The organism is Streptomyces sp. NRRL F-5135, assembly GCF_000719775.1.
Classification (GTDB): Bacteria; Actinomycetota; Actinomycetes; order Streptomycetales; family Streptomycetaceae; genus Streptomyces; species Streptomyces hebeiensis.
In genome coordinates, this window is record NZ_JOHR01000016.1 from 1 (window position 1) to 115,343 (window position 115,343).

The following is a 115,343-nucleotide window of genomic DNA, read 5'->3' on the forward strand; positions in this document are numbered from 1 at the left end:
AGGCCCCTTCCGCTCCTGCGTCGCCTCCCTCCTCCGCCTTGCCGGACTTGCCCCTCGCCCCGCTCCTTCCTCCACCCCACCCATCCGCGCGACCTCTTAGGCTGAGCGCATGCTGAGGTTGGGACTCACGGGCGGAATCGGAGCGGGCAAGAGCGAGGTCTCGCGACTGCTGGCCGGTTACGGTGCGGTGTTGATCGACTCCGACCGTATCGCGCGCGAGGTGGTGGAGCCCGGTACGCCGGGACTGGAAGCCGTGGTGGCCGAGTTCGGCACCGATGTCCTCACCCCGGACGGCCGCCTCGACCGGCCCAGGCTGGGCGGCATCGTCTTCGGGGACCAGGACCGGCTGCACGCGCTGAACGCGATCGTGCACCCCCTGGTCCGGGCGCGCTCGGCCGAGCTGGAGGCGGCGGCGGGACCCGACGCCGTCGTGGTGCACGATGTGCCCCTGCTGGTGGAGAACGGCATGGCGGGGCTGTACGACCTGGTGGTGGTCGTGGACGCGACGCCCGCGACCCAGCTGGACCGGCTCGTGAGGCTGCGCGGCATGGACGAGTCCGAGGCGCGCAAGCGGCTGGCGGCCCAGGCCACCCGCGAGGAGCGGCGCGCCGTCGCCGATGTCGTCATCGACAACGACGGCCCGCTGGAGCGGCTGGAACCGCAGGTCAGGGCCGTCTGGCGGGAGGCGTCGGCACGGGTGGCGGCCGACCGCCACGCCGAGCGCGACTGACCACCGGTGCACCGGCCCCGCCGGGCCGTCGGCTGTCGTACGTGTGGAACAGCACTGCCGTACGGTGCGTTGAACGCGCGGACCGAGGGAAGGATGCGACCGTGCCCGAGAGCCCGGAGACCCACGTCATCGACTATCGCGCGGCGGAGCAGCTGCTGGCCGCGCGGGATCCGCGCGGGGCCGTGAAACTGCTCGACTCGGTGATCGCGGCCCACCCGGAGAACACGGCTGCCCGCCTGCTGCGCGCTCGCGCGTTCTTCGCGTCGGCGCAACTGAGACCCGCCGAGCTGGAGTTCGAGCTGGTGCTGGAGCGCGAGCCGGACAACGCGTTCGCGCATTTCGCCCTCGCCCGTACTTTCGAGCGTTCCGGCCGCCCGGAGCAGGCCCAACGGCATTTCCGCCTGGCCGCCGCCCTCGATCCCAAACCCGAGTATCTGAAGGCGGCGCGCTTCGACTCGGACGCGAACGGTGAAGGATGACGGAGGGCGCGCGGACGGCGAGCGGAGCGGGCGCGCCGGTTCCGTAGGGACATCCGGCGGGCCTACGCGCGCCGGCCCGGCCGTCGCCCCGCGCGTCCGCCACGATCCGCGCGCTCGCCGCGGTCCGGATCCGGTGTTCGGTCCAGGCCGTGCCCGCCGTCCGGGCCCGGTCCGGTGTGCCCGCCGGGGCGGGGGCCGTCGCCCTCGTCGGGCTCGTACGGCGGAATGTCGCGTCCCGGCTGGTAGTGCGGCCCCTGGCGGATGTGGCGCACCACCATGACCATGTCCGTGGCCACGATCAGGAAGAGCACCCCGCAGGCGACCGCCCAGCCCGTCCGGCCGGCGAAGGAGAAGGCGGCCGTACCGAGTCCCGTCCAGATCAGGCCCCATACACTCAGCCAGAACCGCATACGCAGCGGACTGCGCGCGGTGACCGGCTCACTTCCGGTGCGCATGGCTCTCGCACCTCCCACTGGTGGGTGTACCCGCGAACGCGGTCGCTGACCCGGCCGCGCGGTCCCCGCTCTCCGGCGTCGGGCTCGGGCCGGGTCCCGGCCGGAGCCCGAGGGTCAGGCGAATGGGGCCGATGCGGTTGACTGTCCGCTTGGCGCGCCGGAACGTGGCTGCTACACCCGGACGTGACGGCATGACGCTCGCCGTGAGCGGTGGAAAGGGCTGGTCGGCGATGGCGGACAGGCAGGTGGAACGCATCGCGGAGCTCATCCGTCCGCTGCGGGTGGATCCCGGTTCGAAGGTAGTGATCGACAAGGACTTCGATCCGCGTTACGTCGCCGGTCTGAAGAAGAGCGCGGGTGTCGAACTGTTGCGCACGGGTGTGTCGCTGCTTGCCGACTACCAGTCCCGGCTCGCCGCCCAGGGCACCCATGGGGTGTTGTTCTGCGTTCAGGCGCTGGACGCGGGTGGCAAGGACGGCACGATCCGGCATGTCATGAGCGGGGTGAATCCGCAGGGTGTGCGGGTCAGCAGCTTCAAGGTGCCCTCCGTCGAGGAACTGGACCACGACTACCTGTGGCGCTACGCCCGCGGGCTGCCCGCGCGCGGCGAGATCGCCATCTTCAACCGGTCGCACTACGAGGAGGTCCTGGTCGTCCGGGTCCACCCGGAGGTCCTCGCCCGGCAGAAGCTGCCGGGCCGGCCGCGCGGGACGAAACTCTGGGCCCGCCGCTACCGCGAGATCAACCATTGGGAGCGATACCTCACCCACAACGGGTTCAAGGTCGTGAAGATCTTGCTGAACATCTCCAAGGAGGAGCAGCGCGCCCGGTTCCTCAAGCGGATCGACCGGCCGGAGAAGAACTGGAAGTTCTCCGCGGCCGACACCCGGGAGCGACGGCGGTGGGACGACTACCAGCGGGCCTTCTCCGAGATGCTGTCGGCCACGAGTACCGACTGGGCGCCCTGGTACGTCGTGCCGGCGGACCGGAAGTGGTTCGCACGGATCTGCGCGGCGGCGGTGCTGGTCGACGCCCTGTCGGACATCGATCCCCAGTACCCGACGGTGGACGACCAGGCCGCCCGCGACCTCCTCGCCGCCAGGCGTGAACTGGAGGCGGAGGGGACCGAGCCCGCGCCGCCCGCCCCGCACACCGCCGCTCGGCGGCCGAAGACGTAGCGGCAGCACGGCCCGCCCGGGGCCGCGCGGGACCGGGCCGCCCGCGCCGGGCCCCGCCTCCCCGCCCGGTCCGGTCCGGGAGCTTGCCTGCTCCTGGCGCGTCGGTCCGCGGGAACCGGGGTCCGGAGCCGCGCGTTACGGGGGCATGAGCCGACTCATGCGCGAGGGACACCGGGGCACCGGACCCGGTGCCATCACCCCGGACGGCTGTGCCGTCGACCTCTACTCCCGGCTGTCCGTCGGCCGCGAGCCGGATGTCGTCGAGGCGGCCGTGCCCGCCGGGGCGTCCCTGCTCGAACTGGGCAGCGGGGCGGGCCGGGTGACTCACCCGTTGATCGAACGGGGCTTCCGGGTGACGGCCGTGGACGAGTCGGCGGAGATGCTGGAGCGCGTGAAGGGCGCCGTCCGTACGGTCCGGAGCCCTATCGAATCACTGTCCCTGGGGGAGACGTTCGACGTCGTCATGCTCGCCTCCTTCCTGGTGCACGTCGGCGACACATCGGTGCGTAACGGTCTGTTGCGCGCCTGCCGTGAGCATGTCTCCGACGACGGGTGCGTGCTGATCCAGCGCGAGGGCCTGGACTGGCACAGCGATGTGCCCAGGGAGCGGGTGGACGAGGGAGCCGGCTGCACCATCCGGATCGTCTCCGCCGAGCCGGCGGGTGACGGGGTGGACTCCCTGCTGTGCGAGTACGTCTTCCCGGACGCGCGCTGGACCCAGACGTTCCTGTCCCGGCCGCTGAGCGAGGAGGAGTTCGAGGGCTGTCTCGGCGAGGCGGGCCTGGTGGTCGACACGTATCTCACCGACGACGGGACATGGGTACGGGCGCTGCCCAGGTAGCCGCGCCGGGACGGGGCCGCCGGCCGTGCGGTCCGCTCCCGCCGCGACCGGACCGCGGGGTGGAGGCTTTTCCTCAGTGCACGATGGTGTAGCTGCGCCACGGCCCCGATCCGGGCGCGATCGTGTCGGACTGCATGGTGGCGATGTACGCGTTCTGCTCGCCGGTGCAGTCGGGCGTCAGGTACATGATCATGTCGAGCAGGGTGCGGTTCGCGACCGTGTGGGCTCCGGTGGACCCGATGCTGTGGCAGCCCGTGACCAGCGGATTGGACACCGTGACCCGGTTGCGCTGCTCCGTCTCGTAGGTGACGGTGCCCACCGCGGTCCGGCCGAGTCCCGAGCAGCCGGCGACGGTGAGGACGAGACAGGCCGTCGCGACGACGAGGCGGAGCCGCTGATGGCCGGCCCGGGACCGGTGCTCGGCCCGGGGCGAACGGCCGGCCCCCGGCGGGTGATCGGTCACGGGCATGGGCGGTCCTCCGTCTGTACGCGGTGTGCGCGGGCCGGTGGTACGGGGGCCGGCCGGGCGGCGCGGAGGGCGTCGGCGGCGCGGTCCGGGGCGGCCGGTGATGTCACACTGCCGGATCGGCCGCACGGCGGCACCAGATGCGCGGCCGGCCGGGGGTAACGAGCGCCGGTGACCCCCCCCGCGGGCGGCACCCCGCGGAACCCGGGGCCGGCACCCGTACCGACTCGCCGTCGCCCCCGTCGCCCCCGCCGCCCGCCGTCGTCGGCCGTGCCGGCGGCGTCGTACGACCGCGTCCCGTTTCTCGACCAGCGGGTCAAACAGGGCATACCGTGGTGATTAGCACTACCTCGGTCCGGCGTCAGGGGGCCCATCATGGTCGAGGAACTGATCGTGGCCGTCATCGCGGCCGTGTGCGCGTGCGGGGTCTACGCCATGGCGGCGGCCCGGGTCGTCAAGCAGTACGAGCGAGGCGTCGTCCTGCGTCTCGGGCGCCTGCGCAGGAACATTCGAGGCCCCGGGTTCACGATGATCGTTCCGTTCGTGGACCGGTTGCACAAGGTCAATATGCAGATCGTGACGATGCCGGTGCCCGCCCAGGACGGCATCACCCGGGACAACGTCACCGTGCGCGTGGACGCCGTGATCTATTTCAAGGTCGTGGACGCGGCGGACGCGGTGATCCGGGTGGAGGACTACCGGTTCGCGGTCTCCCAGATGGCACAGACGTCGCTTCGTTCGATCATCGGAAAGAGTGACCTCGATGATCTGCTGTCGAACCGGGAGAAACTGAACCAGGGCCTGGAGCTGATGATCGACAGTCCGTCGATCGGCTGGGGTGTGCAGATCGACCGGGTCGAGATCAAGGACGTGTCGCTGCCGGAGACGATGAAGCGGTCGATGGCGCGGCAGGCGGAGGCCGACCGGGAGCGCCGCGCGCGGGTGATCAACGCGGACGCCGAGCTCCAGGCGTCGAAGAAGCTCGCGGAGGCGGCGGCACAGATGGCCGACCAGCCGGCCGCGCTCCAGCTGCGGCTGCTCCAGACCGTGGTCGCCGTGGCGGCGGAGAAGAACTCCACGCTCGTCCTGCCCTTCCCCGTCGAACTGCTCCGGTTCCTCGAACGTGCCACTCCGACCGAGGCCGCCGAGGCGGCGCGGAACGTGTCGGCGGCCGTGGAGTCCGGCGCGGCCGTCGAGAAGCCGGCGGACCGTTCGGAAGCGGTGGGCGCGGGCACCGACGGAGGGCCTTCGGAGCCGCCGGACGGAGCCGGCCCGCCGCAAACCGCCGGGCCGTTGGACGACGCGGCCGGGCTGCCGGGCACGGCCGGGCTGCCCGACGTGCTGGGCGTCCCGACGACTCCGGGCACCTCGACCGCTCCGGTTACCCCGACGGCTCCAGGCCCTTCGCACGCTTCGGAGGAGGAGACGCCCGCGGGGCAGACGCCGCTCACGACCCCGTGACGGCGCCACGGGAGGCATCCCGCCTCCACGCGCCTCCGCCCCGGCCACTGCGGCCGGGGCGGCGGCTTTTCGGCCCGCGAACCCGCCCCGAGCTGCGTGAATGCCGCGCGCGGACCGAGTGTCAGACCCCCCGCCTAGACTCGCAGAGGTAATCGGATCCCGATGTGGGAGGGAGTCTGTGGGCATGCCGCGATTCGTGCATACCCCCGCACGTCGGGCCGGGCGTGTCCGCGCGGCCGAGCACGCCGCGCCGGCTCTTCCGCCCGCGTCGGGGCCTCTTCAGGTGCCCCCCTCCGAATCCTCCGTCACCGCCCCCTCCGCCCTCGTGCCGACGCCTGTGTCGGCGTCCGAGGCCGCGCGGGTGTTCGTGCCGGACGCGCTCGTGCGCTGCGCCGCCGTGTTCCTGCCCGCCGGGCTGCCGCGCGAGGGCCGGGTGGCGTTCTGGTCGCCCGAGGGCGAGCTGCCGCCGCCGGCGGACCCGCGGGAGCGAGGGGCAGCGACGGGAGGCCGGACGGGTTCGCACGGCGCGGCCGACGGACCCGGTGCCGCGCGGCCGGTCGCCACGGGGCCCGAGCGGGACGAGGTGACGGTCGTACGGCTCCAGGAGGGCGTGGCCCGCGCGTGCGCCGTTCCGGCGGTGGTGCTGCCCGTGGCCGACGCCCTGCCCCTGCTGGTGCGCGCCCGCCGGGACGGCGCCGCGCATCCGGCCACGGCCTGCTGGGGAGCCGCCGCGTCGCACGCGCTGCATCTGCTCGCGCGCGGCAGACTGCTCCCGGGGCTCACCGCGTCCGACCATGACGCCTGGCGGGCGGGACCGCTCGACGCCGACGACATCGCGCAGCTCAGGGCCATCGCCGCGGCGATGCCACCGGAGGCACACGCGGTGCCGCTCACCGGGCCGACGCCGCCGCCGCTCCCGGAGCCGTCCCCCGATTCCCTCTCCGCCGAGGACCGGCGGCTCCGCCTGCCCGACCCCGAAGCACTGGTGCGCGCGTTCCTCGACGCCGTGGCCGACTCCCTCCCGCGCACCCCGGCCGCCGCGTTCGCGGCGGGGGCGCCGTTCGCGGCGCGGGCCCCGCAGCGACTTCCGGGCGCCAGGACCTGGGCGGCGGAGGCGGCGGCCGGGATGGACGCGGGAGTACGGGTGTCGCTGCGTCTCGACCTCTCCGCCTACGACGCCTTCGACTCCGCCGCCGCGGCGGCGGCGCGTGAGCCCGCTCAGGCCCGGGGGGCCAGGGCGGCGGACGGGGCGGAGGAAGCCGACGCGACCGAGGGGGCCTACGTGACGTCGGGCCTGCCAGGACGCGGCGGCCCGGACGACGGTGGAGCTCCGCGGCGCGCCGGGACCGCCCTCGTCCAGATCCACAGCCTGGCCGACCCCACCCTTGTCGTCGACGCGGCCGGGCTCTGGGCGGGACACGGCGACGACGGCTTCGGTCCCAGGGCCAGGATCGACGCGATGCTCGCCCTCCGCCGCGCGGCCCGCGTCTGGGCGCCCCTCACCCGGCTGCTGGAACGGGACGTCCCCGACGCCCTGCCGCTCGCCGAGGACGAGCTGTACGACCTGCTGGGCCCGGGAGCGGCCCGCCTCGCCGACGCGGGGGTCGCCGTGCACTGGCCCAGGGAGCTGGCCCGTACGCTCAGCGCCACCGCGGTCGTCCGCCCCGCGCCCGGCACGGCGACGGACGGCACCTTCTTCTTCGACACCGACGAACTGCTCAGGTTCGACTGGCAACTGGCCCTCGACGGGGATCCGCTCACCGAACGGGAGATGGACGCGCTCGCCGAGTCGCACCGGCCGATCGTGCGCCTGCGCGACCAGTGGGTGGTGGTCGACCCCGCGCTCGTCCGCAAGGCACGCCGACGCGAGTTGGGGCTGCTGGAGCCGGTCGACGCGCTGGCGGTCGCCCTGACCGGCAGCACGGAGGTCGACGGCGAGACGGTTCAGGCCGTCCCGGCCGGCGCGCTGGCGGCGCTGCGCGACCGGCTGGTCGCCGGCCCGGCCGCGGTCCCGCAGCCACCGGCGCTGGCCGCCACCCTGCGGGACTACCAGCTGAAGGGGCTCGCGTGGCTGGACCTGATGACCTCGCTCGGTCTCGGCGGCTGTCTCGCGGACGACATGGGCCTCGGCAAGACCGTCACGGTCATCGCGCTCCACCTGCACCGCGCGAGCCCGGCACCGACCCTCGTCGTCTGCCCCGCCTCCCTCCTCGGCAACTGGCAGCGGGAGATCGCCCGCTTCGCGCCGGGCGTTCCCGCGCACCGCTTCCACGGCACCGGACGAACCCTGGAGGGAGTGACGGACGGTTTCGTCCTCACCACGTACGGGACGATGCGCTCCAGCGCCGACACCCTGGCCGCGCAGACCTGGGGCATGGTCGTCGCCGACGAGGCACAGCACGTGAAGAACCCGTTCTCGTCCACCGCCAAGGCGCTCCGCACCATCCCGGCACCCGCCAGGGTCGCGCTCACCGGGACCCCCGTCGAGAACAACCTGTCCGAGCTGTGGGCGCTGCTCGACTGGACGACCCCCGGCCTGCTCGGCCCGCTCAAGGCCTTCCGCTCCCGTCACGCCCGCATCGTCGAGAACGTGGAGAACGCGAAGCACGCCGGCGTCAGGGACGCGGACAACGAGCACGCGGTGGAGCGGCTGTCCCGGCTGGTCCGGCCGTTCCTGCTGCGCAGGCGGAAGTCCGATCCGGGCATCGTGCCCGAGCTGCCGCCCAAGACCGAGAGCGACCACCCGGTCGCGCTCACCCGGGAGCAGGCGTCGCTCTACGAGGCCGTCGTCCGCGAGACGATGGCCGCCATCGAGGCGGCGGAGGGCATCGCCCGCCGCGGCCTCGTCATGAAGCTGCTCACTTCCCTCAAACAGATCTGCAACCACCCCGCGCAGTATCTGAAGGAGGACAGGACCCGGCTGGCCGGCCGCTCCGGAAAACTGTCCCTGCTCGAGGAGTTGCTCGACACGATCCTCGCCGAGGACGGGTCCGTCCTGATCTTCACCCAGTACGTGTCGATGGCCCGCCTGCTCTCCGCCCATCTCGCGGCCCGCGCGATCCCGTCGCAGCTCCTGCACGGGGGCACTCCCGTCGCGGACCGCGAGCGCATGGTGGACAGGTTCCAGTCCGGCGAGGTCCCGGTCTTCGTCCTCTCGCTGAAAGCGGCGGGCACCGGCCTCAATCTGACCAGGGCCGGTCATGTCGTCCACTTCGACCGCTGGTGGAACCCGGCGGTGGAGGAGCAGGCCACCGACCGCGCCTACCGCATCGGGCAGACCCAGCCGGTGCAGGTCCACCGGCTGATCGCGGAGGGCACGGTCGAGGACAGGATCGCCGAGATGCTCCGGTCCAAGCGGGCGCTGGCCGACGCCGTCCTCGGCTCGGGCGAGGCCGCCCTGACCGAGCTGACCGACCGGGAGCTGGCGGACCTGGTCTCCCTGCGGAGGCTGTCATGAGCCCGGCGCGCACAGCACGGCACGACGACCGCCGTCGTACGTTCCCCGCCCTGCCGCCCCGGCCGGAGCCGGACGACGACTTCGCCGCCACCTGGTGGGGCAACGCCTGGGTGGAGTCCATGGAGGACACCGCGCTGGACCCGGCGCGCCTCCAGCGGGGCCGCGCCTACGCCGGCCGCGGCCGGGTCGACGCGATCACCGTCACGCCCGGCCGGGTCGTGGCGTACGTCCACGGTTCCAGACCGCGCCCGTACCGCACGGAGATCCGGCTGCGCACGCTGGTCGAGGACGACTGGGAGGACCTCCTCGACGCGGCGGCCGCCCGCCCCGACCACATCGCCGCCCTGCTCGACAAGGAGATGCCGCACAGTTTGGCCGCCGCCGCCGACCTGCTGCCTGCCGCGGGCGATCTGACCCCCGACTGCTCCTGCCCCGACGACGGCTACCCCTGCAAACACGCCGCCGCCCTCTGCTACCAGACGGCCAGGCTCCTGGACGAGGACCCCTTCGTCCTGTTTCTGATCCGGGGCCGGGGCGAGAGCGCGGTCCTCGCCGATCTGACCAGGCGCAACGCCGCGCGCTCCGCCGCCGAACGGCCCCCGGAGCCACCGCCGATGCCGTCCGTCGAGGCGCGTACCGCCCTGGCGCCGAGGGCGCTGCCCGCGTTGCCGCCGCCGTTCCCCGCGCCGGCGCGGCCCGGCCGCCCGCCCGTCTACCCGCAGGCGCCCGGCGCGCCCGACCCGATGGCGCTGGACCTCCTGGCCACGGAAGCCGCGTCCCGGGCGCATACGTTCCTCACCACCGGCCTCGACCCGGTCGGCGCGCTCACCCCCTGGCAGGACGCGGTCCGGCTGGCCGCCGCCCATCCCGGATCCGGACTCACCGCCTCCACCCGCGCCCTCTACCGCGACCTGGCCGGCGCCCTCGACCGCACGCCCACCGATCTGGCGCGCGCCGTCGCGGCCTGGCGCCAGGGCGGCCTTGCCGGACTCGCGGTCCTGGAAGAGCCCTGGGACCCGCCCGCCGGCCCCTTCGACCGGGCCCGGCCCGCCCTGGCGGCAGCCGGCTTCCCGGGCTTCCGTCCCTGGCGCAACCGGCTCTCCGCCTCCACCCTCCAATTGCGCTTCGGCCGCGACGGCGTCTGGTACGGGTACGAGTCCGACCGCGACCGCGAGGACTGGTGGCCGCGCGGGACCCCGGACACCGATCCCGTGGGCGCGCTCACGGCCCTGCTGGGGAGGTGACCGATAGGCTCTGTTCTTCCAACGATCAGCGGTCGAAGGGGGCCCGGTGGAAGCCGAGTTGGTGGCGCTGGCGACGGCGGGCGCGACGGCGCTCGTCCAGCAGATGGCGACGGACGGCTGGGCCGGGGCGCGTGAGAGGATGACGCGGTTCCTCGCCAGGCGCGGGGCGGCGAGCCCGGAGTCGATCGAGTCCGACCTGGAGACGGCACAGGGCGAACTGACCGCGGCGCGACGGGAGGACGACGAGGAGACGGCCGAAGGGCTGCAGGCCGAGTGGCGGAACCGGCTGCGCCGCGCGCTGCGCGCCGACCCGGCGGCCGCCGGTGAACTGAGCGCTCTGCTGGCCGAGTTGGATCATGGCCCCGACGACGACCCGGCCGGCCGGGCCCCGAGCGGCCCCACCGGCCCCCGCATCGGCACGGCGTTCGGCGGTGAGGTACGTGCGCGGTCGGCCGTCCAGGCGGGGGAGATCGGCAGCCTCACCCAGCACCTGCACTTCCACGGTTCCCCCGACGCGTACGGCCCCGACGGTCTCGCGGAGCCGGTCGGCCCGGCCGGCCGGGGCGGCCCGGCGCCGGGCGGCGCGACCGCCGGGCGGACCGGGCTCGCCGGGCGGACCGGGCTCGCCGGGGCGGTCGCCGTTCTGGAACATCAACTTCCGCTGGAGGAGGAGCCGTTCGAGAACAGGGACACGGAGCGCGAGGCGGTCCTGCGCACCCTTGAGGAGAGGCAGCGGTCGAGTCCGCCGGCCCGCCCGCTGACGGTCGTGTTCAGCGGGGTGAGCGGCATCGGCAAGACCGCCCTGGCCGTCCGGCTCGCCCATGAGCTCAAGCCCCGTTACCGGACCCGCTACGTCGACCTCGACGAATGGCGGACGGCCGGCTCCCTCGACCTCGCCGCCGTACTGAAACACCTGCTGAGCCGGCTCGGGGTGGCCGAGAGCTGGATCCCCGCGGAGTACCGGCGGCTGGTGCGGCTGTACGAGGAGAGGACCCAGGGAGCCCGCCTGGCGCTGGTCCTCGACAACGCCTGGTCCGCCGACGAGATCACCACTCTGCTGCCGGTCTCGGCCGAATCGGTCGTGCTGATCGCGGCCCGGGAGCGGCTGCCCGCCCTGGAGGCGCGCGGCGCCCTCGGGCTCGCACTGGGGCCGCTCTCCCACGAGCACGGCATGGAGCTGCTCCGCAGGATCACCGCCCCCGTGCGGCCCGACGAGCCGGACCGGTCGCTGACCAGGCTCGCCCGGGTCTGCGACGGGTTCCCCGTCGCACTGCGGGCGGCCGGGACACTGCTGTACGAGCGCCCGGGACGGCGTGCGGAGCGGCTGGCGGCGGACCTGGCCGCGCAGCTCGAAGAGAGGGGACTGCCCGTGGTGGAAGCGGTGTGGAACGCCACCTACGGCGGGCTCGCCGCGCCCGCCGCCCGGCTCTACCGGCTGTTGCCGGACCATCCGGGCTACGACATCACGCCCGAGGCCGCCGCCGCGCTGATCGGGACCGACGTGGACGAGGCGGCCGACGCGCTCGACGACCTGACGGCCGCCGGGCTGCTGTCCCCGTCCCCCTCGCCGCCACGCGGGCCCGGACGGTCGGTCCTGCGGGGCCTGCTGCGCGCGCACGCCGCTCGCTGCGCGGCCCGGCACGGGGATCCGGCCGAGCCGCGGGAGGGGCTGCGCCGGCTCCTCGTCTGGTACCGCAGGCAGGCCGAGCGGGCCGACCGGGCGATCGCCGAGGGCAGGCTGCGCCGGGCCGAGCCGGTCCCGGAGCAGCCGTACGGTGCGGACGTGTCGTTCGACTCGTATGTGCCGTTCGAGTCCCGGACGTCCGGGCCGGCGCCCGAGGCGCCCGGGGCAGCCGCGCGACGCTGGCTCGACACGGAACGCAAGGCGCTGTACGGATTCGTGCGCATCGCGGTCGAGCTGGGTGAGGACGACCACGCGTGGGCGCTGTGCGAGGCGTTGTGGAAGCACTACGAGGACCAGCACAACCACGACGACGCGATCAGGGCGTTCGAGGTCGGCCGGGACGCTGCGCTGCGCTGCGAACGGCCCGACGCGCTGATCCGGATGCGCTGCCAACTGGCGCAGGCGCTCTGGAAGACGGGCCGGGCGCACGAGGCGGACCAGGAGACCGAGCGGGCCGTGCGGTCGGCGGAGTCGGTCGAGGCCGGTACGGTCCTGCACGCGTCGGCCCTGGAGTTCCGCGGGAAGTTCCTCGCCTGGCGCGGTGAGCCGGACGGGGCCGTCGAGTACTTCGAGCGGTCACGCGCCATCCACCGTGCGCGGGGCAACGCGTACGGTGTCCTGCTCCTGGGTTTCCTGCTCGGCAGGAGCCTGCGGGCAGCGGGCAGGCCGGCCGAGGCCGAGCCGGAGATGGTGGCCACGTGCAGGCTGGCCCGCGAGCTGCGGCACGACCGGATGGCCGCACGGGCGACGGCCGAGCTGGGCCGTGTTCACCGGGCGGCGGGCGACGTGGACCGCGCAGTCACCGTGCTGGGCGAGGCGCTCGCCCTCGAGGCGCGGCGCGGCTCCACGTACGACGAGGCGGCGCTGCACGAGGAACTGGCGGACCTCGCCGAAGAGCGGGACGACAGGGCGACGGCGCGGGAGCACCGCACCCGTGCCCGTGAACTGCGGCAGAGCGCGGGCGTGGCGGCGGCACCCGACGCCTGAGCCCCGGTTCGCGGTCCGTGGGCCACGGCGAGCGTCCCCGCGGCGCCGGGAGGTCCGGGCCGGCCTGCCGCCGGGCGGAGCGCGGACCGGTACCGGCGGACCGGTACGGGCCGTTCCGGACCCTGGCGCGGTCGGTCACAGCTCGGCGTGCGTCTCCGTCTCGGTCGCGTACGCCAGCAGGACGGTCGTCCGTCGGCCGCCCACCAGGCAGTCGAGGGAGACGGGCAGCGCCGGGCTCTCGTTCGCCTCCAGCCAGGCGTGGACACAGGACAGCACGGCGGCGGGATCGGGACGGACCCACGGCTCAGGGGACGCGTGGGCCGCGAGCCGTACGGACAGCGCGTCCCGGTGCCCCGCACGCCTGAGCACACCGTGGTCGTGGGTGAGGACGGCCGCCGCCGTACGGCAGCCCGGGTATTCCTCCAGGGCGTACGTCGTCCAGCCGCCCGCCGTCCACACGGCGTCTCTTGCGTGCGGCTCCGGGCCGGTGGCGGGCCGCGCGCGGCGGACGAGCAGCCCGGCGGCACGGGTCTCGTTCACGGACGAGAATCCGTACTCGGCGACCGTGTGGCCGCCGTGCGGACCGCGGGACAGGGGGTACCGCGCGACCGAGACCGTGGTGCCGCGCACCTCGGTGAGCGCCGCGAGCGCCGTCGGCCGCTCGCCGGTGACGCGGGGCAGGGGCAGGGGCCGGGCGGTGACGGCGCCGGCCGGCGGTTCGAGGCCGAGCAGCCGGTAACAGTGGGCCCGCAGACGCTCCAGGGCCCGGTCCCGCTCGGCGAAGGCCGCGTCCGCCACAGCCCGGGTGTCACCGGGCCGGTATGCCGCGACGGCGGCGTCGACCTGCCTGTCGAGCGCCGCGTCGGCCGTCAGCCGCGGCACGTGCGCCAGAAGGCCGGCCATCGGGCTGGCGGGGACCAGCTCCGTGCCGCCCTCGTAGCAGCCCATCAGGGGCCGGTCCAGCGCCGCCGCGTACAGGGCGGCGGACCCGTGGTCCGTCAGGACGCAGTCCGCCGCTGTGAGGACCGCGGCCCACTCCTCGTACGGCCGGGGGAGCAGCAGCCCGGCGTCCAGCGCGGGACGGAGCCGTCGGCGCAGCTCGAACGCGCCGAGCTCGCTGTGGACGTTGGGGTGGACGACGAGCGCCACCTGGTAGGCGTCGTAAGGGAGTTCCGCGGTCAGCCGCGCCGGCAGCCCGGGCCGGCGGACCATCAGCGATTCCGGCCCCCAGGTCGACACCACGGCCACGAGCCGCCGCCCGCCGGTGCGCAACGCGTCGCGGTAGCGCTCCCGGAGTCCGCGGGACGCCAGCATCCGGTCCAGCGTCGGATCCCCGACGACCCTCGCCCGGGCCGCCACGGCCCGTGACCCGCGTGCCAGCCGGGTCAGTTGGCCGGGGTGGGCGAGCGCGTGCAGCGCGGCCAGCGGCTCGCCGTCGCGCAGGAGCTGTCGGGGATGCAGACCGGACGCGGAGTCGTCGTCGGAGGCGTCGGGCAGCCGCTTGTTGAACCCGGCGCCGTGCGGCAGCAGCACGAGCGGACCGCGCAGCTCGCGCAGCGGGCCGTTGGGACTGGCCGCGACGACCAGCGCGTGCTCGGTGCGTACGGCGGTGGACCAGGGAATCGTCCGGGCACCGGCCTCGTCGAGCGCGGCAAGGGCGTCGGTGCCGAAGTCGGATCCGGGGACGAGCGTGAAGACCGGCCGGACCCGGTCGTCACCGGAGAAGACGGGGAGGGTGTCGAGGAGCCGGTTCAGCGCGGTCGCCGAGCGTACGGCGTACAGCACGGAAAGCTCCGCTGCCCGCTGCCCGCTGCCCGCTGCCCGCTGCCCGCTGCCCGCTGCCCGCTGCCCGCTGCCCGCTGCCCGCTGCCCGCTGCCCGCTGCCATCGCAATGGTTTATTCTACGCCGCTCCGTGTGGCCGGATGCGCTCTTTCCCTCGCCCGCGCCGTCGCCCGCTCCGGGAGCGGCGGACTCGTTCGGTGGCTCCGGCGGCATGGGGACGATCGTACGCGGATGCCCGGCGTACGCGGACGGCCGCACCGGCGAGCACGGGTGGCGGGGCGGGCCCGGCGTACGCCGGTTGCTCCCTGTTCCCGGTGCCCTTCCCCGCCCGGCCCGTACGGAGGACAGGGCAGGGAAGGGCGGGGAAGGGCGGGGCCGGACGGCCGGATCAGGCGGTGTGCAGCCGCAGTCCGTACCGGTTGAGGATCTCGTTGATCGGCTGGTAGAAGGTCGTCCCGCCGGTGGTGCAGTTGCCCGAGGCACCCGAGGTGACGCCCTGGGCCTGGTCACCGCTGATGTAGGCGCCGCCGGAGTCCCCGGGCTCGGCGCAGGCGCTGGTCTGGGTCAGCTGGTAGACGAGTTGACCGTTGCCGTAGTTGACCGTCACGTTCTTGCCCTGGACGACACCGCAGCGCCAGTGCGTCGTGGAGCCGGAGCGGCAGATCGAGGCGCCGACCGGAGCCTCGTTGGAGCCGCGGACCAGAGCGTCGGGGACGGTGCCCCAGCCCAGGACCACCGGGACCGTCCACCAGCCGCTGCCGACGTTGACCCAGGCGTAGTCGTTCTCGGGGAAGGACGACCCCTGGAAGTTGCCGATGTAGGTGTTGTCCCAGCCCCGCACCGAGGCGCCGACCGAGCCGCAGTGGCCGGCGGTGACGAAGCCGCCCTGGACGGAGAAGCCGATGGAGCAGCGCACGTTCCCCGTGTAGTACGGGTCGCCGCCGACGGTGCCCGCGGCCGTGGTACGGATCGGGGCGGCGATCTCCTGGACGGTCACCGGGCCGGCCTCGCGGGCCTTGGCGACGAAGGCCTGGACGTCCTTGTCGTTCTTCTGGGCGGTGACGACGCTCACGACGACGCGGTTGGACGTGGGGTCGACGCCCCAGCTGCTGACGCCGTCCGGCGCCGTGAGGCCGTCGATGCGCTTCTTGGCCGCGTCGAGCCGGCTCGCGCTGTACTCGACCAGGCGGACGGTCGCGCCCGTGGCCCGGACGGCGTCGGCCTTCGCGCGGTCGGTGACGGCGACGGTCAGCTTGCCGCTGTCCGAACTGATCCAGGAACCGCCGTACGAGGAACCGGCGGCGCGCCGCGCCTTGCCTTCGACGGCGGTGGCCGTCTTCTCGGTGGCCAGCCGGGCCTCGGCCTGACTCGGCGTGAGCCCGAGGTCCTTCTGCATGGCGGTGAGCATGGCGGCGGAGGCCGGCTCTTCAGGAGCGGGCGAGGCGGCGGTGGCGGGGGCGAGGCCGGCGGTCGCCCAGGTGCCGAGGAGGAGGAGCGCGGACAGGCCGGTGCGTATCACGGTCGAGCGTCTCAAGGGGGTGGCCCTTCTTTGTTCCAGCATGTGGGGGTGGAACGACAAGCGCCTGAGAGCGCTCTCTGGCGCTGACAGCGGGAGCGTAGCGACAAGAGATTGACAGGTCCAGACCACGAACGCCCCGGAGCTCGGCCGGTTTCGAGCGGCGTCGGCGGCCTCGGCCACCGCGGAACGGCGGCGCTCTCGGGTGGTTGACCCCGTTTCGGCCCGCGTTCGTACCGCTTCTCCAGGCGGTCGGCTCCGCTCGCGTGCGCGTCACCTCGGCCATCACGCGTCAACCGCCGCCCGCCGTCGCGCTGTTTAGGGTGGAGTCCATGGCCACCACGACCTCCGGGCAGCCTCATCAGCAGCCTTCGCAGCCTTCTCCGTCAGCCCCAGGGCAGGTCGGAGAGCAACCTCTGTACGACCCGACGGCCGAACTGCTCGCGGATCCGTACGCCGTCTACGAACGGCTGCGCGAGACGGCACCCGTGCGGCGGATCGTCGGCCCCGACGGACGGCCCGCCTGGCTCGTCACCCGGTACGAGGACGTACGGCGGGCGCTCGCCGATCCCCGGCTCTCGCTCGACAAGCGCCATGCCCTGCCCGGCAATTACCACGGCTTCCAGCTGCCGCCCGCGCTGGACGCCAACCTGCTCAACATGGACCCGCCGGACCACACCCGTATCCGCCGTCTCGTCGTACGCGCCTTCACGCCGGGGCGGATCGAGATGCTCAGGGGGCCGGTCCGGCGCACCGCCGACGAACTCCTGGACGCCCTGCCCGCCGGGCGTGCCGATCTGATCGCCTCGTACGCCGCTCCGCTGCCGATCGTCGTCATCTGTGAGCTGCTGGGCGTACCGCCGGAGGACCGGCGCGACTTCCGCGAGTGGACCGATGCCCTGGTCGCACCCGATCCGGGCAGGCCCGGGCGGGCGAAGGAGGCCGTCCGCGACATGCTCGCCTTCTTCACGGGACTCCTCGCCACCAAACGCGCCGAACCCGGCGACGACCTGCTCTCCGCGCTGATCGCGGTGCGCGACGACGCCGGAGACGGCGGTGACGCCGGAGAGGGTGGTGGCGGCGGAGAGGGTGGTGGCGGTGACGAATGGGCCGGGGCAGGCGCCGGCGGTGCGGCGGACGGGCTCGGTGAGGACGAGTTGATGTCCCTGGCCTTCCTGATCCTCTTCGCCGGGTACGAGAACGCCGTCCAGCTGATCGGCAACTCCGTCCTCGCGCTGCTGCGGCACCCGGACCAGATGGCGGCACTGCGGGCGGACCCCGGCAGGGCGGGCGCGGCGGTCGCCGAGTTCGCGCGGTACGAAGGTCCCGCGCTGCTGGCGATCCGTCGTTTCCCGGTCGAGGACGTGGTGATCGGCGGGGCGACCGTACCGGCGGGCGAGACCGTCATGCTGTCCCTCGCCGCCGCCAACCGCGACCCCGAGCGCTTCCCCGACGCCGACCGGCTCGATCTCGACCGTGACGCCTCCGGCCATGTCGCCCTCGGCCACGGCATCCACTACTGCCTGGGCGCACCGCTCGCCCGACTGGAGACCGAGGTGGCGCTCACCGCGTTGCTGGAGCGGTTCCCGCGGCTGGAACTCGACGTGCCGTACGAGGAACTGCGCCGGCGGCCCTCGACCCGGGCCCGGGGACTGCTCGCGCTGCCCGTACGGTACTGACGGGGCCTTCCCGCCCGTGACGCGGTGGGGTCGCGGCCCACGGCCCCTCGCGATCCGTCCCGCCCGTCCCCCGGCCTCGTGGCTACTGGCGGTACCCGCTCAGGAAACGGCCGATGCGGCTGATCGCCGCGTCGAGATCGTCCGCGTACGGCAGTGTCAGGATGCGGAAGTGGTCGGGGCGCGGCCAGTTGAAGCCGGTGCCCTGGACGACCTGGATCTTCTCGCGCAGCAGGAGGTCCAGGACGAACCGCTCGTCGTCGTGGATCCGGTGCACAGCCGGGTCGATGCGGGGGAACGCGTACAGCGCGCCCTTCGGCTTCACGCAGGAGACGCCGGGGATCTCGTTGAGCTTCTCCCAGGCGCGGTTGCGCTGCTCGTACAGCCTGCCTCCGGGGGCGGTGAGCTCCCGGATGGACTGGCGGCCGCCGAGCGCGGCCTGAATGGCGTACTGGGCGGGCGCGTTGGGGCACAGGCGCATCGACGCGAGCATCGTCAGCCCCTCCAAGTAGCTGCGCGCATGCTGTGTAGGGCCCGTGACGACCAGCCAGCCGGAGCGGAAACCGGCCACCCGGTACGTCTTCGAGAGGCCGCTGAAGGTGAGGACGACCAGGTCGGGGGCGAGGGCGGCGGCGCTGTGGTGGACCGCGTCGTCGTAGACGATCTGGTCGTAGATCTCGTCGGCGAAGACCATGAGCTGGTGGCGGCGGGCGAGGTCCAGGATGCCCTCGACGATCTCACGTGGGTAGACCGCGCCCGTGGGGTTGTTGGGGTTGATGATCACGACGGCCTTCGTCCGGTCCGTGATCTTCGAGGCCATGTCGGCCAGGTCCGGGTACCACTCCGCAGCCTCGTCGCAGAGATAGTGCACGGGCCGGCCCCCGGCCAGCGTGGTGACCGCTGTCCAGAGCGGGAAGTCCGGCGCCGGGATCAGCACCTCGTCACCGTCCTCCAGGAGGGCCTGGACGGCCATGGAGACCAGTTCCGAGACGCCGTTGCCCAGGAAGATGTCGTCGACGGTGACATCCGGCAGACCGAGCGTCTGGTAACGCTGTGCGACGGCGCGGCGCGCGGAGAGGATGCCGCGTGAGTCCGAGTAGCCGTGGGCCTGCGGAAGCATCCGGATCATGTCCTGGACGATCTCCTCCGGCGCCTCGAACCCGAAGAGCGCGGGATTCCCGGTGTTCAGGCGCAGCACGCTGTGGCCCGCCTCCTCCAGCGCGTCGGCCTGCTCGATCACCGGGCCGCGGATCTCGTAGCAGACCTCGCTGAGCTTGCTCGACTGCCGGAACTCCATGCGTGCCCTCCCAGATTCGATGTGATACTTGGTTTTACCAAGTGCGAGCTTGGAAAGTCCAACAACATGTCTACACTGCGTCGCATGCCACGCCGCCGAAGCTACGACCAGTACTGTGCCGCCGCCCGTGCCCTGGATGCCGTGGGCGACCGCTGGACCCTCCTGATCGTCCGGGAGCTCCTCGCTGGCCCCCGTCGCTACACCGACCTGCACGCCGACCTGCCCGGTGTGAGCACGGACGTGCTCGCCTCGCGCCTGAAGGACATGGAGCGCGACGATCTGGTCACGCGCCGTCGGCTGCCGCCGCCCGCCGCCGCGTCCGTGTACGAGCTGACGGGGCGAGGGCGGGATCTGCTGCCGGTTCTCACCGCCCTCGCGGAGTGGGGCGCCCCGGAGCTCGCGGAGCGCCGGCCCACCGATGCCGTGCGGGCCCACTGGTTCGCCGTGCCGCTGCTCCCCGTTCTGGACGAGTTGTCGGCCGGTCTGCCGGGTCCGTCGGTCCGGTCGGGGTCCGGGCGGCCCGAGCGGCCCGGCCTGGAGGGCGTCGAGTGGAGCGACGCGGCGACCGGCGGGGGGTACGAGGGGGTGGTGGAGGTCGTCCTGGACGAGGGGGCGTTCCATGTACGGCTCGGTGGTGGCGGTCCGGTGTACGGGGAGGGTCCCGTCGAGCGGCCCGACGCCCGGCTCGCGCTGGACGCCGACACCTGCCGCGCGCTGGCCGGGGGCTCGTTGAGCGTGCCGGACGGCGTGCGGGACGGCCTGATCGAGGTGACGGGGGAGGGGGTGCTCGCCAAGCTGCTGCGGGGGGAGTGAGGGCGGCGGGGTGTCGTGGTGATGGACGGCGACAGGGCGGGCGTGCAGGGTGGCAGTGGGGAGGGAAATAGGGTTTTTGTGACGGATGTCATACTTGAAGACGTCAGTATGTGCTGGCGGTTCCGCGACGGTCCGCCGGGTCGTGATCACAGCGCCTCGGTGGCCGGCCCCGGGCAGGTGAGATGGCCCCGGGCAGGGTGAAATGAGGGACGATGAGGCGACCGGACACCGCAGGGGACTCTCGGTCCATCCGGTCGGTGGAGCTGACCAGTTCGAACGGACCCAGCGGCTCGAACGGACCCAGCGGCTCGAACAGCCCGGGTAGGTCGAACGGCTCGAACGAGTCGAGCGGCTGCCACGGACCGAATGGCTGCTTCGAGCCGGAAGGTCCCCCGGGGCCCCAGGAGCCGATGAGCAAGGGAGACCCCGGTGGCCCTGTCGGAGAGGCGCCCACGGCCATGGCCACCGTGGACGCGCGGGGCGTTGTGACCGGATGGGGCGAGGGCGCGCGGAGCCTGCTCGGCTACGAGCCCTCGGAGATCCTGGGGCGGCCCGCCGCCGTCCTGCTGGCGGGGAAGGCGCCCACCGTGGAGGAGCGCCGCCCGGCGGAGGAGCGACGTAGATGGCACGGGACGGTGACCCTGCTGCATCGGGACGGCACCCGCGTCGAGGTCCGGTTGCTGGCGCACTTCGGCGCGCGCGTCGACACGGGTCGCGTCGACACGGGTCACGGCGACGACGGCCGTGGTGACCGCGTCGGCGGCGATTGCATAACAGGGGCCGGCGGGGCCGCCGGGACCGGGCCGGAAAGCGGTGGTCCGGCCGACAGGGACGCTCATGAATGGCTGATTGTCTCGCCTCTGACCGGCGGTGCGCCGGTCAGAGGCGATGACGACCTGATCAGAAAGGGCTTCGTGGGCTCCCCGTGCACGATGGCGCTCTACGACGAACAACTCCGGCTGCGGCGGGTCAACGACGACATGGAGCGGGTCCTCGGCCTGGCCGAGGACGACATCCGCGGACTCCGGCTGCCCGAGATCGTGCGGGGCCCGAACAGCTACGAGGTGGAACGGCGGATGCGGCGCGCCCTTGAGTCGGGCGAGACACAGTACGTCGAATTCCCCATCCGGCTCGTGGGCCATGACCGGGCGTCGGCCTGGGCGGTCTCCCTGGCCCCGCTGCGCGGGGAGGACGACGGCCGGGTACGGGGCGTGATCCTCTCGGGCCACGACATGACCCGGCAGTACACCGCCCGCCGGCGTCTGCGCCTGGTCAGCGAGGCGAGCACACGTATCGGAAGCACCCTCGACATCGTGCGCACCGCGCAGGAACTGGCCGACTTCGCCGTCCCGGTGTTCGCGGACTTCGTCACCGTCGATCTGCTCCCCACCGTCAGCACCGGCGGCGAACCGCCCGACGGACCGCTGTCCGGCCACGTCATGCTCCGGCGCGTCGCCTGCCGGTCGGTGCTGGAAGGCTGCCCGGAGGCGGTCGTGCCCATGGGGGAGACGGACTTCTATCCCGATTTCTCGCCGGCCGCCGAGTGCCTGCTCCTACAGCGGGGGATCATGAACCGGGTCACGGACCCCAGTATCGCCCAATGGGCGGCCCAGGCGCCGGAACGGTCGCGGAGCGTACGGAAGTTCGGCTTTCACTCGACGATGGCCGTTCCGCTGCTCGCGCGTGGCACCACCCTCGGTGCGGCCACGTTCTCGCGGCACCGTACCCCCGAGCCGTTCGAGCCGGACGACCTGCTCATGGCCGAGGACCTCACGGCACGGGCGGCCGTCTGCATCGACAACGCCCGCCGTTACACGCGTGAGCGCGACACGGCGCTGACCCTGCAACGCAGCCTCCTGCCGAGGGGGTTGCCCCAGCACGCGGCGGTCGAGGCCGCGTTCCGCTATCTGCCCGCCGGTTCGGGGGCCGGTGTGGGCGGTGACTGGTTCGACGTGATTCCGCTGTCGAGTTCGCGCGTCGCGCTGGTGGTGGGCGATGTCGTGGGCCACGGCCTCCAGGCGTCGGCCACGATGGGCAGGCTGCGGACGGCGGTACGGACCCTGGCCGATGTCGACCTGCCTCCGGACGAACTGCTCACCCACCTCGACGACCTCGTCAACCGCGTGTCCGCCGAGGAAGCGGACGCGCCGAACGCGCCGAACGCGCCGAACGCGCCGACCGCGCCGAACCGCCGGAGCGGCGCCGACGGGGAGGACGCCACGAACGCCGCGAACTCCGCCAACGCCGAGAGCACCGGAAGCACTGGAAGCAGCGGAAGCAGCGGAAGCAGCGGAAGTTCAGCAAGCGCCGAGTACGCCGCGAGCTCCGAGAGCGCCGCGGCGGAGACCGCCGGCGATGTCGGCGCCACCTGCCTGTACGCGGTCTACGACCCGGTCTCCCGGAGGTGTTCCCTGGCCCGTGCCGGACATCCGCAGCCGGTGCTGGTCAGGCCCGACGGCGATGCCGAGTTCGTCGACCTGCCCGCCGGCCCGCCGCTCGGCCTCGGCAACCTGCCGTTCGAGACCGCCGAGATCCAGCTTCCGGAAGGCAGCTTGCTCGCCCTCTACACCAATGGCCTGATCGATTCGCGGGAGCGCGGACCCGACGACACGATGACCGCGCTGCGCGAGGCGTTGGCCCGGCCGGCCGCGTCGCTGGAGGAGCTCTGTGACACGGTCCTCGAAGCGGTGCTCCCCGCCCGCCCCGCCGACGACGTCGCCCTGCTGCTGGCCCGCACCCGCGCGCTCGACGCGAGCCAGGTGGTGACGTGGGAGCTGGCCCGCGATCCGGCGGTGGTGGCCCGGGCCCGCGGAAACGTTTCCGATCAGCTGGCGGCCTGGGGGCTGGACGAGGCCGTCTTCACCACGGAACTCGTCGTCAGCGAGTTGGTCACGAATGCCATCCGGTACGCCAGCGCGCCCATCCAGCTCCGGCTGATCCATGACCGCAACCTCATTTGCGAGGTCTCCGACGGCAGCAACACCGCGCCGCACCTCCGCCGGGCCCGGGTGTTCGACGAGGGAGGCCGCGGCCTGCTGCTCGTGGCCCAGCTGACCCGGAGCTGGGGCACACGGCAGGGTGTCGGCGGGAAGACGATCTGGGCGGAGCAGACGCTGCCGGTGGGCGAGCCGGCTCTCTTGTCGGCCGCGCTGTGACCCGAGGCGGCCGGGACGTCGTCCCGTACGACGAGGTCCGCCTCCTTGACACCGGGCTCCGCCTCTCGAACATCCCTCCGTACGGCTGCACGATGATGAACGAATGCGACTTGAAGCGATCACTTGGGACCGGTTGACCGAGGCCCTGGCCGATCGGATCACGCGGACCGAGACGGCGGACGGCGGCCCTTGGCTGCGCGTCGCCGTCGACGGGGCACCGGCCGCCGCACCCGGGGAGCGGGCCCGCGCGCTCGCGGAGGCGCTGCGCGTCCGCGGCCGCGCGGTGCTGGTGGTCGGCACGGAAGGCTTTCTGCGGCCCGCCTCGCTGCGGTACGAGTACGGGCGCGAGGACCCGGAGACGTACTACAGCGGCTGGTTCGACACCGGGGCTCTCTGGCGGGAGGTCTTCGCCCCGCTGGAGCCGGACGGCTCGGGGCGCGTGCTGCCCGACCTGTGGGACCCGGCCACCGACCGCGCCACCCGCAGTCCCCGCCGCGCACTGGCCCCCGGCGGTGTCCTGCTCCTGCACGGTCCGCTGCTGCTGGGGCACTGGTTCCCCTTCGACTTCACGGTGCACCTGCGCCTGTCTCCGGCCGCGCTCCGGCGCCGTACCGAGGAGGGCGCCCGCTGGACGCTGCCCGCCTTCGCGCGGTACGAGGACGAGGTGGCCCCCGCGGACACGGCCGACGTGGTCGTGCGGACCGACGACCCCCGCCACCCCGCCTGGGGCGGGCTCGCACAGGCATGACGGCGATGACGGCGATGACGGCGATGACGGCGATGACGGCGATGGCGGAGATGGCGGCCTCCCGTGTCACGCGGTGCGCCGACCGGGCTCCGGCCGGCCGCCCGGCAGCGTGACCGCCACGGCACCCGCGCGGCAGCCCTCCGCCGCCGCGGCGGCCGGTTCCGCGCCCGCCAGCCGGGCGGCGAGGAAGGCGCCGGTGAAGGCGTCGCCCGCGCCCGTGGTGTCCACGGCGCGGGCCGGTGGTGCCGGGACCCGGGCCGTCACCTCGCCCTCAGCCGCCACCAGCGCCCCGGCGGCGCCCAGGGTGACCACGACCAGTGGTACCCGCCGGCTCAGTTCGGCGGCGGCCCGCTCCTCGTCCGGCAGACCGGTGAGAAGCCGGGCCTCGTCCGCGTTGGGCAGCAGCGTCTCCGCGCCCGCCACAGCCGTCAGGAAACGGTGCGGGCCGAGCCGTCCGAGGAAGCCGGCCGAGGCGGGATCCACACTCACCGGAACACCGCGTTCCCGAGCGGCCTCCATGGCGACGAGGGCGAGCCGCCGGCTGGAACCGGTGAAGAAGAGGTAGCCGGACAGGTGCAGTCGGCCGGCCCCGTCCAGCAGGGACGGCGACCAGTCGGCGGGTGACAGGCGCAGCGCGGCGCCGCTGTCGGTCAGCAGGGTGCGCTCGGCCGAGGCGTCGACCAGGCAGATCACCGTGCCGGTCGGGGCGTGGGGGTCGACGACGAGGCGGGCCCGTACCCCCGCTCGCCGCAGCCGTTCCGCGTGCCAGTCCCGGGCGTCCGCCCCCACGCCCGCCAGCAGTCGCACGTCCGCGCACCCGCTGTGGGCGGCCCAGCAGGCCGCGTTGGCCCCGGCGCCGCCCGGCAGTGTACGGATCTCGGCGGCCGTGTCCGTGCCGTGGGCCGGCGGGGTGGCGAAGCGCGCGACCACGTCCGTGATCACATCCCCGATCACCAGGAGCGCGCCCACCCCGGAGCCCGCGCGGCCGTCGGCGGGCCGCGGATCGGTGCGCGGCGGATCGGCGCGCGATGTGCCGTCACGCGACAAACGGGCGGACGATGTGCCGGCAGGAGACGCAGGGGTACGCGGTAGGGCGGGGCGCGGTACGTCGGGCCGGGGCCCGGGGCGGGCGGGCGCTGCCGCCGGTCCGCCTCCGTGCCTCACAGAGCCGCCGCGATCCGGGCCGCGAGCCGGACGTTGCCGCGCACCGCCGCCAGGTTGGCCTCCAACGACGCGCCGCGCGTCCGTCGCGTCAACTGGTCCAGCAGGAACGGCGTGACGGCCTGGCCCCCGACGCCCCGCTCCCGGCACTCCGCCAGTGCCTCCCCGAGCACCCGGTCGTGCAGGTCCGGGTCCAACTGCTCCGACTCGGGCACGGGATTGGCCACCAGCAGGGCCGCCGCCGGTCCGCCCAGCGCGTCCCGCGCGCCGATCACCGCCGCCACCTCCTCGGGCGTACGGACCGTCCAGTCGACGGGCTCACCGGACGAGGCGAGGTAGAAACCGGGAAAGCGGTCCGTGCCGTAGCCGAGGACACCCACGCCCAGGGTCTCCAGCCGCTGGAGCGTCGCCGGTACGTCGAGGATCGACTTGACGCCCGCGCACACCACCGTGATCCGGGTCCTGGCGAGCAGCCGCAGATCGGCCGACTCGTCCTGTGTCTCGGTCCAGCCCCGGTGCACCCCGCCCAGCCCGCCCGTCGCGAAGACGCGGATCCCGGCCCGCGCCGCGAGGAACGCCGTGGCGGACACCGTGGTCGCGCCGCTCGCGCGCAGTGCGAGAGCCGGCGCGAGGTCGCGCTGCCCCAGCTTCCGTACGGAGTCGTCCTGGGCCACCCGCTCCAACTGCTCGCCGCTCAGGCCCACATGCGGCCGGCCGTCGAGCACGGCCACGGTCGCGGGGACGGCGCCCGCGGACCGTACGATGCCTTCCAGTTCCTCCGCGACGGCCAGATTGCGCGGGCGAGGCAGTCCGTGCGCGATGATCGTCGACTCCAGCGCGACCACGGGGCGACGCGCGGCGAGCGCCTCCCGGACGTCGGGGGACAGCTGCACTGTCGTGGTGTCTGGCATGTCCCCATCCATGGCACCCGCGGAACGCCCGCAAACGTCACCGGCCGTACCGATTCCGCTCCCCGGCCGGAGACCGCCGGGCCGTTCCATCACGGCCCGGCGGTCTCCGGTCGGGGGCAAGGATCGTGGGCAGGCCTGTCAGGCGGCCTTCACCCCGTCCAGCGCGCCATGCGGATTCAGCACGTACTTACGGCTCGCACCCTGGTCGAACTCCGCGTAGCCGCGCGGGGCGTCGTCCAGCCTGATCACCGTCGCGTTGACCGCCTTGGCGATGTGGACCTTGTCGTGCAGGATCGCCATCATCAGTTCACGGTGGTACTTCATCACCGGGCACTGGCCCGTGGTGAACTCATGGCTCTTCGCCCAGCCCAGGCCCAGCCGTACCTTCAGCGTCCCGGTCTTGGCGTCCTGGTCGACGCCTCCGGGGTCCTCGGTCACGTACAGCCCCGGAATACCGAGCGCGCCGCCCGCCCTGACCACTCTCATCAGGGAGTTGAGCACGGTCGCCGGTGCCTCCTCGGCGTCGGGCCTGTGAGCCCTCGCCTCGAACCCGACCGCGTCGACGGCCGCGTCCACTTCCGGTTCGCCCACGATCTGGGCTATCTGCTCGTCGAGGGCGCCCTGGGTGAGATCGACCGTCTCGCACCCGAAGCTACGGGCCTGGGCCAGCCGTTCACCGTTCAGGTCGCCGACGATGACGACCGCCGCGCCGAGCAACTGCGCCGCTGCCGCCGCCGCCAGACCCACGGGACCCGCGCCCGCGACGTACACCGTGGAGCCGACCTTCGTCCCCGCGGTGATCGCGCCGTGGTAGCCGGTCGGGAAGATGTCCGACAGCATCGTCAGGTCGAGGAGCTTGTCACGGGCCGCGTCCCGGTCGGGGAAGCGAAGCAGGTTGAAGTCCGCGTACGGCACCATCACGTACTCTGCCTGGCCGCCGACCCAGCCGCCCATGTCCACATAGCCGTACGCGGCGCCCGGGCGGGCGGGGTTGACGTTCAGGCAGATGCCCGTCTTCCGCTCCTTGCAGTTGCGGCAACGTCCGCAGGCGATGTTGAAGGGCACCGACACGATGTCCCCGACCTCGATGAACTCGACGTCGGGACCGCGTTCGACGACTTCCCCCGTGATCTCGTGCCCGAGTACCAGGCCCTCGGGGGCCGTGGTGCGGCCACGCACCATGTGCTGGTCGCTGCCACATATGTTGGTGGCCAGGATTTTGAGTATGACTCCGTGCCGGCAGACCCGGCCCACGTTGTCGCGAGCCACTCCCGGCCCGTCTTTCAGTTCGAGCGTGGGGTAGTCGATGGTCCTGACGTCCACCTCACCCGGCTTGATGTAAGCGACCGCCCTGTTTCCTCCGCTCATGCCGGCTCGCCGTCCCTTCGGACCCACCGTCCGGTGGATCACTCGGTCTGTGCGTATCTCTCGTGCGCATCTCTGTGCGGGAAGAGCCCGCCACCGCGCGGACGGTCCGGCCGGCTGAAGGGCGCGGAGAACCGGTCGGCCGAAGGCCGTACGACCTCCCCCACGCACGCCACCCAACGGACTGTACGCCCGGTCGCGCTCCATAAATCAGGTTAATCCCGGTATGGAAGGCGTACAAGCGTGCGCTTCCACGAGACCGCACGGTGTCTCCCAGGCGGAGTAGACGGCGCCTCCCGCTCAGAAGAGCGGCTCCGGGAGGACCCCTTCCAGCGCCAGCAGCCGCCGCTTCGTCTCCAGCCCGCCACCGAAACCGCCGAGCCCGCCGCCGCTCTCCACCACACGGTGGCACGGCACGACCACCGGCAGTGGATTGGCCCCCATCGCCGCGCCGACCGCCTGCGCCGCCTCCGGTCGGCCCACCCGCCCGGCCAGGTCGCCGTACCCGACCACCGTCCCGTACGACACCCCCGTCGCCAGTTCGCGCAGCACCTGGCGGTTGAAGCCCGTGCACAGCGTCCAGTCCAGCGGCAGCGCGAACTCCCGCAGCCGGCCCGCGAAATACGCCGACAGCGCGGATATCGGCTCGGCGAGCCGGCCCGAGGCGGACTCCACGAGCTCCGCCCCCAGCCGGTCACCGAGCGCGTCGAGCGCCCCGTCCCGTACCCGCCCGTCCGCGTGGAAGACGACCCGCACCAGCCCCTGGCCGGTCGCGGCCAGCAGCAGCGGGCCGATGCCGCTGGGCACGACCGTCCACTCCACCCGTGACCGCCCGGACGACTGCCCGATGGTGTTCATGTGGACCACGGTACGGGCGCCCTCTGACAGTGGAGCGCCGACGGGGGTCGGACGGCGCTCAGCCCACCGCGTCCCGCACCACGTCAGGGTTGTTGGTGATGATTCCGTCCACCCCGAAACCGGCCACGCGCACCGCGCCCGCCGCGTCGTTGACCGTCCACGTGCTGACGGTGAGCGGCTTGCCGTGCGCCCCCTTCAGCCGGTGCGCCGCCGCCACGTAGTCGGCGGTGAGCGAGGTGTGCGTGGGGTTGATCTGGTCGGTGAACGCGGCGTAGGAGGGCAGGTCCGCCACCGCCGGGGTGCCGAGGAAGCCGGTCGTCACATCGGGGCGCCGCTCGTGCACCGCGCGGACGCTGTCCGCGCTGAAGCTCTGGATCACCAGCCGGCGCCGGACGTGGTCGCGGTCCAGCCAGCCCTCCTCGCGCAGTACCCGGAGGATCTCCTTCTCGATGCCGGGGTACAGCTCCGGCGCCTTGATCTCCAGCAGCAGCTTCTGGCGGTTCGCCTCCAGGGCGCGCAGGTACTGCGTCAGCGTCGGCACGCGCGCGCCCGCCCAGCGATCGCCGAACCAGCTCCCCGCGTCGAGCCGTGCGATCTCCGCCGCCGTGAAGTCCTTGACCTTCCAGGGCGCCCGGTCGGGGTAGAGCGTCTCCACGTCGGTGGTCCGCCGGAGATTGTCGTCGTGGATCACGACCAGCTGGCCGTCCTTGGTGCGCTGCACGTCGTTCTCCACCCAGTCGACGCCGAGGTCGTCCGCCGCCTCGACGGCCTCCAGGGTGTTCTCCGGCGCGTACGCGGAGGCTCCCCGGTGCGCGATCACCAGCGGGCTACCGGCGCCCTTCGCAGCCGGGACCGCGCCCGGGGCGGCCCCGGCGGCCGGTGCGGCCGCCCGGTCCGGGGACGCCGTGGCGGTGCCCGGCAGGACCAGCGCCGTGATCGCCAGCAGGGCGGCGGCCGTTGTCACCGATGCGCGTGCGTACACGTGGACTCCTCGCGTCGTGGAAGGACGGTCGGCCCGAGCGTGCCAGGCCCCGGCCAACAGCGGGCAGGCGAAGGTTGGCCACCATATGAAGCCACGGGCGCGACCGGGCGGCGGCGCGCGGCCGGGCATGGGGAAGCCGTGCCGGAAACGTGAAGCAGGCCGGGGGAAAGCCGTGACGAAGCGTGCTTTTGCCGCCTCCCTGTCGACAAATCGGCAGCCCGCGGTTTGCTCAGCGGGTCGGCCGTCCTACTCTCGCCCCGAGCCAGCGCTTCCGTATGCACGCGCACAAGGGGTGAGGACGTATCGCCATGCAGGGCACAGTCGACGGATTCAGCTACGGCCTTGTCACGCCTGTGGCGGCTTTCCTCATGGCCTGCCTCGGCGGGGCGCTCGGCCTGCGCTGCACCGCCAGGGCCCTGCGCGTGCGGAGGTCGTGGAAGCCCGGCGCACTCGCGCTGGGCGCGGCCTCGATCGGGTCCGGCGTCTGGACCATGCACTTCATTGCGATGATGGGCTTCTCGGTCAGTGAGGTCCCCATCGGCTACGACCGGCTGACGACCGTCGCGAGCCTCGTCGTCGCCATCGTCATGGTCGGCATCGGGATCTTCATCGTCGGCTATCGCCGTACGACCACGATGGCCTTGATCACCGGGGGCACGATCACGGGCCTCGGCATCGCCACCTCGCACTACCTCGGAATGGCCGGCATACGCCTGCACGGCCGTATCTCGTACGACACCGTGACCGTCGTGTTCTCCGTGGTGATCGCCGTCGCGGCGGCGATCACGGCGCTGTGGACCGTCGCCTCGCGCCGCGGGCTGCTGACGAGCGTGGGCGCCAGCCTGGTGATGGGCGTCGCGGTGACCGGGATGCACTACACGGGCATGGCCGGGGTCACCGTCCATCTGACGGACGACCTCTCCGCGGCCGGGGGGGTGCCGGCCGCCGAACTGCTCGCCCCCATGCTGGTCGGTCCGACCCTCTTCCTGCTGCTCGCCGGACTGGCCGTGTTCGTCGACCCGGCCCTCGTGGCCGGCGACCGCGGTCACCGCCAGGCCCGGAACCCCGCGGCGGAGACGTGCGGGCGGACCGGCGTGCCCGCACAGCGGATACGGCCACGCTCCTCCCCGCGGGTCACCGACGCGGCCGGGGCCCGCTCCCGCGACCACGGCGACGTGGCGGGCAGGGCCGCCGTCCGGGCCTCGCACCAGGGCCGTACGGACCTCCACGACCACTGACCGTGTACCGACCGCTGACCCCGTACCGACCCCGCTCCGTCCGTCCCGGCGGCGGTTTCCGCCCCGGGGCGGGCTCGGGCGTCCAGGATCTCTCCTCCGGTGGCAGAAACCGCCAGGGCCGCCGGCAGCCGCCGGGGCTGCCGGGAGCGGCCCGCCCGGGGTCGTCCGGACCCGGCTGTCAGTGCGGGGTCGTACGGTGGATCCATGCGGCCCGTTTCCAGCATCGAACGTACGGTGGCGCCTTTCGAGGTCGTCAGCCCCTACCAGCCCAGCGGCGACCAGCCCACGGCCATCGCAGACCTGGCCCGCCGAATCGACGCGGGGGAGAAGGACGTCGTCCTCCTCGGCGCGACCGGCACGGGAAAGTCGGCGACCACCGCCTGGATGATCGAGCGGCTCCAGCGCCCCACGCTCGTGATGGCGCCGAACAAGACGCTCGCCGCCCAGCTGGCCAACGAGTTCCGCGAGCTCCTGCCGAACAACGCCGTCGAGTACTTCGTCTCGTACTACGACTACTACCAGCCCGAGGCGTACGTCCCGCAGTCGGACACCTACATCGAGAAGGACTCCTCCATCAACGAGGAGGTCGAGCGGCTGCGCCACTCAGCGACGAATTCCCTGCTCACCCGCCGCGACGTGGTCGTGGTCGCCTCCGTGTCCTGCATCTACGGCCTCGGCACGCCCCAGGAGTACGTGGACCGCATGGTCCCGCTGAAGGTCGGCGAGGAGATCGACCGGGACCAGCTGCTGCGCCGGTTCGTCGACATCCAGTACACGCGCAACGACGCCGCGTTCACCCGCGGCACCTTCCGCGTCCGGGGCGACACGATCGAGATCTTCCCGGTCTACGAGGAGCTGGCCGTCCGCATCGAGATGTTCGGGGACGAGATCGAGGCACTCTCGACCCTGCACCCCCTCACCGGCGAGATCATCAGCGACGACCAGCAGCTCTACGTCTTCCCGGCGAGCCACTACGTGGCGGGCCCCGAGCGCATGGAGAAGGCCGTCAACGGGATCGAGCGGGAGCTGGAGGCCCGCCTGGCCGAGCTGGACAAGCAGGGCAAGCTCCTGGAGTCCCAGCGGCTGCGCATGCGCACGACGTACGACATCGAGATGATGCGCCAGATCGGCTCCTGCTCCGGCATCGAGAACTACTCGATGCACTTCGACGACCGCGCCCCCGGCTCCGCCCCCAACACGCTCCTCGACTACTTTCCCGAGGACTTCCTGCTGGTCATCGACGAGTCGCATGTCACGGTGCCGCAGATCGGCGCCATGTACGAAGGAGACGCCTCCCGGAAGCGGACGCTGGTCGACCACGGCTTCCGGCTGCCGTCCGCGCTGGACAACCGCCCGCTGAAGTGGGAGGAGTTCAAGGAACGGATCGGCCAGACCGTCTACCTGTCGGCCACCCCGGGCCAGTACGAGCTCTCCCGCTCCGACGGCTTCGTGGAGCAGATCATCCGCCCCACCGGTCTCGTCGACCCGGAGGTCGTCGTCAAGCCCACGGAGGGCCAGATCGACGACCTGGTGCACGAGATCCGCGAGCGCACCGCGAAGGACGAGCGGGTCCTCGTCACCACGCTCACGAAGAAGATGGCCGAGGACCTCACCGACTACTTCCTGGAGCTGGGCATCCAGGTGCGGTACCTGCACAGCGACGTCGACACGCTGCGCCGGGTCGAACTGCTGCGCGAACTGCGTGCCGGTGAGTACGACGTCCTGGTCGGTATCAACCTCCTCAGGGAGGGCCTCGACCTGCCGGAGGTCTCCCTGGTGGCCATCCTGGACGCCGACAAGGAGGGCTTCCTGCGCTCGGGGACCTCGCTGATCCAGACCATCGGGCGGGCCGCGCGCAACGTGTCCGGCCAGGTCCATATGTACGCGGACAAGATGACCCCGGCGATGGAGAAGGCCATCGACGAGACCAACCGCCGCCGCGCCAAGCAGATCGCCTACAACACCGAGCGCGGGATCGACCCCCAGCCGCTGCGGAAGAAGATCAACGACATCGTCGCGACCATCGCGCGCGAGGAGGTCGACACCGAGGCGCTGCTCGGCACCGGCTACCGGCAGGCGAAGGACGGCAAGCCGGCCGCGACACCCGTCCCCTCCCTCGGTGGCAAGGCCGCCGCGCAGAGTGGCAGGGCGGGGAGGGCCGGCAAGGCCGCCGCCCCGGGCGCGCTGGTCACCGACCGCCCCGCGGCCGAACTCGCCGGGATCATCGAGGAGATGACGGACCGGATGCGGGCCGCCGCGGCCGAGCTGCAGTTCGAGGTCGCCGCGCGGCTGCGGGACGAGGTGGGCGAGCTGAAGAAGGAGCTGCGACAGATGAGGGAGGCGGGGGTGGCCTGACACACCGGGAGACCTGGTGCGGGACGCGGCCGACATGTGTTGCAGGACCGACACAAAAACGGCCCGGGCCTCCTGCGTCGTCCACCCCACTGCGTAGGGTGCTGCGCAACCGCATACGGACGGTTGCGGGGGAACCATTCGAGAGGGGACGGCGCGTGGTGGACGTATCCAAGGGCGGTGCGCCCGGGGGCCCCGGGGTCAATCTGACCAAGGGGCAGGCCATCAGCCTGGAGAAGAAGGGCGGCGGCTCCCTGACCGCGGTCCGTATGGGGCTCGGCTGGCGGGCCGCGCCGCGCAGGGGCCTGTTCGGCTCCCGTACCCGCGAGATCGACCTCGACGCCTCCGCGGTGCTGTTCGCCGACAAGCAGCCGGTCGACGTCGTCTTCTTCCGCCACCTCGTCAGCGACGACGGTTCGGTGCGGCACACCGGCGACAACCTGGTGGGCGGAGCCGGACAGGGCGGTGACGACGAGGCGGTCCTCGTGGACCTCGAGCGTGTCCCGGTCCATATCGACCAGATCGTCTTCACGGTGAACTCGTTCACCGGCCAGACGTTCCAGGAGGTGCAGAACGCCTTCTGCCGGATCGTGGACGAGACCAACGGCCAGGAGCTGGCGCGCTACACGCTCGACGGCGGCGGTCACTACACCGCGCAGATCATGGCGAAGGTGCACCGCGTCAGTGGTGGCTGGCAGATGACGGCGCTCGGCAACCCGGCCAACGGACGTACGTTCCAGGACCTGATGCCGTCGATCCTGCCGCACCTGTAGGCGCGACCGCGGGGATTGGACGGACACGGCCTGTCCGCGGGACACGCGGCTCCCGGAGGCCGGGCTTCCGGGAGCGCTCCGTTCGGCCGCGTTCGGGCCCCGTCGGCCTGCCGGTACCTCACCACCGGTACCCCGGCCGGCGACCGGCGACCGGGGTACCACGACCACGACCGACATACGAAGAGTGACGAGAGGGACAGGGGCGATGACGGCCGAACTGGTCCGGGGGCAGAACCACCCCTTGCCCGGGACCCGACTGGAGATACGGGTGACGGCCGGGGCACCGTTGGTGCCCTGTGTCTCGCTCGGTGACGCCCGGGGCGCCGTCCAGGGCACCGAGTGGATCGTCCACCCCGGCGCGCCCGCGCTCCCGGGCGTCGAGGTCTCCCGGCAGGCCGCCGTCGGCCCGCGCTTCCACGTCGACCTGGAGGCGCTTCCGGAGCGGGTCCACCTGCTGCGTGTGCTGCTCGCTCTCCCCGAGGAAGCCGGCGGTCCCGGCCGCTTCGGCGCCACAGCGGCCCCTTCCGTCGCGGTCACCCACGCCGACGGGGCCGGCATCGCCGCGTTCACCCTCACCGGACTGGACACGGAGTCCGCGGTCATCGCGCTGGAGCTCTACCGCCGGCACGGTGCCTGGAAGGTCAGGGCCGTCGGCCAGGGATACGCCGGCGGGCTCGCCGAACTCCTCGCGGACCAGGGGGTGTCCCGGGCCTCCGCAGTCGCCGCGGACATCCGGGCCACGGTCGCCCGGCGGGTGACCGGTACGGTACGGCCCCCTCAGCCCGACGCGCCGGTACCGGCCGGGCCCGCCCGCGCCGGCAGCGGCGTGCCGGGCGGTGCGGCGGGAGCGGGCGGGACGATCGACTACACCCATCCCGGCCGCGGCACCTCACCACCGCGGGCACCCGCGTCCCCGTCCGTGCGGCCCCCGGGGACGCCCTCGCCGGCCGCGCCGCCGGGCCCGCGGCGGCGGCCCGAGGGCCCGGTCGCGGGCGACGCCGCCGGCTGGTCCATGGACGAGCGCCTGTACAACCAGGTCTGGGGGATGTTCGAGGACCTGGCCCGCAGCGTCGCCGCGTACCGCAGTGCCGTGGGCTTCGCGGAGTCCCGGATGGACCGGGAACTGGACCGTGTCCTGTCCGATCCCCGCCACCGTACGGGCCCGGCCGGCGGTGCCGCCCGGGAAGCGGCCCGCGCCGAGCACGACCAGCTCGTCGCACGGGCTCGCGAGGTGCTCGACCGTGATCTCGCCCAGCTCGTCGCCGAGTCCGAGGTCGTCGAGCCGGCCCTGCCGCCCGCCTACGCCCGTTGGGACAGTCCCGTCTGGCACGCCTACCGCGTGCCGACGGAGACCCCGATGGCGCTGCGGCTCGGGGACGTGCATCTCCCCGAGCGGCCCGGCCTGCGGATCCCGATGCTGGTGCGGCTGCCGTTGGAGCGCGGACTGTGGGTCGACAGCGGCCGGACCGCCTCCGAGGCCGGCGCGGCAGTGGACGGCGATCAGCTGCGTCTGATGGCCATGGAGACCGCGGTCGGCGTCGCCGGCCGGCTGCTCGCGGTCCACCCGCCCGGCGGGTTCGGCGTCCATGTGATCGACCCCGTCGGCACGGCGGCCGGTCCGCTGGCGCCGCTGACCGGGGCGGGCGTGCTGGCCGGGCCGCCCGGAGCGGGCGCCGGGGGAGTGGCGGCCGTCCTCGCGGGGCTCACCCGGCGGGTGGACCTCGTGCAGATGGCGATACGCGGCGGGGCCGCCGAGTCGTTGCCGCCGGATCTGGACACCGCCGAGCAGTTGCTGATCGTCAACGACTTCCCGCACGGCTTCGACGACCGCGCCGTGACCCAGCTGCGCTACCTCGCCGACGAGGGGCCGGCGGTCGGGGTGCACCTGCTGATGGTCGCGGACCGCGCGGACGCGCGTGCGTACGGGCCGGTCCTCGACCCGCTGTGGCGGGCGCTGCTGCGGATCACGCCGGTGCCGGACGACCACCTGGCCGATCCCTGGGTCGGTCACGCGTGGACCTACGAGCCGCCGGCCGTGCCGAACGGCAGCCGGGTACTCCTCGACGTCCTTGGCCATGTGGCGTCCGCACGCCAGCCATGGCGGCTCTGACCTGCGTATTTGAGAACCCTTTACCTTTTTCTTTACCTTTCCTTGGTGATTCCTGTACTCTCCTTCAGAGCGGAGGGGAGTACTCCCGCCTCGCGACGTGCCCGTCAATACGGATCGCCATCGATCCCGGGGCGTCGGCCCGGGGAGCGGTCATGAGCCGCCCGGGTGGAGGAGACCTCCGGCAGCGACGACGCTGATCAGTAGCCGTACGACGCCGGAGGCGCAGTGGACGTTTCGATGAACCTGTGGGTGGCGACCATTCTTGGTCTGACCGCCCTGATCGCCGTCGACTTCTTCATCGGGCGCAAGCCCCATGACGTGTCGATCAAGGAAGCCGGTATATGGACGGTCGTCTGGATCGCCCTCGCCGTGCTGTTCGGCCTCGGCCTGATGGTCTTCGGTACGGGCCAGGCGTCCGGTGAGTTCTTCGCCGGCTTCATCACCGAGAAGTCGCTCAGTGTCGACAACCTCTTCGTCTTCGTACTGATCATGGCGAAGTTCTCGGTGCCGTCACACCTCCAGCAGCGCGTACTGCTCATCGGTGTGCTGATAGCCCTGGTGCTGCGGGCGGTCTTCATCGCGGCGGGCGCCGCGATCATCGCCAGCTTCTCGTGGGTCTTCTTCATCTTCGGCGCGTTCCTGATCTACACCGCCTGGAAGCTCATCCAGGAGGCGCGCTCCGACGAGGAGGAAGAGGAGTTCGAGGAGAACCGCCTCCTCAAGTCCATCGAGCAGCGCTTCGGCGTGGCCGACAAGTACCACGGCACCAAGCTGTTCATCCGGGAGAACGGCAAGCGGGTGCTCACCCCGCTGATGGTCGTCATGCTCGCCATCGGCACCACCGACGTGCTGTTCGCGCTGGACTCCATACCCGCGATCTTCGGCCTGACCCAGGACCCGTACATCGTCTTCACGGCCAACGCGTTCGCGCTGATGGGCCTGCGGCAGCTGTACTTCCTCATAGGCGGGCTGCTGAGGAAGCTGGTGCACCTCAGCTACGGGCTGTCGGTCATCCTGGGCTTCATCGGGGTCAAGCTCGTCCTGCACGCGCTGCACGAGACCGGGGTGCACGTCCCCGAGATCTCCATCCCGGTCTCGCTGGCGGTCATCTGCGGTGTCCTCGTCGTCACCACGATCACCAGCCTGATCGCCTCCAAGAAGCAGGCCGAGCGCGAGGCGGCCGAGAAGGCGGCCAAGGACAGCATCGGCGCCTGAGCCGGCCGGCTTCCGAGGCCCGGCCCCGGCTCCGGCGCGGACCGGGGCCGGAGCCGGGGCCGCCGGTCCAGGCCGTGGCCGAAGCGCGTGCGGGGTGGGTGACAGACTTGTCACCCACCCCGCACGCCTGTTTCGCGTCGTGGGTCACCAGCCGCGGGCGCGCCACTCCGCGAGGTGCGGGCGCTCCGTGCCCAGGGTGGAGTCGTTGCCGTGGCCGGGGTAGACCCAGGTCTCGTCCGACAGCGGCCCGAAGATCTTGGCCTCCAGCCCGTCCATCAGGCTCGCGAAGTCGGTGGGGTTCCCCGTCCTGCCCGGGCCGCCGGGGAAGAGGCAGTCGCCGGTGAAGACATGGGCGTGGCCGTGCGGGTCGTCGTAGACGAGGGCGATCGAGCCCGGCGTGTGCCCCACGAGATGGACGGCGGTGAGGGCCACGTCCCCGACCCGGATCGTGTCCCCGTCCTCGACCGGCACATCGGTGGTGACGGGGATGGCCTCGGTGTCGTACCGGCCCGCGTACGTACGGGCGCCGGTGGCCGCCACCACCTCGCCCAGCGCCTGCCAGTGGTCGCCGTGGCGGTGAGTGGTGACGACGGACGCGAGGCCGTCGTCACCGATCAGCGTCAACAGCGTGGCGGCGTCGTTCGCCGCGTCGATCAGCAACTGCTCGCCGGTCGCCCGGCAGCGCAGGAGATAGGCGTTGTTGTCCATGGGCCCGACGGCGACCTTGGAGATCATCAGGGCGGGCAGTTCGTGCACATCCGCCGGTCCGCCGACCTTCACCGCTCCGGTGTACGTCATGAGGATCAGCCTATAGCGGGGGCAGGGTGGGCAGCGGCCCGCCGGAGCAGGCCAGCGCCGCCCCGTCGCGGCGTCCCGCGAGCCAGCCCAGCAGGTCCGCCGCGGGGCCCGTGACGGACCGCGGGCCGTCCGCCGCGGCCTCGGTGGAGCCGGTGCGCCAGGTGCGTCCGTCGGGTGCGCTCAGGGTCACCGGCGGGATCGCCCCGTTCCCCGAGAAGCGCTCCGCGAGAAAGGCGATCTCCCGCTCGGTGAACTCGTCGGACAGGTCCTCCAGTGCCCGGCCGATCCCGAGGTCGACGTGGTGCAGCTCCACCTCCACCAGCCGTCGGAACGGCAGGCGGGCGACCGTGTCCGTCACGCCGTTGCGCAGGGTGACCACCCGGCCCCAGTCGTCGGACGCCGTCACGGAATGCCGGAACCGCTCCGCGGTGTTACGCAGATCGGTCAGGTGGACGTCGAGGGGCCGGTGGGCGTCCCGCTCGATGTCGGCGTCCCGCGTCGCCTCGTCCGCGTACATCGGGCGCCCCTCCACCACGTTCACCAGCGCGTCCGCGTTCCGGGCGACATGGGCCAGGACATGCCCCCGGCTCCAGCCGGGAAGCAGCGACGGCTCGGTGAGTGCCGCGTCGTCCAGCTCGGCGGCCGCGCCGAGGAACCGGTCGGTCGTCTCACGTAGGGAGGCCAGGTCAGGCGTGGGTGCGGTCATGGCGCCGACCCTAGCGCTACCACTCGATCGGGTGAAGACAGCCACGAGCGGCCGTAAATCGAATGTGCGTGCTATAACCTCGGAGGAGGCATCCTGGCATGTAGGCGGATGTCCGCCCCGGCCCCCGGGACGGGCTGCTCCGCCGATTGGCAGTCCATCGCTCTGGCGACCCCCCTAGTCTGGGAAGGGGGCAGCGCCCCTGTTTCTCTTCAGAAAGGTGCGGACCGGCGTGGCCGACCGTCTCATCGTCCGTGGCGCGCGCGAGCACAATCTCAAGAACGTCTCGCTCGACCTGCCCCGTGACTCACTCATCGTCTTCACCGGGCTCTCCGGGTCGGGCAAGTCCTCGCTCGCGTTCGACACGATCTTCGCCGAGGGGCAGCGCCGGTACGTGGAGTCGCTGTCCTCCTACGCCCGGCAGTTCCTCGGCCAGATGGACAAGCCGGACGTCGACTTCATAGAAGGCCTCTCCCCGGCCGTCTCCATCGACCAGAAGTCGACCTCGCGCAACCCGCGCTCGACGGTGGGCACGATCACGGAGGTCTACGACTACCTCCGGCTGCTCTTCGCGCGGATCGGCAAGCCGCACTGCCCCGAGTGCGCCCGGCCGATCTCCCGGCAGTCGCCGCAGGCCATCGTGGACAAGGTGCTGGAGCTGCCGGAGGGCAGCCGCTTCCAGGTCCTCTCGCCGCTCGTCCGTGAGCGCAAGGGCGAGTTCGTGGACCTCTTCTCGGACCTCCAGACCAAGGGCTACAGCCGGGCCAGGGTGGACGGCCGGACGATCCAGCTCGCCGAGCCCCCCAAGCTGAAGAAGCAGGAGAAGCACACGATCGAGGTGGTCGTCGACCGCCTCACGGTCAAGGACAGCGCCAAGCGCCGGCTGACCGACTCGGTCGAGACCGCCCTCGGTCTCTCCGGGGGCATGGTCGTGCTCGACTTCGTGGACCTCCCCGAGGACGACCCCGAGCGTGAGCGCATGTACTCGGAGCACCTGTACTGCCCGTACGACGACCTCTCGTTCGAGGAGCTCGAGCCCCGCTCGTTCTCCTTCAACTCGCCCTTCGGCGCCTGCCCGGACTGCACGGGCATCGGTACGCGCATGGAGGTCGACCCGGAGCTGATCGTTCCGGACGAGGAGAGGTCGCTCGACGAGGGCGCGATCCACCCCTGGTCCCACGGCCATACGAAGGAATACTTCGGCCGCCTGATCGGCGGCCTCTCCCAGGCGCTCGGGTTCCGTACGGACATCCCCTGGGCCGGGCTGCCGCAACGGGCCAGAAAGGCCCTGCTGTACGGCCACAAGACGCAGGTGGAGGTCCGCTACCGGAACAGGTACGGGCGTGAGCGCGCCTACACCACGCCCGCCTTCGAGGGCGCGGTCACCTTCGTCAAGCGGCGCCACTCGGAGGCCGAGAGCGACTCCAGCAGGGAGCGCTTCGAGGGCTACATGCGCGAGGTGCCCTGCCCGACCTGTGAGGGGACGCGGCTCAAGCCGATCGTCCTCGCGGTGACGGTGATGGGGAAGTCCATCGCCGAGGTCGCCGGGATGTCGATCAGCGACTGCTCCGACTTCCTGGCCGAACTCCGGCTGAACGAGCGCGACAAGAAGATCGCCGAGAGGGTGCTCAAGGAGGTCAACGAACGGCTGAGGTTCCTGGTCGACGTCGGCCTGGACTACCTCTCGCTCAGCCGGGCGGCGGGCACCCTCTCCGGCGGCGAGGCCCAGCGCATCCGGCTCGCCACCCAGATCGGCTCGGGACTCGTCGGCGTGCTGTACGTCCTGGACGAACCGTCCATCGGCCTGCACCAGCGCGACAACCACCGGCTCATCGAGACCCTGGTCCGACTGCGGGACATGGGCAACACGCTGATCGTCGTGGAGCACGACGAGGACACCATCAAGGTCGCGGACTGGGTGGTCGACATCGGCCCCGGCGCGGGTGAGCACGGGGGCAAGGTCGTGCACTCCGGGCCCCTGAAGGGCCTGCTGGCCAACGAGGAGTCGATGACGGGCCGGTATCTGGCCGGCAAGAAGGCGATCCCGGTCCCCGACCTGCGCAGGCCCTTCGACCCGGCGCGCCGGCTGACCGTGCACGGCGCCAGGGAGAACAACCTCCAGGACATCGAGGTCTCGTTCCCGCTCGGCGTGTTCACCGCGGTCACGGGCGTCTCGGGGTCCGGCAAGTCGACGCTGGTCAACGACATCCTCTACACGCACCTGGCGCGCGAGCTGAACGGTGCGAAGTCGGTGCCCGGCCGGCACACCAGGGTCGACGGCGACGACCTGGTCGACAAGGTCGTCCACGTCGACCAGTCGCCCATCGGCCGGACGCCCAGGTCCAACCCCGCCACATACACGGGCGTCTTCGACCACGTGCGCAAGCTGTTCGCCGAGACGATGGAGGCGAAGGTCCGCGGTTACCTCCCCGGGCGGTTCTCCTTCAACGTCAAGGGCGGACGCTGCGAGAACTGCGCCGGCGACGGCACGATCAAGATCGAGATGAACTTCCTGCCGGACGTCTACGTCCCGTGCGAGGTCTGCCACGGCGCCCGCTACAACCGGGAGACCCTGGAGGTCCACTACAAGGGCAAGTCCATCGCCGAGGTGCTGGACATGCCGATCGAGGAGGCCCTGGGCTTCTTCGAGGCCGTGCCGACCATCTCGCGCCATCTGAAGACCCTCAACGAGGTGGGGCTCGGCTATGTCCGGCTGGGGCAGTCGGCGCCGACCCTGTCCGGTGGCGAGGCCCAGCGGGTGAAGCTGGCGAGCGAGCTCCAGCGGCGCTCCACGGGCCGCACGGTCTACGTCCTGGACGAGCCCACGACCGGTCTGCACTTCGAGGACATCAGCAAGCTGATCAACGTGCTGTCGGGCCTGGTCGACAAGGGCAACACGGTGATCGTCATCGAGCACAACCTGGACGTCATCAAGACCGCGGACTGGGTGATCGACATGGGGCCCGAAGGCGGCAGCGGCGGTGGGCTGGTGATCGCGGAGGGCTCCCCCGAGCAGGTCGCCGGCGTCCCCGCCAGCCACACCGGGAAGTTCCTGCGGGAGATCCTGGACGCCGAGCGGATCAGCGACGCGTCGCAGGTGAAGGCCGCGCCCCGGAAGACGTCCGCCAGGAAGACGGTCACCAGGAAGGCAGCGGCGAAGAAGACGGCGGTCGGTGCGACGGTGGCCGAGGAAGCCGTGGCCGGGCAGACGGCTCCCAAGAAGGCGGCCTCCAAGAAGGCGGCCGCACGCCGTCGCTCCTGACCGGCACGGCAGGCAGTGGCGTCGTGACGACGGCCGCCCCGGGATTTCCGGCGGGCGGCCGTCCGTGCTTCCGGCCGTCCGCCGTCCGCCCGGCCTCGTGGGATTCCGTCCGCCGTTGGGCGCGGCCCCGGCACGATGCCGGGATGGACGACGAGACGGCGGTGCCCGCCGACGACGGGACCCGGCTCTGGACCAGGCGCGGGGGAACGGACGGGCCGGGCGAGCCCGTCCTCCCGAGGTGGGAGCGGGACATCCGGCCCCGGCGGGCGGTCGACTCCCTGGAGCGCGTACGTCACCGGGTACGCCGGACGATGCTCGCCGGGGCCGGTCACCTGCCCTGGACCGAAGACCCGGAGGGCTTCCGGTCGGCGGTCGGCGCCTTCCTCGCCTGAGAACCCTTCGTTCACGAGCCCCTCGCCCCGGGGGACCGGCCGTCGGGCACCGGAACGGCCCCGGTATCGTCGCGAATGTCACCGGCGCCGCGTCACGCCGACCGCTCCGACCTGTGGAGACACCCATGCCCGGCCCTTCCGCCCCGCGCCGTACCGTGCTGAAGGGGGCCGCGCTCGCCGGTACGGCGGGGCTGGCGGCGGCCGCCTGCTCCACCGAGTCCAAGCTCGGCCACGCCGAGACCCCCACGCCCACCACGCCGGTCGACCTCGGAGCGGCCGACGCGGTGCCGGTCGGGGGCGCCAAGCTCTACCGGGAAGAGCGCCTGGTCGTGAGCTGCCCGGCCGAGGGCGAGTACAAGGCGTTCAGCGCGCAGTGCACCCACGCCGGCTGCCTGCTGGAGAAGCTGGAAGGGACCGTGGGCGACTGCCCGTGCCACGGCAGCAAGTTCGACGTCACCACCGGCAAGGCGCTGCGCGGCCCGGCGACCGTACCGCTGCCCGCGGTGCCGGTCACCGCGGAGGGCGGCAAGCTCATCGCGGGGCCCCGGGGCTGACGGAGCCCGGGGCCGGGCGGGCCGGTCCCGTACGGCCGGACTGTCGGTCCCCGCAAGTAGGGTGGACCACATGGCCGACCCCTCCAGTTACCGCCCCAAGCCGGGACAGATCCCCGACTCGCCGGGGGTCTACAAGTTCCGCGACGACCACCGCCGGGTGATCTACGTAGGAAAGGCGAAGAGCCTCCGCCAGCGGCTCGCCAACTACTTCCAGGACCTGGCGGGTCTGCACCCGCGCACGCGATCCATGGTCACCACGGCGGCCTCCGTCGAATGGACCGTGGTCTCCACCGAGGTCGAGGCGCTCCAGCTGGAGTATTCCTGGATCAAGGAGTTCGACCCCCGCTTCAACGTCAAGTACCGCGACGACAAGAGCTATCCCTCCCTCGCGGTCACGCTGAACGAGGAGTTCCCCCGGGTCCAGGTCATGCGCGGCGCGAAGAAGAAGGGCGTGCGCTACTTCGGGCCGTACGCCCACGCCTGGGCCATCCGCGAGACGGTCGACCTGATGCTCCGTGTGTTTCCCGTACGGACCTGCTCCGCCGGGGTGTTCAAGAACGCGGAGCGGACCGGGCGCCCCTGCCTCCTCGGTTACATCGGCAAGTGCTCGGCCCCCTGCGTCGGCCGTGTCACGCCCGAGGAACACCGCGAACTCGCCGAGGAGTTCTGCGACTTCATGGCCGGCCGCACCGGCGCCTACATCCGCCGGCTGGAGAAGCGGATGACCGAGGCGGCCGAGGACATGGAGTACGAGCGGGCCGCCAGGCTGCGCGACGACATAGGCGCGCTGCGCCGCGCGATGGAGAAGAACGCGGTCGTGCTGGCCGACGCCACCGACGCCGACCTGATCGCCGTCGCCGAGGACGAGCTGGAAGCGGCCGTCCAGATCTTCCACGTGCGCGGCGGCCGGGTGCGCGGACAGCGCGGCTGGGTCACCGACAAGGTCGAGGCGGTCGAGACCTCGGGCCTGGTCGAGCACGCGCTCCAGCAGCTGTACGGGGAGGAGAGCGGCGACGCCGTTCCCAAGGAGGTCCTCGTCCCGGCCCTGCCGGAGGAGACGGACGCGGTCGCCCAGTGGCTGAGCGACCGCCGGGGCTCCCAGGTCTCGCTGCGGATCCCGCAGCGCGGTGACAAGAAGGACCTGATGGAGACCGTCGGGCGCAATGCGCGGCAGGCGCTCGTCCTGCACAAGACCAAGCGCGCCAGCGACCTCACCACCCGCTCCCGGGCACTGGAGGAGATCGCGGAGGCGCTGGGTCTGGACAGCGCCCCACTGCGGATCGAGTGCTTCGACATCTCGCACCTCCAGGGGCAGGACGTCGTCGCCTCGATGGTGGTCTTCGAGGACGGCCTCTCCCGTAAGAGTGAATACCGCCGCTTCCAGATCAAGACCTTCGAGGGGCAGGACGACGTCCGCTCGATGCACGAGGTGATCAGCCGGCGGTTCAGGCGCTATCTCCAGGAGAAGGAGCGGACCGGGGAGTGGACCGAGGCCCAGGGCGGCCCCGAGTCGGCCGGGGCCGAGGCCGGCGCCGGGGGCGGGACCGACCCCACAGGGCAGCCTCCCGGGGCCGCCGGGAGCGCGGATCACCCCGCCGCCGGAGCCGCGCCCGCCGGGCCGGAGGCGCCCGGCGAACCGGTCTCGCCGCTCGATGACGACGGCCGCCCCAAGCGCTTCGCCTATCCACCCCAGCTGGTCGTCGTCGACGGCGGGCAACCGCAGGTCGCCGCCGCCCGGCGCGCCCTGGACGAGCTCGGCATCGACGACGTCGCGGTCTGCGGCCTCGCCAAGCGGCTGGAGGAGGTCTGGCTGCCGGAGGAGGACGACCCGGTGGTGCTGCCCCGCTCCAGCGAGGGCCTCTACCTCCTCCAGCGGGTCCGGGACGAGGCGCACCGCTTCGCCATCACGTACCAGCGCGCCAAGCGGGCCAAGCGGGTCAGGACGAGCCCGCTGGACGATGTCACCGGGCTCGGCGAGACCAGGAAACAGGCGCTCATCAAGCATTTCGGCTCGGTCAAGCGGCTGCGGCAGGCGACAATCGACCAGATCTGTGAGGTGCCGGGGGTGGGCCGCAAGACGGCCGAGTCCGTCGCCCTGGCCCTGGCCCGGGCCGCCCCGGCGGCGCCCGCCGTGAACACGGCGACAGGAGAGATCATGGAAGACGACGGGGGAACGACGCATGACTGAGCACGACCGGGACGGAGCAGGGCACGTGAGTACGGGTACGGGTTCGGGCACCACGAAGGAGGCCGGCGAGTCCGTCGAGGCGGCCATCCCCGAGCTGGTGATCATCTCCGGAATGTCGGGCGCCGGCCGCAGCACTGCGGCCAAATGCCTGGAAGACCTCGGCTGGTTCGTCGTGGACAACCTGCCGCCCGCGCTGATCCCCACCATGGTGGAGCTCGGCGCCCGCTCGCAGGGCAACGTGGCACGCATCGCCGTGGTGGTCGACGTCCGAGGCAGACGGTTCTTCGACAACCTCCGGGAGTCCCTCGCCGACCTGGACGCGAAGGAGGTCACCCGGCGGATCGTCTTCCTGGAGTCCTCCGACGAGGCCCTGGTCCGCCGCTTCGAGTCCGTACGCCGCCCGCACCCGCTCCAGGGGGACGGCCGGATCGTCGACGGCATCGAGGCCGAGCGCGACCTGCTGCGGGAGCTGCGCGGCGACGCCGACCTGGTGATCGACACCTCCAGCCTGAACGTCCACGAGCTGCGCGCCAAGATGGACGCGCAGTTCGCGGGCGACGAGAAGCCGGAGCTGCGCGCCACGGTCATGTCCTTCGGCTACAAGTACGGCCTGCCGGTCGACGCCGACCTGGTCGTCGACTGCCGCTTCCTGCCCAACCCGCACTGGGTCCCCGAGCTGCGTCCCTTCACCGGACTCAACGAGGAGGTGGCCGGTTACGTCTTCAACCAGCCGGGCGCCAAGGAGTTCCTCGACCGCTACACCGAACTCCTCCAGCTGATCGCCGCCGGCTACCGCCGGGAGGGCAAGCGCTACGTGACCGTCGCCGTGGGCTGTACGGGCGGCAAACACCGTTCGGTCGCCATGTCCGAGAAGCTCGCCGCGCGCCTCGCCACCGAAGGCATCGAGACCGTGGTCGTGCACCGGGACATGGGGCGCGAGTGACCGGACGCACTTTCCGTATGCGCCGTGTGCGCCGGGGCGTGCCCGCGGTGTCCGCGCGGGGCCGCGGCCGCGGCGCCCAGCCCAAGGTCGTCGCCCTCGGCGGCGGCATGGGCCTGTCCGCGTCCCTGGCCGCGCTGCGCCGGATCACCGGTGACCTGACCGCCGTGGTCACGGTCGCCGACGACGGCGGCTCCAGCGGCCGGCTCCGGGAGGAGCTCGGCGTGCTGCCGCCCGGCGATCTGCGCAAGGCCCTGGCGGCACTCTGCGGTGACGACGACTGGGGCCAGACCTGGGCGCGGGTGATCCAGCACCGTTTCCAGTCCCAGGGCGAGCTGCACGAGCACGCGGTCGGCAATCTGCTGATCGTCGCGCTCTGGGAGCAGCTCGGGGACCATGTCCAGGCCCTCGACCTGGTCGGCAGGCTCCTCGGCGCGCACGGCCGGGTGCTGCCGATGTCCGCCGTGCCCCTGGAGCTCCAGGCGCTGGTCCGGGGGCGCGACCCCGGGCGCCCGGACGAGGTGGAGACGGTCCGCGGCCAGGCGACCGTCGCCCTCACGCCCGGGGAGGTGCAGTCGGTGCACCTCGTGCCGCACGACCCGCCGGCCGTGCCCGAGGCGGTCGAGGCGGTCATGGACGCCGACTGGGTGGTGCTCGGCCCCGGTTCCTGGTTCTCGTCGGTGATCCCGCACCTGCTGGTGCCCGAGCTGCTCGAAGCGCTGGTGGAGACCAAGGCGCGCCGGGTCCTGTCGCTGAACCTCGCGCCGCAGCCCGGCGAAACCAGTGGCTTCTCACCGCAGCGTCATTTGGAGGTTTTGGGGCGACACGCCCCTAAACTCGCCCTGGACGTGGTGCTGGCCGATCTGGCCGCCGTGCCCGACCGCGAGTCCCTCGCCGATGCCGCCGAACGGTTCGGTGCCGCGGTCGAGCTGGCGCCGGTGGCAGCGCCCGACGGCTCCCCGGTCCACGATCCGGAGCTGTTGGCAGCCGCGTACGACCGTATTTTCCGGATGCATGGAAGGATCGGCCCATGGCGATGACGCCAGCGGTGAAGGACGAGATCGCCCGGCTCCCCGTCACCCGGACGTGTTGCAGGAAGGCGGAGGTCTCGGCGATTCTTCGGTTCGCGGGCGGGCTGCACCTGGTCAGCGGCCGCATCGTGATCGAGGCCGAGCTGGACACCAGCATCGCCGCGCGCCGGCTCCGCAAGGACATTCTGGAGATCTTCGGGCACAACTCCGAGCTGGTCGTGATGGCCCCGGGCGGACTGCGGCGCGGTAGCCGTTACGTCGTACGGGTGATCACCGGCGGTGACCAGCTGGCCCGGCAGACCGGTCTGGTCGACGGCCGGGGCCGGCCCATCCGGGGGCTGCCGCCGCAGGTCGTCTCCGGCGCCACCTGCGACGCCGAGGCGGCCTGGCGCGGCGCGTTCCTGTCGCACGGCTCGCTGACGGAACCCGGTCGTTCCTCGTCGCTGGAGGTCACCTGCCCTGGTCCCGAGGCCGCGCTGGCGCTGGTGGGCGCGGCCCGCAGACTCCAGATCGCCGCCAAGGCCCGGGAGGTACGGGGCGTGGACCGCGTGGTCGTCAGGGACGGGGACGCGATCGGGGCACTGCTGACCCGGCTGGGCGCGCACGACTCGGTCCTGGCCTGGGAGGAGCGGCGGATGCGCCGCGAGGTGCGGGCCACCGCCAACCGCCTCGCCAACTTCGACGACGCGAATCTGCGCCGCTCGGCCCGGGCGGCGGTGGCGGCGGGGGCCCGCGTGCAGCGCGCGCTGGAGATCCTCGGCGAGGAGGTGCCGGAGCACCTCGCCGCGGCGGGCCGGCTGCGCATGGAGCACAAGCAGGCGTCGCTGGAGGAACTGGGCGCGCTCGCCGACCCGCCGCTCACCAAGGACGCGGTCGCGGGCCGGATCCGCCGGCTGCTGGCCATGGCCGACAAGAGGGCGCAGGACCTGGGCATTCCGGGGACGGAGTCCAACCTCACCGAGGAACTGGCCGACGGCCTCGTCGGCTGAGCCGGCAGGGCCGGCCGACCGGCGGTCCGCAAACCCGTTGACAGCGGTGGCCCCGAGGCTCCGTCCCGGCACTCCGCCCGGCGGCGCCCGGCTGCCCCGCGCGACGCCGGAGCGCGGCCTGCCACCGGGCGGGTACGAACGCCGCGGCGACGGTCCGGACAGCCGTCGTCATCGGGTCGGCGCGGCCGTCGATGCGGAGGGCCGCTCGATGTCACCCGGCGGCCGGTGGAGATGTAGGGTCGTAACCGGTCGGGGACATCCCAATACAACTCGCCGGCGTCGAAACCCGGCGTACCTAACGAGGAGATCGGTTCGTGACGATCCGCGTAGGCATCAACGGCTTTGGCCGCATCGGTCGTAACTACTTCCGCGCGCTGCTGGAGCAGGGTGCTGACATCGAGATCGTGGCTGTCAACGACCTGGGTGACACCGCGACCACCGCCCATCTGCTGAAGTACGACACCATCCTGGGGCGCCTCAAGGCCGACGTGTCGCACACCGCCGACACGATCACGGTCGACGGCCACACGATCAAGGTGCTGTCCGAGCGCGACCCGGCCGACATCCCCTGGGGGGAGCTGGGCGTCGACATCGTCGTCGAGTCGACCGGTATCTTCACCAAGAAGGCCGACGCCGAGAAGCACATCGCCGGTGGCGCCAAGAAGGTCCTCATCTCGGCTCCGGCCAAGGACGAGGACATCACCATCGTGATGGGCGTCAACCAGGACAAGTACGACGCGGACAGCCACCACGTCATCTCGAACGCGTCCTGCACCACCAACTGTGTGGCGCCGATGGCCAAGGTCCTTCTGGAGAACTTCGGTATCGCCAAGGGCCTGATGACGACGGTCCACGCGTACACCAACGACCAGCGCATCCTGGACTTCCCGCACAAGGACCTGCGCCGCGCCCGCGCCGCCGCCGAGAACATCATCCCGACCACCACCGGTGCCGCGAAGGCCACCGCCCTGGTGATCCCGGAGCTGGCGGGCAAGCTCGACGGCATCGCGATGCGCGTCCCGGTCCCCACCGGCTCGGTCACCGACCTGGTCGTCGAGCTGGAGCGCGAGGTCACCAAGGACGAGGTCAACACCGCGTTCCAGAAGGCCGCGGAGAACCAGCTCAAGGGCATCCTGGACTACACCGAGGACCAGATCGTCTCCTCGGACATCGTCAACTGGCCCGCCTCCTGCACGTTCGACTCCTCCCTGACCATGGTTCAGGGCAAGAGCGTGAAGATCGTCGGCTGGTACGACAACGAGTGGGGCTACTCCAACCGTCTGGTCGACCTCACCGTCTTCGTCGGTGGCCGGCTCTGAGACCGGGGCCGGTAGGCAACTCGACATGAGGGACAGGGCTCGGCCGGCGCACATGCGGCGCGGTTCGAGCCCTGTTCGCCTGTCCAGACTTCCCAAGGAGCCCAGCAGCAGATGAAGACGATCGACGAACTTCTCGCCGAAGGGGTCGCCGGCAAACGCGTGTTCGTCCGCGCCGACCTCAACGTGCCGCTCGACGGCACGACCATCACCGACGACGGCCGGATCCGCGCCGTCCAGCCGACGATCGCCCGGCTCGCCGAGGCCGGCGCCCGCGTGATCGTCGCCTCCCACCTGGGCCGCCCCAAGGGCGCCCCGGACCCCGCCTTCTCCCTGGCGCCCGCCGCCGCCCGGCTCGGTGAACTCCTGGGCGCCGAGGTGGCGTTCGCGACCGACACCGTGGGCGACTCCGCCCGGGCCGTCGTCTCCGAGCTGGCCGACGGACAGGTCGCCGTCGTCGAGAACCTCCGCTTCAACGCGGGCGAGACCTCGAAGGACGACGCGGAGCGCGGGGCGTTCGCGGACCAGCTCGCGGAGCTCGCCGATCTGTACGTGGGCGACGGCTTCGGCGCCGTCCACCGCAAGCACGCCTCGGTCTTCGACCTGCCGGCCCGCCTGCCGCACGCCGCGGGCGGTCTGATCGCCACCGAGGTCGGCGTCCTCAGGAAGCTCACGGACGACGTCCGGCGGCCGTACGCGGTGGTGCTCGGCGGCGCCAAGGTCTCCGACAAGCTCGGAGTCATCGACCACCTGCTGGGCAAGGCCGACCGCATCCTGATCGGCGGCGGCATGGCGTACACCTTCCTGAAGGCGAAGGGGTACGAGATCGGCACCTCGCTGCTCCAGGAGGACCAGATCCCGGCCGTCCAGGAGTATCTGAAGCGGGCCGAGGAGACCGGTGTGGAGTTCGTGCTCCCGGTCGACGTGAGCGTCGCCGAGGAGTTCCCGGACCTCAAGACCAAGGCTCCCGCCGAGTCCGCGGTGGTCGCCGCCGACGCCATCCCGGCCGGACGGATGGGGCTGGACATCGGCCCCGAGACCGGCCGCCTGTACGCCTCGAAGCTCGCCGACGCGCGGACCGTGTTCTGGAACGGTCCGATGGGCGTCTTCGAGCACCCCGACTACGCCGAGGGCACCAGGGCCGTCGCCCAGGCGCTCGTCGACTCCACGGGCTTCTCGGTCGTCGGCGGCGGCGACTCCGCCGCCGCCGTCCGCACCCTGGGCTTCGACGAGAAGGCATTCGGCCATATTTCGACCGGTGGTGGCGCGAGCCTCGAATACCTCGAGGGCAAGACGCTTCCCGGGCTCGCCGCACTGGAGGACTGACCCACCCATGAGTACGCGTACCCCGCTGATGGCGGGCAACTGGAAGATGAACCTCAACCACCTCGAGGCCATCGCGCACGTCCAGAAGCTCGCCTTCGCCCTGGCGGACAAGGACTACGACGCCGTCGAGGTCGCCGTCCTGACCCCGTTCACCGACCTGCGGTCCGTGCAGACCCTGGTCGACGGCGACAAACTCAAGATCAAGTACGGCGCCCAGGACATCTCGGCGCAGGACTCCGGCGCCTACACCGGCGAGATCTCGGGCCCCATGCTGGCCAAGCTGAAGTGCGCCTACGTGGCCGTCGGCCACTCCGAGCGGCGGCAGTACCACGCCGAGACGGACGAGCTGTGCAACGCGAAGGTGAAGGCCGCCTTCCGGCACGGCCTGACCCCGATCCTGTGCGTCGGCGAGGGGCTGGACGTCCGCAAGGCCGGTGAGCAGGTCCCGTACACCCTGGGCCAGCTCGACGGCGGGCTGAAGGACGTGCCCGCCGAGCAGGCCGAGTCCATCGTGATCGCCTATGAGCCGGTGTGGGCCATCGGCACCGGCGAGGTCGCCACCCCGGAGGACGCGCAGGAGGTCTGCGGGGCCATTCGCGGACGGCTGGCGGAGCTGTACTCGCAGGAGCTGGCCGACAAGGTCCGCATCCAGTACGGCGGCTCGGTCAAGTCCGGGAACGTCGCCGCGATCATGGCGCAGCCCGACGTGGACGGCGCCCTCGTGGGCGGTGCGGCGCTGGACGCCGACGAGTTCGTCAAGATCGTGCGCTTCCGCGACCAGTGAGTATGCGGTAGCACGGATCCGTCGTACCCTGGCGGGGGCCGCGTGGGCACCGTCCGGCGAGCCGGGCCTCGATGGCCGGGCCGGCCGGGAGGTGGCGGCGGCCCCCGTTGTCCGTACTCGTCGTCGACACCCGTCTCGTCGGTACCCGTCGGTGCTTGTCGTATGTCCCTATCCGTCCTGTCGGTCCTGTCGGTGCTGGCAGTCCGAGGAAGTTGGTCCAGCCGTGGTTATGGGGTTCTCGATCGCCCTCATCGTCTTCAGCCTGCTGCTGATGCTGCTGGTGCTGATGCACAAGGGGAAGGGCGGCGGCCTCTCCGACATGTTCGGTGGCGGAATGCAGTCGTCCGTCGGTGGTTCGTCGGTCGCCGAGCGTAACCTTGACCGCATCACCGTGGTGGTCGGCCTGCTGTGGTTCGCGTGCATCGTCGTGCTCGGTCTGCTGCTGAAGCTGGACAGCTGAGCGCCCGTACGCTACGGCACTGCGGGGGCGGCCTATCATGGGGTTCCGCACCGGGCCGAAGGGGGTAACTCCCTTCACTGGAAGCGCGTTGGGCCTTACGTAGACTTGAGCGCCCGGCAGCGGAGCTGCCTACTCGATGCTTTGCGGCACCATCACGCAGGGAGTTACGACCGTGGCAAGTGGCAACGCGATCCGGGGAAGCCGGGTCGGAGCGGGGCCGATGGGTGAGGCCGAGCGGGGCGAGTCAGCGCCCCGCCTGCGCATCTCCTTCTGGTGCTCGAACGGGCACGAGACGGTGCCGAGCTTCGCCAGTGACGCACAGGTTCCGGAGACGTGGGACTGCCCGCGCTGCGGATTCCCGGCCGGTCAGGACCGGGACAACCCGCCCGACCCGCCGCGAACGGAGCCGTACAAGACACATCTCGCCTATGTGCGCGAGCGTCGCAGTGACGCGGACGGCGAGGCCATCCTCGCCGAGGCACTCGCCAAACTCCGTGGCGAACTGTAGACAACGTTTCCGGCCGGACATCTGACAGGTGTCCGGCCGTACCGTTTCCTCCCCGCCTCCGAGGGTGTCCCCACTGCCCCCGGCGGCGCTCCCCGTCTCTCGCCTCGCGACCGCGGGTCCGGCGTTGTCAGTGCCGCCCCGTACGGTCTCCAGGAGACCTGGGCGGCCGTCGCCTCCCCGGCACCCCTGATCAATTAGGTTGGTCGGGCAGCAGGGCACGCACGCAGGTACGAGAAAGAAGATGGCGAGATGAACGCGACACGCCGTACCAGGCTTCATCGGACGCCCGAGTGGAGCGCGCTCGGTGAACACCGTGAGCAGCTGGGTGACACACCCCTCCGGGAGCTGTTCGCCGCCGACCCCGGGCGCGGCACCGACTACACCCTCCAGGTCGGGGACCTCTACCTGGACTACTCCAAGCACCTGGTCACGGACCGGACGCTGACGCTGCTGCGCGAACTGGCCGCGGCCACCGACGTGTTCGGCCTGCGGGACGCCATGTTCCGCGGCGAGAGGATCAACACCACCGAGGACCGCGCCGTGCTGCACACGGCGCTGCGGGCGGCGCGGGACACGGTCGTCGAGGTGGACGGGGAGAACGTCGTGCCGCGGGTGCACGCCGTGCTCGACAAGATGAGCGCCTTCGCCGACCGGATCAGGTCCGGTGAGTGGGCGGGCCACACCGGCAAGCGCATCCGCACGGTGGTCAACATCGGCATCGGCGGCTCCGACCTCGGCCCGGCGATGGCCTATGAGGTGCTGCGGTCCTTCACCGACCGCGACCTCGCGGTGCGCTTCGTCTCCAACGTCGACGGCGCCGACCTGCACGAGGCGGTCCGGGACCTGGACCCGGCCGAGACGCTGTTCATCGTGGCCTCCAAGACGTTCACCACGATCGAGACGATCACCAACGCGACCTCCGCCCGTAACTGGCTGCTGACCGGCCTGGGGGCCGGCCAGGAGGCGGTCGCCCGGCATTTCGTGGCGCTGTCCACGAACAGCGAGAAGGTCGCGGAGTTCGGCATCGACCCTGCGAACATGTTCGAGTTCTGGGACTGGGTCGGCGGCCGCTATTCGTTCGACTCGGCGATCGGGCTGTCGCTGATGATCGCGATCGGCCCCGGCCGGTTCCGGGAGATGCTGGACGGCTTCCGCCTCGTCGACGAGCACTTCCGCACCGCGCCGCCGGAGGAGAACGCGCCGCTGCTGCTCGGCCTGCTGGGGATCTGGTACGGGAGCTTCTTCGACGCCCAGACGCACGCGGTCCTGCCTTACAGCCACTACCTGTCCAAGTTCACCGCGTACCTGCAGCAGTTGGACATGGAGTCCAACGGCAAGTCCGTCGAGCGGGACGGCAGCCCCGTGGCATGGCAGACCGGCCCCGTCGTGTGGGGAACGCCGGGGACCAACGGACAGCACGCCTACTACCAGCTCGTCCACCAGGGCACCAAGGTGATCCCGGCCGACTTCATCGGCTTCGCGCGGCCGGTGGCCGACCTGCCGCCCGGGCTCGTCGCGCAGCACGACCTGTTGATGGCCAACTTCTTCGCGCAGACCCAGGCACTGGCCTTCGGCAAGACACCGGACGAGGTGCGCGCGGAGGGCGTCGCGGAGGAGCTGGTGCCGCACAAGACCTTCCGGGGCAACCACCCGACGACCACGATCCTCGCCTCGGAGCTCACCCCGTCCGTGCTGGGGCAGCTGATCGCGCTGTACGAGCACAAGGTGTTCGTCCAGGGCGCGGTGTGGAACATCGACTCCTTCGACCAGTGGGGGGTCGAACTGGGCAAGGTCCTCGCCAAGGAGGTCGAACCGGTCCTCACCGGCGACTCCGCGGGCGACGGGCTCGACAGCTCGACCGCGGCGCTCGTCAGCACCTATCGAAAGATCCGAGGACGCTGAACCGATGTCCCAGGGGGAATGGCGGCTCCGGCCGCCGCGTAACACGCTGGACCGGCGAGCCATCGCCTGGTGGCGCACCCAGTGGCTGCTGTGGGCCGCGGGGCCGGTGTTCACCCTCGGCCTGCTGGGGGCGCTCATCGCCCCCGCCAGATTCTGGTTGCTGGGCCCCGCCGCCCTGCTGGCCGTGCTGGGGCTGACCTGCGCCGCCCTGATACCCCGGTGGTGGTACGCGGTCCACCGATGGGAGGTGACGGACGAGGCGGTCTACGTCCGCACCGGCTTCTTCCGCCAGGAGTGGCGGATCGCGCCGATGTCCCGGATACAGACCGTGGACACCGTGCGCGGTCCGCTGGAGCAGATGTTCAAGCTCTCCTCGGTCACCGTCACGACCGCCTCGGCCAAGGGCGCGGTGCGGATGAAGGGACTTCCGCACGAACAGGCGTCCCAACTGGCCGAGCAGCTGACCCGGATCACCCAGGCCACCCCGGGGGACGCCACATGAGCGAGCCCGCACCCCCCTCCGCCGAGTCCACCGCCGAGGTGCCGGAGAGCGGACCGGACAAAGGCGCGTACGGAGCGCCCGAGGAGGGGTGGCGAAGCCTGGACCGGCGCACCCTGCTGGTCACTGCGGTCGTCACGGCGGGGGTCGTTCTCGGCGCCGGAGTACCGACGGCGGTCGGCATGGCGGGCGGCGGCATGCCGCTCGGCGAGGTGCTCGCCTGGCTGCTGGCCGGAGCCGGCCTGGTGATCGGCGCCGGCACGGGCGGCGACTACGTCCGCTGGCGCCGGACGCGCTACCGCGTCGGACCCGAGCGGGCCGAGCTGCACACAGGCCTGTTCCTGCTCAAGCGCCGGTCCCTGGCCCGTGAGCGGATCCGCAGCGTGGACCTGACCGCCAACGTGCTGCTGAGGATCCTCGGACTGGTCAAGGTCCGCATAGGCACCGGCGAACAGACCGGCGGGGAGTCCACGCTGGAACTCGACCCGGTCACCCGGGCCGAGGGCGAAAGGCTCCGCCGGGAGCTGCTGGCCCGCGCGACCGAGGAGGCCGGGGCGTACGGAGAGGGGGCCCTGGCCGCGTTCGACCGGAAGTGGATCCGGTACGCGCCGCTCTCGTTCCTCGCTCCGGTGCTGGGCGCGTCGGCGGTCGGCGGAGTGCTGCAGGTCAGCGAGTGGTTCGGCGCGCAGAGTCGGCTGTTCGACTGGCTGGGGGACTTCTTCCGTGCCACCACGGTGCTCGGGGGCAGCCTGATACTGCTGGCAGGCATGGGGCTCGCGGGGGCCGTGGGCGCGCTCGGCCTCTGGGTCGAGATGTGGTGGAACTACCGGCTGGAGCGCGAGGCCGGCGGCACCCTGCGCGTCCGTCGCGGGCTGCTGACCTCCCGCTCCGTCTCCATCGAGGAGCGCCGCCTGCGGGGTGTCGAAGTGGTCGAGCCGCTCGGCGTCCGCATGGTCGGCGCCGCCCGGGTCGACGCGGTCGCCACCGGCCTCGCCCACGAGGACGAGGACGAGCGGACGGAGGCCAAGGCGCTGCTGCCCGCCGCGCCCCGGACACTGGCGGACACGGTCGCGGCCCGGGTGCTGCGCGAGCCGGTCTCCCCGACGCGCGGCGCCACCCTGATACCGCACCCGCGCGCCGCGCGGGGCCGGCGGCTGCGCTGGGCCCTCGGGTACGCGCTGGCGCCGGTGGCGGTCCTGACGGTGCTCGGCCTGCTGCTGACCGATGTCCTGCTGTACGTCGCGGCGGCCGGTGCCGTGGTTCTGCTGCCGGTCGCTGTCCTGCTCGCCCTCGACGCGTACCGCAATCTGGGCCATGGCCTCAGCGGCCGGTACCTGGTGACGCGCTCGGGCACGCTGGCCCGGACGACGGTCGCCCTCCAGCGCGGCGGTGTGATCGGCTGGCGGGTGAGGCAGTCCGTCTTCCAGCGCCGCGCGGGCCTGTTGACGCTGACGGCGACGACGGCGGCGGGTTCGGGCGGGTACAGCGTGCACGACGCGGCGGAAGGCGAGGGCCTCGCCTTCGCGGAGTCGGCGGTGCCGGGCCTGCTGGCGCCCTTTCTGGTCCGGTCTGGTACCCGGTCCCGTCCGTATGGTTGATTGCCGTATGACAACCACACGCCGTCGTACCGTGCTCACCGCTCTCGCCACCGCCGCGGTGAGCGGATCCCTGCTCGGGCCGGGCGCCGCGCCCGCTCTCGCGGCCGACGACCTCTACGCCTCCAACACGGACCTCTACACCAAGCTCGCCGGCCGGGAGGGCACCGACTTCGGCCGGCGGTACAAGCGGCACGAGAGGACGGACAACAGCACGAGCACGGTCGCCCCGTTCCACCGCACGACCATCATGGCCCTGCACGGCGGCGGGATAGAACCGGGCACCTCGGAGCTGTGCCTGGGCATCGCCGGTTACCACCCGGCGACGTTCGAGGTCACCCCGGCGGGCGGCCCGGTCCACGACTACTGGATGTTCGAGGGCCTGCTCTCCAGCGACAACGGCTCGATGCACGTCACGTCGTCCCACTGCGACGACCGGGTCGCCCTCTCGATGGCGGGCGGCAGCCTCAACGTGCTGAGCCTGCACGGGTGCACGGCGGCCCAGGCCGGCGTCGCCGGGTCCAGACCCGAGGCCGTCGTCGTGGGCGGCCGTAACGAGGAGTTCAAGTCCCGGCTGATCGCGGCGTTCCAGGACGCGGGGTTCCAGACGGTCGACGGGGCCCGGATCAGTGCTCTCGCGGGGGTGGATCCCCAGAACATCGCCAATCGGACGGTCCTGGGACAGGGCGGTCAGCTGGAGATCACGACGGAACTGCGCAGGAGCATGTTCGGGACGTTCACCCGGCTGGGACGGCCCGGCTCGACCAACGAGGTCTTCGACCGGTTCGTGGCCGCGGCCCGCACGGCCGTCGCACGGCTGGAGACGAGCGCCTCCCAGACCATCCTCTGACGGTCCGGTCCGGCCGTCCGAACCCGGAGCGCGGCCCCCGGCCGACGACGCGAAGGACCGGTCCGCCCCGGCTACGGGAGCGAACCGGGCCTTCGCCCGGCCGGGGCCTTGGTCAGGCGGAGGCCGGGGGGTAGAGGTCACGGGGCAGCGCCGAGGCGGCCGCCGCGTCCAGCAGCCACAGCGTGCGCGCACGCCCCTGGGCCCCCGCGGCCGGGGCCTGGATCTCGCCCGCGCCCGACAGCGCCATCTCCGCCGCCTTGGCCTTGTCCTCGCCCGCCGCCAGCAGCCAGACCTCGTGCGCCGCGCGGATCGCGGGAAGCGTCAACGAGATGCGCAGCGGCGGCGGTTTCGGCGCGCCGTGCACGGCCACCACCGTGCGTTCGGTCTCCCGCACGCCGGGCAGCTCCGGGAAGAGCGAGGCGACATGGGTGTCGGGCCCGACCCCCAGCATCAGCACGTCGAAGGACGGCACCGGGGCATGGTCCTCCGGCCGCGCGGCGGCGGCCAGCTCCGCGGCGTACGCGGCGGCGGCCGCCTCCACGTCGCTGCCGTACGGCCCGTCGGAGGCGGCCATCGCGTGCACCCGCGCCGGATCCAGTGGTACGGAGTCGAGCAGCGCCTGCCGCGCCTGGGTGACATTCCGCTCCGGATCGCCCTCCGGCAGGAACCGCTCGTCGCCCCACCACAGGTCGAGCCGCGACCAGTCCACGGCGTCCCGGGCGGGCGCCGCGGCCAGCGCGGCCAGCACCCCGTTGCCGTTGCGCCCGCCCGTCAGCACCACCGAGGCGCTGCCGCGGGCGGCCTGGGCGTCCACGATCTTCGTGATCAGCCGGGCCGCCGCGGCCTGCGCCATCAGCTCCTTGTCACGGTGGACGACCAGTTGCGGAGTGCTCACTTCGACTCCGCCTTCTTGGCGACCGTGGCCGGGGTGGGCCGCTCGGCCGCCGCCTCGGACGTGCCGTTCGCTCCGGCGGACACCCCCGCGGCCGCCTTCGTCGGCGACCCGCTGCCCAGCCGGTGCACCCCGAACCGCAGCGCCGACGCGTAGATGTCGTCCGGGTCGAGCCGGCGCAGCTCCTCGGCGATCAGCTCGGCCGTCTCCCGCCGCTTGAGCGCCACCCCCCGGTCCGGCTGCCCCTCGACGGAGAGCGTCGCCAGCGAGCCGTCCGCGCGGTCCAGCTCGATCGGGCCGCAGGTGGTCTCCATCCGTACGGCCGTCAGCCCGGGGCCGGCCGAGACCGCGCGCTTGACCGGCACGCTCAGCCGGTCCGCGAGCCACATGGCGAGCAGCTCACAGCTCGGGTTGAACTCCTCGCCCTCGACCTCGACCGAGGTCACCGCGCAGTCCACCTGGTCCAGGGCCGCCGCGAGCATCGAGCGCCACGGCGTGATCCGGGTCCAGGCCAGGTCCGTGTCGCCCGGGGTGTAGACCTCGGCGCGGGCCGTCAGCTCCTCGACCGGGTGCTCGGCCGCGTACGTGTCCGTCACCCGGCGCTGTGCCAGCTTGCCCAGCGCGTCCCTGGCCGGGTCGGTCGGCGCGTTCACCGGCCACCACACCACCACCGGGGCGTCCGGCAGCAGCAGCGGGAGCACCACGGACTGGGCGTGGTCCACGATGTCCCCGTACAGGCGCAGGACGACCGTCTCGCCGGTGCCCGCGTCCGTGCCGACCCGCACCTCGGCGTCGAGCCGGGCCTGGGCGCGGTCCCGCGGCGAGCGCGAGACCCGCTTGACGACCACGAGCTTCCTCGACGGGTGCTCGCGGGAGGCGTCGTCGGCCGCCTTGAGCGCGTCGTAGGCGTTCTCCTCGTCGGTGACGATGACCAGGGTCAGGACCATGCCGACGGCGGGCGTCCCGATCGTCCTGCGGCCCTGCACCAACGCCTTGTTGATCTTGCTGGACGTGGTGTCCGTAAGGTCGATCTTCATGGCCGGCGCCAGCTCCGTCCGTCTCGTGCGAGCATCTCGTCCGCCTCGGCCGGGCCCCAGGTCCCGGCCTCGTACTGGGCGGGCCTGCCGTTCTTCTCCCAGAACTCCTCGATCGGGTCGAGGATCTTCCAGGACAGCTCGACCTCCTCCACGCGAGGGAAGAGGTTCGAGTCGCCGAGCAGGACATCGAGGATGAGCCGCTCGTACGCCTCGGGGCTGGACTCCGTGAAGGACTCGCCGTAGGCGAAGTCCATCGACACGTCCCGCACCTCCATGGAGGTGCCGGGCACCTTGGAGCCGAACCGCAGGGTCACGCCCTCGTCCGGCTGGACCCGGATGACCAGGGCGTTCTGCCCCAGCTCCTCGGTCGCCGTGTGATCGAAGGGGGAGTGCGGCGCGCGCTGGAAGACGACCGCGATCTCGGTGACACGCCGGCCGAGCCGCTTGCCGGTACGGAGGTAGAACGGGACGCCCGCCCAGCGGCGGTTGTCGATCTGCAGCTTCACCGCCGCGTAGGTGTCGGTCTTCGACTTGGCGTCGATGCCGTCTTCCTCGAGGTAGCCGACGGCCTTCTCGCCGCCCTGCCAGCCCGCCGCGTACTGCGCGCGGACCGTCCCCTCGGCGAGGTCCTTGGGCAGCTTCACCGCGCCCAGCACCTTGGTCTTCTCCGCGGCCAGCGCGTCGGCGTCGAAGGAGGCGGGCTCCTCCATGGCGGTCAGCGCGAGCAACTGGAGGAGGTGGTTCTGGATGACGTCACGGGCGGCGCCGATCCCGTCGTAGTAGCCGGCGCGCCCGCCGATCCCGATGTCCTCGGCCATCGTGATCTGGACGTGGTCCACGTAGGACCGGTTCCAGATCGGCTCGAAGAGCGTGTTGGCGAAGCGCAGCGCCAGGATGTTCTGGACGGTCTCCTTGCCCAGGTAGTGGTCGATCCGGAAGACCTGGTCCGGGGCGAAGACCTCGTGCACGATCGCGTTGAGCTGCTCGGCCGACTTCAGGTCGTGGCCGAAGGGCTTCTCGATGACCGCGCGCCGCCAGGAGCCGTCGTGCTGGTCCGCCAGCCCGTGCTTCTTGAGCTGTTGCACGACCTCGGGGAAGAACTTCGGCGGAACGGAGAGGTAGAACGCGAAGTTGCCGCCCGTGCCCTGTGACTTGTCCAGGTCCTCGATCGTCGCGCGCAGGTTCTCGAAGGCCTGGTCGTCGCCGAAGTCGCCCTGGACGAAGCGCATCCCCTGGATGAGCTGCTGCCAGACCTCCTCACGGAAGGGGGTCCTGGCGTGTTCCTTGACGGCGTCGTGGACCTCCTGCGCGAAGTCCTCGTCCTGCCACTCGCGACGGGCGAAGCCGACGAGGGAGAAGCCCGGCGGCAGCAGACCGCGGTTGGCGAGGTCATAGACGGCGGGCATCAGCTTTTTCCGGGACAAATCGCCCGTGACGCCAAAGATGACCAGGCCCGACGGCCCCGCGATACGCGGGAGCCGTCGGTCCGCGGCGTCACGGAGCGGGTTCGCTCCGTGGGTTGCGGTCAAGGTTTCAGCCCTCCGAAGGGGCGAGGCGCTTGAGCTCCGCCTCGGTCGACTTGAGCAGGTCGGTCCAGGACGCCTCGAACTTCTCGACGCCCTCGTCCTCCAGCAGCTGGACGACGTCGTCGTACGAGATCCCGAGCTTCGCGATCGCCTCGAGGTCGGCGCGCGCCTGGTCGTACGTGCCGCGCACGGTGTCACCGGTGATGGTGCCGTGGTCGGCGGTGGCCTCCAGGGTGGCCTCCGGCATCGTGTTGACCGTGTTGGAGGCGACCAGTTCGTCGACGTACAGGGTGTCCTTGTACGCCGGGTCCTTCACGCCGGTCGAGGCCCACAGCGGGCGCTGCTTGTTGGCCTGGGCCTTGTCCAGGGCCGCCCAGCGCTCCGTGGAGAAGACCTCCTCGTACGCCTCGTAGGCCAGCCGCGCGTTGGCGAGGGCCGCCTTGCCGCGGGCCTCCTTGGCCTCCGGGGTGCCCAGCGCGTCGAGACGCTTGTCGATCTCGGTGTCCACCCGCGAGACGAAGAAGGACGCCACGGAGTGGATCTTCGACAGGTCCAGCCCGGCGGCCTTGGCCTTCTCCAGGCCCGCCAGGTAGGCGTCCATGACCTCGCGGTAGCGCTCCAGGGAGAAGATCAGCGTGACGTTGACGCTGATGCCCCGGCCGATGGTCTCGGTGATCGCCGGCAGGCCGGCCCTGGTCGCCGGGATCTTGATGAGCGTGTTCGGCCGGTCCACCAGCCAGGCCAGCTGCTTGGCCTCGGCGACGGTGGCGCGCGTGTTGTGGGCGAGACGCGGGTCGACCTCGATGGACACCCGGCCGTCCTGGCCCTGCGTGGCGTCGAAGACCGGACGCAGGATGTCGGCGGCGTCCCGGACGTCCGCCGTGGTGATCATGCGGACGGCCTCCTCGACGGTCACCCGGCGGGCGGCGAGGTCGGTGAGCTGGGTCTCGTAGCCGTCGCCCTGGGAGATCGCCTTCTGGAAGATCGACGGGTTCGTCGTGACACCCACCACGTGCTGCTGGTCGATCAGCTCGGCGAGGTTGCCGGAGTTGATCCGCGTACGCGACAGGTCGTCGAGCCAGATCGCGACGCCTTCGTCGGAAAGGCGCTTGAGTGCGTCTGTCATGAGAGTTGCATCTCCTACTGTTCGTATAGAAGCGTCAGCGCGCCACGGCCGCGAGAGATTCCCGGGCCGCCGAGGCGACCGCGTCGGCCGTGAAGCCGAACTCGCGGAAGAGGACCTTGGCATCGGCGGAGGCGCCGAAGTGCTCCAGCGAGACGATCCGGCCGGCATCGCCCACGAAACGGTGCCAGCTCAGCCCGATACCCGCCTCGACCGCCACGCGCGCCTTCACGGACGGCGGCAGCACCGCGTCCCGGTACTCCTGATCCTGCTCCTCGAACCACTCGACGGACGGCATCGAGACGACCCGGGCGGCGACGCCCTCGGCCTGGAGCTTCTCGCGCGCCTCGACGGCGAGCTGCACCTCGGAGCCGGTGCCGATCAGGACGACCTGCGGCGTCACGCTCCGCCCGTCGGCGTCCTCGGCCTCGAAGAGGACGTAACCGCCGCGCGCGGCGTCCGGGTTGGCGTCGTACGTGGGCAGGCCCTGGCGGCTCAGGGCCAGGCCGTGCGGCGCGCCCTTGTCGTGCCGGCGCAGGATCTCCGCCCAGGCGGTCACCGTCTCGTTGGCGTCCGCCGGACGTACCACGTTCAGCCCCGGGATGGCGCGCAGCGCGGCCAGGTGCTCCACCGGCTGGTGGGTGGGGCCGTCCTCGCCGAGGCCGATGGAGTCGTGCGTCCACACGTACGTCACGGGCACGCGCATCAGCGCGGCCAGCCGGACGGCCGGGCGCATGTAGTCCGAGAACACCAGGAACGTGCCGCCGTAGACACGGGTGTTGCCGTGCAGGGCGATGCCGTTCATCGTCGAGCCCATGGCGTGCTCGCGGATGCCGAAGTGGACCGTGCGGCCGTAAGGATCGGCCTCCGGCAGCGGGTTGCCCCGCGGCAGGAACGACGACGTCTTGTCGATCGTGGTGTTGTTGGAGCCCGCGAGGTCGGCGGAGCCGCCCCACAGCTCGGGGATGATCCCGCCGAGCGCCTGGAGCACCTTGCCGGAGGCGGCGCGGGTGGCCACGGCCTTGCCGGTCTCGAAGACGGGAAGGTGCTCCTCCCAGCCGACCGGCAGCTCGCCGGCGCGGACCCGGTCGAAGGTGGCCGCGCGCTCCGGGTTGGCCGTACGCCACGCGGCGAACGCCTTCTCCCACTCGCCGCGCGTCTCACGGCCGCGGTCGATCGCCCGCCGGGTGTGGGCGAGGACCTCGTCGCCGACCTCGAAGGACTTCTCGGGATCGAAGCCGAGGACCCGCTTGGTGGCGGCGACCTCGTCGGCGCCGAGCGCGGAGCCGTGCGAGGCCTCCGTGTTCTGCGCGTTCGGCGCCGGCCAGGCGATGATCGACCGGGCCGCGATGAAGGAGGGCCGCTCGGTCTCGGCCTGCGCCGCCTTGAGTGCCCGGTACAGGCCGGCCGGGTCGAGGTCGCCGTTCGGCAGCTGCGCCACGCGCTGGACGTGCCAGCCGTACGACTCGTACCGCTTGATCGTGTCCTCCGAGACGGCGGTCTCGGTGTCACCCTCGATCGAGATGTGGTTGTCGTCCCACAGCAGGACCAGGTTGCCGAGCTTCTGGTGCCCGGCGAGGGAGGACGCCTCGGCCGCGACGCCCTCCTGGAGGCACCCGTCACCGGCGATCACCCAGACGGTGTGGTCGAACGGCGAGGTGCCGGCGGCCGCCTCCGGGTCGTACAGGCCGCGCTCGTAGCGGGCGGCCATGGCCATGCCCACCGCGTTCGCCACGCCCTGGCCCAGCGGGCCGGTCGTGGTCTCGACGCCCGTGGTGTGGCCGTACTCCGGGTGGCCCGGGGTCTTCGAACCCCAGGTCCTGAACGCCTCCAGGTCGCTCAGCTCCAGGCCGTAGCCGGCCAGGTAGAGCTGGATGTACTGGGTCAGGGAGGAGTGGCCGGCGGACAGGACGAACCGGTCACGGCCGGTCCACTGCGCGTCGGCGGGGTCGTGCCGCATGAGCTTCTGGTACAGCACATACGCGGCGGGGGCAAGGCTCATGGCGGTACCGGGATGGCCGTTGCCGACCTTCTGCACGGCATCGGCGGCCAGGACGCGGACGGTATCGACGGCCCGCTGGTCCAGCTCGGTCCACTCAAAGTCTGTGGTGGTCGGCTTCGTGCTCACCCTGGGTCAGGGCTCCTCTCCACATGTTTTCCATGTCGGTGACGCATGTCGCACCGGTTCGCTGCCGAGCCTACCCGCAGCCATGTCTTCGGCCGGAGTACGTCTGAAGTGCCGTTCAACCGCGTTACCAGGGTGCCGCGCGGGCGTGGACTTCTCCTCCCGGCAAGGTGTACGGGCCGTGTCCCGGAAGCGTTCAAGGCAGTGCCGCGGCGGCCGTTGAACGCCTCTCCGGTCGGCGGGACCCCCACGCGGATCGCCGTCTGGGCAACGTCTAGAGTGGCGTGGTAAGCGCGAGTCTTTATAGGGCTTTCACGCACGGGCTCGCTTGGGATTTTCTCTGTCAGGGGTGTACGTGACGGCCGTCGAGTCCCGACCCGCAGGGGTCGTCCTGACTCCGAACTCGGGGGGCCAGCGGCCGTTCGGGGCCCGCCTCAAAGCGTTCGTGGCGCTGACCAAGCCGCGCATCATCGAATTGCTGCTGATCACCACGGTGCCGGTGATGTTCCTGGCCGAAGGGGGCGTCCCGGACCTCTGGCTGGTGCTCGTCACCTGCGTCGGCGGTTATCTCTCCGCCGGCGGGGCGAGCGCGCTGAACATGTACATCGACCGGGACATCGACGCGCTGATGGAGCGCACCGCGCAGCGTCCTCTGGTCACCGGCATGGTCTCGCCGCGCGAGGGGCTGGTCTTCGGTCTGTCGCTCGCCGTGATCTCCACCGTGTGGTTCGGCTTTCTGGTCAACTGGCTGTCCGCGGCCCTTTCTCTCGGCGCGCTCCTTCTTTATGTCGTCGGTTACACGATGATTCTCAAGCGGCGCACCGCGCAGAACATCGTGTGGGGCGGCATCGCGGGCTGTATGCCCGTACTGATCGGCTGGTCCTCGGTCACGAATTCGATGTCCTGGGCCGCCGTCATCCTCTTTCTCGTCATGTTCTTCTGGACGCCGCCGCACTACTGGCCGCTGTCGATGCGGGTGCAGGACGATTACGCGCGGGCCGGTGTGCCGATGCTGCCGGTCGTCGCGGGCAACCTGGTGGTCGCCCGGCAGATCGTCCTCTACAGCTGGGTGATGGTCGGCGTCTCGCTGCTGCTGACGCCGCTGGGCTACACCGGCTGGTTCTACACGGCGGTCGCGCTGCTGGCCGGCGGCCTGTGGCTCTGGGAGGCGCACGGCCTGCACTCCCGCGCCAAGGCCGGCGTCGTCGGCGGCAAGCTCAAGGAGATGCGGCTGTTCCACTGGTCGATCACCTATGTGTCGCTGCTCTTCGTGGCGGTGGCGGTGGATCCGTTCCTGCGGTAGACGCCCCCTTCCTCGGACGGGCCGGACCGTGGTCAAGACCACGGTCCGGCCCGTCTTCGTCTCTCTACCCGTGGGTAGCATCCTGGTATGGCCACAACCCAGCAGGATGATCAGAGCGACGAGAACGGCACCGAGGATCCGAAGGCCGCGCGCGAGGCGCGGGAGGCGGAGCGCGCGGCGGCCCGCCGCGCGACACGTGACGAGCGCCGGGCCGCCCGGCTCGCCAAGCGGATCAGCACCTTCGCCCGGCGCCACGGCGGTGCCGAAGGGCACCTCGCGTACCTCGGACAGGCCGGCACCCGCATCGTGCTCGTGGGCGAGGACGGCGCCTGGGGCGACCTGGTCGCCCCCACGCACGCCGTCGCGCGCGGCGCGGCGACACGAGCCGGGCTCACGCTGCACGACTCGTTCGACGGAGAGTTCGCGGCGAAGGTGCGCACGGGAGCGTACGAGTGGGGCCGGATGGCGGGCATCCAGCTCGGCGGCGGTACGGGCTGACGCCGGACCCGGCGCGGCCGGTCCGGCGTGCACCGACGGCCCTGGTCCGGGGGCGGTCGAACGCCGTCCGCCGCAGGCCGAAAGGCGCCACCGGTGGGGAACTCACCCGTTAGGACTGTAGGAGCAGCGAGCCGTACGGTCCACGACGGGAACCTCGATGATCGATACAGCGTCCCTGGTGGACCAGTACTGCCACGGCGTCCTCCGTACGGAACTGGGGCTCGGCACCTTCGAGGACCGGCTGCGCCGCGAGGCGCTCGGCGCCACGGCGCAGCCCGGGACCACGGGGCCGCCCGCTGTCGGCACCAGCTTCTTCGACACCCAGACCGGTTTCGCGGTACGGCGCTGGTGCCCGCCGCTGCTGGGCCTGGAGCCGCACTGCCCGCCCGCGCGCTACCTCGCCCGCCGCCGCGAACTGGGGGCGTCGGCGACCGCCGGGCTGCTGCTGCGGTCCACGGGAATCTCCACCTATCTGGTGGACACGGCGGGGGCCGCGGCACCCCTCGGGCCGGACCCGGCCGCTCCGGACCACGCCGGGCCGGGGGAGATGGCGGCCATGGCGGGCGCCGACGCCCGGGAGATCGTCCGCCTCGAACCACTCGCCGTACGGGCTGCCGACACCGCGGTCTGCGTCGGCGGCTTTCTGGCCGGGTGCGCGGCGGCCGTCCACACCGCGGGAACGTCGGCCGTCGGCTTCAGCGCCGGGGCCGGCGCGGTGCTCAGCGCCGCCCTGGACCCCGAACCGCCGGGGCCCGGAGAGGTACGGGGCGCCGCCGGGCGCTGGCTGGCAGGGCGGCGGGCGGGTGATCCGCTCACCGATCCCGTTCTGCTGCGCCACCTGCTGTGGACGGCGGTCACCGCCCGACTGCCGCTGCAACTGCACACCGGGGCCCTGGGCGGACCGGCGCCGGGCGAGGGCGGCGGCCCCCTGGCACTGACCGGTTTCGCGACGGCCACGGCCGGTCTGGGCGTCGCGCTCGTCCTGCTCGGCACCCCGCCGTACCACCGGCACGCCGCCCAGATGACGGCGCTCTTCCCCCATGTGTACGCGGACCTCGGACCCGGCCTCGCGCGGACGGGCGCGAGGGCCGCGGCGGTGCTCGCGGAGGTCCTGGAACTCGCGCCCTTCGGAAAGCTGCTCTTCTCCAGTGGTGCGCGGGGGCTGCCCGAGCTGCATGTGGTGGCGGCGCGGGTGTTCAGGGAGGCGGTGGCGCGGGTGCTCGGCGGCTGGGTCGCGGAAGGCGCCTGGTCGGCGAGGGACGCCCGGCGCGTCGCCGGAATGATCGCGGCGGACAACGCCCGGCGCCTCTACGGGCTGCCGGGCGGCTGACCGTACGCGCACACGGGCCGCCGCGCGCCGGGCCGTGCGGTCGGCTCAGACCGCCGCCGACATCGGCGACTCCGGCCGCGCCGGTTTCTCCGCCGTGGTCACCGGCCGCTCACGTACGCTCATCGCCACCCGCAGGACGGCGATCCAGACCAGCGCGGAACCGAGCATGTGCAGGCCCACCAGGATCTCCGGGGAGTCGGTGAAGAACTGCACGTAGCCGATGGCGCCCTGGGCGAGCAGCACCAGCAGCAGGTCGCGGGCGCGAGCCCGGATGTCCACGGGGGCGTCCACCGTCCGCAGCACCAGCCAGATCGCCACCGCCAGCGCGCACACCAGCCAGGCGAACACCGCGTGCACATGGGCGGTGGTGACCCAGTCGAAGGGCATCCGCGGGACGTCGCTGCTGTCACCGGCGTGGCGGCCCGAGCCCGTCACCGTCGTACCCACCGCGATCAGCACCGCGGAGCTGACGACCAGGGCCCAGGACAGCCTGCGTACGAGGCGCGGCACGCGCGGACGCGGCTCGCCGTCGCCCTCGCCGGCGCGCAGCCAGGTCAGAGTGGTGACCGTGAGCAGCGTGCAGGCGAGCAGGAAGTGCCCCGCCACGCTCCAGGGGTTCAGGCCCGCCCACACCGTGATGCCGCCGATCACGGCGTTGCCCATCACGATCCAGAACTGGGACCAGGCCAGCCGGGTCAGCCCGCGCCTCCGCGGCTTGGCGGAGCGAACGGCGATGATCGCCCAGCCCACCGCCGCGCTCAGCACGTACGTCAGCATCCGGTTGCCGAACTCGATGGCCCCGTGCAGGCCCTGCTCCGGCGTGGCGAAGAGGCTGTCGTCCGTGCACTTGGGCCAGGTGTCGCAGCCGAGGCCGGAACCGGTCAGCCGGACCGCTCCACCGGTGACGATGATGACGACCGTCATCAGCGTGGCGGTGAGGGTGGCGCGCCGGAGCGTACGCGGCGAGGGCGTCCAGCGCTGGGCGATATACGCGAGGGGGTTCAGCACGGCAACCATGGTAGGCGCGAGCTTGTGCAGCTTTTCACGAGGGGTACGGGAGGTATGTACGGGCGCGTGGAGCGCCCACCCGCCGGCCGACGCCCCTGCGCCGACGTCCCTGCCCGGACGTCACTCCCAGCGGAAGAACCGGGCCGCCGAGCCGAGGCCCAGCACGGCCCATGCGGCGAGGACGCCGAGGTCCGCCCAGGGCGTTCCGGCGCCGGACTGGAGGACGTCCCGCAGCCCGCCGGAGAGCGCGGAGATGGGCAGCAGGCCGAGGACCGAGCCCGCCGCGTCGGGGAACTTGTCCAGCGGCACGATCACCCCGCCGCCCACCAGGAGCAGCAGGAAGACCAGATTGGCGGCCGCCAGCGTGGCCTCCGCGCGGAGCGTGCCCGCCATCAGCAGGCCGAGCCCGGAGAACGCCGCCGTGCCGAGGACCAGCAGGAGCAGGACGGCGAGCGGGTTGCCGCCCGGCGACCAGCCGAGCCCGAGGGCGATCACGGTCAGCAGGACGACCTGGAGCACCTCCGTGACCAGGACGGAGAGCGTCTTGGCCGTCATCAGCGCCCAGCGCGGCAGCGGTGAGGCGGCGAGCCGCTTGAGCACGCCGTACCGCCGCTCGAAGCCGGTCGCGATGGCCTGACCGGTGAACGCCGTGGACATCACGGCCAGCGCCAGGACGCCGGGGGCGAGGAAGTCCACCGCTTCACCCGAACCGGTGTCGACGACGTCGACCGTCGAGAACAGCACCAGCAGCAGCGACGGGATGATCACGGTCAGCAGCAGCTGTTCGCCGTTGCGCAGCAGCAGTTTCGTCTCGAACGCCGTCTGCGCGCCGATCATCCGGAGCAGCGGGGCCGCGCCGGGCGCCGGGGCGTACGCACCGGCGCCCGTGCCCCGGTCGTCCACGCCCGTACCGCCGCCCGCGACCGCGCCCGTGTCCGTACTCATGAACGCAGCTCCTTGCCGGTCAGTTCGAGGAAGACGTCCTCCAGCGTGCGCCGCTCGACGGAGATCGTGTCCGGCATCACCCCGTGCTGGGCGCACCAGGAGGCGACCGTGGCCAGCAGCTGCGGGCCCACCGTGCCGGTGACCCGGTAGACCGCGCCCGGCAGTTCGGCGGCCTCGGAGCCGTCGGGGAGCGCCTTGAGCAGCGAGCCCAGGTCCAGCGCCGGGCGGCCGGTGAAGCGCAGGGTGTTCTCCGCGCCGCCCCGGCACAGCCGCTCGGGGCTGTCCTGGGCGATGACCCGGCCCGCGTCGATGATCACCACGTCGTCGGCCAGTTCCTCGGCCTCGTCCATGAAGTGCGTGGTCAGCACCACGCCGACGCCGTCGGTGCGCAGCTGGCGGACCAGCTCCCAGGTGGCGCGGCGGGCCTGCGGGTCGAGACCGGCGGTCGGTTCGTCCAGGAAGACCAGCTCGGGGCGGCCGACGACGGCCATCGCCAGGGCGAGCCGCTGCTGCTGCCCGCCGGACAGCCGCCGGTAGGTCGTACGCCCGCAGTCGCCGAGGCCGAGCCGTTCGATCAGCGCGTCCACATCGAGCGGGTGGGCGTGCAGCCGGGCCATGTGGCGCAACATCTCACCGGCGCGCGCGCCGGAGTACACGCCACCGGACTGGAGCATCACGCCGATCCTGGGGCGGAGCCGGGCGGCGTCGGCGACGGGATCGAGGCCGAGGACGCGGACCGTGCCGGCGTCGGGCCTGCGGTACCCCTCGCAGGTCTCCACCGTGGTCGTCTTGCCTGCGCCGTTGGGGCCGAGGACGGCGGTCACGGTACCGGCGCGCACCACCAGGTCGAGGCCGTCCACGGCGGTCTTCGCGCCGTACCGTTTGACCAGGCCGCGGACCTCCACGACGGGTGTTCCGGCCGCCTCCGCGGCGGGCGCCGGGCCGGTCCGGCCGGGGGCGGGCCCACTGCCGGACCCGCCGTCGGGCAGGGATTCACCCGGGAAGACGCTGTGCATGCCGGAAGTCTAGGCAGCGCGGGCGGGGGCTCCGGCCGCGGGGCCGGACAGCCCTCCAGTTAGGTAACCCTAAGTGATTAAGCGCACCCCTGGTGGCTGCGTACCGTGGTTGTCACTTCGCAAGGAATTACGCAACAATGGCGTTGTGAAATACGTGGGCGAGGCTCCGCAGGAGGAACTCGCGACCGGTGAGCGCTCCACGCGCAACCGGGTCGCGCGCTCCATCCTGGACCACGGCCCGTCGACCGTCTCGGAGCTGGCGGGTCGGCTCGGACTCACCCAGGCGGCCGTCCGCCGCCACCTGGACGCACTGGCCGCCGACTCCGTGGTGGAACCGCGCGAGAAGCGGGTGTACGGCTCGCGCGGGCGCGGTCGGCCCGCCAAGGTGTTCGCGCTGACCGACTGCGGGCGGGACGCCTTCGACCAGTCCTACGACCAGCTCGCCGCCGACGCCCTGCGCTGGATCGCGCGGACCGCGGGCGGCGGGGCCCAGGGCGAGGCCGCGGTGGCCGCCTTCGCCCGTGCCCGCATCGCCGCGCAGGCGGCGGCCTACCGGTCGGCGGTCGACGCCGCCGACCCGGACAAACGTACAGAGGCGCTGGCCAAGGCGCTGAGCACCGACGGGTACGCTGCTACGGCCCGGGACGCGCCGAACCGGCTGGGCGAGCAGCTCTGCCAGCACCACTGCCCGGTCGCGCACGTCGCCGAGCAGTTCCCCCAGCTGTGCGAGGCGGAGACGGAGTTCTTCTCCCAGCTGCTCGGGACCCATGTGCAACGTCTCGCCACCATCGCCCACGGTGACGGGGTCTGCACGACGTTCATCCCCCGCGCCACCGCACCGACCACTCATCACGCATCCGACAGCACAGCCGGGAGGAACCCCGCATGACGCTCCCCACGGAGACCGCTCACCCCGAGCTCGAGGGCCTGGGTAAGTACGAATTCGGCTGGGCCGACCCCGACGCCGCGGGTGCCGAAGCCAAGCGCGGCCTCTCCGAGGAAGTCGTCCGCGACATCTCGGGGAAGAAGAACGAGCCGGAGTGGATGCTGAAGCTGCGGCTCAAGGGCCTGCGCCTGTTCGACAAGAAGCCGCTCCCCAACTGGGGCTCCGACCTGTCGGGCATCGACTTCGACAACATCAAGTACTTCGTCCGGTCCACCGAGCAGCAGGCCGCCAGCTGGGAGGAGCTGCCCGAGGACATCAAGAACACGTACGACAAGCTCGGCATCCCCGAGGCGGAGAAGCAGCGCCTCGTCGCCGGTGTCGCGGCCCAGTACGAGTCCGAGGTCGTGTACCACCAGATCCGTGAGGACCTGGAGCAGCAGGGCGTCATCTTCCTGGACACCGACACCGCGCTCCGGGAGCACCCCGAGCTGTTCAAGGAGTACTTCGGCACGGTCATCCCGGTCGGTGACAACAAGTTCGCGTCGCTGAACACGGCCGTGTGGTCGGGCGGCTCGTTCATCTACGTGCCGAAGGGCGTGCACGTCGACATCCCGCTCCAGGCCTACTTCCGTATCAACACGGAGAACATGGGCCAGTTCGAGCGGACGCTGATCATCGTGGACGAGGACGCCTACGTCCACTACGTGGAGGGCTGCACCGCCCCGATCTACACCTCGGACTCGCTGCACAGCGCCGTGGTCGAGATCATCGTCAAGAAGGGCGCCCGCTGCCGTTACACGACCATCCAGAACTGGTCGAACAACGTCTACAACCTGGTCACCAAGCGGGCCGTGGCCTACGAGGGCGCGACCATGGAGTGGGTCGACGGCAACATCGGCTCCAAGGTCACCATGAAGTACCCGGCCGTCTACCTGATGGGCGAGCACGCCAAGGGCGAGACCCTGTCGATCGCCTTCGCGGGCGAGGGCCAGCACCAGGACGCCGGCGCCAAGATGGTCCACATGGCCCCGCACACCTCGTCGAACATCGTCTCCAAGTCGGTGGCGCGCGGTGGCGGCCGTACGTCGTACCGGGGCCTGATCGAGATCGGCGAGGGCGCCGAGGGCTCCAAGTCGAACGTGCTGTGCGACGCGCTGCTGGTGGACACCATCTCGCGCTCCGACACCTACCCGTACGTGGACGTCCGTGAGGACGACGTGTCCATGGGCCACGAGGCGACCGTCTCCAAGGTCTCCGAGGACCAGCTCTTCTACCTGATGAGCCGCGGTCTCTCGGAGTTCGAGGCGATGGCGATGATCGTGCGCGGCTTCGTCGAGCCGATCGCCAAGGAGCTGCCCATGGAGTACGCGCTGGAGCTCAACCGGCTGATCGAACTGCAGATGGAAGGCGCCGTCGGCTAGCGGCCGGGCCGGGCCCGGGACGATCCGGCCCGCCGCGGCCGGATCCGGTCCCGTTCGGCGGGCTCCGTACCGGCCCGGCGAACCGGAGCGCCGAACCGGCCTCGTTCCCGGGCGCCCGCGCCCCCGGCCCCCGGCGGCGGCATCCCCGTAGGCCACCGACCGCGGCGGCGACCCAAGCAGCGACCCATTCCTTACGCAGAGGCAGAGAGAGAGCACGACGACAGCCATGGCTGAGGCTCAGAACATTCCGGTGGGCTCCACCACCACCGGTTCGATCGCGGTGGCCGCCGAGTCGACCGTCGCCACGCGCATGAGCGCGCCCCCGTCCTACGACGTGGCGGACTTCCCCGTGCCCCACGGCCGGGAGGAGGAGTGGCGGTTCACGCCGCTGGAGCGGCTGCGCGGGCTGCACGACGGCAGCGCGGTCGCCGCGGACGGCGCCGTCACCGTCGAGGTGACCGCCCCCGACGGCGTCACCGTCGAGACCGTCGGCCGTGACGACGCGCGGATCGGCAAGGCCGGTGTCCCGGTGGACCGGGTCGTCGCACAGGCGTACTCCTCCTTCGAGAAGGCGTCCGTCGTCTCCGTGCCCAAGGAGGCGGTGCTCGCCGAGCCGATCCGGATCGCCGTCCGGGGCCAGGGCGGTACGGCCTACGGCCACCAGGTCATCGAGCTCGGTGCCTTCGCCGAGGCGGTCGTCGTCATGGACCACTCCGGCGACGGCGTGCTCGCGGCCAACGTCGACTACCTGCTCGGGGACGGCGCCAAGCTGACCGTCGTCTCCGTCCAGGACTGGGACGCCAAGGCCGTCCACGTCGCCCAGCACAACGCGCTGATCGGCCGCGACGCCTCGTTCAAGTCGATCGTCGTCACCTTCGGCGGTGACCTCGTCCGGCTGCACCCCCGGGTCGAGTACGCGGGCACCGGCGGTGAGGCGGAGCTGCTCGGCCTCTACTTCACCGACGAGGGCCAGCACCAGGAGCACCGGCTCCTCGTCGACCACAACACGCCGCACTGCAAGTCCAACGCCGCCTACAAGGGCGCTCTCCAGGGCACGGACGCGCACGCCGTATGGATCGGCGACGTCCTGATCCGCGCCGCCGCCGAGGGCACGGACACTTACGAGATGAACCGCAACCTGGTCCTCACGGACGGAGCCCGGGTCGACTCCGTACCGAACCTGGAGATCGAGACCGGCGAGATCGCCGGTGCCGGGCACGCCTCGGCCACCGGCAGGTTCGACGACGAGCAGCTCTTCTACCTGATGGCGCGCGGCATCCCCGAGGCCGAGGCCCGCAGGCTTGTCGTCCGCGGCTTCTTCGCCGAGCTGGTCCAGCAGATCGGGCTCCCCGACGTCGAGGAGCGCCTGCTGGAGAAGATCGAGGCAGAGCTGGAGACCGTGTCGTGACCCCCCCGACGACCTTCGTCCGCGTCTGCGGGCTGGACGAGCTGGAGGAGGGCACCCCGAAGCGGGTGGAGATCGACGGCACGCCCGTATCCGTCGTGCGCACCGAGGGCGAGGTGTTCGCGATCAACGACATCTGCTCGCACGCCAACGTCTCGCTCTCGGAGGGCGAGGTCGAGGACTGCATGATCGAATGCTGGCTGCACGGTTCCAGCTTCGACCTCCGTACCGGCAAGCCGTCCGGTCTGCCCGCGACGCGCCCCGTCCCCGTATACCCCGTAAAGATCGAAGGGGACGATGTGCTCGTCTCCGTCACCCAGGAGTCCTGAGTCACCCATGGCAACGCTTGAAATCCACGACCTGCACGTTTCCGTCGAGGCCGACAACGCCTCCCGCGAGATCCTGAAGGGCGTCGACCTCACCGTCAAGCAGGGCGAGACGCACGCCATCATGGGCCCCAACGGCTCCGGCAAGTCGACCCTCGCGTACTCCCTCGCGGGCCACCCCAAGTACACGATCACCGGCGGCACCGTGACCCTGGACGGCGAGGACGTCCTGGAGATGACCGTCGACGAGCGCGCCCGCGCCGGTGTGTTCCTCGCGATGCAGTACCCGGTCGAGGTCCCCGGCGTCTCCGTCTCCAACTTCCTGCGTTCCTCCGCCACCGCGATCCGCGGCGAGGCGCCCAAGCTGCGGACCTGGGTGAAGGAGGTCCGGGAGACCATGGAGCGCCTCCACATGGACCCCGCCTTCGCCGAGCGGAACGTCAACGAGGGCTTCTCCGGCGGTGAGAAGAAGCGCCACGAGATCCTCCAGCTCGAACTGCTCAAGCCGAAGATCGCGATCCTGGACGAGACCGACTCCGGCCTCGACGTGGACGCGCTGCGGGTCGTCTCCGAGGGCGTCAACCGCGTCCGGGAGACCGGCGAGGTCGGCACGCTGCTGATCACGCACTACACCAGGATCCTCCGCTACATCAAGCCCGACTTCGTGCACGTCTTCGCGCAGGGGCGCATCGCCGAGTCCGGCGGCGCCGAGCTCGCGGACAAGCTGGAGAACGAGGGCTACGAGGCATACGTGAAGGGTGGCGTTACCGCGTGACACAGCTGCCGGGCCTTCCGACCGCTCCGGGCCGCCTGCTGGACGAGGCGATCCGGAAGGATTTCCCGATCCTCGACCGGGTGATCCACGACGGCAAGAAGCTCGTGTACCTGGACTCCGCAGCGACCTCGCAGAAGCCGCGCCAGGTACTCGACGCACTGAGCGAGTACTACGAGCAGCACAACGCGAACGTCCATCGCGGCGTCTACACGATCGCCGAGGAGGCCACGGCGCTGTACGAAGGCGCGCGTGACAAGGTCGCCGCGTTCATCAACGCGCCGAGCCGCGACGAGGTGATCTTCACCAAGAACGCCTCGGAGTCGCTCAACCTCGTGGCCAACATGCTCGGCTGGGCCGACGAGCCGTACCGGGTGGACCACGAGACCGAGATCGTCACCACGGAGATGGAGCACCACTCCAACATCGTGCCGTGGCAGCTGCTCGCGCAGCGCACGGGCGCGAAGCTGAAGTGGTTCGGCATCACCGACGACGGCCGGCTCGACCTGTCCAACATCGACGAGATCATCACCGAGAAGACCAAGATCGTCTCCTTTGTGCTGGTCTCCAACATCCTGGGCACGCAGAACCCGGTCGAGACGATCGTCCGCCGGGCGCAGGAAGTCGGCGCGCTGGTCTGCATCGACGCCTCGCAGGCCGCGCCGCACCAGGTCCTGGACGTGCAGGCGCTCCAGGCGGACTTCGTCGCCTTCACCGGCCACAAGATGGTCGGTCCGACCGGGATCGGCGTGCTGTGGGGCCGGCAGGAGCTGCTGGAGGACCTGCCGCCGTTCCTGGGCGGTGGCGAGATGATCGAGACGGTCTCGATGCACTCCTCGACCTACGCGCCGGCGCCGCACAAGTTCGAGGCGGGTACGCCCCCGATCGCCCAGGCCGTCGGCCTCGGGGCGGCCGTGGACTACCTGTCCGCGATCGGCATGGAGAGGATCGCCGCGCATGAGCACGCGATCACCGAGTACGCGGTGAAGCGCCTGCTGGAGGTCCCCGACCTGCGGATCATCGGCCCGGAGACGGCCGAGGACCGGGGGGCGACGATCTCCTTCACGCTCGGCGACATCCATCCGCACGACGTGGGGCAGGTGCTGGACGAGCAGGGCATCGCGGTCCGGGTCGGCCACCACTGCGCGCGGCCGGTCTGCCTGCGGTACGGAATTCCCGCGACGACGCGGGCGTCTTTCTATCTGTACTCCACTCCGGCCGAGGTCGATGCCCTGGTCGAGGGCTTGGAGCACGTCCGCAACTTCTTCGGATGAGGACCCCTCCGGCGGTTTCCGGGCGGTCCGGGGCCTCGGGCGACCGAGAGTGCCGGCCGCCCGGGGAGCCCGGGCCGGCGAGAGCCGGGGGCGAGCAACCGGACGACGAGACTCGGACGAGGACCGGGAAGACGACTTGAGAGGCTGTCCGTGAAGCTGGATTCGATGTACCAGGACGTCATCCTGGACCACTACAAGCACCCGCACGGGCGTGGTCTGCGGGACGGCGACGCCGAGGTGCACCACGTCAATCCGACGTGTGGCGACGAGATCACACTGCGCGTGCGGTACGAGGGGTCGCGGATCGCGGACGTCTCGTACGAGAGCCAGGGCTGTTCGATCAGCCAGGCCAGCGCTTCCGTGCTCAACGACCTGCTCGTCGGCAAGGAGGTGGCCGAGGCGCGGCGGATCCAGGACACGTTCCTGGAGCTGATGCAGTCCAAGGGCCAGATCGAGCCGGACGACACGATGGAGGAGGTGCTGGAGGACGCGGTCGCGTTCGCCGGCGTCTCGAAGTACCCCGCCCGCGTCAAATGCGCCCTGCTGAGCTGGATGGCGTGGAAGGACGCGACGGCGCAGGCGCTGGGCGGCAACCCGGCCACGGACGAGAGCGTGACGAAGGAGACGGCATGAGCGAGAACGAGACCGCCACCATGAAGCCCGCCTCGGAGGAAGAGGTCCGGGAGGCGCTGTACGACGTCGTCGACCCCGAGCTGGGTATCGATGTCGTCAACCTGGGGCTGATCTACGGCATCCACATCGACGACTCGAACACGGCGACGCTGGACATGACCCTGACGTCGGCGGCGTGTCCGCTGACCGATGTGATCGAGGACCAGGCGAAGGCGGCGACGGACGGGATCGTCAACGAGCTCAAGATCAACTGGGTCTGGATGCCGCCGTGGGGCCCGGATAAGATCACGGACGACGGGCGCGAGCAGCTGCGGGCGCTGGGCTTCAACGTCTGACCGCGGTCCGGGCCGGCGTCCGACTCGACGGCTGAGCCAACGGCCGGGCCGACGTCCTGGCGACGCGCGTCCGTCCGCGTCACGGGCGGCCCATCGGTACGCGTGGCGAAGGGCCCGACGGCCGGGGACCTCGAGGTCCCCCGCCATCGGGCCCTTCGCCGTGTCCGCGCGCCTACGAGGGCGCCGGCGCGGAGGCCGCCTCGACGAGGGTGGGTGCCAGGTTCTCGTTGCGTATGCGCTGGTCCACGTAGAGCAGGGCCAGCACGAGCTGGGGGAAGGTCGTGGTGATGACCTGGCTGACCAGCTGACCGATCAGGGCCAGAAGCAGATAACCACCGATGCCCAGGGCGATCGCGCCGGGACTCGCCTCCGGGCCGATGTCGCTTGCCGTGAACATGCCGGGAAGCAGGCCCAGCAGGGTGAGCAACTGCCGGATGACCATCCCGGCGAAGCCCGCCATCAGGTAGACCAGCAGGCAGATGCCGAAGATCCGCCACCAGGAGCCGCGCACCAGCGCCGCCGAGCGACGCAGGGAAGCGGTGGTGCCCTGGGTCTCGGTCACCGCGACCGTCGAGGCCAGGCTGTAGCGGATCCAGAGCCAGGTGGCCACCGGGGCCGCGGCCAGCGCGCCCAGGAACCCGAGCGCCATCAGCCAGCCCGCCCACTGCGCCTCGGCGACGGCGTAGGTGAGCACGGTGGCGCCGATGCCCAGCAGGAGCAGGGCCACCGGGAGGAGGCCGATCAGCCCGATCAGGACGACGCTGCCGAGCACGGCCGGGACCCGTGCGAGGGCGCGACGCCAGACCGCGCCGAAGGTCGTGCGGCGGCCGAGCACGGCCTCCTGGGCTATCGCCGGGCAGACGGCCTGGACCATCGCCGTCGCGGCGAGCAGCACCAGCACGGCGAAGGCGCACAGACCGGCGAAGGGGATCACCAGGGGCCGCAGGTCGTCCCAGTCCGGGTCCTGGCCCGACGGCAGGTCGAAGAGGTGGCGCAGGTCGTCGCCGGCCACGGCGTAGGCGAGCCCCGCCGCCGCGGCGACCACCAGGGCGGCGACCGCGTACACGACCACCGTCACTCCGAACAACTGCTTCCAGTAGCGGCCGAAAGTGGCGAAGGCGCCGGTGAGTATGTCGCTCAGGCCGAGCGGGCCGAGGGGTATGACGCCGGGCCTGGGCGGCGGCGGGGGCCAGCCGCCCCAGCCGTACGGGCCACCGCCGTAGGGTCCGCCGCCCTGCGGGCCACCGCCGTAGGGGCCGTTCCCGTACGGGCCGCCACCGTGCGGTCCGCCGCCCTGATGAGGGCCGCTTCCGTAGGAGCCGCCGCCCCCTGGGGGAGCGCCTCCGTACGGTCCGCCGCCCGGCCCCGTTCCCTGTGCCACCGATCCGCTCCGCTCAGCCGTTGTTCTGTTCGAACGGAGCAGAGTAGCCGGTCCGGCACGGCGCGCGCTCGTCACCTGAGACCGGTTCGCCCGGGCGCCACCAGGAACGTTAAGTTCGGAGCATGACCGACACGTCTTCTCCGCGTTCTTCCCTCCCGCCCCGTGCCACCGGTGCCGTCGCCACCGGCCTCGCCACCGTCACCGAGGACGGCACCGTCCTCGACACCTGGTTCCCCGCGCCCGAACTCGTCGCCGAGCCCGGCCCGGCCGGCACCGAGCGGCTGACCGCCGAGCGCGCCGCGGAACTGCTCGGCGCGGGCGCGGCCAAGGCCGTCGGTCCCGACACGCGTCGCGGGGTCGAGGTCGTCGCCGTCCGTACGGTCGTCGCCTCGCTGGACGACAAGCCCCTGGACGCGCACGACATCTACCTTCGCCTGCACCTGCTCAGCCACCGCCTGGTCGCTCCCCACGGGCAGAACCTGGACGGCATCTTCGGCCTGCTCGCCAACGTGGCCTGGACCTCGCTGGGCCCGGTCGCCGTCGACGCGCTGGAGACCGTACGGCTCAACGCGCGCGCCGAGGGACTGCACCTCCAGGTGACATCGGTCGACAAGTTCCCGCGGATGACCGACTACGTGGCCCCCAAGGGCGTCCGGATCGCCGACGCCGACCGGGTACGCCTCGGCGCGCACCTCGCCGCCGGGACCACCGTGATGCACGAGGGCTTCGTCAACTACAACGCGGGCACCCTCGGCACCTCGATGGTCGAGGGACGGATCTCCGCGGGTGTCGTCATCGGCGACGGCACCGACATCGGCGGTGGCGCGTCCACCATGGGGACGCTGTCGGGCGGCGGCAAGGAGCGGATCGTCATCGGCGAGCGCTGCCTCATCGGCGCGGAGGCGGGGGTCGGTATCGCCCTGGGCGACGAGTGCGTGGTCGAGGCGGGCCTGTACGTCACCGCCGGCACGCGCGTCACGCTGCCGGACGGACAGATCGTCAAGGCACGGGAACTGTCGGGCGCGGACAACATCCTCTTCCGCCGCAACTCGGTCACGGGCGTCGTCGAGGCCCGTCCGAACAACGCGGTCTGGGGCGGTCTCAACGAGGTGCTGCACAGCCACAACTGACCGTTGGACGGCCGGTGTCGCGCGGCCGTGACCGGAGGCGAGGACCCCGGTCACGGCCGCGCGCCGTACCAGGACGGGGAAAAGAGGCCACCCCCCTGTCCCTGATGCTCGACATCGGTACGGACGGCGAGTTGGACGTCACGGCGTGGGCATGGCAGGAAGAGCTCGCACCTGCGCCTTCTTGAGCGGCGGCGTTGGGTTTTGTGTGCACCGACAACCCATCGACCACTCGTATATCAGCCATTCATATTTCGGCACCGAACAGTGATCGGCCACTCGTTCGTCATGCGGCAGGATGCACCCATGACCCGATCTGCCACCGGTGGACGACGGGGCGTCTGAGGACAGCGTGCCGGAGGCAGCTCGGGGTAGTCGTGGCCGGACTGCCGGTGCGCACCGCGCGTACGGACCGCGGGCACGGGAGGCGAACGCGGACTGTGCGTGCGGATCGCCGGTACGGACTGTCAGTGCGGACTGGTCCAATGGAGGGCATGAAGGGCATGGAGAACATGAGCACCGAAAACGCCGACAGGGGCGAGGCACACGGGGGTGAGGTGCGCGAGACCGGTGAATCGGCCGGGCGAGGGGTGACGGACCTCGGCGAGTGGGCCCGGCAGAACGCGGCGGGCGGCGGCCGCCGGGCCGGTCACGACGTGGCCGATCCCGAGGAGCTGGACGCGCTGCGGGCGGCCTTCCCCGCGGATCGCAGTCTGCCGCCGCTGGGCTGGGACGCGGTCCGTGCGTACGAGCGCGAGCAGGGCATCGTCCTGCCCGAGCCGTACCGCACGATGGTGGCGGAGATCTGCGACGGATGCGGTGACGGGCCGCCCGACATCGACGGGCTGATACCCCTGGCCGCGCTGCCGGCCGACTGGGGCTGCGCGCCGAGCCAGCGGGACCTGTCGGAGGCGTTCCCGCTGACCGAGGCATGGGTGTGGGAGGACGACCCCCGGCCGTACGAGGAGATAGAGCCGCTCATCGACGCGGTCTACAACTACGGCAGCGTGGTGCTGGGCACGGACGGCTGCGGTATGTACTGGCAGCTGGTGGTCACCGGTCCGCAGCGCGGCCGGATATGGAACATCAGCGACGTGGGGGCCGCGCCGTTCGGGGCGTCCTTCGGCCGGGCCACGGCGGAGGTGGGCTTCGCGGGCTGGGTGGCGCACTGGGCCACCGCGCGAAGGCCCTGGTTCGACATCGTCGTATGACGGTGGTGAGGCGGGCGCCGCCGGCCGGTGCCGGGCGACGTGACGTGGCACGTCACGGACTCCGCGTGCGGATCGCCCGCCCGGTGCGTGGGGGCCGGGTGCTCGACGAGGGCCATCACATGGCGTGTTGACCTCGACCGCACGTGATTTCCGAGCATGGTGAACGAGGGCGCACCGCGGGGGTGCGCCACGATGAAGACACCACGCCCGCACGGCTCACCGCTCTCCCCGAGGTCACCCGCTCCGGCTGGGTGCCGTCACGGCCAGCACCTGGCGTGTCGGCACCCTGAGCGGCAGCGGGCCGCCGTCGAGGCCCTCGCCCGCGCCCGGCGACAGGACTTCCTCCGCACCTTCCGGGACGCGCGCGTGGCGGAGACCGCCGCCGAGGTGCCGGGCGCCGAGCGCTGTGGGGCGCGTTCGTACGAGTTGTACCGCCGTGGGGTACGGCCGGCCGGGGACGCGGAGGCCGGAAACGATCGGCCGGCGCCGGGCCGCGCCGTGGTGGTGGACATGGAGTGCGAGGCCGGGACAGCGGACGGGGCGGGCACACGCGTTGTCGGGTACATGAACCCGGTGGAACAGGTCCGATACGTCTAGGCTTGGAGGCCGTCTCGACCTCGTGACCGCAAGGAGACTTCCCCGATGACAGCAGACGGCCCCACCCTGCCGCCGGTGCGACTGCCCTCGGACGCGGAGCTGGCGCGGGACGCGCTCGCCGCGCCGCTGCTCGCCCGAGCCGTGCGCCTCGCCCGCTGGGCCGGGCCGGGGACCCGGGTGGGCGTGGGCGGCGAGTTGGCCGACGAACAACTGCCCGCGGCGGCGGAAGTGCTGGGCTTCGACGACGAGCGGGCGGAGGGCGAGGGCGAGGCGTACGCCAGCGAGGCGTGGCGGGTGGCCGTGGACACGGGACTCGTCGAGGTCGAGGAGCCGGCGGAGGCGCCGGACGGGGCGGACGAGGACCACCAGGGCCGGGTCACGCCCGGAGAGCAGCTCCCGGTGGTCAGCGGTGGATCCCCGCAGGACGTCCTGGCGCTGTGGTCCGAGGCCCTGGACGTGGCCCTCGCGGACGCCGCCACACCGGTCCTGGACGACCTGGCCGACGCCATCGGCGAGGACGGCGAGATCGACCTCGCGTCGCTGGACTGGGACCCGGAGGCGGAGGCGGAGTTCCTGGAGGGTGTTCTCGGCAACCTGTACTTCCTCGCCGCGGCGGACGGGGGCGGCGCCGAGGTGCCCGTACCGCTGCCGGTCCTCGCCGCGTCCGTGATCGTGCCCGATGACATGGGCGAACCCACCGACGATGTGCTCGAGCAGGTCTCCGAGGCCATGATGCGCCTGGACGACCAGTTCCGGCTGCTGGAGTCCATCGGGCTGGTCTCGTACGTACCGGTGGACGAGACGCTGATGACGGAGGACGCGGAGGAGGACGGGTACACGGGCGGGGCCGGAGCCCCGGAGGTCACGGACGCCGCGCGGGGCGCGGGCGGGGCGGGGGACACCGGAGCGTTCCCGCCGGCCGCGGTGGACGAGGACGACATCGCCCGCTACGGCATGGTCCGGCTGACGCCCCTCGGGCTCTACGGGATCCGGGCCCGGCTGCTGGAGGCCGGGGCGGACGCGCCGCTCGTCGGTGACCTCGCGGAGAAGGACGCGCACGCGCTGCTGGCCGGTGTCGCGTACTTCCCGGAGCTGTCCGCGCGGGCCGAGACGGAACAGTGGCTGGCCCGACGGGCCCCCGCCGAGGCCGCGCGCGACCTGCTCTCCGCCGCGCGCGGCACCGACCCGGGGGCACCGCTGCGCCGCCTCCACTGCCAGCAGGCACTCTCGCTCGTCGGCCCGGAGGCCGAGACGGCGGTACGGGAGGTTCTGGACGACGGCGAGCTGGGCGGGCTGGCGCGGGTCTGGCTCGCCGAACTCGGCGCGACGGACGTGCCGCCGCCACCCGAGTCGATGATCTTCTGGCTGGCCATCGACACGATCGCCGCGCAGCTCCACGCGGAGGGGGAGCCGGAAGAGCTCCAGGAACTGGTCGAGGGGCTGGTCGGTCAGCACGGCGGCTTCTTCGACGCGGCGTGGCGGGTGGGGCACCCGGCGACGGCGGAGGTGCTGGAGGCGATGGGGCGGCTGCTGCGGGACCGGGGCGCGGCCAAGGAGGCACGGAAGGCCGCGTTCAAGGCCCGCTCCCGCGCGTAGCGCTGTCCGCGGCGGGATCGGCGGGGTCGATGGACAGGGGGTGCGGGCAGGCCAGGCGGGACGGGGGCGTGGCTGCCGTTCGGCCCGGCCTCGACGACGTGGGCCCGTGGGCCGGGGCGAGGCGAGTCCGCGCGGGGCAGCGGGGGCGACGGCGCCGCCCGGGCCGTTGCCGGTTGTTCCACGACGCTTCACGGCAACGAGGTCGCTCCCTTTCGGACACCGTTCAGCCGGTGTTCAGGCGCGGCCGGGAGCATCACCGGGACACGTCGGGGAGCGCCCCGACGCCGCCCCCGTCCCTGCCCTTGGAGTGCATCATGACGCTGACCCGCAGAGAATTCACCGGAAGGTCCGCCGCCGGCGCGGGCCTCGTGCTCACCGGCGCCGCCGGGGCCCTCGCCACCGCCCCCGGCGCGCTCGCCGCCCAGGACACTCCCGAGGCCGTCGGCGGGTCCGTGCCCGAGCCCGGTTACGGGCCGCTCGTCCCCGATCCGCGCGGCGTGCTCGCGCTGCCCGCCGGCTTCACGTACCGGATCGTGACGCACAGCGGTGTCACCAAGCTGGACTCCGGCGAGTACACACCCTCCAACCACGACGGCACGGCCACCTTCGAAGGCCCGCGCGGTGTCACGTTCCTGGTGAACAACCATGAGCTCAAAGGCCCGAGGGCCGACTGGGAGCACCCGGTGCCGCTCACCGAGGGGCTCGTCTACGACCCGGCCGCCGCCGGTGGCTGCACGGTGGTCGAGGCGCATCAGGACGGGCGTACCGCCGAGTGGGTCGGCATCGCCGGCACGTCCACCAACTGCGCCGGTGGGCGTACTCCGTGGGGCACCTGGCTCACCTGTGAGGAGAACTCCGACCGGGCGGGCCAGAACGGCATGACCAAGGACCACGGCTACGTCTTCGAGGTCGACCCCTACGACCGTGAGGCCAACCGCGACCCCCGGCCCGTCAAGGCGTTCGGGCGGTTCGACCACGAGGCCGTGGTCATCGACCCGCGTACCGGTCACGCCTATCTGACCGAGGACGACTCGAAGCCCAACGGGCTCTTCTACCGCTGGGTTCCGCCGCACGGCTTCAAGCACGGCCGTCGGCAGCTGCGCCGCCTCGCCGCCGACGCGGGCGTCCTCCAGGCACCCCGCTGCTACGACGCGGGTGGCCGGTTCGTGGACGACCTTTCGCGGGCCACCCGGACCGGCACCGTCTACGGCGTGGACTGGGTGGACGTTCCCGACCGGGACGCGCGGACCGTCGCCGTGCGGGAGCAGTTCGACGGCCAGAACATCACCCGGGCCAGGAAGCTCGAAGGCATGTGGTGGGCGGACGGGGGCGCGTACATCGTCTCCTCCTACGCGCGTGACGAGAGCCCCGGGACCCCGCACGACGGACAGGTGTGGTTCTACAACCCGAGGCGGCGCACGCTGACGCTCAAGGTGCTGCTGGGCGTCAACCCCGCCCCGGACAAGGACGGGGCCTTCGACGGCCCCGACAACATCACGGTCTCCCCGTACGGCGGACTGGTCATCGCGGAGGACGGTGAGGGGCTCCAGCACCTGTTCGGCGCGACGGAGCGCGGCCGCACGTACCCGATCGCCCGGAACGACCTCAACGACAGCGAGTTCACGGGTGTCGTCTTCTCGCCCGACGGCCGCACGCTGTACGCGAACATCCAGGAGCCGGGCATCATGGTCGCCATCACCGGACCGTGGCGGCGCGCGCACAAGAACGGCTGACGCGCTCGGGGCGGCCGCTCCCGTCGAACCGCTGATGTGTTCCCGGCCGCCCCGCCGCCTCAGCCCCTCGCTACGTCACAGCGCCTTCCCCGCGGGCTTCACCATGCCCCGTACCGTACGGGACTTGACGAACTCGCCCATGCCCGTCATCTCCCACTCACCCGAGAACTGCCTGATCAGTTTGGCCATCATCACGCCGGTCTGCGGCTCGGCGCCGGTCAGGTCGAACCGCACCAGTTCCTCGCCCGTGGCCGCGTCGATCAGCCGGCAGTAGGCCTTCGCGACCTCGGTGAACTTCTGGCCCGAGAAGGAGTTGACCGTGAAGACGAGGCCGGTCGCCTCGGCCGGCAGCCTGCCGAGGTCCACGACGATCACCTCGTCGTCGCCCGCGCCCTCGCCCGTCAGATTGTCACCGGAGTGCTTGATCGCTCCGTTGAGGATGGACAGCTTGCCGAAGTAGCAACTGTCCAGGTGGTTGCGGTTCGGCCCGTAGGCGATCACCGAGGCGTCGAGGTCGATGTCCTTGCCACGGAACGCCGGCTCCCAGCCGAGGCCCATCTTGACCTGGGACAGCAGCGGACGGCCGCCCTTGACCAGGGAGACCGTCTGGTTCTTCTGGAGGCTGACCCGGCCCTTGTCCAGATTGATCTTGCCGCCTCCGGGCGGGGTCGCCGGCGCGGGAGGCGCGGCGGGCGGCGCCGGCGGTGCCGGGGGAACGGAGGTCCGCGGGTCGGTGATGCCGGGCGCCCGGGTGGCGGCCGGTGCGGGGGCCGCCACCGGAGGGGCCGGGGCCGGTGCGGGCTCCTCGACCGATACGCCGAAGTCCGTGGCGATCCCCGCCAGCCCGTTCGCGTACCCCTGGCCGACCGCGCGGACCTTCCACGCCCCGTTCCGCCGGTAGATCTCCACGATCACCAGGGCGGTCTCCGCGCCCAGGCCGGGCGGGGTGAACGTGGCGATCGCGCCGCCCGCCGGGTCGCGGACGGTGGCCGTGGGCTCGATGCCCTGGAAGGTCTGCCCCGCCGCGTCCGGGCTCGCGGTCACGACGATCTTCTCGATGGCGGCCGGGACGGCGGCGGTGTCGACCGTGATCGCGTCGGGCGAGGCGCCCCCGCCCGAGCGGTGGCTGACGCCGGGACCGCTCGGCTGGTTGTAGAAGATGAAGTCGTCGTCCGAGCGCACCTTGCCGTCGGCGGTGAGCAGGAGGCCCGACACGTCGAGCCGCACGGGTGCGGCGACGTCCACCGTCACCTGGGCGGTGGGCAGGGGGAGATTCGAGCCGGGGGTCATAGCTGTCATGCCAGGCGTAACGAACGGGTCGGCTTTGCCGTTCCCTTACCATTCCCTCTTTCGCCCGTCTGCTTTTCCGGGTCTTCTGTCCGGAAAAGAGGCATGTCCGGTCAGTGGGGCCAGCGCGGCGGGTTCGTGGTGAACGCGCCGCCCAGGTGCGCGTGTTCCGGGTTCCCGGGGTCCAGCTCGCCCTGCTCCGCGACGAGCTTCGCCGCGTAGACCTCGGAGTCGTCCCGCGGTTCGTAGCCCAGCGCCCGCGCGCTCGACAGGTCCCACCACAGCCGGGTGTTGGCGGAAGAGCCGTACACCACGGTGTGGCCGACGTTCTCGGCGGTCAGCGCGGCGTGGAAGAGCCGGGCGCCGTCCTCGGGGCTCATCCAGACGGAGAGCATGCGGACCGTGGTCGGCTCCGGGAAGCACGAACCGATCCGTACGGACACGGTCTCCAGACCGTGCAGGTCCCAGTAGAGCTGGGCGAGGTCCTCTCCGAAGCATTTGGAGAGCCCGTAGTAGGTGTCCGGGCGGCGCGGCGTGTCGACGGGGATCAGCGGATCGTCGCCCTGGGGGCGGGGGGTGAAGCCCACCGCGTGGTTGCTGGAGGCGAAGACGGTACGCCGTACGCCCTCCTCGCGCGCCGCCTCGTACAGGTTGTACGTGCCCTCGATGTTGGCGCGCAAGATCTTGTCGAAGGAGGCTTCGAGTGAGATGCCCGCGAGGTGGATGATCGCGTCCACGCCCCGGACGGCTTCGCGCAGGGCCTCCCTGTCCGCGAGATCGGCGGTGATGGCGTCCGGTTCGCCGTCGACCGGCGCGACGTCGAACAGCCGCAGTTCGTAACCGTACGCGGGCAGCAGGTCCCGCATCAGGGTGCCGACACCGCCGGCGGCGCCGGTGAGCAGGACGGTACGGGGTGCGGGCATGGGCGGGGTCCCCTCGACTCGGGCGGTGTGGCGGTGTGGCGGTGCTGATCGGCGGTGTCGCGGTGTCGCGGTTTCGCGGTGCCGACCGTGCCGGCTGCGGCGCGGGTCGGCTCGTGTCCTCGTCCTTCATGTCCTGGGGCAGGCGCATGAGCGTGGACATGATTCACAAGCGCGGACACGCTAAGGACTGCGGCGATGGGGCGTCAAGAGGCGCGCGGTGTTGACGGCGAAGGCGCGCGGTGTTGACGGTGAACCAGTGCTACCTTAGCGTGACGTTGTTCAGAAATGCAGACGCCGATCATAGCTGTGCACGACCTCGTGGCTGTGCACGCATCGCGGCCGCGCACGAGCGCTGGGTGCCGGCCGCTCACTGCCCGGTACCAGGCCAAGGGAGTACCCCCGTGACCTCAGCCCCGCTCGCCACCCGCCTCAGTGGAGCGGCCGGTCCGCTGTTCTTCCCCGTCACCGCGTACGGCCCGGACGGCGGCCTCGACCTGGACGCCTTCCGCGCGCACGTCCGCCAGGGCGTGGACGCGGGCGCCGCCGCGGTCTTCGCCTGCTGCGGTACGGGCGAGTTCCACGCCCTGACCCAGGAGGAGTTCGGCGCCTGTGTGGCCGCCGCCGTCGAGGAGACCGCGGGGCGGGTGCCCGTCGTGGCGGGCGCGGGTTACGGCACGGCCCTGGCGGTCCAGTACGCGCGGATCGCCGAGGAGGCCGGCGCCGACGGGCTCCTCGCCCTCCCGCCCTACCTCGTTCTCGCGGGGCAGGAGGGACTGTCACGCCACTACGCCGCGCTGGCCGCCGCCACCACCCTCGACGTGATCGTCTACCAGCGCGACAACGTGGTCTTCACCCCCGAGACCGTGGTCGAACTCGCCCGGGTGGAGAACATCGTGGGCCTCAAGGACGGGTGCGGCGACCTGGAACTGATCCAGCGCATCGTGAGCGCCGTGCGCACCGAACTGCCCGGCCGCGACTTTCTCTTCTTCAACGGCCTTCCCACCGCCGAACTCACCGGCCTCGCCTACCGGGGCATCGGCATCACGCTCTACTCCTCCGCCGTCTTCTGCTTCGCGCCGGAGATCGCCGGTGCTTTCCACCGGGCCCTGACCACCGGCGACGACGCGACCGTCGACCGCCTGCTGGACGGTTTCTACCGTCCCCTGGTCGAACTGCGCGCCAAGGGGCGCGGATACGCCGTCTCGCTCGTCAAGGCCGGTGTCCGGCTGCGCGGGCTCGACGTGGGGGAGGTGCGGACGCCCCTGACCGAGCCGGCCGCCGCCCACCTGGAGGAACTCGTCGGCATCATCGAGCGCGGCCGGGCCCTGGTGGCCGGCCGCGCGACGGGAAGCGGCGCGGAGGAGAACCGCGCGGAGGAGAACCGCGCGACGGAAAGGCAGGAGAGCGCGTGAGGACGTCCGTCTTCCTCTACCCCTGGGACGTCATCGGTGACCCCGGCGCCGCCGCCCGGATCGTGGACCTCGGCGTCCGGCAGGTCACCCTCGCCGCCGCCTACCACTCCACCCGGGCGCTGACCCCGCGCCATCCGCGCCACCGCGTCGTCACCGCCGAACACGCGGCCGTTCTGTACCCGCCGGACGCCGGCCGCTGGGCGGGACGCGAGCCGCGCCCGTACCCGGCGGGCGACTGGGCGCCCGGAGACGCCTACGGCGAGGCGGCGGCCGAGCTCGCGGCCGCGGGTCTCGACGTACACAGCTGGGTGATCCTGGCGCACAGTTCCCGGCTCGGCGCCGAGCACCCCGAGACCTCCGTCGTCAACGCGTACGGCGACCGCTACCCCTGGGCCCCCTGCATCGCGCGCCCCGCCGTCGCCGCCTATCTGGTGGAGCTGGCGGCCGAGGCCGCGGTACGGCCCGGGGCGCGCGGCACCGAGCTGGAATCCTGCGGCTGGTACGGCTTCGCCCACCTGCACGCCCACGACAAGACCGCCGGGGTCGCCCTCGGGGACGCGGCGCAGTACCTGATGTCGCTGTGCTTCTGTTCCGCCTGCCGGGAGGGGTACGCGGGCCTCGGCGCCGACCCGGACGAACTGGCCGCCTCCGTAACGCGGGGGCTGGAGCCCGTATGGCGGGCCGGCGGCTCCTCGGCAAGCGGCTGGGGCGCCGTCGAGAAGCTGCTGGGCGCGGACCGGGCGGCGCTGACCCTCGACTGGCGCTCCCAGGTCGCGCGCGCCTTCCAGGAGTCGGCGGTCGCGGCGGTGCGGGCGGCCGCGGGGCCCGGCTTCCAGGTGCTGCTGCACGCCGACCCGGCGCCGTACCGCACCGGAGCCAACGCGGGCGTCGACCCGGCGCACATCCTCGGGGTGGCGGACGGCGTCGTACTGCCGTGCACCGGCGGCGCGGCGGACACGGTCCTGCCCCCGTTCGCCGACCACCGCACGGACTCCTCCGTCCTGGCCGCCAACTTCAACGTCGTCGGCGGCATGGGCGGCGCTCCCTCGTCCCTCGCCCGTGACGCGGCGCGGGCGAGGGGACTGGGCGCGACGGAGCTGCGCCTGTACCACGCCGGGCTGGCCTCGGACGGGGACCTGGCGGCGGTCGCGGCGGAGCTGGCGGGAGCGGTCACCGGCTGACACGGCGGAGTGGGCACGGGCCCGGCGAGACCAGGACGAGCGCGGTGAGCAGCCCCGCCGCCCCCGCCACCGGCAGCAGGGCGGCGGGGCCGACGACCGGGACCAGGCCCGCGCCGAGCGCGAGACTCACCGCGTTCGGTCCGCGGATCACGGTCTGGGCGGCCGCGACCGTGCCGCCGAGTACCGTGTCCCCATGCTCACGGGCGATCAGCAGATGAATTAGCGCTGAGGTAGTAGTCCCGTGGTTGAGCCGGGTCCTGCGCCGGGACGAGCCGCTCGGCTGTGGGATGAATCAGAAATTCGATCCGGCGGGGGAAGATGCCTTTCCTGCCCGGCTGTTAGGTTCGAGGCGTCGATTGCGACGGATGACAGATGGTCGACGAACCTGAGCACGGGGGAAACGCATGTCCATTGACCAGGCACTCTTGCCTGCCGATTTATTCGACGTGACCGGTCGCGAAGCGAAGAATGAATCCTCGGGAAGCGAGGCGCGCGCCGACGGTCTTATCTCGTTCATCCGGCAGTACGCCGATGAAAGGGTCAACTCGTCGCTGATGGACGACCGGCGCTGTGTGACTCCGGGAGCGATCCTGGATCTGGGAAAGGCCGGTCTGTTCGGGCTCCAGATCGAGCGGAAGTACGGCGGTCAGGAACTCACCCACGCCGACACCTATCGCGTGCTCTCCCAGGCCGCCGTCATGGACACCAACCTGGCGTTGATAGTGGGAGTGCACAACGCGATCGGTGTGACCCCGGTTCGTTCCTTCGCCGACGAGCGGGTGAAGGCCGATGTCCTGCCCCAGTTGGCGCGGGGGACGAGCCTGGCCACGCTCGCGGCCAGCGAGCCCGACGTCGGATCGAACGTGCAGGGGATTTCCACCACCGCGACATCGGTGCCCGGCGGCTATGTGGTGAACGGCGCCAAATGCTGGATCAGCCTCGGATCGTGGGCCGGCCATGTGAATCTCCTGACGAAGACGACCGATGAGAACGGCCGGGCCAAAGGCCTCTCCGCCTTTCTCGTGGAAGGCCGCAGCACCGGATTCGTGCCCGGCGCGGAGGCCGTGACGCTCGGCATGCGGGGCTTTCCGCAGAACAGGATCGACATCAAGGACCTCCGGCTCCCGGCGGACGCGCTGCTGGGGGAGGAGGGACAGGGGATGGCGGTCGCGCAGAGCGCGTTCTACGGAGGGCGCGGCATGCTGGGCGGCGCCTGCGTCGGCGTGATGAAGCGCTGCCTGCAACTCTCCGCCCGATTCGCGGCGCGCCGGAGCGTGGCCACGGGCAAGCTCCTCGACAACGGGCGCGCGCAGCAGATTCTCAGCGAGTGCCTGGCGGCCACCCGCGCCGTGGAGATCCTGGTCGGACAGGTTGCCGAGGAACTGGACGCGGGGCGCGAGGTGTCGGCGGAACTCTTCTCCGCCTGCAAGATCCTCTCGACCGAGCTGGCCTTCCGGGTCGCCGACTGGTCCGTCCAACTCCTCGGCGCCCGTGGCTACCTGGACACGAACGTCGTGGGGAAGCTCTTCCGGGACATCCGGCTGCTGCGGATTTTCGAAGGTGCCACCGAGACTCTCACCGTCTACATGGGATCCGTGATCGCCAAGGATCCGCGGCAACTGGCCGAGCTGATCGGCGACCGGTACGGGGCGCGAACGACCCTTGAGCTGCTCGGTACCACGTATGTCGACCTCATGGCCGGGCTGCCGGCCTCGGACAAGGTGACGCGGACCGCGCGCCGCAACAGGCACATTCTGGCGAACATCACGGGCGAGCTGGCCTGCTGGGGGATGCTGGCCGCCATGACGGAGCACACGGCCCGGTCCACCGGTACGGAGCTCGACCAGTACACCGCCTTCTGGGCCGAACGGCAGCTGGCCGACCGGGTGCTCAGGGCCCGGGACGGCAAGCGGCAGTACGGGGTGTTCGACGCGGCCTTCCTCTCCGAGCAGATCGCCGCCTATGAGACGGCCATCGGAGATGTCCAGCAGAGTCTGGCCGGCGAGGACCGGGAGCTCGACGGACTCCTGACCCGGCGCTGAGTCACCGGCTGGACGTACTGGCACGACTTACCGGCGCTGGTGTGATCCGGCGCCGGTTCACCGGAGCACCACCGTCGTCCTGGCGACACGCTTACCAGGACGACGGTGGTGTGCTTGTCATTCGAAAGGGACCGCTAGATGTTCGCACGACTGGGCGAGTTGGTCGTCCGCATGCGCTGGCTGGTGATCGCCCTGGCCATCGGGGTCGTTGCCTTCGGCGCGGTCTGGGGGACGCGGGCCGTCGACTCGCTGAGTGACGGCGGCTTCTACCCCACAAACGGCCCGAGTGCCAAGGCCGATCACCGAATCGAGCAGGAGTTCGGCCGCCAGAGCGCTGATGTGGTGGTGCTCTACGCGGCGGCCGGCCGAGGCACCGTGGCCGATCCGGAGTTCACCCGGCGGGTGTCCCACACGCTGACCGAGCTGGCGGGCCGGCCCGAAGTCGCCGAGGTGCGTTCCTACTTCACGACCAAGGCGCCCGCCTTCGTGTCGGAGGACGGGCAGTCCACCTTCGCCGCCATCAGCCTGACCGGCACCGACGAGAAGACACGGACCGATCAGTACGAGAAGGTCAAACGGGCTCTCCCGGTCCCGGATACGACCACGCTCGTCGGCGGCCGGGAGGCGGCACTCGCCGAATTCAACGAGAAGACCGAAGAGGGCCTGCTCACCGCCGAGATCATCGCGACCCCGGTCCTCACGATCCTCATGCTGATCATCTTCGGAGGCGTGGTCGCCGCCTGCATGCCGCTGGTGATCGGTGTTCTGGCGGTCCTCGGTGGCTTTGTGATCACCAGGCTGCTGACGTATGCACTCGATGTGTCGGTGTTCGCCATCAATGTGATCACGATCATCGGGCTCGGTCTCGCGATCGACTATTCGCTGTTCATCATCAGCAGGTTCCGCGAGGAGATGAGGGCGGGTGCGGACGAGCGGACCGCGATCGTCCGCACCATGTCCACCGCCGGGCGGACCGTCCTGGTGTCCGGCTCGACGGTGCTGCTGGCCCTGAGCGGCCTGTTGATCATCCCACTGCCCTTCCTGCACGGCATCGCCCTGGGCGGCGGTGCGGCGATCGGCGTCGCGGTCGTCAGCGCGCTGGTCGTCCTGCCGGCCGTACTGGCCGTCCTCGGCAAGCGCGTCGACGCCCTGCGGATGCCCGGCCGCCTCGGCGCGCGGCGCACCGCGCCGGACGGTGACGAACACGGCGTCTGGGGCCGTGTCGGATCCGCCGTGATGCGCAGGCCGGTCGCGTATCTGGTCGGTGTGCTGGCCGTGCTGACCGTGGCCGCGGCACCGTTCCTGCACGCCACGTTCGAGACCGTGGACGAGCGAGTGCTTCCGGTGGGAACGGAGAGCCGGGTCGTCTCCGAGCGGCTGAAGGAGGAGTTCCCCGGAGGTTCCGACGGGACGCTGCTGCTGATGGTGGACGGCGGCGGCCGGGAAGCGGCGCGAGCCGTCAGCACCACGGTTCAGGACATGGACCATGTGGTGTCGGTGACGCCGGTCGTGGCCCACGCGGACGCGACGCTGCTCCAGGTCAGGTCCTCGGACGGAGAACAGGGCCCCGGCACCCGGGAACTGGCCGAGGACCTGACCGGACTGGCCGCGCCGGACGGCGTCACCCTCCATGTCGCGGGCCTGGCGGCCCAGGTCAACGATCAGATGGAGGTCATCGCCGACGGGCTGCCCTGGCTCGCGCTGGTCGTGGTCGGGGTGACCCTGGTGATGCTGTTCTTCGCGTTCGGGTCGGTGCTGATGCCGATCAAGGCCGTGCTGATGAATCTGGTGTCGATCGGGGCCGCGTTCGGGGCCGTCGTGTGGAGCTTTCAGGACGGCCATCTGGCGGGAGTCCTGGGATTCACCGAACGGCCGGTGGAGGCCAGCAACCTCGTCCTGATCCTTGTGCTGCTCTTCGGACTGGCCACCGACTACGAGGTGTTCCTGCTCTCCCGGGTTCGCGAGGAGTGGGACGAGAGCGGGGACAACACCAGGTCGGTGGTTGTCGGGCTGCAGCGCACGGGAGGAATCATCACCTCGGCGGCGCTCCTGCTGATCGTCGTGGTGGCGGCCTTCACCACCGGGGGAGTGAGCTTCCTGAAGCTCATCGGTATCGGTATGACCGTCGCGATCTTCGTGGACGCCACGCTGGTGCGGATGGTGCTGGTGCCGGCCACCATGAAGATCCTCGGAGGTGCCAACTGGTGGGCGCCGGGTCCGCTCCGCCGGTTCTACGCGAAGTACGGCATCAGGGAGAACGACGCCCCGGCCGCACGGGTGGGCGAGCAGCGGACGGGCACGGCCGACGTGACGCACGAATCCGTGGTGTGAGCGGGCGGGTGCTGCCCGGGCGCTCTCGTCCGGAGCACAGACCGGAGAGCGGGCAGGGCCTTTCACGCAGGAGTTCGGGAGCTCAGGAGTTCGGGAGTTCAGAAGTACGGGAGCTCAGAAGTACGGGAGTACGACAGCTCAGGAGCAAGCGAGAAACCGTTCGTCAGGATCCGGTGGCGGCGTGGAGGACCAGGGGCATGGCGACGAGTGCGAAGACCGTGACGTCGAGCGCGACCGCCGACGCCGGCTCACGGGCCCTCAGCCGTGCGGCGACCGCCCCGGTCATCAGCGCGGCGAGACCGAGGGAAGCGGCCAGGCCGAGGGCCGGAGCCGCGATACCCAGCAACAGCCCGGCACCGCCCGCGGCTTCGAGGCAACCGATCACCGGCCACAACCGGGGCGGGACGCCGAGGCGCTCGCGGATCCGCAACGACTGGCGGACCCTCAGCACCTTGACCCCACCCGTCACGACGAACAGGAGACCGAGGACTGACGAGAGCACGGTCAGCGCGGTCCGCATCGGCATCCTCCAGGTGCTCCGGGTGTCGGCCCCGGGCATCGTATGCCGTGGTACATCCCCCCTCGGTGAAACGCGCGGGCTTCCGGTGCGACGGCGACCGCCGTACCGCGTATGCGCGCGGTACGGCGGTCGCCGTCAGCGCTGTCCCATCGACTCGGTGGCCGGGACTGCCGGGACCGTCGAGACTGCCGGGACCGTTGGCACCACCGCCGGTGCCGGTGGGACCGCTCGGACCCGCTTCGATTCCGAGAAGCGGTGTGCGTAGACGACGAGTTGTGTCCTGTCCCGCAGGTCAAGACTGCGGAGCATGGCGGACACATGAGTCTTGACCGTCGACGGGCTCAGGCACAGGGACTGGGCGATCTCGCTGTTCGACAGTCCACGGGCCACCAGTGCCAGTACGTCCCGCTGCCGGGTGGTGAGGCCGAGTTCCCCGCTCTCCTTCTCACCGAACGGGTTCGCCCGCTCCGGGGAGAAGCGTTCCAACAGGATCCGCGCCGTCGCGTTGGGCAGGACGATCCCACCGTCCGCCACGGTCGTGATCGCGTGCACCAGCCGACGGGTCGGGTAACTCTTGAGGATCACGCCCCGGGCGCCGGCCTTCAGCGCCTCCAGGTGTGCCGCTTCCGTCGCCGACATGGACATCGCCGCCACATGCGGAGCGCGGCTCCCCTTCCGCGCGGTCAGTCCGCCGATGATCTCCTGGATACCCGGGGCCGGGAGATTGTCGATACAGACGAGGGCCACGTTCGCGGTGGAACGGGCTGTCGCCTCCATAAAACTCTCCACGGTGGAGAAGCGGCCCGATACATGAATGGTCGCTTCTTCCTGAAGGATGGAAGACAGTCCCGTCAGGCTGAGATGATTGGGGTCGTACATGATCGTTCTGATTTTCGCTGCGGCCGGGCGCAGTAAATCTTCCTTCGGCAAGATCCCCGTTCCTTTGTTCGTCGGCATCCCCGCGTGCCTGCCTCGCGTCGGGCCTGTGTGCGGGGCGTAGGCGCGAGACATGGACTTCCGCATTGTAATCAGCGGGGATGTCCGCTGTGCGTCTACCCGGTCACGTCTGTGGATAACGCGACGAGTGTCCCTCGACGCGGTAAAAGAAGCGGGAGAAGGGCTCGCTGTGTTAATGCGGCAGATGGTGGCCCCCATCGATCACGCATTGCTCATCAGAGGAGAAAAGAGAAGGAATTCTGTTGGTTAATGGCGCTTCGTTGACCGAATTCGACCGGGTTGGGGGGGCATCGGCGGGTGAAGCGTGTCGCCTCCGCGCCAGTCCCGGCACAGCCCCCACGGCAGTTCCCACGAGCGTCCTCGGCAGTCCCCACGAGCGTCCTCACGCCAGTGCCGCCGCCATCATCTGCCGTGCGATCGGTGCCGCCAGGCCATTGCCGCTGACCTCCGACCTGGCGGCGTCCGAGTCCTCGACCATGACCGCGACGGCCACCTCCTTGCCCGTGGCGGAGTCCTTCGCGTACGAGGTGAACCAGGCGTACGGCGTGCCGCTGTTGTCCACGCCGTGCTGCGCGGTGCCCGTCTTGCCGCCCACCTCGGCGCCGTCGATCCGGGCGTTCGAGCCCGTACCGTCCGTCACGACCGTGACCATGGCGCTCCGCAACTGTTCGGCCGTGGCGGCGGAGACGATCCGCCTGGTGTCCCCGTCCGGGTAGGACTCCAGGGTGTCGCCCTTCGCGTTCACCACCTTGGAAACCAGGTGCGGCGCGGCGAGCAGGCCGTCATGGGCCAGCGCGGCGGAGACCATGGCCATCTGGAGCGGTGTCGCGGTCACGTCGAACTGGCCGATGCCCGACAGCGCCGTCTGCGCGCCGTCCATGCCCGACGGGTACACGCTCGGCGACGCCCGCACCGGCATGTCCTGTTCGGTGTCGTCGAAGCCGAACTTCTCCGCCATGGCCCGCACCTTGTCCTGCCCGAGCCGAACGGCCATCTTCGCGAAGACGGTGTTGCAGGAGTAGCGCAGGGCGGTGCGGATCGAGGCGTTCTCGCAGGGGGCCGAGGCGTTCTCGTTGCCCAGGGGCCGCGACGTGCCGGGCAGGGTGTACGGGTCCGGGCTGTCGGTCGCCTCGTCCACCGAGCCGTACAGCCCGTCCTCCAGCGCAGCCGCGGCGACGACCAGTTTGAAGGTCGAACCCGGCGGGAGCGGCTGCCGCAGCGCCCGGTTGGTCATCGGTTTGCCCGCCGCCCCGGTCAGCTGCCGCCAGGCGGCGCCGTCCGTCGTCCCGCTGATGCGCGAGGGGTCGTACGACGGGGTGCTGACCACCCCGAGGACCCGGCCGGTCGACGGGTCGAGCGCCACGGCCGCGCCCTTCTTGCCGCCCAGCGCACGGTATCCGGCCTTCTGCACGGCGGGGTCGATCGTTGTCAGGACATCGCCGGGTTCGGCCCTCTCGCCGGTGAGCGCGGAGAGCGGGTTCTTCAGCCGGGGGTCCGTGCCGTCGAGCACATCCGCGTAGATGCCTTCCAGCTGTGTGGAGCCGTAGGCCTGCGAGCTGTACCCCGTGACGGGCGCGTACAGGTCGCCGTCCGTGTAGGTGCGCGCGTACGCGAGGTCACCGCCATGCGTCTTCCGGGAACCCGTGACCGGTGAACCGGCCACGATGATGTCGCCCAGCGGCTGCGCGTACCGCGCCATGATCTTCCGCCGGTTGTCCGGGTTGTCCGCGAGCGCCTTGGCCTCATACGTCTGTACCCAGCTCGCCCGGAGCAGCAGGGCGAGCACCAGGAGCAGACATATGACCGCTGTGTGTCTGATCGTCTTGTTCATCCCGATGAGAGGACGGACGGGACGAAAGCGTCGTTCCCCTCGAACGGCTTCTTAAGGAACTCTTCATCCCGGCGGGAGGAAACCCGCCCCGTACGTCGTCGGCCGGAGCCGTCAGAGCCGGCGCGTCGCGAGCGCCAGGCGGTCACGCGCGTCGAACAGCGCGTCCTTGATCATCTGTTCGTGGCCCGGGGTGAGCCGCGCCACCGGCACCGAGCAGCTGATCGCGTCCCGCGCCGGCGTCCGGTAGGAAATCGCGACGCCGAAGCAGCGCAGCCCCAGCGTGTTCTCCTCGCGGTCCACGGCGATGCCCTGTTCGCGGATCGAGCGCAGTTCCTCGATCAGCTTCTCCCGGTCGGTGAGGGTGTGCTCCGTCAGCGCGGGCAGGGTCTCCGGGAGCATCTTGCGCACCTGCTCGTCGCTGTATGTCGCGAGCAGCGCCTTGCCGAGCGACGTGGAGTGCGCGGGCAGCCGCCGGCCGACCCGCGTGAACGGCCGCAGGTAGTGCTGTGACTGGCGGGTGGCGAGGTAGACGATGTTCGTGCCGTCGAGGCGGGCGAGGTGGATGGTCTCGCTGGTGTCGTCGGCGAGCCGGTCCAGCGTGGGACGGGCGGCGGCGACGACCTCGTCACCGTCGATGTACGAGGTGCCGACGAGGAGGGCGCGGACACCGATGCCGTACCGCGTGCCCGTGGCGTCCGTCTCCACCCAGCCCAGCTCGACCAGCGTGCGCAGCAGCATGTACAGGCTGGACTTGGGGTAACCGACCGCCTCCTGGACGGCGGCCAGGGAGTGCATGCCGGGTCGCCCCGCGAAGTACTCGAGCAGTTCAACCGTCCGTACCGCGGACTTGACCTGCGCCCCACCGGTTTCCGCAGTCGACATCGCCCTCGCCTCTTCTCGCCCACTTGACCACTCTTGACCACACGGAACGCGCGGAAATAGAGTCCCTACGGATTCACTATCGGGAATCCTGTTCAGAATACCGAACGCCTCCGGAGGGCGGCACCGGATCGCGACGCTCCGGTTCCACGCCCCGGCCCGGGGGCTCGGTGGGTACGCCCGTATGTCGGGCGTGCGTACGTCAGGCCGTATGCCGGGAAGGAAGCCGCGGTGGCAGCTGTACCAGTCTGGAGTGTCGACCCCCGCACGGGGAAGCAGCGCGAGCAGGTGGCGGCCGAGGCGACGGCCGCCGACATCGACCGCGCGGTGCGCGCCGCGCACGCCGCGCGCGCGGCGCTCGCCGACCGTTCCGCCCGCGCCGCCCTGCTCCGTACGGCGGCCGATGTGCTCGACGCGTCGGGCGACGAGGTCATCGCGGCCGCGGACGCGGAGACCGCCCTCGGCGCCGCCCGCCTCACCGGCGAGCTCGCCCGTACGACAGCCCAGCTCAGGGCCTTCGCCGAGGTCGTCGACGAGGGCGCCTTCCTCGACATCCACATCGACCACGCCGATGCCGGCCGCACCCCGCCCTGGCCCGACCTGCGCCGGATGAAGCTGCCGCTCGGGGTGGTCGCCGTCTACGCGGCGAGCAACTTCCCGCTCGCCTTCTCCGTCCCCGGCGGCGACACCGCCAGCGCCCTCGCGGCCGGCTGCCCCGTCGTCGTCAAGGCGCACCCGGACCACCCCGCCGCCTCCGAACTGTGCGCCTCCCTGCTGCGCCGGGCCGCCGTCGAGGCCGGCCTGCCGGCGGACGTGGTGAACGTGGTGCACGGCTTCGAGGCGGGCGTCGAACTGGTCAAGCACCCGCTGGTGGCAGCGGCCGGCTTCACCGGTTCGGTACGCGGCGGACGGGCACTCTACGACGCGGCGGCCGCTCGGCCCACCCCCATTCCCTTCTACGGCGAGCTGGGCTCCCTCAACCCGGTCGTGATCACCGAGGCCGCCGCCGCCGAGCGCGCCGAGCAGATCGGCGCCGGGTTGGCGGGCTCGATGTCCATGGGGGTCGGCCAGTTCTGCACCAAGCCCGGCTTCGTCCTGGCCCCGACCGGTGAGGCGGGCGACGCGCTGGTCAAGTCCCTGACGGCGACGCTCAGCGAGACCGGCCCGGGCGTCATGCTCGACCACCGGATGCGCGACGCCTTCGCGGCGGGGGTACGGGAACGGGCCGAGCTGCCCGGGGTCGAGGCCCCCGTCACCCCGGGCGCGGACGGCGAGCACACCGTCAACGCGGGCTTCCTGACCCTGCCGGCCGAACTGCTCGCCCAGGAGGGCCCGCACGACCTGCTGCTGGAGGAGTGCTTCGGACCGGTGGCCGTCGTGGCCCGCTACTCCTCGGCCGAGGAGATCAGCGCCGTGCTCTCGCGCCTGCCGGGCAACCTGACGGCCACGCTCCACCTCGCCGACGCGGAGACGGACGGCGCCGACGCCGATGCCGCCTCCGGCGCGGCCGGCCTGCTCGCCGAGGTCACCCCGCTCGCGGGCCGGGTCCTGGTCAACGGCTGGCCGACCGGCGTCGCCGTCGCACCCGCCCAGCACCACGGCGGGCCGTACCCGGCGACGACGTCCACCTCCACCTCGGTCGGCGCCACGGCGATCGAGCGCTGGCTGCGCCCGGTCTCGTACCAGTCCACGCCCGAGGCCCTGCTCCCGCCGGAACTGCGCGACGACAACCCCCTGGGGCTGCCGCGCCGGGTCGACGGCCGCCGGGAGAACTGACGCCGCGGTCCCGACGCCGACGGACGGACCTGGCGGCCCCGGCCCCGGCCCCGGTTCTTGCGGCCCTGGTCCTCACGGTCCCGGATCCCTCACGCCCCCGGACCTGACCGACGCGGGCCGCCGCCGAACCGCCTGCCCCCTCCGGTCGTACGGCCCGGAGGGGGCAGTGCGTTGTACGCGTGACGGGCCGCCCTCGTCCGCCCCGCCTCGATCGTGTCCGGTCGGCCGCGTGCACCTCGGCCGGCAATCCCTGGGGAAGGGAGCGCCGTCCCGGGCGGGGGCTTAATGTCGTGCCGAGGGTGTTTCGTGTCGATCGGGGCGTATCGCGCACCGGCCGGCCCGACGACGAGCGACCAGCGGCATACCCATGAAGGACCCGCGGAGGATCCGGGAGGCACGCCATGGAGTACGAGATGCGGGCGGAGTACGCGGGTGACGCCTCGCCCCGTGAGGCGGGCGCGCGGTTCGAGTGCTGGCACATGACACGTGACCACGAGACCACGGCCATGTGCGGCATCGATCTGGACGAGGCGGCCGCCACCCAGACCCCCGACGCCTGGGGCACCCCCGAAGGGCAGCCCTTCTGCCACACGTGCGGCGCGCTCTACCTCCGCCAGGTGATCTGAGGGCGGCCCCGAGGGCCCCTCGGGCACGGGCGTTCAGCTCCGGGGAATGCGTGTGACACCGGGTGCGTTCCCGTACGGGTGGAGAGTGCCTCCGTACCGCACGGCTCCGTCCACCGGACGACACGCCGTGCGCGGAAGCGCCGTATCCGTCCGGCAGACCGACAGCCCGTGACCGTGACTCTGGAGAAGAACCGAACATGCGCGTGGAGATCTGGGCCGATGTGGCCTGTCCCTGGTGCTACATAGGCAAGGCCCGCTTCGAGAAGGGCCTGGCGGACTTCGCGCACCGCGACGAGGTCGAGGTCGTGCACCGTTCGTTCGAGCTGGACCCCGGGCGGGCCAAGGGGGACACCGTGCGGGTGGCGGACATGCTCGCCGCCAGGTACGGGCGGACGTCCGAGGAGGTCCGCGCCATGGAGGAGCAGGTCGCCGCCCACGCGCGCGCCGAGGGACTCGGCTACCGGTCGGAGGGGCGCGACCACGGCAGCACCTTCGACGTCCACCGGGTGCTCCACCTCGCCAGGGCCCGCGGCCTCCACGCCGAGTTGCTCGACCTCGCGTACCGGGCGAACTTCGCGGAGGAGCGCTCCCTGTTCGACGAGGAGACGCTGGTGGTGCTCGCGGTCGAGGCCGGTCTGGACGAGCAGGAGGTACGGAGCGTGCTCGCGGATCCGGAGGCCTACGCGGACGAGGTGCGGGCCGACGAACGCGAAGCCTCCGAACTGGGCGCGAACGGGGTACCGTTCTTCGTCCTCGACCGGAAGTACGGGGTCTCCGGCGGGCAGCCCGCCGAGGTGTTCACCCAGGCGCTGGAACGGGCGTGGCGGGACCGTGCGGCCGATGCCGCGGCGCACTCATAAGGATCGCTTGGACCCGCCCTTCGGAGAGCGGCGATTGACGTAGGGGCGCGGCGGTTCCAGGGTTGACCCATGGACACCCTGGGAGGCGCCGAGTTCGCGCCTGACATGACGTATCTGAACACGTCTTCCTGCGGCCTGCTGCCCCGCAGGTCCGTCACCGCCGTACAGGCGCTGGCCGAGGCGAACGCCACCGGTCGGCGGGGGGTGGACGAGGAGAGCTTCGCGACCGTGGGGCGGGCCCGCGCGTCCTTCGCCAGGCTGGTCTCGGTCCCCGCCGAACGGGTCGCCGTGGGCGGTTCGGTCGCCGTGCACGTCGGGCTGATCGCCGGCTCGCTGCCCGCCGGCGCCGAAGTCCTCGTGCCCGAAGGGGACTTCGCCTCCCTCGTCAATCCGTTCGCCGTCCGGGGCGACCTCAAGCTGCGGTTCGCGCCGCTGGAGGAACTGGCCGAGGCGGTACGGCCGGGCACGGACCTGGTCGCCTTCTCCGTGGTGCAGTCCGCGGACGGCAGGGTCGCCGACGACGAGGCGATCCGGGCCGCTGCGGCGGCACACGGAGCCCGGACGCTGGCGGACGCCACCCAGGCGGCGGGCTGGCTGCCGCTGGACGCCGGGGCGTTCGACTACACCGTGACCGGTGCGTACAAGTACCTGCTCTGCACGCGCGGCACCTCTTTCCTCACCGTCACCGAGGAGGCCCAGGAGTCGCTGGTGCCGGCGCACGCGGGCTGGATCACCGGCGAGGAGCTGTGGGCGAACAACTACGGGCCCGTCGAGCGGCTCGCCTCCACCGCGCGCCGCTACGACGAACCGATGTCCTTCCTCTCGTACGAGGCGGCGGAGCGGTCCCTCGCGCTGATCGAGGAGATCGGCGTCGACGCGATCCGCGACCACGGCACCGCTCTCGCCGCCCGCTTCCGGGACGGGCTGCTGGCCCTCGGCCTCGACGCGGTGCCCGGGACCACGCCGATCGTGTCCGTCCTGGGGGTGGCCGACCGGCACGAGGACCTCCGGCGGGCGAAGGTGGCGGTCTCGGTACGGGCCGGGTACGTACGGGCCTCGTTCCACCTGTACAACTCGACCGCCGACGTGGACCGCGCGCTGGACGTGCTCGCGGACTGAGCCGCCCGGCCCGGGCCTTCGGCGGTCCGGGCCGGCCACGCGTACGGCGCGGGGCCGGTCGTCCGATCCGACCGGCCCCGCGCCCGTGCGAGCCGCCCCGCTCACATCCCGCTCAGCGGCTCAGCCGGCTCAGCGCACCGGGGTGAAGTCCCGGGCGCCGATGAAGTCCGGTCGTGGCGCGGGCGCCGCGAACGGCTCGACGGCCGTGTTCTCCACACTGTTGAACACGATGAAGACGTTGCTGCGCGGGTACGGCGTGATGTTGTCGCCCGAGCCGTGCATGCAGTTGCAGTCGAACCAGGTCGCCGAACCCGCCTTGCCCGTGAAGAGCTTGATGCCGGCCTTGTCGGCCATCTCCGTGAGGGCCCTGTTCGACGGCGTGCCCGCGTCCTGCATCTGGAGCGACCGCTTGTAGTTGTCCTTCGGCGTCTCGCCCGAGCAGCCGAGGAACGTCTTGTGCGACCCGGGGATGATCATCAGACCACCGTTGGTGTCGAAGTTCTCGGTCAGCGCGATCGAGACCGACACGGTCCGCATGTTCGGCAGACCGTCCTCGGCGTGCCAGGTCTCGAAGTCCGAGTGCCAGTAGAAGCCCGTGGCGCCGAAGCCCGGCTTGACGTTGATCCGCGACTGGTGGACGTAGACGTCCGAGCCCAGGATCTGGCGGGCCCGGCCCACCACCCGCTCGTCCCGCACCAGGTTCGCGAAGACCTCGCTGATGCGGTGGACCTCGAAGACCGACCGGACGTCCCGGGACTGGGGCTCGATGATCGAGCGCTCGTCGGCCCGTACCGCGGGGTCCGAGACCAGCCGGTCCAGTTCGGTGCGGTACAGCGCCACCTCGTCCGCGCCGATCAGCTGGTCGACGGTGAGGAAGCCGTCCCGCTCGAAGCCGCCGAGATCGACGGGGTCGATGGGGCCCGGAGCGTCGGGCGCGGACCAGACGACCGGGTCCTGGCGCGGGGTGAGAACCTCGGCGGCGCCACGGGTCGGGTACAGGTCGGTACGTGCGGGTGCGGTCGTCATGATCAGCCCTCCTCGGTCAGCAGCGGGTACACGCCGTTCTCGTCATGGTCCTCCCGTCCGGTCACCGGCGGGTTGAAGACACAGACGCATCGGAAGTCGGTCTTCGGGCGGAGCGTGTGGTGCTCGTGCCCGTCGAGCAGATACATCGTGCCGGGCTCGATCCAGTGGGTCTCACCGGTCTCGTCGTTGGTGAGCTCGGCCTCGCCCTCCACGCACAGAACGGCTTCGATGTGGTTGGCGTACCACATCGACGTCTCCGTGCCGGCGTACAGCACGGTCTCGTGAAGGGAGAAGCCGACCTTCTCCTTCGCGAGCACGATGCGCTTGCTCTCCCAGGTGCCCGAGGCCGACTTCACATGGCGGTCGGTGTTCTCGATGTCCTTGAATGATCGGACGATCACGGTGGCTGGCGCCTTTCTCTTCTGTGCGGTCGCTATGCGTGCGCTTTCCTGTGGATGGTCCGGTGTCCGTTCGCGTACGGGGCGCGGGGTACGGGACAGGGGGCATGAGGCTCGGCCGTCCGTTCTGTCGGGCGGTGCCCCGGCCCCCGTGTCGCGTACCCCGTACCCCGTACGCGCCGGAGTGGTGCCGTTCACCCGCGGGTGCCGTCGGGGCCTGTCGGGGCGGCGGGCGCGATGTTCAGCTCGTGTCACGCGGTGCGTGGTGTCCGCGTGGCCGGTGCGGCCGTGCGGCGGTGCGGCGGTGCGGCTGGAGCGAGCGATCAGGCGGTCAGGCCGTCTCGCGGACCGCGCGGGCCAGCGTGCGCAAGCCCTCGTCCAGCTCGTCGGGGGTCACGGTCAGCGGCGGCAGCAGCTTGACAACCTCGCTCTGCGGGCCGGACGTCTCCAGCAGGAGCCCCAGCTCGAAGGCGCGGGCGCAGACGGCCGTCGCCCGGTTCTTGTCCTCGAACTCCACGCCCCAGACCAGGCCGCGGCCCCGGATGTCGGGCGGCGTACCGGGACTCTCGGCACGGATCGCCTTCAGCGCGTGCTCGACCTGCTCGCCGCGGGCGATGGTCTGCTTCTCCATCTGGCCGTCGGCCCAGTACGTGTTGAGCGCGGCGGTGGCCGTCACGAACGCCGGGTTGTTGCCCCGGAAGGTGCCGTTGTGCTCGCCCGGCTCCCAGACGTCCAGCTCCGGGTTGAACAGGCACAGCGACATCGGCAGGCCGTATCCGCTGATGGACTTCGACAGCGTGACGATGTCCGGCTGGATGCCCGCCTCCTCGAACGAGAAGAACGCGCCGGTCCGGCCGCAGCCCATCTGGATGTCGTCGACGATCAGCAGCATGTCGCGGCGGTGGCACAGATCGGCCAGCGCGCGCAGCCACTCGGGACTGGCCACGTTGATGCCGCCCTCGCCCTGGATGGTCTCGACGATCACCGCGGCGGGCTTGTTCAGGCCGGAGCCCTGGTCCTCCAGCAGCCGCTCGAACCAGAGGAAGTCCGGGACCTGGCCGTCGAGGTAGTTGTCGAACGGCATGGGCGTGCCGTGCACCAGCGGGATGCCCGCGCCGGCGCGCTTGAAGGCGTTACCGGTGACGGCCAGCGAGCCCAGCGACATGCCGTGGAACGCGTTGGTGAAGGAGACGATCGACTCGCGGCCCTTGACCTTACGGGCCAGCTTCAGCGCGGCCTCGACCGCGTTGGTGCCCGTGGGGCCGGGGAACATGACCTTGTACGGCAGGTCACGGGGCCGGAGCAGCACGTTCTGGAACGTCTCCAGGAAGGCGCGTTTCGCCGTGGTCGCCATGTCCAGGCCGTGGGTGATGCCGTCCCGCTCGAGATAGTCGAGCAGGGCGCGTTTGAGTACCGGGTTGTTGTGGCCGTAGTTGAGTGAGCCGGCTCCGGCGAAGAAGTCGAGGTACGTATGGCCGTCCTCGTCCGTGAGGCGTGCGCCCTGCGCACGGTCGAACACGGCGGGCCAGCCGCGGCAGTAGCTGCGGACCTCGGACTCCAGGGTCTCGAAGACGCTCAGTGCGGGCGGGGTGATGGTCACGGGATTCTCCTGCCGATGGGGGTGTGCGAGTGGGAAGCGGGAGTGTGCTGGGAGGCCGTGTACGGGGAGCGTTCGGGCCGTCCGGACCGCTCAGCTGCTCGGAACGAGTCGGAAAGAGTCGGAACCAGCCTCGAACAGTTCGGGGTCGAGTCCGAATCGGTCGGGTCGGGGCCCGAACCAGTCGGTACGGGGTGCCACGGGGCCGTCCGTACCGCGACGGGGGCGGCACGGACGAGTCGCGACGGGTCACGACCGGACACGACGACTCAGAACGAGAGCGGGCCGATGCGGTACAGCACTTCCGGCTGGTGCACCCCGTCGGGGAACAGCCCGCCGTCGAAGAGGACCTCGCGTTCCAGGACCGCGTCGTGGCGCGCGGCGTAGGCGGTGAAGAGCCGGTCCGAGGCGGTGTTGTCCGGCGTCACGGTCGTTTCGACGGCCGTGACGCCCAGGTCGCGGGCCACCCGGGCGGTCAGCTCGTCGAGGAGCGCTCCGGCGAGGCCGCGGCCCCGCTGGCCGCCGTCGACGGCGACCTGCCAGACGACCAGCGCGTCGGGACGTTCGGGCCGTATGTATCCCGTGACGAAGGCGACCGGCGTGCCGTCGTCGTCACGGGCGACGGCGGAGGTGGCCGCGAAGTCACGACACCAGAGCAGGTAGCTGTACGAGGAGTTGAGGTCAAGGACCTCGGAGTCGCGGGCGATGCGCCAGATCGCGGCTCCGTCCTCCACTCGTGGGGCGTCGATCGTGAAGGATCGGGCGAATTCGCTTCGGGCGCCTGCAAGGTCTGCTTGTGCGGCGGTCATGGAGATTGAATTTACCCAGCAAATTGGAAAGATGCATCTCGGTCAGGGGTTGGGAGAAGGGGCGGTATGTGTTATCGCGCGCCCGTGCGCCATGCGATACCGGCCAGTAGTAGGCGGACATGTTTGGAAATGTTGGAACAAAACGGTCAGGTTTGTGGGTCCGGTCACATATCCGTAACGCCATCGAGATCTCGGGTAATCGCTGCTGGTGAGTCATCTGAAACCCATGCGTTTAGGGGTGGGGAAAGCGGGCAGAAGAATACGGGAAGCTGCTTGAAATAAAGCAGCTTCCCGTATTCATTAATTCATGTTCTCTTGTTCTCTTTGTTGATTCGCGGGCGCGTCGCGCCGGGCGGGGCTCAGCCGTCGTGGCGCGGCCGGTCCGCGGCCGCGTCCGACAGGCTCTCGCGCCACGCCTCGTCCGCCGCGCGCCGGGCGGCTTCCTGGTCCACCGGCCGGCCGGCTCCGCCGAGCGCCTCCTCCAGGGCGGTGCCCAGCGCGGTCAGACAGGCGTGTACGACGTCCGGAGCGGCGGCGGCGCCGTAGTGGTTGACCCGGATCATCTCCGCCGCCAGCGCGCCCCCGCCGGCGACCAGCGGCAGCGACGGATCGGCGGCCAGAGCCTTCGCGACCAGCTCGGTGGCGTCGGTTCCGGCGGGCGTACGGAGCGTGGTGGCCACGGGGGCGGCCTCGGCCGCCTCGTGGACGTACGGCTCCAGGCCGCCGCCCAGCGCCAGGGCGCCCGCGCGCACGGCGGCGGCGGTCGCGGCGTGCCCGGCGGTCACGGCCGCCAGGCCGGCCGCCTCGATGCGGTCCAGGCACGCCTCCAGGGCCAGCATCTCCAGCTGTGCGGGGGCGTGCGGCAGAGCCCGGCGGCCCGTGTCGATCCAGCGCTCCTTCCAGTCGAGGAGGGAGAGGTACGAGCGGCGGGGCGCCCGCGGATTGGCGGCGAACCGCGCCCAGGCGCGCTCGCTCACGGACACCGCCGAGACCCCGGCCGGGCCGCCCATCGCCTTCTGCGCGCCGATCACACACAGGTCCACGCCCCAGGCGTCGGTGTACAGCGGCTCGGCGGCCACGGAGGCGACGGCGTCCACCATGAACAGCGCGCCGTGCGCCCGTACCACCGAGCCGATCTCCGCGACCGGATTGGTGTTCCCGGTCGCGGCCTCGGCGTGCACCAGCGACACGAAGTCGATCTCGGGGTGGGCGGCCAGGGCGTGCTCGATCCGGTCGGCGCTCACGGCGGTGTGGAACGGCACCTCCAGGTCCACGACGGTCGCGCCGCAGTCACGCAGCCAGTCGCCGAAGGTCTGCCCGTACGGTCCCGTGACCACGTTCAGGGCGGTGGAACCGGGCCGCGCGCCACCGCGGATACAGCCCTCCAGCGGCAACAGGGCCTCGCCCTGCATGATCACGACATCGTTCTCGGTGGCGAGGAGCGAGGCCACCCGGCGTTCGACGGCGGCGAAGCGGTCGGCGGTCAGCGGGGGCAGGTCCAGCAGCGGATGGGGCACGGTGGGGTCTCCTCGGCGAGGTGTGGACGTACGGGGTTCCCGGACGGGACGCCCCGGGCGGGGGTGTCCGGACAACGGGTGCCGGACGGCGGGTGCCCGCGAGCGGGTGCCGGACGGCGGATGCCCGCGAGCGGGTGCCGTGCGCCGACCGCCCCGCCGACGGTGCCCGGCCGGGCCGCCCGAACGGGCTGTTCGGTCTCGTGTTCGGACTCTCGTCGAGGGTACCCAGGGCCTCGTAGAGTGCTGTTCATGAGGGAATTCGGCGGTGCGGACGGAGACGTGGGCGGCCTCGCCGACGGGCGCGCGGACAGGCACGCGGACGGACACGTGGCGCTCCGGGTGAAGGGACGGATCCTGGTCGGCCCGGAGGACGTCAGGGACGAGCTGTGGGTCGTGGGCGGCCGGATCACCTACGACCGGCCCTCCCTCGCCCGTGACGTCCGTACGGTCGAGGGCTGGGCGCTGCCCGGCCTGGTCGACGCGCACTGCCACGTCGGGCTCGACCGGCACGGCGCGGTCGACGCGGCGACCAGCGAGAAGCAGGCGATCGAGGACCGTGAGGCGGGCGCGCTGCTGCTGCGCGACGCCGGATCGCCCGCGGACACCCGCTGGATCGACGACCGTGCCGATCTGCCGAAGATCATCAGGGCGGGCCGCCACATCGCCCGTACCCGCCGCTACATCCGCAACTACGCGCACGAGATCGAGCCGGAGGACCTCGTCGCCTACGTCGCCGGGGAGGCGAAGCGCGGGGACGGCTGGGTCAAGCTCGTCGGCGACTGGATCGACCGGGAGGCGGGTGATCTGACCCCCTGCTGGCCGCGCGGGGCGGTCGAGGCGGCCATCGCGGAGGCGCACCGGCTCGGGGCCCGGGTCACCGCGCACTGCTTCGCCGAGGACTCGCTCCGTGACCTCGTGGAGGCGGGGATCGACTGCGTGGAACACGCCACCGGCCTCACCGAGGAGACCATCCCGCTCTTCGCCGAGCGCGGCGTCGCGATCGTGCCGACGCTGGTCAACATCGCGACGTTCCCGCGGCTCGCCGCGGGCGGCGAGGCCAGGTACCCGCGCTGGTCGGCGCACATGAACCGGCTGCACGCCCGCCGCTACGACACCGTCCGCGCGGCGTACGACGCGGGCATCCCGGTCTTCACCGGCACCGACGCGGGCGGCGGCCTCGCCCACGGCCTGGTGGGCGCGGAGGTCGCGGAACTGGTCACGGCCGGCCTGCCGCCGCTCGCGGCCCTCTCGGCCGCCACCTGGTCCGCCCGCGCCTGGCTGGGCCGACCGGCCCTGGAGGAGGGCGCCCCGGCGGACCTGGTGGTGTACGAGGAGGACCCCCGAGCGGACGTCCGCACCCTGAAGGCTCCCCGCCGCATCGTCCTGAACGGCCACGTGGTCGCCTGACGACGCGGCCGTCGGAGCCGGGGAGCGCTCGCGCGTCCGACAACGCGGGAGCCGGACGCCGGGGCGAGGTCGGCATGTGTGGCGCGCGGCCGATTCCGGCAGCCCGCGCCGCGCCGGTCCTGGACGAGTGATCGCGCGGGCCGCCCGCTGCCGCGCGGGCCTCGCGAGTCGTATGTCGAGCTCGTATGTGCGGTGTCGGGTTCAGGGCTCCTGACGATCAGGGACGCAGGTGGACCGATGGCTCGGCGCCGGTTGTCCTGGCTCCGTTTGTTCGCTTGCGTCCCTACGCCGTCGCCCCGTGTCGCGCCGTGTCCGGCCTCACCGCCGGGGGTTGAGACGAGCTGCGCCGACCGACTGCCGCATCTGCCGCGGCCGGACACGCTGGTGCTGTGGGGCAAGGAATTCGACAGCAACGCTTCCTCGCGGCGGTCACCCGGAGCAGTTCGATCGCCACATGGGACACGGTCCGAGCAACCTTCTGAGGAAAGTGTTGATCCTTGAGTCTCGATCTGGAACGGTCCGCATCATGAGAGAGCCCAGAGAGCCGAGTTACCTCCCGAACGACCTCGCCGGTCAGAACCCCGACCTGTTGAACGACAGTCGGGAACCCCGGCCGGGCGGAACGACGCATTCGCCTCTCCAGCGGTGGACCTCATGCCCACCATCAGTGTGATCACGGCCGTCTATGACGGCGGTCACCAGTACTTGCCTGACGCCTACGCCTCTCTCAGGGCCCAACCGATGCCTGATGGCTGGGCATGGGAGTGGCTCATCCAGGAAGACGGGCGCACGGGGCGGCCGCGGACAGTGCTGCCCTCTGATGAGCGTATTCGCTACTCCACGGGGGCCCGTGGCGGCGCCGGCGTGGCGCGCACCGTTGGGTTGGCCCGGGCCAACGGCTCTCTCGCCCGAGCCCTGGATGCCGACGACCTACTGACTGAGGGAGCGCTCGCGCGCGACATAGAAGAGCTGACGCGTCATCCCGAAGCCGGGTGGTGCATCTCCGGGTGCCTGGATTTGCTACCTGACGGCCGGCTGATACCTGGTCCGTACGACCCGCCGCCGGGGCCTTTGCCCTACGCGCAGTTGCGTGCCCAGTACGAGGCCGGCATGTTTCCGGTGGTAGGCACACATCTGACGGCACGTACCGACCTCGTGCGGGCGGTAGGAGGGTGGCCGGCGCTCCCCGCGCTCGAGGCTCTCGCCCTTGTGCTCATCTGTGCCTCGGTAGCACCAGGGCGGATGGTCGGCACACCCGGCGGGGTGTATCGGAAACATCCAGCACAGTCGACCGCACAGCCTGATTACCACCGCGCAGACGAGTTCGCCGCGCTACGCGCGGCAATCCTGACCCGTCTCGACGCGCTTGGAAATTCTCAGTGGCGCTGGTCGCCTCAGGCCGAAGAGGGGGCAAAATAAACCTCATTTCGGACAAGTGAACCTGAAACCCTTTCAACCCGCCCTGGCCACGACCCGCGACGAGCGCGACCCGCGACGAGCGCGACCCGCGCCACGTTCCGGGGCGCTCCGCCGCGTCAGCCCCCGGTGGTCCCGCCCCCGGGCTCGCCGACCGCCGTCAGGGACTGGTCCAGGGCCTGGAGGAATCGATTCGTCGTGGCACGGTCCCGCACGGCGAGGCGCAGCCACCGGGCGTCCAGGCCCGGGAACGTGTCGCCCCGGCGAGTGGCGAAGCCCAGGACGCGCAGGCGGGCGCGGACCGCGTCGGCGCGGGCCGTGCGGAGCAGGACGAACGGGCCCCGCGCCGCCGCCACCGTCCGCACCTCGTCGAACTCCGCCAGCCCCGCGAGCAGATGCGCCCGCTCCACCGCTGTGCGTCGCGCCGCCGCCTCCGCCTCCGCCAGCGCGGCGGGCGACACGCACGCCTCGGCGGCGGCCAGCGCCGGGGTCGACACCGGCCACAGCGGCTGGGCGCGCTCCAGCGCGGCCACCGTCTCCGGCTCCGCCAGTACGTAGCCGATCCGCAGGCCGGCCAGCCCCCAGGTCTTCGTGAGACTGCGCAGCACCACCAGCCCGGGCACGTCCACCCGCCCCGCCAGGGCCTCCGGCTCGCCCGGCACCGCGTCCATGAACGCCTCGTCCACCACCAGCGTCCGGCCCGGCCTGGCGAGCTTCGCGACCGTCCCGGCCGGGTGCAGGACCGAGGTCGGATTGGTCGGATTGCCCAGCACCACCAGGTCCGCGTCCTCCGGCACGGCCGCCGGATCCAGCCGGAAGCCCTCCTCCTCCCGCAGCAGCACCCGCCGCACCTCGTGCCCCGCGTCCCGCAGCGCCGCCTCCGGCTCCGTGAACTGCGGATGCACCACGACCGGCCGGCTGCCCGCCGGCAGGGCCCGGGCCAGCAGGACGAACGCCTCCGCGGCCCCCGCCGTCAGCAGCACTCGCTCGGCCGGCAGGCCGTGCCGCGCCGCCACCGCCGCCCGCGCCACCCGGCCGTCGGGGTACGCGGCGAGCCCCGTCAGCGACTCGGCGATCCGCGCGCACAGCCAGTCCGGCGGTGTGCCCGTACGGACATTGACCGCGAGGTCGACCAGTCCGGCCGCGCCGTCGCGCATCTCGGCGTCGCCGTGGTGGCGCAGATCGTGGCCGTCAGCGTGCGCGTACATGGCCGTCGCGCGGGTCGTGGCCGGGTATTCCGGATACGGGGCCGTGCCGGTGGACCGGACGGGCCACGCGCTCGACGAACAACGGGACGACGAGGCGGTTCACCGTGCTCCCTCCCTTGAGGCTCCGGAACCACCGCAGCCCTGTCACCACGGCACACGCGATATCGCGTGTGCCCCCTGTGTTTCCTGTTCTTCCTGCCGATATCGACATCATGTCCATAGGGACCGGTTCCACTCCGGATCGCCTTCCGGGTGGCCCCTGCACGCCACGGCGCAGGTGACCGTCCCGGGCGCGCCCCCGCTCCGCGCCGTCCGTTTCGGGACGAGGAGCACGCCTCCGCCGGCCAGCGCGGCCGCCTCCGCGACAGAGGGGGTGCCCACAGCGGCCAGGGCGGCGTCCGACGGGTGCGGTACGCGGACACCGGCCAGCAGTTCGGCCGCGTACCCCCGTACCGGCACCCCGAGCCGCTCCGCCGCTCCCAGGATCCCGGGCTCCGCGGCCTTCGCGGCCACGGTCGCCAGCTCGACGACCGCGAGCGGCGGGAGTCCGGCGCCCCGCAGGGTCGCCTCGACCAGCGCGGACACGTCTTCCGCCGAGGCGCCCCGGCGCGCGCCGATACCGACCACCAACTCGCCCCGCGAATGTGCGGAACGCGGCCCCGATGGGCTATGCAGGGGCCCATGGCGGTGTTCGTCGCGCTCGGCGCGTTCCTCATGACGCTGTTCGGCGGCTGGACGGCGCAGCGCGTCACGGACCGCCGCCACCTCGTGCTGGGCCTGGCCGGGGGTCTGATGCTCGGCGTCGTCGGCCTCGATCTCCTGCCGGAGGCCCTGCGCGCGGCGGGTGAGGAGATCTTCGGCGTACCGCAGGCGCTGCTGCTCTTCGTCGCCGGCTTCCTGATCGCCCATCTGGTGGAACGGCTGCTCGCCGGCCGGCAGGCGGCCCACGGCGGTGCCCCGGAGGGGCCGCACCCTCACTCGGGCGGACGTCTCCCAGGCACCGACGACACTCGCACCGATGACACAGGCGCGGATCACATCGGCACCGATGGCAGGAGCACCGATCACCGGGGCGGTCACACCACGAGCAGTCGCGCCGCGGGAACCCACCACCACGCCGCTCCCCCCGTCGCCGCCGAACGGGTGCCGCAGGTCGGTCTGACCGCCGCCGCCGCCATGGTCGGCCACAGCGTGATGGACGGCATCGCGCTCGGCGCGGCCTTCCAGGTCGGCGGGGGCATGGGCATCGCCGTGGCCCTCGCCGTGATCGCCCATGACTTCGCGGACGGCTTCAACACGTACACGATCACCAGCCTGTACGGGAACCGCCGCCGCAAGGCGATCGCGATGCTGTTCGCGGACGCCGTCGCGCCGGTCGCGGGCGCCGCGTCCACGCTGCTGTTCACCCTCCCCGAAGAGGCGCTCGGCAGCTACCTCGGTTTCTTCGGCGGCGCCCTGCTCTATCTCGCCGCCGCCGAGATCCTGCCCGAGGCCCACCACGAGCACCCGGCGCGTTCCACCCTCCTGTGCACGGTCCTGGGGGTGTGTTTCATCTGGCTGGTGGTGGGCGTCGCCGGCTGAGCCACCGCGTCGCACACGACACGGTACGGAGCCCGCCCGCGCCCCACGGGCCCGCGCCCCGTAGGCCCGTACCGTACGGATTCGCGCCCGGCGGGCCGCCGCCCCGTCCTCGTCCCCTCGCCGGCTCACGCCGCGCACCGTTCCACGAACCGCCGCGCCATGCGCGGAGTCGCCGCCCAGTGCGTGTGCAGATAGCTCGCGTGCACGCCGCCCCGGACGAACCCCTCCAGCCGACGGGCCGGGTGCACCACTCCCCATGCCGCCTCCGGCCCCGCCGCCGGCTCCAGCACGGTCCGGTGGAACTCGTGCCCGCGCACCCGGGTCCCCGCCGCCGCGAGCGTGCTGTCACCGACCGCCACCGCCTCCCGGTAGCCCAGCGTCAGCCGCTCCGACATCCGCGCGTCGGCGTCCAGCACCCCGCACATCGGCTTCTCGTCCAGGGAGCGCGCGAGATACAGCAGCCCGGCGCACTCCGCCGCGACCGGCGCACCGGCGTGCGCCAGTTTGGCGACGGCCGCGCGCAAGGGCTCGTTGGCGGACAGCTCCGGCGCGTACACCTCGGGGAAGCCGCCCCCGATGACCAGCCCCTTGGTGCCCTCCGGCAGCCGTTCGTCCCGCAACGGGTCGAACGGCACGACCTCGGCGCCAGCCGCCGTCAGCAGCTCGGTGTGTTCCGCGTACGAGAACGTGAACGCGGAACCGCCGGCGACGGCGACCACGGGCCGCCCCGCGCGGTCCGCGCCGGCGATCGGTTCGATCCCCGGCTGCCACGCCACCGCGTCCAGCGGCGGCGCGCTGCGCGCCAGCGCCAGCAGCGCGGGCAGGTCGCAGCCCGCCCGCACCCGGTCGGCCAGCGCCCGCATCGACCGCACCGCGTCCGTGTGCCGCTCGGCCACCGGGACCAGCCCCAGGTGCCGGGAGGGCGTGCCCAGCAGGTCGGTCCGGCGCAGCACGCCCAGCACCGGTACGCCCGACCCGTCCAGCGCGTCCCGCAGCAGCCGCTCGTGCCGGTCCGTGGCGACCTTGTTGAGGATCACCCCGCCGATCCGCACCTCCGGGTCCCACGACGCGAAACCGTGCACCAGCGCCGCGACCGAACGGGACTGGGACGAGGCGTCCACCACCAGCACCACCGGCGCGCGCAGCAGCTTCGAGACCTGGGCGGTGGAGGCCAGCTCCCCCTGCCCGGACGCACCGTCGTAGAGCCCCATGACCCCCTCGACGACCGCCAGGTCCGCGCCCGCGGCCCCGTGCGCGAACAGCGGCCCGATCAGACCGGGACCGCACATGTACGCGTCGAGGTTCCGGCCGGGCCGCGGCCCGGACCCGGTCGTCGCCCCGGACCCGCCGGACGCCGACGGAACCGGCGAACCGGACGCCACCGCCAGCGCGTGGTAGCCCGGATCGATGTAGTCCGGCCCCACCTTGTGCGGGGAGACGGCCAGACCGCGTTCCGAGAAGGCCGCCATCAGGCCCGTCGCGACGGTGGTCTTGCCGCTGCCCGAGGAGGGCGCGGCGACGACCAGGCGCGGGACGTTCACCACTCGATGCCTCTCTGCCCCTTCTGGCCCGCGTCCATCGGGTGCTTGATCTTCGTCATCTCCGTGACGAGATCCGCGAACTCCTTGAGCTTCTCCGGCGCGTTGCGACCCGTGATCACGACGTGCTGGCTGCCCGGGCGGTCCCGCAGCACCTCGATCACCTCGTCCGTGTCCACCCAGCCCCAGTGCAGCGGATACGCGAACTCGTCCAGCACGTACAGCTTGTGCGTCTCGGCCGCGAGGTCCCGCTTGACCTGCTCCCAGCCCTCGCGCGCCGCCTCCTCGTTGGAGAGCTGGCTGTCGCGCTGCACCCACGACCAGCCCTCGCCCATCTTGTGCCAGACGACGCTGCCGCCCTCGCCGCTCGCCCCCAGCACGGTGAGCGCCTTCTCCTCGCCGACCCGCCACTTCGCCGACTTCACGAACTGGAACACACCGATCGGCCAGCCCTGGGTCCATGCCCGCAGCGCGAGCCCGAAGGCCGCCGTCGACTTGCCCTTTCCGGTGCCGGTGTGGACGAGGACGAGCGGACGGTTGCGGCGCTGACGGGTCGTCAGTCCGTCGTCC

96 protein-coding genes and 1 pseudogene (1 of these 97 running past the window's edge) are annotated in these 115,343 nt (G+C 71.8%); 60 read left to right on the forward strand and 37 right to left on the reverse strand.

Annotated features, from left to right (window positions below):
- Positions 1–109 precede the first annotated feature (109 nt).
- Positions 110–730: a dephospho-CoA kinase gene (gene coaE / locus IG02_RS0126170; protein WP_030753015.1), complete on the forward strand. Its 621-nt coding sequence runs from the start codon at positions 110–112 to the stop codon at positions 728–730.
- 101 nt (positions 731–831) lie between these two features.
- The gene (locus IG02_RS0126175) at positions 832–1,209 is read left to right on the forward strand and encodes a tetratricopeptide repeat protein (RefSeq protein ID WP_030753018.1); all 378 of its coding nucleotides are present in this window, start codon (positions 832–834) and stop codon (positions 1,207–1,209) included.
- Positions 1,210–1,271: 62 nt separating this feature from the next.
- Here IG02_RS0126175 and IG02_RS43110 read toward each other — a convergent pair whose 3' ends face one another.
- The gene (locus IG02_RS43110; protein ID WP_234314916.1) at positions 1,272–1,664 is read right to left on the reverse strand and encodes a DUF6343 family protein; all 393 of its coding nucleotides are present in this window, start codon (positions 1,662–1,664) and stop codon (positions 1,272–1,274) included.
- 230 nt (positions 1,665–1,894) lie between these two features.
- Between IG02_RS43110 and IG02_RS0126185 the strand changes: the two genes are divergently transcribed.
- Positions 1,895–2,842, forward strand: coding sequence for a polyphosphate kinase 2 family protein (locus tag IG02_RS0126185; RefSeq protein WP_030753024.1), 948 nt, complete (start codon positions 1,895–1,897; stop codon positions 2,840–2,842).
- A 157-nt stretch (positions 2,843–2,999) separates the two neighbouring features.
- Positions 3,000–3,683, forward strand: coding sequence for a class I SAM-dependent methyltransferase (locus IG02_RS0126190; protein ID WP_107055707.1), 684 nt, complete (start codon positions 3,000–3,002; stop codon positions 3,681–3,683).
- A gap of 73 nt (positions 3,684–3,756) precedes the next feature.
- Here IG02_RS0126190 and IG02_RS0126195 read toward each other — a convergent pair whose 3' ends face one another.
- Positions 3,757–4,152: a hypothetical protein gene (locus tag IG02_RS0126195; RefSeq protein WP_234314917.1), complete on the reverse strand. Its 396-nt coding sequence runs from the start codon at positions 4,150–4,152 to the stop codon at positions 3,757–3,759.
- 372 nt (positions 4,153–4,524) lie between these two features.
- Here IG02_RS0126195 and IG02_RS0126200 point away from each other — a divergent pair, with 372 nt between their 5' ends.
- The 4 genes from IG02_RS0126200 to IG02_RS0126215 all read left to right on the forward strand — a co-directional run bounded on the left by IG02_RS0126200 (position 4,525) and on the right by IG02_RS0126215 (position 12,982).
- Positions 4,525–5,610: a slipin family protein gene (locus IG02_RS0126200; protein ID WP_078854840.1), complete on the forward strand. Its 1,086-nt coding sequence runs from the start codon at positions 4,525–4,527 to the stop codon at positions 5,608–5,610.
- Between the two features lie 367 nt (positions 5,611–5,977).
- Positions 5,978–9,067, forward strand: coding sequence for an SNF2-related protein (locus IG02_RS0126205; protein ID WP_420707795.1), 3,090 nt, complete (start codon positions 5,978–5,980; stop codon positions 9,065–9,067).
- Complete coding sequence (locus IG02_RS0126210) at positions 9,064–10,311, forward strand: SWIM zinc finger family protein (RefSeq protein ID WP_030753040.1); 1,248 nt, start codon at positions 9,064–9,066, stop codon at positions 10,309–10,311. The genes IG02_RS0126205 and IG02_RS0126210 overlap by 4 nt, the downstream gene beginning before the upstream one ends.
- 46 nt (positions 10,312–10,357) lie before the next feature.
- Complete coding sequence (locus IG02_RS0126215; RefSeq protein ID WP_051765767.1) at positions 10,358–12,982, forward strand: ATP-binding protein; 2,625 nt, start codon at positions 10,358–10,360, stop codon at positions 12,980–12,982.
- A 135-nt stretch (positions 12,983–13,117) separates the two neighbouring features.
- Here IG02_RS0126215 and IG02_RS0126220 read toward each other — a convergent pair whose 3' ends face one another.
- Entirely contained in the window at positions 13,118–14,869 is a 1,752-nt protein-coding gene (locus tag IG02_RS0126220) for a translation initiation factor 2 (RefSeq protein WP_234314918.1), read from the reverse strand.
- A gap of 284 nt (positions 14,870–15,153) precedes the next feature.
- Positions 15,154–16,299 (reverse strand): alpha-lytic protease prodomain-containing protein, encoded by a 1,146-nt coding sequence (locus IG02_RS0126225; RefSeq protein ID WP_030753049.1) that lies wholly within the window; start codon positions 16,297–16,299, stop codon positions 15,154–15,156.
- Between the two features lie 314 nt (positions 16,300–16,613).
- Here IG02_RS0126225 and IG02_RS0126230 point away from each other — a divergent pair, with 314 nt between their 5' ends.
- Entirely contained in the window at positions 16,614–17,960 is a 1,347-nt protein-coding gene (locus tag IG02_RS0126230) for a cytochrome P450 family protein (protein ID WP_063756859.1), read from the forward strand.
- Between the two features lie 82 nt (positions 17,961–18,042).
- On the opposite strand, the gene IG02_RS0126235 is transcribed toward IG02_RS0126230, so the two are convergent.
- On the reverse strand, positions 18,043–19,254 hold the full coding sequence (locus IG02_RS0126235) for a pyridoxal phosphate-dependent aminotransferase (RefSeq protein ID WP_030753053.1): 1,212 nt from the start codon (positions 19,252–19,254) through the stop codon (positions 18,043–18,045).
- 84 nt (positions 19,255–19,338) lie between these two features.
- Here IG02_RS0126235 and IG02_RS0126240 point away from each other — a divergent pair, with 84 nt between their 5' ends.
- From IG02_RS0126240 to IG02_RS0126250, 3 genes are all read left to right on the forward strand, one after another.
- Entirely contained in the window at positions 19,339–20,067 is a 729-nt protein-coding gene (locus tag IG02_RS0126240) for a winged helix-turn-helix transcriptional regulator (protein ID WP_030753059.1), read from the forward strand.
- Positions 20,068–20,477: 410 nt separating this feature from the next.
- Positions 20,478–23,222: an ATP-binding SpoIIE family protein phosphatase gene (locus IG02_RS0126245; protein ID WP_037804299.1), complete on the forward strand. Its 2,745-nt coding sequence runs from the start codon at positions 20,478–20,480 to the stop codon at positions 23,220–23,222.
- A 103-nt stretch (positions 23,223–23,325) separates the two neighbouring features.
- Positions 23,326–23,970, forward strand: coding sequence for a uridine kinase (locus IG02_RS0126250; RefSeq protein WP_030753063.1), 645 nt, complete (start codon positions 23,326–23,328; stop codon positions 23,968–23,970).
- A gap of 66 nt (positions 23,971–24,036) precedes the next feature.
- On the opposite strand, the gene IG02_RS0126255 is transcribed toward IG02_RS0126250, so the two are convergent.
- The 5 genes from IG02_RS0126255 to IG02_RS0126275 all read right to left on the reverse strand — a co-directional run bounded on the left by IG02_RS0126255 (position 24,037) and on the right by IG02_RS0126275 (position 29,247).
- Positions 24,037–24,939, reverse strand: a complete 903-nt coding sequence (locus IG02_RS0126255; RefSeq protein WP_030753066.1) for a carbohydrate kinase family protein — start codon at positions 24,937–24,939, stop codon at positions 24,037–24,039.
- A gap of 191 nt (positions 24,940–25,130) precedes the next feature.
- Positions 25,131–26,042 (reverse strand): pseudouridine-5'-phosphate glycosidase, encoded by a 912-nt coding sequence (locus tag IG02_RS0126260; protein ID WP_030753068.1) that lies wholly within the window; start codon positions 26,040–26,042, stop codon positions 25,131–25,133.
- Positions 26,043–26,180: 138 nt separating this feature from the next.
- On the reverse strand, positions 26,181–27,410 hold the full coding sequence (fdhA, locus tag IG02_RS0126265; RefSeq protein WP_030753070.1) for a formaldehyde dehydrogenase, glutathione-independent: 1,230 nt from the start codon (positions 27,408–27,410) through the stop codon (positions 26,181–26,183).
- A 297-nt stretch (positions 27,411–27,707) separates the two neighbouring features.
- On the reverse strand, positions 27,708–28,265 hold the full coding sequence (locus tag IG02_RS0126270) for a methylated-DNA--[protein]-cysteine S-methyltransferase (protein WP_030753073.1): 558 nt from the start codon (positions 28,263–28,265) through the stop codon (positions 27,708–27,710).
- 58 nt (positions 28,266–28,323) lie between these two features.
- A complete protein-coding gene (locus tag IG02_RS0126275; RefSeq protein ID WP_030753075.1) occupies positions 28,324–29,247 on the reverse strand; it encodes a glycerophosphodiester phosphodiesterase in 924 nt (307 codons plus the stop codon).
- Positions 29,248–29,555: 308 nt separating this feature from the next.
- On the opposite strand from IG02_RS0126275, the gene IG02_RS0126280 reads away from it, so the two are divergent.
- The 5 genes from IG02_RS0126280 to IG02_RS0126300 all read left to right on the forward strand — a co-directional run bounded on the left by IG02_RS0126280 (position 29,556) and on the right by IG02_RS0126300 (position 36,935).
- On the forward strand, positions 29,556–30,485 hold the full coding sequence (locus tag IG02_RS0126280) for an MHYT domain-containing protein (RefSeq protein ID WP_063756860.1): 930 nt from the start codon (positions 29,556–29,558) through the stop codon (positions 30,483–30,485).
- Positions 30,486–30,689: 204 nt separating this feature from the next.
- A complete protein-coding gene (gene uvrB / locus IG02_RS0126285; protein WP_030753080.1) occupies positions 30,690–32,840 on the forward strand; it encodes an excinuclease ABC subunit UvrB in 2,151 nt (716 codons plus the stop codon).
- A gap of 155 nt (positions 32,841–32,995) precedes the next feature.
- Positions 32,996–33,610: a TerD family protein gene (locus tag IG02_RS0126290; RefSeq protein WP_051765768.1), complete on the forward strand. Its 615-nt coding sequence runs from the start codon at positions 32,996–32,998 to the stop codon at positions 33,608–33,610.
- A gap of 205 nt (positions 33,611–33,815) precedes the next feature.
- Entirely contained in the window at positions 33,816–35,720 is a 1,905-nt protein-coding gene (locus IG02_RS0126295; RefSeq protein ID WP_030753083.1) for a TerD family protein, read from the forward strand.
- Between the two features lie 225 nt (positions 35,721–35,945).
- On the forward strand, positions 35,946–36,935 hold the full coding sequence (locus IG02_RS0126300) for a TerC family protein (protein WP_030753085.1): 990 nt from the start codon (positions 35,946–35,948) through the stop codon (positions 36,933–36,935).
- A gap of 144 nt (positions 36,936–37,079) precedes the next feature.
- On the opposite strand, the gene IG02_RS0126305 is transcribed toward IG02_RS0126300, so the two are convergent.
- Positions 37,080–37,733 (reverse strand): MBL fold metallo-hydrolase, encoded by a 654-nt coding sequence (locus IG02_RS0126305; protein ID WP_030753087.1) that lies wholly within the window; start codon positions 37,731–37,733, stop codon positions 37,080–37,082.
- A gap of 10 nt (positions 37,734–37,743) precedes the next feature.
- Complete coding sequence (locus IG02_RS0126310) at positions 37,744–38,439, reverse strand: maleylpyruvate isomerase family mycothiol-dependent enzyme (RefSeq protein WP_030753091.1); 696 nt, start codon at positions 38,437–38,439, stop codon at positions 37,744–37,746.
- Between the two features lie 229 nt (positions 38,440–38,668).
- On the opposite strand from IG02_RS0126310, the gene uvrA reads away from it, so the two are divergent.
- The 16 genes from uvrA (at position 38,669) to IG02_RS0126390 (ending at position 57,032) form a co-directional block, all read left to right on the forward strand.
- Entirely contained in the window at positions 38,669–41,698 is a 3,030-nt protein-coding gene (uvrA, locus tag IG02_RS0126315; protein ID WP_030753094.1) for an excinuclease ABC subunit UvrA, read from the forward strand.
- Between the two features lie 143 nt (positions 41,699–41,841).
- The gene (locus IG02_RS43695) at positions 41,842–42,090 is read left to right on the forward strand and encodes a hypothetical protein (RefSeq protein WP_030753097.1); all 249 of its coding nucleotides are present in this window, start codon (positions 41,842–41,844) and stop codon (positions 42,088–42,090) included.
- A gap of 125 nt (positions 42,091–42,215) precedes the next feature.
- Positions 42,216–42,644 (forward strand): Rieske (2Fe-2S) protein, encoded by a 429-nt coding sequence (locus IG02_RS0126325; RefSeq protein WP_030753100.1) that lies wholly within the window; start codon positions 42,216–42,218, stop codon positions 42,642–42,644.
- 70 nt (positions 42,645–42,714) lie between these two features.
- Positions 42,715–44,832, forward strand: coding sequence for an excinuclease ABC subunit UvrC (gene uvrC / locus IG02_RS0126330; RefSeq protein ID WP_030753103.1), 2,118 nt, complete (start codon positions 42,715–42,717; stop codon positions 44,830–44,832).
- Positions 44,825–45,775, forward strand: a complete 951-nt coding sequence (rapZ, locus tag IG02_RS0126335; RefSeq protein ID WP_030753106.1) for an RNase adapter RapZ — start codon at positions 44,825–44,827, stop codon at positions 45,773–45,775. The genes uvrC and rapZ overlap by 8 nt, the downstream gene beginning before the upstream one ends.
- Positions 45,772–46,812 carry a gluconeogenesis factor YvcK family protein gene (locus IG02_RS0126340; protein WP_030753110.1) on the forward strand — a complete coding sequence of 347 codons (1,041 nt, stop codon included), beginning with the start codon at positions 45,772–45,774 and terminating at the stop codon, positions 46,810–46,812. Before rapZ ends, IG02_RS0126340 begins: the two co-directional genes overlap by 4 nt.
- Positions 46,803–47,792 carry a DNA-binding protein WhiA gene (whiA, locus tag IG02_RS0126345; RefSeq protein WP_030753113.1) on the forward strand — a complete coding sequence of 330 codons (990 nt, stop codon included), beginning with the start codon at positions 46,803–46,805 and terminating at the stop codon, positions 47,790–47,792. Before IG02_RS0126340 ends, whiA begins: the two co-directional genes overlap by 10 nt.
- 314 nt (positions 47,793–48,106) lie before the next feature.
- Entirely contained in the window at positions 48,107–49,111 is a 1,005-nt protein-coding gene (gene gap, locus IG02_RS0126350) for a type I glyceraldehyde-3-phosphate dehydrogenase (RefSeq protein WP_030753115.1), read from the forward strand.
- A gap of 111 nt (positions 49,112–49,222) precedes the next feature.
- Positions 49,223–50,434, forward strand: coding sequence for a phosphoglycerate kinase (locus IG02_RS0126355; protein ID WP_030753117.1), 1,212 nt, complete (start codon positions 49,223–49,225; stop codon positions 50,432–50,434).
- 7 nt (positions 50,435–50,441) lie between these two features.
- On the forward strand, positions 50,442–51,218 hold the full coding sequence (tpiA, locus tag IG02_RS0126360) for a triose-phosphate isomerase (protein WP_030753120.1): 777 nt from the start codon (positions 50,442–50,444) through the stop codon (positions 51,216–51,218).
- Positions 51,219–51,447: 229 nt separating this feature from the next.
- Positions 51,448–51,678 carry a preprotein translocase subunit SecG gene (gene secG, locus IG02_RS0126365; protein WP_030753123.1) on the forward strand — a complete coding sequence of 77 codons (231 nt, stop codon included), beginning with the start codon at positions 51,448–51,450 and terminating at the stop codon, positions 51,676–51,678.
- Positions 51,679–51,850: 172 nt separating this feature from the next.
- Positions 51,851–52,186, forward strand: coding sequence for an RNA polymerase-binding protein RbpA (locus tag IG02_RS0126370; RefSeq protein ID WP_078854845.1), 336 nt, complete (start codon positions 51,851–51,853; stop codon positions 52,184–52,186).
- 249 nt (positions 52,187–52,435) lie between these two features.
- Complete coding sequence (gene pgi, locus IG02_RS0126375; RefSeq protein ID WP_030753128.1) at positions 52,436–54,088, forward strand: glucose-6-phosphate isomerase; 1,653 nt, start codon at positions 52,436–52,438, stop codon at positions 54,086–54,088.
- A 4-nt stretch (positions 54,089–54,092) separates the two neighbouring features.
- Entirely contained in the window at positions 54,093–54,590 is a 498-nt protein-coding gene (locus IG02_RS0126380) for a PH domain-containing protein (protein ID WP_030753130.1), read from the forward strand.
- Positions 54,587–56,185 (forward strand): PH domain-containing protein, encoded by a 1,599-nt coding sequence (locus tag IG02_RS0126385; RefSeq protein WP_078854846.1) that lies wholly within the window; start codon positions 54,587–54,589, stop codon positions 56,183–56,185. Before IG02_RS0126380 ends, IG02_RS0126385 begins: the two co-directional genes overlap by 4 nt.
- Before the next feature lie 7 nt (positions 56,186–56,192).
- Complete coding sequence (locus IG02_RS0126390; RefSeq protein ID WP_030753134.1) at positions 56,193–57,032, forward strand: poly-gamma-glutamate hydrolase family protein; 840 nt, start codon at positions 56,193–56,195, stop codon at positions 57,030–57,032.
- Positions 57,033–57,144: 112 nt separating this feature from the next.
- Here the strand turns inward: IG02_RS0126390 and pgl are convergent, their stop codons facing one another.
- Genes pgl through tkt form a run of 5 tightly spaced genes read right to left on the reverse strand, consistent with a single transcriptional unit; the run spans position 57,145 to position 63,738 of the window.
- Positions 57,145–57,927 (reverse strand): 6-phosphogluconolactonase, encoded by a 783-nt coding sequence (gene pgl / locus IG02_RS0126395; protein ID WP_030753137.1) that lies wholly within the window; start codon positions 57,925–57,927, stop codon positions 57,145–57,147.
- Positions 57,924–58,961 carry a glucose-6-phosphate dehydrogenase assembly protein OpcA gene (gene opcA / locus IG02_RS0126400; protein WP_030753138.1) on the reverse strand — a complete coding sequence of 346 codons (1,038 nt, stop codon included), beginning with the start codon at positions 58,959–58,961 and terminating at the stop codon, positions 57,924–57,926. The genes pgl and opcA overlap by 4 nt, the downstream gene beginning before the upstream one ends.
- Positions 58,958–60,490, reverse strand: coding sequence for a glucose-6-phosphate dehydrogenase (gene zwf, locus IG02_RS0126405; protein ID WP_030753140.1), 1,533 nt, complete (start codon positions 60,488–60,490; stop codon positions 58,958–58,960). The genes opcA and zwf overlap by 4 nt, the downstream gene beginning before the upstream one ends.
- A gap of 4 nt (positions 60,491–60,494) precedes the next feature.
- Positions 60,495–61,613 (reverse strand): transaldolase, encoded by a 1,119-nt coding sequence (gene tal / locus IG02_RS0126410; protein ID WP_030753143.1) that lies wholly within the window; start codon positions 61,611–61,613, stop codon positions 60,495–60,497.
- Between the two features lie 34 nt (positions 61,614–61,647).
- Entirely contained in the window at positions 61,648–63,738 is a 2,091-nt protein-coding gene (gene tkt / locus IG02_RS0126415) for a transketolase (RefSeq protein ID WP_030753146.1), read from the reverse strand.
- A gap of 352 nt (positions 63,739–64,090) precedes the next feature.
- On the opposite strand from tkt, the gene IG02_RS0126420 reads away from it, so the two are divergent.
- The 3 genes from IG02_RS0126420 (at position 64,091) to IG02_RS0126430 (ending at position 66,866) form a co-directional block, all read left to right on the forward strand.
- Positions 64,091–65,038 (forward strand): heme o synthase, encoded by a 948-nt coding sequence (locus IG02_RS0126420; protein ID WP_030753150.1) that lies wholly within the window; start codon positions 64,091–64,093, stop codon positions 65,036–65,038.
- Between the two features lie 87 nt (positions 65,039–65,125).
- The gene (locus IG02_RS0126425) at positions 65,126–65,536 is read left to right on the forward strand and encodes a hypothetical protein (protein ID WP_030753153.1); all 411 of its coding nucleotides are present in this window, start codon (positions 65,126–65,128) and stop codon (positions 65,534–65,536) included.
- Positions 65,537–65,693: 157 nt separating this feature from the next.
- Positions 65,694–66,866: an amidohydrolase family protein gene (locus IG02_RS0126430; protein ID WP_030753156.1), complete on the forward strand. Its 1,173-nt coding sequence runs from the start codon at positions 65,694–65,696 to the stop codon at positions 66,864–66,866.
- Between the two features lie 45 nt (positions 66,867–66,911).
- Here IG02_RS0126430 and IG02_RS0126435 read toward each other — a convergent pair whose 3' ends face one another.
- The 3 genes from IG02_RS0126435 to IG02_RS0126445 form a co-directional block, all read right to left on the reverse strand.
- Positions 66,912–67,883 (reverse strand): COX15/CtaA family protein, encoded by a 972-nt coding sequence (locus IG02_RS0126435; protein ID WP_030753159.1) that lies wholly within the window; start codon positions 67,881–67,883, stop codon positions 66,912–66,914.
- Between the two features lie 111 nt (positions 67,884–67,994).
- Entirely contained in the window at positions 67,995–68,711 is a 717-nt protein-coding gene (locus tag IG02_RS0126440) for an ABC transporter permease (protein WP_051765778.1), read from the reverse strand.
- Positions 68,712–68,815: 104 nt separating this feature from the next.
- Positions 68,816–69,835 carry an ABC transporter ATP-binding protein gene (locus IG02_RS0126445; protein WP_234314919.1) on the reverse strand — a complete coding sequence of 340 codons (1,020 nt, stop codon included), beginning with the start codon at positions 69,833–69,835 and terminating at the stop codon, positions 68,816–68,818.
- 145 nt (positions 69,836–69,980) lie between these two features.
- On the opposite strand from IG02_RS0126445, the gene IG02_RS0126450 reads away from it, so the two are divergent.
- From IG02_RS0126450 to IG02_RS0126485, 8 genes are all read left to right on the forward strand, one after another.
- On the forward strand, positions 69,981–70,724 hold the full coding sequence (locus IG02_RS0126450; protein WP_030753168.1) for a helix-turn-helix transcriptional regulator: 744 nt from the start codon (positions 69,981–69,983) through the stop codon (positions 70,722–70,724).
- Complete coding sequence (gene sufB, locus IG02_RS0126455) at positions 70,721–72,142, forward strand: Fe-S cluster assembly protein SufB (RefSeq protein ID WP_030753171.1); 1,422 nt, start codon at positions 70,721–70,723, stop codon at positions 72,140–72,142. Before IG02_RS0126450 ends, sufB begins: the two co-directional genes overlap by 4 nt.
- A 226-nt stretch (positions 72,143–72,368) precedes the next feature.
- Positions 72,369–73,550: a Fe-S cluster assembly protein SufD gene (gene sufD / locus IG02_RS0126460; RefSeq protein ID WP_030753174.1), complete on the forward strand. Its 1,182-nt coding sequence runs from the start codon at positions 72,369–72,371 to the stop codon at positions 73,548–73,550.
- Positions 73,547–73,876, forward strand: a complete 330-nt coding sequence (locus IG02_RS0126465) for a bifunctional 3-phenylpropionate/cinnamic acid dioxygenase ferredoxin subunit (RefSeq protein WP_030753176.1) — start codon at positions 73,547–73,549, stop codon at positions 73,874–73,876. The genes sufD and IG02_RS0126465 overlap by 4 nt, the downstream gene beginning before the upstream one ends.
- A 7-nt stretch (positions 73,877–73,883) precedes the next feature.
- The gene (sufC, locus tag IG02_RS0126470) at positions 73,884–74,648 is read left to right on the forward strand and encodes a Fe-S cluster assembly ATPase SufC (RefSeq protein ID WP_030753180.1); all 765 of its coding nucleotides are present in this window, start codon (positions 73,884–73,886) and stop codon (positions 74,646–74,648) included.
- Complete coding sequence (locus tag IG02_RS0126475; protein ID WP_030753183.1) at positions 74,645–75,919, forward strand: cysteine desulfurase; 1,275 nt, start codon at positions 74,645–74,647, stop codon at positions 75,917–75,919. The genes sufC and IG02_RS0126475 overlap by 4 nt, the downstream gene beginning before the upstream one ends.
- A 150-nt stretch (positions 75,920–76,069) precedes the next feature.
- A complete protein-coding gene (sufU, locus tag IG02_RS0126480; RefSeq protein ID WP_030753186.1) occupies positions 76,070–76,552 on the forward strand; it encodes a Fe-S cluster assembly sulfur transfer protein SufU in 483 nt (160 codons plus the stop codon).
- A complete protein-coding gene (locus tag IG02_RS0126485) occupies positions 76,549–76,887 on the forward strand; it encodes a metal-sulfur cluster assembly factor (RefSeq protein ID WP_030753190.1) in 339 nt (112 codons plus the stop codon). Before sufU ends, IG02_RS0126485 begins: the two co-directional genes overlap by 4 nt.
- A 172-nt stretch (positions 76,888–77,059) precedes the next feature.
- Here the strand turns inward: IG02_RS0126485 and IG02_RS0126490 are convergent, their stop codons facing one another.
- Positions 77,060–78,268: a hypothetical protein gene (locus IG02_RS0126490; RefSeq protein ID WP_234314920.1), complete on the reverse strand. Its 1,209-nt coding sequence runs from the start codon at positions 78,266–78,268 to the stop codon at positions 77,060–77,062.
- Positions 78,269–78,390: 122 nt separating this feature from the next.
- On the opposite strand from IG02_RS0126490, the gene dapD reads away from it, so the two are divergent.
- The 5 genes from dapD (at position 78,391) to IG02_RS0126515 (ending at position 84,532) form a co-directional block, all read left to right on the forward strand.
- Complete coding sequence (gene dapD, locus IG02_RS0126495; protein ID WP_030753196.1) at positions 78,391–79,398, forward strand: 2,3,4,5-tetrahydropyridine-2,6-dicarboxylate N-succinyltransferase; 1,008 nt, start codon at positions 78,391–78,393, stop codon at positions 79,396–79,398.
- Between the two features lie 509 nt (positions 79,399–79,907).
- Positions 79,908–80,606, forward strand: a complete 699-nt coding sequence (locus tag IG02_RS0126500) for an SMI1/KNR4 family protein (protein ID WP_324604752.1) — start codon at positions 79,908–79,910, stop codon at positions 80,604–80,606.
- A 366-nt stretch (positions 80,607–80,972) separates the two neighbouring features.
- Entirely contained in the window at positions 80,973–81,203 is a 231-nt protein-coding gene (locus IG02_RS0126505; RefSeq protein WP_030753202.1) for a hypothetical protein, read from the forward strand.
- A gap of 45 nt (positions 81,204–81,248) precedes the next feature.
- Complete coding sequence (locus tag IG02_RS0126510) at positions 81,249–82,799, forward strand: hypothetical protein (RefSeq protein ID WP_030753206.1); 1,551 nt, start codon at positions 81,249–81,251, stop codon at positions 82,797–82,799.
- A gap of 314 nt (positions 82,800–83,113) precedes the next feature.
- Complete coding sequence (locus tag IG02_RS0126515; protein ID WP_030753209.1) at positions 83,114–84,532, forward strand: alkaline phosphatase PhoX; 1,419 nt, start codon at positions 83,114–83,116, stop codon at positions 84,530–84,532.
- A 75-nt stretch (positions 84,533–84,607) separates the two neighbouring features.
- On the opposite strand, the gene IG02_RS0126520 is transcribed toward IG02_RS0126515, so the two are convergent.
- Both IG02_RS0126520 and IG02_RS0126525 read right to left on the reverse strand, forming a co-directional pair.
- Complete coding sequence (locus tag IG02_RS0126520) at positions 84,608–85,822, reverse strand: TerD family protein (protein ID WP_030753212.1); 1,215 nt, start codon at positions 85,820–85,822, stop codon at positions 84,608–84,610.
- A 110-nt stretch (positions 85,823–85,932) separates the two neighbouring features.
- On the reverse strand, positions 85,933–86,742 hold the full coding sequence (locus IG02_RS0126525; protein ID WP_030753215.1) for an NAD-dependent epimerase/dehydratase family protein: 810 nt from the start codon (positions 86,740–86,742) through the stop codon (positions 85,933–85,935).
- Between the two features lie 401 nt (positions 86,743–87,143).
- Between IG02_RS0126525 and IG02_RS0126530 the strand changes: the two genes are divergently transcribed.
- On the forward strand, positions 87,144–88,154 hold the full coding sequence (locus tag IG02_RS0126530) for a 5-dehydro-4-deoxyglucarate dehydratase (protein ID WP_030753219.1): 1,011 nt from the start codon (positions 87,144–87,146) through the stop codon (positions 88,152–88,154).
- Complete coding sequence (locus IG02_RS0126535) at positions 88,151–89,335, forward strand: hypothetical protein (protein WP_030753222.1); 1,185 nt, start codon at positions 88,151–88,153, stop codon at positions 89,333–89,335. The genes IG02_RS0126530 and IG02_RS0126535 overlap by 4 nt, the downstream gene beginning before the upstream one ends.
- Here the strand turns inward: IG02_RS0126535 and IG02_RS41775 are convergent.
- Positions 89,325–89,465, reverse strand: coding sequence for a hypothetical protein (locus IG02_RS41775; protein ID WP_158712386.1), 141 nt, complete (start codon positions 89,463–89,465; stop codon positions 89,325–89,327). The genes IG02_RS0126535 and IG02_RS41775 overlap by 11 nt on opposite strands.
- 316 nt (positions 89,466–89,781) lie before the next feature.
- On the opposite strand from IG02_RS41775, the gene IG02_RS0126545 reads away from it, so the two are divergent.
- Together IG02_RS0126545 and IG02_RS0126550 are read left to right on the forward strand one after the other, a co-directional pair.
- Complete coding sequence (locus IG02_RS0126545; RefSeq protein ID WP_051765769.1) at positions 89,782–91,377, forward strand: acyl-CoA dehydrogenase family protein; 1,596 nt, start codon at positions 89,782–89,784, stop codon at positions 91,375–91,377.
- A gap of 138 nt (positions 91,378–91,515) precedes the next feature.
- Positions 91,516–93,708: an MMPL family transporter gene (locus tag IG02_RS0126550; RefSeq protein ID WP_063756861.1), complete on the forward strand. Its 2,193-nt coding sequence runs from the start codon at positions 91,516–91,518 to the stop codon at positions 93,706–93,708.
- A gap of 163 nt (positions 93,709–93,871) precedes the next feature.
- Here IG02_RS0126550 and IG02_RS0126555 read toward each other — a convergent pair whose 3' ends face one another.
- The 4 genes from IG02_RS0126555 to IG02_RS0126570 all read right to left on the reverse strand — a co-directional run bounded on the left by IG02_RS0126555 (position 93,872) and on the right by IG02_RS0126570 (position 97,898).
- A complete protein-coding gene (locus IG02_RS0126555; protein WP_030753229.1) occupies positions 93,872–94,228 on the reverse strand; it encodes a DoxX family protein in 357 nt (118 codons plus the stop codon).
- Between the two features lie 135 nt (positions 94,229–94,363).
- Positions 94,364–95,107 carry a response regulator transcription factor gene (locus tag IG02_RS39850; protein WP_158712387.1) on the reverse strand — a complete coding sequence of 248 codons (744 nt, stop codon included), beginning with the start codon at positions 95,105–95,107 and terminating at the stop codon, positions 94,364–94,366.
- 460 nt (positions 95,108–95,567) lie between these two features.
- Entirely contained in the window at positions 95,568–97,016 is a 1,449-nt protein-coding gene (locus IG02_RS0126565; RefSeq protein WP_030753235.1) for a peptidoglycan D,D-transpeptidase FtsI family protein, read from the reverse strand.
- A gap of 111 nt (positions 97,017–97,127) precedes the next feature.
- Complete coding sequence (locus tag IG02_RS0126570) at positions 97,128–97,898, reverse strand: IclR family transcriptional regulator (RefSeq protein ID WP_030753238.1); 771 nt, start codon at positions 97,896–97,898, stop codon at positions 97,128–97,130.
- Positions 97,899–98,126: 228 nt separating this feature from the next.
- Here IG02_RS0126570 and IG02_RS0126575 point away from each other — a divergent pair, with 228 nt between their 5' ends.
- The 4 genes from IG02_RS0126575 to IG02_RS0126590 all read left to right on the forward strand — a co-directional run bounded on the left by IG02_RS0126575 (position 98,127) and on the right by IG02_RS0126590 (position 102,276).
- Complete coding sequence (locus IG02_RS0126575; protein WP_030753240.1) at positions 98,127–99,671, forward strand: aldehyde dehydrogenase (NADP(+)); 1,545 nt, start codon at positions 98,127–98,129, stop codon at positions 99,669–99,671.
- Positions 99,672–100,072: 401 nt separating this feature from the next.
- The gene (locus tag IG02_RS0126580) at positions 100,073–100,297 is read left to right on the forward strand and encodes a hypothetical protein (protein ID WP_030753243.1); all 225 of its coding nucleotides are present in this window, start codon (positions 100,073–100,075) and stop codon (positions 100,295–100,297) included.
- 197 nt (positions 100,298–100,494) lie between these two features.
- Positions 100,495–101,157, forward strand: a complete 663-nt coding sequence (locus IG02_RS0126585) for a DsbA family oxidoreductase (protein ID WP_030753246.1) — start codon at positions 100,495–100,497, stop codon at positions 101,155–101,157.
- Positions 101,158–101,226: 69 nt separating this feature from the next.
- Complete coding sequence (locus IG02_RS0126590) at positions 101,227–102,276, forward strand: aminotransferase class V-fold PLP-dependent enzyme (protein ID WP_030753248.1); 1,050 nt, start codon at positions 101,227–101,229, stop codon at positions 102,274–102,276.
- 129 nt (positions 102,277–102,405) lie between these two features.
- On the opposite strand, the gene thpD is transcribed toward IG02_RS0126590, so the two are convergent.
- The 5 genes from thpD to IG02_RS0126615 all read right to left on the reverse strand — a co-directional run bounded on the left by thpD (position 102,406) and on the right by IG02_RS0126615 (position 107,623).
- Positions 102,406–103,302: an ectoine hydroxylase gene (gene thpD, locus IG02_RS0126595; RefSeq protein ID WP_030753250.1), complete on the reverse strand. Its 897-nt coding sequence runs from the start codon at positions 103,300–103,302 to the stop codon at positions 102,406–102,408.
- Positions 103,303–103,304: 2 nt separating this feature from the next.
- On the reverse strand, positions 103,305–103,703 hold the full coding sequence (locus IG02_RS0126600) for an ectoine synthase (RefSeq protein ID WP_030753252.1): 399 nt from the start codon (positions 103,701–103,703) through the stop codon (positions 103,305–103,307).
- A gap of 328 nt (positions 103,704–104,031) precedes the next feature.
- Positions 104,032–105,300 (reverse strand): diaminobutyrate--2-oxoglutarate transaminase, encoded by a 1,269-nt coding sequence (gene ectB, locus IG02_RS0126605; RefSeq protein ID WP_030753254.1) that lies wholly within the window; start codon positions 105,298–105,300, stop codon positions 104,032–104,034.
- Between the two features lie 266 nt (positions 105,301–105,566).
- Complete coding sequence (gene ectA / locus IG02_RS0126610; RefSeq protein WP_078854852.1) at positions 105,567–106,106, reverse strand: diaminobutyrate acetyltransferase; 540 nt, start codon at positions 106,104–106,106, stop codon at positions 105,567–105,569.
- A gap of 359 nt (positions 106,107–106,465) precedes the next feature.
- Positions 106,466–107,623, reverse strand: coding sequence for a pyridoxal-phosphate-dependent aminotransferase family protein (locus tag IG02_RS0126615; protein ID WP_051765772.1), 1,158 nt, complete (start codon positions 107,621–107,623; stop codon positions 106,466–106,468).
- 327 nt (positions 107,624–107,950) lie between these two features.
- On the opposite strand from IG02_RS0126615, the gene IG02_RS0126620 reads away from it, so the two are divergent.
- Positions 107,951–109,030: an amidohydrolase family protein gene (locus tag IG02_RS0126620; protein WP_030753261.1), complete on the forward strand. Its 1,080-nt coding sequence runs from the start codon at positions 107,951–107,953 to the stop codon at positions 109,028–109,030.
- A gap of 654 nt (positions 109,031–109,684) precedes the next feature.
- A complete protein-coding gene (locus IG02_RS0126625; RefSeq protein ID WP_030753264.1) occupies positions 109,685–110,449 on the forward strand; it encodes a glycosyltransferase family 2 protein in 765 nt (254 codons plus the stop codon).
- Positions 110,450–110,565: 116 nt separating this feature from the next.
- On the opposite strand, the pseudogene cobC reads toward IG02_RS0126625, so the two are convergent.
- Together cobC and IG02_RS0126635 are read right to left on the reverse strand one after the other, a co-directional pair.
- Positions 110,566–111,702 (reverse strand): annotated as a pseudogene (gene cobC / locus IG02_RS0126630) (Rv2231c family pyridoxal phosphate-dependent protein CobC); the annotation flags it as partial.
- 162 nt (positions 111,703–111,864) lie between these two features.
- Entirely contained in the window at positions 111,865–112,281 is a 417-nt protein-coding gene (locus tag IG02_RS0126635) for a cobalamin biosynthesis protein (protein WP_107055708.1), read from the reverse strand.
- A 54-nt stretch (positions 112,282–112,335) separates the two neighbouring features.
- Between IG02_RS0126635 and IG02_RS0126640 the strand changes: the two genes are divergently transcribed.
- Entirely contained in the window at positions 112,336–113,235 is a 900-nt protein-coding gene (locus tag IG02_RS0126640; protein WP_030753269.1) for a ZIP family metal transporter, read from the forward strand.
- A 125-nt stretch (positions 113,236–113,360) separates the two neighbouring features.
- On the opposite strand, the gene IG02_RS0126645 is transcribed toward IG02_RS0126640, so the two are convergent.
- The gene (locus tag IG02_RS0126645) at positions 113,361–114,779 is read right to left on the reverse strand and encodes a cobyrinate a,c-diamide synthase (RefSeq protein ID WP_030753272.1); all 1,419 of its coding nucleotides are present in this window, start codon (positions 114,777–114,779) and stop codon (positions 113,361–113,363) included.
- Positions 114,773–115,343 carry the 3' portion of a cob(I)yrinic acid a,c-diamide adenosyltransferase gene (gene cobO / locus IG02_RS0126650; protein WP_030753275.1) on the reverse strand. It continues 29 nt past the right edge of the window, so 571 of the gene's 600 nt are visible here — the last part of the coding sequence; its start codon lies off the right edge, out of view — the gene reads right to left on this strand; its stop codon occupies positions 114,773–114,775. Before cobO ends, IG02_RS0126645 begins: the two co-directional genes overlap by 7 nt.

Coding starts and splice junctions, on each gene's coding strand:
- IG02_RS0126625 (WP_030753264.1), top strand. CDS start 109,685: ATGCCCACCATCAGTGTGATCACGGCCGTCTATGACGGCGGTCACCAG.
- dapD (WP_030753196.1), top strand. CDS start 78,391: ATGACCGACACGTCTTCTCCGCGTTCTTCCCTCCCGCCCCGTGCCACC.
- rapZ (WP_030753106.1), top strand. CDS start 44,825: ATGACTGAGCACGACCGGGACGGAGCAGGGCACGTGAGTACGGGTACG.
- IG02_RS0126325 (WP_030753100.1), top strand. CDS start 42,216: ATGCCCGGCCCTTCCGCCCCGCGCCGTACCGTGCTGAAGGGGGCCGCG.
- whiA (WP_030753113.1), top strand. CDS start 46,803: ATGGCGATGACGCCAGCGGTGAAGGACGAGATCGCCCGGCTCCCCGTC.
- uvrC (WP_030753103.1), top strand. CDS start 42,715: ATGGCCGACCCCTCCAGTTACCGCCCCAAGCCGGGACAGATCCCCGAC.
- IG02_RS0126485 (WP_030753190.1), top strand. CDS start 76,549: ATGAGCGAGAACGAGACCGCCACCATGAAGCCCGCCTCGGAGGAAGAG.
- thpD (WP_030753250.1), bottom strand. CDS start 103,302: ATGACGACCGCACCCGCACGTACCGACCTGTACCCGACCCGTGGCGCC.
- ectA (WP_078854852.1), bottom strand. CDS start 106,106: ATGACCGCCGCACAAGCAGACCTTGCAGGCGCCCGAAGCGAATTCGCC.
- IG02_RS0126580 (WP_030753243.1), top strand. CDS start 100,073: ATGGAGTACGAGATGCGGGCGGAGTACGCGGGTGACGCCTCGCCCCGT.
- fdhA (WP_030753070.1), bottom strand. CDS start 27,410: ATGAGCGGAGGAAACAGGGCGGTCGCTTACATCAAGCCGGGTGAGGTG.
- IG02_RS0126390 (WP_030753134.1), top strand. CDS start 56,193: ATGACAACCACACGCCGTCGTACCGTGCTCACCGCTCTCGCCACCGCC.
- opcA (WP_030753138.1), bottom strand. CDS start 58,961: ATGAAGATCGACCTTACGGACACCACGTCCAGCAAGATCAACAAGGCG.
- IG02_RS0126185 (WP_030753024.1), top strand. CDS start 1,895: ATGGCGGACAGGCAGGTGGAACGCATCGCGGAGCTCATCCGTCCGCTG.
- coaE (WP_030753015.1), top strand. CDS start 110: ATGCTGAGGTTGGGACTCACGGGCGGAATCGGAGCGGGCAAGAGCGAG.
- IG02_RS0126570 (WP_030753238.1), bottom strand. CDS start 97,898: ATGTCGACTGCGGAAACCGGTGGGGCGCAGGTCAAGTCCGCGGTACGG.
- IG02_RS0126425 (WP_030753153.1), top strand. CDS start 65,126: ATGGCCACAACCCAGCAGGATGATCAGAGCGACGAGAACGGCACCGAG.
- IG02_RS0126585 (WP_030753246.1), top strand. CDS start 100,495: ATGCGCGTGGAGATCTGGGCCGATGTGGCCTGTCCCTGGTGCTACATA.
- IG02_RS0126310 (WP_030753091.1), bottom strand. CDS start 38,439: ATGACCGCACCCACGCCTGACCTGGCCTCCCTACGTGAGACGACCGAC.
- sufB (WP_030753171.1), top strand. CDS start 70,721: ATGACGCTCCCCACGGAGACCGCTCACCCCGAGCTCGAGGGCCTGGGT.
- IG02_RS0126270 (WP_030753073.1), bottom strand. CDS start 28,265: ATGAACACCATCGGGCAGTCGTCCGGGCGGTCACGGGTGGAGTGGACG.
- IG02_RS0126190 (WP_107055707.1), top strand. CDS start 3,000: ATGCGCGAGGGACACCGGGGCACCGGACCCGGTGCCATCACCCCGGAC.
- sufC (WP_030753180.1), top strand. CDS start 73,884: ATGGCAACGCTTGAAATCCACGACCTGCACGTTTCCGTCGAGGCCGAC.
- IG02_RS0126245 (WP_037804299.1), top strand. CDS start 20,478: ATGAGCAAGGGAGACCCCGGTGGCCCTGTCGGAGAGGCGCCCACGGCC.
- IG02_RS0126260 (WP_030753068.1), bottom strand. CDS start 26,042: ATGCCAGACACCACGACAGTGCAGCTGTCCCCCGACGTCCGGGAGGCG.
- IG02_RS0126385 (WP_078854846.1), top strand. CDS start 54,587: ATGAGCGAGCCCGCACCCCCCTCCGCCGAGTCCACCGCCGAGGTGCCG.
- IG02_RS0126305 (WP_030753087.1), bottom strand. CDS start 37,733: ATGACGTACACCGGAGCGGTGAAGGTCGGCGGACCGGCGGATGTGCAC.
- IG02_RS0126550 (WP_063756861.1), top strand. CDS start 91,516: ATGTTCGCACGACTGGGCGAGTTGGTCGTCCGCATGCGCTGGCTGGTG.
- IG02_RS43695 (WP_030753097.1), top strand. CDS start 41,842: ATGGACGACGAGACGGCGGTGCCCGCCGACGACGGGACCCGGCTCTGG.
- IG02_RS0126295 (WP_030753083.1), top strand. CDS start 33,816: ATGACGGCCGAACTGGTCCGGGGGCAGAACCACCCCTTGCCCGGGACC.
- sufD (WP_030753174.1), top strand. CDS start 72,369: ATGGCTGAGGCTCAGAACATTCCGGTGGGCTCCACCACCACCGGTTCG.
- IG02_RS0126210 (WP_030753040.1), top strand. CDS start 9,064: ATGAGCCCGGCGCGCACAGCACGGCACGACGACCGCCGTCGTACGTTC.
- IG02_RS0126355 (WP_030753117.1), top strand. CDS start 49,223: ATGAAGACGATCGACGAACTTCTCGCCGAAGGGGTCGCCGGCAAACGC.
- IG02_RS0126220 (WP_234314918.1), bottom strand. CDS start 14,869: ATGGCAGCGGGCAGCGGGCAGCGGGCAGCGGGCAGCGGGCAGCGGGCA.
- IG02_RS0126500 (WP_324604752.1), top strand. CDS start 79,908: ATGAGCACCGAAAACGCCGACAGGGGCGAGGCACACGGGGGTGAGGTG.
- IG02_RS0126510 (WP_030753206.1), top strand. CDS start 81,249: ATGACAGCAGACGGCCCCACCCTGCCGCCGGTGCGACTGCCCTCGGAC.
- secG (WP_030753123.1), top strand. CDS start 51,448: ATGGGGTTCTCGATCGCCCTCATCGTCTTCAGCCTGCTGCTGATGCTG.
- IG02_RS43110 (WP_234314916.1), bottom strand. CDS start 1,664: ATGCGCACCGGAAGTGAGCCGGTCACCGCGCGCAGTCCGCTGCGTATG.
- IG02_RS0126235 (WP_030753053.1), bottom strand. CDS start 19,254: ATGGAGTTCCGGCAGTCGAGCAAGCTCAGCGAGGTCTGCTACGAGATC.
- IG02_RS0126280 (WP_063756860.1), top strand. CDS start 29,556: ATGCAGGGCACAGTCGACGGATTCAGCTACGGCCTTGTCACGCCTGTG.
- IG02_RS0126250 (WP_030753063.1), top strand. CDS start 23,326: ATGCGACTTGAAGCGATCACTTGGGACCGGTTGACCGAGGCCCTGGCC.
- IG02_RS0126200 (WP_078854840.1), top strand. CDS start 4,525: ATGGTCGAGGAACTGATCGTGGCCGTCATCGCGGCCGTGTGCGCGTGC.
- IG02_RS0126380 (WP_030753130.1), top strand. CDS start 54,093: ATGTCCCAGGGGGAATGGCGGCTCCGGCCGCCGCGTAACACGCTGGAC.
- IG02_RS0126515 (WP_030753209.1), top strand. CDS start 83,114: ATGACGCTGACCCGCAGAGAATTCACCGGAAGGTCCGCCGCCGGCGCG.
- pgi (WP_030753128.1), top strand. CDS start 52,436: ATGAACGCGACACGCCGTACCAGGCTTCATCGGACGCCCGAGTGGAGC.
- tal (WP_030753143.1), bottom strand. CDS start 61,613: ATGACAGACGCACTCAAGCGCCTTTCCGACGAAGGCGTCGCGATCTGG.
- IG02_RS0126430 (WP_030753156.1), top strand. CDS start 65,694: ATGATCGATACAGCGTCCCTGGTGGACCAGTACTGCCACGGCGTCCTC.
- tpiA (WP_030753120.1), top strand. CDS start 50,442: ATGAGTACGCGTACCCCGCTGATGGCGGGCAACTGGAAGATGAACCTC.
- IG02_RS0126230 (WP_063756859.1), top strand. CDS start 16,614: ATGGCCACCACGACCTCCGGGCAGCCTCATCAGCAGCCTTCGCAGCCT.
- uvrB (WP_030753080.1), top strand. CDS start 30,690: ATGCGGCCCGTTTCCAGCATCGAACGTACGGTGGCGCCTTTCGAGGTC.
- IG02_RS0126440 (WP_051765778.1), bottom strand. CDS start 68,711: ATGATCGGCGCGCAGACGGCGTTCGAGACGAAACTGCTGCTGCGCAAC.
- IG02_RS0126520 (WP_030753212.1), bottom strand. CDS start 85,822: ATGACCCCCGGCTCGAATCTCCCCCTGCCCACCGCCCAGGTGACGGTG.
- IG02_RS0126565 (WP_030753235.1), bottom strand. CDS start 97,016: ATGAACAAGACGATCAGACACACAGCGGTCATATGTCTGCTCCTGGTG.
- IG02_RS0126240 (WP_030753059.1), top strand. CDS start 19,339: ATGCCACGCCGCCGAAGCTACGACCAGTACTGTGCCGCCGCCCGTGCC.
- IG02_RS39850 (WP_158712387.1), bottom strand. CDS start 95,107: ATGTACGACCCCAATCATCTCAGCCTGACGGGACTGTCTTCCATCCTT.
- IG02_RS0126435 (WP_030753159.1), bottom strand. CDS start 67,883: ATGGTTGCCGTGCTGAACCCCCTCGCGTATATCGCCCAGCGCTGGACG.
- IG02_RS0126590 (WP_030753248.1), top strand. CDS start 101,227: ATGGACACCCTGGGAGGCGCCGAGTTCGCGCCTGACATGACGTATCTG.
- IG02_RS0126445 (WP_234314919.1), bottom strand. CDS start 69,835: ATGCACAGCGTCTTCCCGGGTGAATCCCTGCCCGACGGCGGGTCCGGC.
- IG02_RS0126195 (WP_234314917.1), bottom strand. CDS start 4,152: ATGCCCGTGACCGATCACCCGCCGGGGGCCGGCCGTTCGCCCCGGGCC.
- IG02_RS0126640 (WP_030753269.1), top strand. CDS start 112,336: ATGGCGGTGTTCGTCGCGCTCGGCGCGTTCCTCATGACGCTGTTCGGC.
- IG02_RS0126555 (WP_030753229.1), bottom strand. CDS start 94,228: ATGCGGACCGCGCTGACCGTGCTCTCGTCAGTCCTCGGTCTCCTGTTC.
- IG02_RS0126525 (WP_030753215.1), bottom strand. CDS start 86,742: ATGCCCGCACCCCGTACCGTCCTGCTCACCGGCGCCGCCGGCGGTGTC.